Consider the following 112444-nt stretch of genomic DNA (forward strand, 5'->3'; position numbering starts at 1 on the left):
GAGGTGCTTGGCGGCGGCGGTCATGACGATCCGTCCGACGGCGCCGTTGCCGGTGTAGAAGATGTGGTCGAAACGCTGCTCCAGCAGCGCGGTGGTCTCCGCCACGGCGCCCTCGACGACGGCCACGGCCTCCCGGTCCAGGTAGCGCGGAATCAGCCGGGCCATCGCGGCGGAGGTCGCCGGGGCCATCTCGCTGGGCTTGAGCACGGCCGTGTTGCCCGCCGCGAGAGCGCCCACCAGCGGCGCCAGCGCGAGCTGCAGCGGGTAGTTCCACGGGGCGATGATCAGGACGACGCCGAGCGGGTCGCGCACCACGCGCGCCTCGGCGGGCATGAAGGCGGCAGGCACGCCGGCGGGCTTCGGGCGCAGCCACTGCTCCAGGTGCGCCAGGGTGTGGTCGATCTCGTTCACGACGAACCCGACCTCACTGCGCTGCGCCTCGGTCGCGCTCTTGCCCAGGTCGGCGTTGAGCGCGGCGAGGAACGCGTCGGACTGCTCCACCAGCAGCGCGCGCAGGGCGTTCAGCTGGCCCAGCCGCCACGCGAGCGGCCTGGTCCGGCCGGTGTCGAAGGTGGCTCGCACCCGGGCCACCACGGTGGCCGGGTCGACGGAGACGGCGTCCACCAGCGTGCGGGCCAGCTCGGCGGAGGAACCCGGGTTCTGGCCGGTGTAGAGATTGCGGTCGACCACCGTGTGCGGGGCGAACGGCGCGGCTTCGACGAAGTCGGCGCCGAGCTCGACCAGGCGGTCCTGGAGGAGCCACCGGGCCTTGGCCGCGAGGCCGGCCGCGGTCTCCTCGGCGTTGGTGAAGGCGGTCATCCGGTAGCCGGCGAACGGCCAGCTGCCGTCCTCGCGGCGGGCGGCGAGCAGCGCGGCCGGTGCGTGGCAGACCACGCCCAGGGGCCTGCCGGAGTCCAGGGCGCGGGTGAGGATCCGGCCGGAGTCCTGGTCCACTGCGAGGTCCTCCATCGGGCCGTGGCCGCCCGGGTAGAAGACCAGGTCGAACGTGTCAGGGTCCACTTCCGCCAGTTTGGCCGGGGCCTCCAGCGTGTCGCGGATCGAGTCGAGGTAGGCGCTGAGCCGGTCGGCCTGTTCCTGGCCGCCGTTGGCCTCGGCGGCCAGGCTGGCCCGGTCGACGGGGGCGGGGACCCCGCCGGGGGTGGCGACGGTGATGCGGTAGCCCGCTTCGCTGAAGATCCGGTGCGGCTCGGCGAGTTCCTCGGCCCAGAAGCCGGTGGGGTGCAGGGTCCCGTCTGCCAGGGTCCAGTGGGTGGCGCCGGTGACGACGAACAGGACGGCGGTCATGGAGGTGCTCCCTGAGGCTTGAGGACCTTGATGGTTCATGTGTTCAAGTAATAGATCGACGGTAAACCTACATGGTTGACAATGTCAATTAATTCGCAGGCCTCCCGTCGCTCACAGTGCGGGCAGTGGGAACTCGCACCAGACGCTCTTGCCGGAGCCCAGCGGCTGCACCCCCCAGCGCTCGGCAAGGGCGTCCACCAGCAGCAGCCCCCGGCCGGAGGTGGCGGTCTCGCCCGGGGTCCGGCGTCGGGGCCACTCGCTGGAGGAGTCCTGGACCTCCAGCCGCACCCGCGGTCCGGCGTCGCCGAGGAGCTCGACGGTCAGCGTGGCACCGCTGTCCGTGTGCACCAGCGCGTTGGTGATCAGCTCGTCCGCCACCAGCTCGATGTCACCGACCGGACCGGTGGCCGCCCAGCCGGACAGGATCTGCCGGAGCACGGCGCGGGCCTCGACCAGTCCCTCCGGATCGGCCTGGTGGATGTGGAGCACCGCCCGGATCGGCACCCGGCCGCCGGCGGCCGAGGTGCGCCGCAGCAGGAGCAGCGCCATGTCGTCCTCGGTCCCCGCCCGTCCGGACCCCTCGTGGCACAGGTGGTCGGCGAGCTCCTCGGTGCGGAGCGGTCCCGACTGCAGGGCTGCGGCGAGCGCCGCCATGCCCTCGGCGATGTCCTGGCCGGGGCGCTCGACCAGACCGTCGGTGCACAGCAGCAGCACCCCGTCGTGGTTCAGGTGCAGCCGGGTCTCCGGGTAGTCGTCGGCTTCGAAGGCGGTGGCCATCCCCAGCGGGAGCCCGCCGCGTACCGCGGGCCAGCCGGTGCGGCCGCCGCGGTGCCGCAGCAGCGGTTCCAGGTGGCCGGCCCGGGCCAGCCGGAGCACCCCGGTCTCCAGGTCCGCCTCGACGTAGATGCAGGTCGCGGAGCGTTCGGTGTCCAGCTCGGCCAGGAACCGCGAGGCCCGGGCCAGGACGGTGGAGGGGGAGTGGCCCTCGGCGGCGTAGGCGCGCAGGGCGATGCGCAGCTGGCCCATGATGGCGGCGGCGTGGCTGTCGTGCCCCTCGACGTCGCCGACCACCAGCCCGACCCGGCCGTGCGGCAGCGGGATCACGTCGTACCAGTCCCCGCCCACCTCCCGTCCGCTGCGTCCGGCCCGGTAGCGGACGGCCACCTCGCCGCCGCTGATCTGCGGGATCCGCCGGGGCAGCATGGTGGTCTGCAGGGTGGTGGCGAACTCGCGCTCCTGGTCGAAGAGCACGGCGCGCTGCAGGGACTGGGCCACGGCGCTGGTCAGGGCGATGCAGATGTTGCGGTCCTCGGTGCTGAACTCGTGGCTGTCGCCGTAGTACAGGCCCAGCGCGCCGAGGGTGCGTGCCTGGGCGATCAGGGGGAGGAAGGCGCCGGCGTTGATGCCCATCTGGTCCGCGTAGGGGCGCAGCCTGGGGAAGCGGGCGCAGAGCTGGTCCTGGTCGCCGATGAACTGCGGGCGGCCGGTGCGGACGGCTTCGGCCAGCGGCAGCTGGTCGTCCAACCGGGTGAGCGAGAAGTCGTCCTGGGCCCGGAGCGCTGGTGAGGGCGGGTGGGTGGCGGCGACCAGCCGCATGCTGCTGCCTTCGATCAGGCCCAGGGCCAGTCCGTCGGCGCCGAACCGGCGCAGCCCTTCACTGTCGGTGACCACGTTGATCACGTCCTGCACCGTGAGCGCCCGCGCCAGGGCCTCGGTGGTGGCCCGCACGAAGTCCGTCTGGCGGCGCCGGTCGGCGCCCAGCGTGCGCATCGCCTCGGCGTGCGCCAGCTCCTCGTCGGCGTTGCGGACGATCCCCACGATCCGGTAGGGCTGGGCCTGCTCGTCGCGCAGGATGCGGCCCTGGGTGTGCGCCCAGCGGAGCGAGCCGTCGCGGCAGACCACCTGGAAGTAGGCCGCGAAGGTCAGGTGGCCGGCCTGGATGGCCAGGGTCACCGCGGCGTCCAGGCGCAGGCCGTCCTCGTGGGTGACGCTGCTCGCGAGCGAGGCCGGGCGGCCGTCGTAGTCCTCCGGCCGCAGGTCGAACACGTCCAGGCCGACCGGGTCGAGGTGGTAGGTCCCGGCTTCCAGGTCCCAGTCGAAGCTGCCCATGCCGTTGAGCGCCAGCAGGTCGGTCCCGGCGGCCGACGGTGCCGGTCTGCTCCGTGGGTCGTAGCTGGTCGGGCCACGCACCGATTGGTCCGCCATGCGAGCGCTCCCGGCGTTAGGGGATACCCGGCTTCTCGTGGAAATGCGAGATTAGTCTACTTTGCGCAGTGGATCGGGAGCGGGGCGAAAGCGTCCCGGACGGTTCCGCGGAAGTGCGTCCGCCGGGCACCCCGGCCCGGCACAATCGCCGGTATGACGATCACCACGGGCACCCTGCCCAAGCCCGGTACCCAGCCGAGGTCGGGCACCTCCCTCACCCTCGCCCGGGGACTCGTGACGGGGGGCGTGATCGGCACCTCGCTGGCCGCCCTGGTGGTGGGTGCGGTCGTCAACAGCGGACCGCTCTTCGGCACCGGGTCGGGCCTGGCCGCCGGCTACGGGCTGCTCTGCTTCCTCGGGGTCAGAAGGCAGCGCGACCGGGAGGCCGCGGTCGCGCCCCGCACGGCCCTCGCGATGATCGAGAGCATGGACGCCACCACCGGTGAGCCGAGCGACGTGCCGGTGCGGTTCGACCTCTCCGTGGTGCCGGACGACGCGCCGGGCTTCCGCGTCGAGATCACCCAGGACATCAACCGCGTCGACCTGCCCGACTACCGCCCGCGCGGCGTCCTGGTGGTCCAGTACCCGCCGGACCGGCCGTGGCGGGCCAGGATCGTGAAACGGCCGACGCCGGAGTGGGAGGACCGGGTGGCTGGGGCCCGACTCGACACGGTGCCCGGGCCGGCGGTGGCGCGCGAATCCCAGGAGGGCTGCTCCTTCGGCCTCGTCGCACTGGTCGGACTGCTGCTCGGCGCGGCCGCCGTGGTCCTGCTGTTCCGCGCGGACCTGTTCGCCCAGGACACCGCCGCACGGCCGCCCTCGGGCGCGCAGCCCTCGGTGTCGGTCTCCTCCACCTGGTCCAGCACGGTGGAGACATCGGCGAGCGGCACGGTCACCCTCGGTCCGGGCCAGTCGTTCCTGGACCGGGGCGAGCTGCGCCGGGCCGTCGACTCGCTCACCAAGGGCAGGGGCACCCGCCAGGCACTCACCGTCGTGGTGCAGGACCGGCTGCTGTCGATCGTGTTCACCCCCACCCCCACCGGCACGCAAGCCCTGCAGTTTGACCCGGGCTCGCTGCCGTACGAGCGCTTCCCGGCCCTGGTCCAGGAGGCGGTCACCACCCTCGGCGTGCACTCCCCGCAGACCTGGCAGCTCAGCGTCGACCGGCTCACCAGCTCGCTCACCATCCGGATCGGGGTGACCGGACCCGGGGGCTCGGCCTCGCTGGAGGCGGACGGACAGGGCAGGGTGGTGCGGCGCAGCCCGGTGGGCTGACCGCGAAGGCAGTGTGCTCGATGGACCCGTCCGCGGAAGGGCAGAAGGAAGACGCATGGGCTGGCACGGCTGTCTGGCGCTGTGGTGTGCGGTGTTCGGCGCCCTGGCGCTGCTGGGGTACGGGCGGTCGCTGGCCGGGGTGACCCGGGCCCAGCGGGCGGTCAGGGTGACGGGACGGATCGAGCGGGTGCGCGAACCCCGGAACGGCAGCTCCGGGTCGGACGGGATACCGGTGGTCGTCTCCTTCCAGGACCCTTCCACCGGGCAGGAGTTCACCGTGACCAACGACGGTGAGCACGGCGACCGGGTCAGCACGGCCTGGACCGGCCGGGAGATCGGCATCCGCTATCCGCCCGGCAGGCCGCACGCCTTCAAGTTCACCGACGACCTCCAGGCAGGCCGGCGCGGACTCGGCGGGCCGAACTGCGCGGTCTTCCTGGTCTACGCCGGGCTGGTCGCCCTCGCCGCGGTCGACTGGGGCTGGCCCTGGGCGCTGCTCGGCTTCGGCGGGCCGTGGACCCTCTGCGGGGTGTGCTACCTGCCGCAGAACGCAAGCGAGTTGAGCCGCCGCATCGACACGCTGAGCTCCTCGGGCGGTGTCCCGGGCCGGGTCGTCGCGGTGCTCAGGGACGTCCGCACCGACGAGGACGGCCACACGACCACCAGTGACACCCCGGTCGTCGCCTTCACCACCCACGAGGGCACGGCCGTCACCGCCTACTGCTCGTCAGGGCTGCCCGACCCCGCCGGCTCCTACGGACGGGACGTCACCATCCACTACTCGCCCGCCGACCCGGCCGTCTTCACCGCGGACCTCGCGGCCGAACACCGCTCCCGGACGTCGGACCTGGCCTGGGGCGTGGTGGCCCTGCTCATCGGCGTCGCGGCGCTGGTCGTGGGGGCGGTCCTGGTGTGACGCCCGGCCACCGGCCCGCCCAGCGGGCCTTGTAGAGGCCGGAACCGGGAAGGGTCGCCTCGCCGGTGGGGGCGAGGAGTTCGATGGTGGAGGTGCACCAGGCACAGGGGTTGTCGGACTGCGGCGTGGCGACCCGGGGTGAGACCAGCAGGATCTGCCCGGTCGCCGGGTCGTCGCCGATGCTCTTGACCTGCGACCGGTCCACCTCGGCCGGCACGGGACCGGGCAGGAAACTGCGGGTGCCGAGCGAGAATTGGTGGACGTGGGCGTTGGTGGTGACCCAGAGCCGGTCGCTGTCGGCGGCGACCGCGGCCAGGTCGTGCCCGCCGTGGTCCGGCAGCCGGTAGCGGGCCGCCTCGGTGAGCCGGGGACCGTCCGGACCGTCCGGACCGTCCGGACCGTTCACGGCCAGGGCGACCAGCAGATCGTCCCCCAGCGCCCACAGCAGGCCCGTCGTCGCGTCCCAGTGCAGTCCGTGCGCGCCGGGCAGCGGGTACTGGGAGCAGGAGGTCGAGCGGGGGCCGAGGGAGGCGGCGTAGCGGCGCACCCAGCCGGCGGTGCTGGCGGCCACGGCGATGTCGCCGCCGGGGAGCCACTCCAGGGTGTGCAGGTTGGCGCCGGGGATCGCGGCGGCCCAGTACACCTGCCCGTCGGAGACGCCCACAGCGGCGGCAAGTCCCTCCGAGGCGCAGGTCAGGACGGTGGCCCGGCCCGGAGCGGTGGACCACTTGGCCTCGCTGACGTTCCGCCAGGTCCGGTCCGGGGCGAGGTCGGCCAGCGCGTTGCCGGGAGTGTCGCCGGGCGCCCAGGACCACAGCGGGGCGGGTACCGCGCGGGTCGTCGCCTGGGCGGGGTCCAGCAGCAGGGCCCGCCGTGACGCCTGGTCGGCGGCGATGACCAAACTCCCCGGGCCGGCCCGGCCGGGCGAGGCGGCTGCACCCGTCGTGGCGACTACGGCGCCGGCAGCCAGCCGCAGCACGCTGCGGCGCGATGGATCGAACGGCACGGATCCGACCCTAGGCCCGGAACCCGACCGACCCGGGCCAGGACACGCGACGTCACAGTCCTCCCTCGACCGGGCTGTTGCATGTCCGGACTCGTTCAGAACTGGTTAAGGTCCTGCACCACAACCGGTCGGTCGGTGAAGATCGTCGTACCGGTGTCGCTGCGCCGAGGGCACAGCCCCGTCGCAGGGAAGGCGACGGGGCCCGTGCGCTACCAGGATCCTGCCGCAGAGCGCCCTCGGTGCGAGCACGTGTCGCGGGTGGGCGTCCCGGATGCACGCCCGGGCCCAAGCGGTGGGCCAACCCTGCGATGATGCTCGCGACGCCGCCCGATGCCTTCCTCCGGAACCCGCGGCTTCAAGGCCGCCATACCGAAACGCCACGAGGGACAGTCTCCGCATGAGCATGGAATCCACAGCCTGGATGCAGCTGCACAGCGTGATGAGCGCGCAGCAGGAGCGCCGTCCCCTCACCAGGGCCACCGTGAAGCGCATCGGGGCCTTCGCCCGCCCGCACCGCCGGCAGATCATCCAGTTCCTGGTGCTCAGCGTGGCGACCGCGCTGCTGGCCGTCGCCACCCCGGTCCTCGCCGGCCGCGTCGTCGACGCGATCGTGAACGGCAAGGACACCGGCACCGTCATCCGCCTCGCGCTGCTCATCGCCGCGATCGCCCTCGCCGACGCCGCGCTCGGGCTGCTGAACCGCTGGCTGTCGGCAAGCCTGGGCGAAGGGCTGATCCTGGACCTGCGGACCGCCGTCTTCGACCACGTCCAGCGCATGCCGGTGGCCTTCTTCACCCGCACCCGCACCGGCGCGCTGGTCAGCCGCCTCAACAACGACGTCATCGGCGCGCAGCGCGCCTTCAGCAACACGCTCTCCGGTGTGGTCAGCAATGTCGTGACGCTGCTGCTGACCCTCGCCGTGATGCTCACCATCTCCTGGCAGATCACCCTGCTCGCACTGGTGCTGCTGCCGATGTTCGTCGTCCCCGCCCGCCGCACCGGTGCCCGGATGGCACGACTGCAGCGCGAGGCGGCCGAGCACAACGCGGCCATGGGCACCCGGATGACCGAGCGCTTCTCCGCGCCCGGCGCGACCCTGGTCAAGCTCTTCGGCCGGCCCGCCGACGAGTCCGCCGAGTTCGCCGCGCGGGCCCGACGGGTGCGCGACATCGGCGTGCGCACGGCCATGGCGCAGTCCGTGTTCATCACGGCGCTGACCCTGGTCTCCGCACTGGCGCTGGCACTGGTCTACGGCCTCGGCGGCTTCTACGCCATTCGCGGAGAGCTGCAACCCGGCGCCGTCGTCTCCCTCGCCCTGCTGCTCACCCGCCTGTACGCCCCGCTGACCTCGCTGGCCGGTGCCCGGGTCGAGGCCATGAGCGCGCTGGTCAGCTTCGAGCGGGTCTTCGAGGTGCTCGACCTGGAGCCGCTGATCGACGAGAAGCCGGACGCCCGCCGGGTCCCCGAGGGCCCGGTCTCCGTGGAGTTCGACGCGGTCCGCTTCGGCTACCCGTCCGCCGACAAGGTCTCCCTGGCCTCCCTCGAAGAGGTGGCGAGCCTGGACACCCGCGGCGGCACCGAGGTGCTGCACGGCGTCTCCTTCCGCGCCGAGCCCGGCGAGATGGTCGCGCTGGTCGGTTCCTCCGGCGCCGGGAAGTCCACCATCGCGCAACTGCTGCCACGGCTGTACGACACGGACGAGGGCGCGGTGCGCCTGGGCGGCGTCGACGTACGCGATCTCACCCAGGACTCGATCCGCGCCTCGATCGGCATGGTCACCCAGGACGGCCACCTCTTCCACGAGTCCGTCCGCGCCAATCTCCTGCTGGCCAGGCCCGGGGCCACCGAGGACGAACTGTGGGACGCGCTGCGCCGCTCCCGGCTGGACGGCCTGGTCGCCTCGCTGCCCGACGGCCTGGACACGGTGGTGGGGGAGCGCGGCTACCGCCTGTCCGGCGGCGAACGCCAACGGCTGACCATCGCCCGTCTGCTGCTGGCCCGTCAGCGCGTGGTGATCCTGGACGAGGCCACCGCCCACCTGGACTCCACCTCGGAGGTGGCCGTCCAGGAGGCGCTCGCCGAGGCCCTGGAGGGCCGCACCGCGGTGGTCATCGCGCACCGCCTGTCCACCATCCGCGCCGCCGACCAGATCCTGGTCATCGAGGCGGGCACCGTCGTCGAACGCGGCACGCACGAGGAACTACTGGTCGCGGGCGGCCGGTACGAGGAGCTGTACCGCGCGCAGTTCGAACGCCCGGGAGCCGAGATCTGACGGGTGCCGACGACGGTCACGCTCCGAATTTAAGTTAATTAGCAATAAATATTGACAGCCCTGAGTGGGCCCAGCCACAGTCTTCGCCGTGACGCCGCCGTCGATGTCCGGCGTGGATGCGGTGTCGAGAGGCCTCAACTCACGGGAGACGTACGTGACTTCGCATCGTGCTGGGATGACGCGGGGGCGGCGGCGGGCGGCGGCGCTGCTGGGTGCCGCCGTGCTGGTGGCTCTGGGGGTGCCGCAGGCTCGCGCTGCGGACGACCAGGGCGCGCCGCAGTTCTACGACAGCGGTCTGGCGCCGACCCCGTACATGGGCTGGAACACCTACTACGGTCTGGGGGCGCCGACCGAGGCCCAGGTCAAGGGAGTTGCCGACTACCTGGTCAGCAGCGGGCTGCGGGACAGCGGCTACGACATCGTCTGGCTGGACGGCGGCTGGCAGGCCGACACGCCGCGGGACCCGGTCACCGGCCAGTTGGTGGCCGACCCGACCCGGTTCCCGTCCGGGATCCCGGCGCTGGTGGACTACCTGCACCGGCGCGGCCTGCGGGCGGGGATCTACACCGACGCCGGCGTGTACGACGGCAAGAACTGCGGGCTCGGCAGCGGTGGCCACTACGCCCAGGACGCCAGGCAGTTCGCCGACTGGAAGATCGACGCGGTCAAGGTCGACTTCCTCTGCGGGATCGCCGAGAAGATGGACCCGGGGACCGCGTTCAAGCAGTTCAGCGCGGCGGTCGCCGCGTCGGGCCGCCCGATGCTGCTGAACCTGTGCAATCCGCTGACCGACGACTGGGGGCTGCCGCACACCCCGGCGCAGGACGCCCACAACGCCTACGTCTACGGACCGACCACCGCCGACTCGTGGCGTACCGGGACCGACATCGCCTGGGGGACCCCCACGGCGGGCGAGTGGCCGAACATCCTGCGCAACATGGACGCCAACGCCTGGCACCCCGAGGCCCAGGGGCCGGGGCACTACAACGACCCGGACTACCTCGTCCCCATGCGCCAACTGGCGGGCGGCGGCCTGGAACTGTCGCAGGAGGAGTCCACCACGCAGTTGGTGATGTGGGCGGAGATGGCCTCGCCGCTGATGCTGGGCAGCGATCCGCGGACGCTGCCGCAGTCGATGATCGACACCCTGCGCAACCCGGAGATCATCGCGGTGGATCAGGACCCGCTGGACATCCAGGGCGTGCGGGTCGCCACCGACTCGGTCGGTGACGTCTACAGCAAGGTCCTCCAGGGCTCGGGGCAGCGCGCGGTGGTCCTGCTCAACCGCTCCGACCAGCCCCAGCAGCGCACCGTCAGCTTCGCGGACGCGGGTCTGACCGGGAAGGTGGCGGTGCGGGACCTGCGGGCCCGCGCCGACCGCGGGGCGTTCACCGGCTCCTACACGGTGCAGGTGCCCGCGCACGGCACCGCGTTCCTGCGCCTCAGCGGTACGGACACGGCTCCCGGAACGCAGCTGCCCGGTACCTCGACGTCCAGCCCCGCCCTGGTGGCCGACGGCGCCACGCTCACCGTCTTCACCCGTGGTCAGAACGGCTCGCTGCAGGTGCGGACCGGACAGCAGGGCGCCTGGTCGACGGGGCCGGACCTGGGAGGCCCGACCGGCGGCCGGTTCCTGGGCCAGCCCGCCGCCTACGGCTCGGCGGGCGGACGGATCGACGTGTTCGTCCGGGGTACCGACGACCACGCCTACCGCCGGGTGCTCAGCGACGGCCACTGGGGCGGTTGGCAGGACCTGGGCGGCTCGTTGACCGACGCGCCGACGGTGGCGTTCTCCGGCGCGGACCAGTGGACCCTGTTCGCCCGCGGCACCGACGGCAGCGTGTGGTCGCGCGGACCCCAGCAGGACTGGACGTCCCTCGGCGCCCCCGGCGACCAGCCGGTCTACGGGCGGCCCTCGGTCGTGGTCGACGCCGCGGGGGAGTTGCACGTGGCCGTGCGCACGCCGGACGACGCGGTGTGGTGGCGGCTGCGGGACAGCTCCGGCACCTGGTCGGACTGGACCTCGCTGGGCGGCACGATCAGTGGCAGCCCCACCCTGGTCGCCTCGGGGGACACGGTGCACCTGTACGCCCGGGCCGGCGACTACACGCTGTGGCAGCGCAGCTTCACCACCGCCGGGGGATGGCAGGGCTGGACCCCGCACGCTGGCTTCGTCAGCAGTGCGTTCACCGGGGCGCTGGGTGCGGCCGCGGGGGCGGACGGCTCCGTGCTGGCCGCGTTCCGAGGCGTCGACGGCAGCGTCCACCAGACCACGCTCTGACCTCTAGATAATAAATTAGGAATTAATCTTGACGGCCCGGCAGCCGTTGCGACAGGCTGTGCCTGCCGCCGCGGGACCGGGCCGCCAAGGGCCGCCGCCCCTCCGTTTCGCGGGCGCAACCAAGGAGATCGAAGATGACCCCCTTCACCACCGACCGCCGCAACTTCCTCGCCGGCGTCGGCGCCGTGGGTGCCGGCGCACTGCTCAGCGGATGCGTCACCCAGACATCCAGCAACTCACCCACCAGCCAGTCCAGCAGCGGACCGGTCACCCTCCAGTCCAACCTCTCCTCGCCGCAGGCCAAGACGGCCTTGGAGACCCTGATCGCCGCCTACAACAAGAAGGGCGGCTCCCGGGCCCAGCTCAACACCGTGGCCTCGGAGACCTTCCGCACCCAGCTGCCCACCTACCTCACCTCCGCCAACCCGCCGGACGCCTACACCTGGTACCCGGGCTCGGTCGCCGAGGCGTACGCCAAGCAGGGGCTGCTGCTGGACCTGAGCGACCTGTGGCAGGGGCCGGACCTGTCCCGGTACTCGGCCGCGATGCGGGACCTGTGCACCTCGCCCTCGACCGGCAAGAAGGACTTCGTGCCCACCGACTACTACTGGTGGGGCTTCTTCTACCGCAAGTCCAACTTCGCCAAGTGGGGCGTCCAGGAGCCGACCACCTGGAACGAGTTCCTGGCCCTGTGCCAGACCCTCAAGACCAAGAACGTCGCCCCGATCGGCATCGGCGCGGGCAGCGGCACCGCCTGGGTCGCCTCCGCCTGGTTCGACTACCTCAACATCCGCGTCAACGGCGCGACCTACCACCGCGAACTGCTGGCCGGGAAGCACAGCTTCAACGACCCGCAGGTCCACAAGGTCTTCGACTACTGGGGACAGGCGCTGCCGTTCTTCGACCCCAACGGCACCGCGCTGGCGTTCCAGGACGCCACCACCTCACTGCTGGAGGGCCGCACCGCCATGATGCTGATCGGCACCTTCTTCGCCGACGCCGCCCCCAAGGACGCCCTCGGCGACCTCGACTTCTTCCGCTTCCCGGTGATCGACCCGAAGGTCCCGATGGCCGAGGAGGCGCCCGCCGACGGCTTCTTCGCCAGCTCCCGGACCGCGCACGCCGCCGGGGTCAAGGACCTCCTCGCCTACTTCGCCACCGCCGAGGCGCAGGAGCTGTACATCAAGAACTCCTCCGGCACCGTCCTGCCCACCCACCCCGACGCCAAGGACAACGGGACTCCCCTGGTGGTCAAGGGACGCAAGCTCATAGCCTCCGCGGCGCAGGTCACCCAGTTCTTCAACCGGGACTCCAGCGACGCGCTGCAACCGACCGCCGACACCGCGCTGGTGCACTTCCTGTCCAAGCCCAAGGAGGTCAACTCGATCCTGACCACCTGGCAGCGCGACGCACAGCAGATCTGGAGCAAGTGACATGGCGGTGCTGACCATGCCGCGGCGGCGATCCGGGGCCACCCGGGTGCCGCCGCTGGTCCTGGCCTTCGTCCTGGTGCCGCTGCTGGTGGAGGCGGCGTGGGTGTTCTGGCCCGCGCTGCAGGGCTTCTACCTGGCCTTCACCTCCTGGGACGGCCTGGCCGCCCCGCGGTCGGTGGGGTTCGGCAACTTCACCACGATGGTGCACGACCCGGTGTTCCGCACCGCCCTGGGGAACACCGTGCTGTGGCTGCTGCTGTTCGGCGGCCTGTCCGCCGCGCTCGGCCTGGGCGCCGCGCTGTTGCTCCAGCAGGAGCGCCGCGGGATCGGGTTCTACCGGGCCGCGCTGTTCCTCCCGGTGGTCTTCTCGCTGGTGGCCACCGCACTGGTGTGGCAGGGCATGTACCAGCCCGACGGCCTGATCAACCAGGTGCTGCGAGCCGTCGGCCTCGGCGGCTGGCAGCACGCCTGGCTCGCCGACCAGAGCACCGCCTTCTACGCCGTGATCGTGCCCGCACTGTGGCGGGAGATCGGCTACGTCATGGTGCTGTACCTGGCCGGCCTCAAGGGCATCGACCCGCAGCTGTACGAGGCCGCGCGCGTCGACGGAGCCTCGCGCTGGCAGCAGTTCCGCCATGTGACACTGCCTCAACTGTCCAGCGTCAACGCAGTGGTGCTCTCCGTCATCGTGATCGACTCGCTGCGCTCCTTCGACGTCGTCTGGGCCCTCACCCGCGGCGGCCCGTACCACTCCTCGGAACTGCTGAGCACCTACATGTACTCCACCGCCTTCCAGTCGCTGCGGCTGGGCTACGGCTCCGCCCTGGCAGTCGTGATCTTCGTGCTGGCCTTCGGCGTGATCGCCACCTACCTGGTCCGGGCCTTCAAGGAGGCGAGCTGATGGCCGCCACCCAGGCCCTGACCCGCACCGCCGGCGCCCCGACCGGGACCAGGCCGCCGGCGGACGGCAACGCCCGCGCGGTGCGCGCCCGCCGGGCCCGCACCGCGGGCTTCCATCTGACGGCAGGCCTGCTGTCGCTGCTGTGGCTGCTGCCCATCGCCCTGGTGCTGGTCACCAGCACCCGCTCGTTCGACGACATCGCCGCACACGGCATGGGCAGTTGGCCCCGCTCGTTCACCCTGGCCAACTTCGGTCAGGCCTGGAACGAGGGCGGCCAGGGCCATGCCATGGTCAACAGCCTGATCGTGACCGTGCCCACGGTGCTGCTGTCCCTGCTGCTGGCCTCGATGGCCGCATTCGGACTCAGCCGCTACGACCTGCCGCTGCGACGCACCCTGCTGCTGGTGATGCTCTCCGGCAACCTGCTGCCACCGCAGATCCTGCTGATCCCGGTCTCCAAACTGAGCGAAGTCATCGGCATCTACGACCAGTTGGACGCCCTGATCGGGGTCCAGGTGGGCTTCGGCGTCGGCTTCTACGTCTTCGTGCTGCACGGATTCATGCGCGCCATCCCCGCCGAGATCCAGGAGGCCGCCGTCATCGACGGCGCCGGACCCTGGCAGATCTACTCCCGGATCATCCTGCCGCTGGCCCGGCCGGCGCTGGCAGCCCTGTCCGCCCTGTCGTTCACCTGGATCTTCAACGACCTGCTGTGGGCGATCACGGTGCTGCGCACCGACAGCAAGATGCCGATCACCGCATCGCTGATCGGACTGCAGGGCCAGTACGTCTCGCTGTGGAACGTCATCGCCGCCGGATCGGTGATCGCCGCAGCCCCCACCGTCGCCGTGTTCCTGCGCTTCCAGCGCCACTTCGTCGCCGGCCTCAACCTGGGAGCGGTCAAGTGAGCCGTCTAGTGAGCCCCACCGACCCGTGGATCCTGCGCACCGAACACACCAGCTACGCGGTGGCGCTGGACCCGAGCGGCCGCTGGGCCGAACTGTCCGCCTGGGGGCCGCACGGCATCGAGACCGGTCCCTCGCCGATGCAGTGGTCCCGCCGCACCCACTTCCTCACCCCCGCCGACGCGGCGCCCGCCGAACACCTGCCCCAGGGCCTGCGCGCCTTCACCGGAGCCGACCTGATCGCCCATCACCCGGGCGGGCCCCGGGGCAGCTGGTACGCGTTCACCGGCGCCGACCAGGACGGCGACCAGGCCCTGCGACTGCACTTCGACGACGAGCTGCTCGGACTGCGCACCACCCTGCACTACCAGGTCGTCGCAGGCACCGACGTCATCCAGCGGTGGACCGAACTGACCTGCACCGGAGACCGGGAACTGCGCCTGGAGCGCTTCGACTCGGCAGCCGTGAACGTCCCCGTCGACCGGGCCAGGCTGACCTACCTGGCCGGCCAGTGGTCGCAGGAGTTCCAGCTCACCCAGCTGGAACTGGCTCGGGGACGCTTCGAGATGACGAGCAGTCAGGGCGTTCCCGGGCACGCGTACGCACCCTGGCTCGCCGTCCAGGACGCCACCGCGCCCGCCCACGGCCCCACCGCGACCTACGGGATCGCCCTGGCCTGGCCCGGCAACTGGCGCATCAGCGCCGACGCCGAACCCGGGGGCGCGGTCCGGGTGCGCGCCGGGCGGCTCCCCGACCAGGGCGCGGTGCGGCTGGCTCCCGGGGCATCGCTGACCACACCCGTACTGGCCTGCGCCTTCAGCCCCGACGGGCTGGACGGACTGGCCCGGGTGTGGCACCGGTACGAGCGCGTCCTGGCGGGGGAGCGGCTGCTGCGCCCCCGTAAGGTCCTCTACAACTCCTGGGAGGCCACCGGCTTCGACGTCCGGGCCACCGACCAGCTCGAACTCGCGCGGACCGCAGCTGAGTTGGGAGTGGAGCTGTTCGTCGTGGACGACGGTTGGTTCCCGGGCCGGCACGACGACACCGGCGGCCTGGGCGACTGGTACCCGGATCCGGAGAAGTTCCCGGAAGGATTCGACCACTTCATCGGCAAGGTCCGGGCCCTGGGACTGGACTTCGGACTGTGGGTGGAACCGGAGGCGGTCAGCCCCGACTCGCAGCTGTACGCCGAGCACCCGGACTGGGTGTACCGCCTCGACGGCCGGCCGGCCACGCTGGTCCGCAACCAGCTGCTGCTCGACCTCGGCCGCGCCGAGGTGCAGGAGTTCGTCCTGGCCACCCTGGACCGACTGCTCAGCAGCCACGACATCAGCTACCTCAAGTGGGACATGAACCGGCCGCCCACCGAACGCGGCCGCCCCGGCCTGGAACCGGACCGGGACGTCGAGTACCAGGACCTGGACGCGGCCCATGTCGCCGGCTACCTACGGGTCCTGGACCGGCTGCGCAGCGCGCACCCGCAGGTGACCGTCGAAGGCTGCGCCGGCGGAGGCGGCCGCATCGAGCACGCCACCCTCGCCCGCACCGACGTGCTCTGGCCCAGCGACAACACCGCGCCCATGGACCGGCTCAGGATCCAGTACGGATACCTGCACGCCCACGCCGCCCACACGATGAGCTCGTGGGTCACCGACGCGCCGGGCCTGTTCGACCCCAGGCCCCGCTCCCTCGCCTTCCGCTTCGTGACCGCGATCTCCGGCGTGCTCGGCATCGGCGCCGACATCCGTGCCTGGACCGAGCGGCAGCGCGAGGAGGCGGCCGGCTGGATCGCCCGCTACAAGCAGGTGCGGGACGTGGTCCACCACGGCGAGGTACACCTGCTGAACAGCCCCGCCGACCCCACCTGCGGGCTCCAGTTCCACACCCGGGACCGGGACCGCGTCGTGGTCACCGCCTGGAGCACCGGCCTCCTGGACGGCGCGCCCCTGGTACCGGGCCGACCCGCCCGGCTGCGACTGCGCGACCTGGACCCGGCGGCCGGCTACCTGGACCAGGACAGCGGAACCCGCTACAGCGGAGCCCACCTCATGCACGCCGGCCTGCCCTACGCCTGGACCGCCGAACGCGACGCGGAGCTGACGGTCCTGGTACGCACGTAGCCGCACGGACACAATGACCCTTCGTCAACCCGCCCGGATCACCCGCTCCCGAAGGAGACCCCACTTCCCATGGACATCGCGGCCCGCTTCACCGACCGCGTCGCCGTCGTCACCGGTGCCGCCTCCGGCATCGGCGCGGCCGGCGCCGCGCGTCTGGCCGCCGAGGGCGCCTCGGTCGTCCTGGCCGACATCGACGCCGAGCGCGGCGAGGACGCCGCCGCCGGCATCCGCAAGGACGGCGGCCGGGCCCGCTTCGTACGCGCCGACGTCTCCCAGGAGGCGGACTGGGAGCGGGTGGTGGAAGCCGCCCACGGGTTCGGACCCGTCGGCGTCCTGGTCAGCAACGCCTACACGGTCCACGTCGCCCCGGCCCACGCCACCTCCCTCGCCTCCTGGCAGCAGCAGCTCGCGGTCAATCTCACCGGGGCGTTCCTCGGCTTCAAGGCCGCGCTGCCCGACCTCCGCGAGCACGACGGCGCGGTGGTGCTCACCTCCTCGGTGCACGCGCACAAGGGCATCCCGGGACACCCCGCCTACGCGGCCAGCAAGGGCGCGCTGCTGTCGCTGTGCGGGCAGCTCGCCGTCGAGTACGGGCCCGCGGTGCGGGTGAACGCGATCCTGCCGGGGCCGATCCTGACCGCGGCCTGGGACCGTGTCTCCGAGGAGGACCGCGCCCGCAGCGTGGCCGAGACCGCGGCGGGCCGCTTCGGCACCCCCGAGGAGGTCGCCGCCGCGATCGCGTTCCTCGCCAGCGGCGAGGCCTCCTACATCACCGGATCCAGCCTGCTCGTTGACGGCGGCTGGAGCGTCGTCAAATCCTCGGCCTGAACGCACCGCAATGCAACGCACCGAACCGCACCGCACCAGCTCCGACCTCCGATCTCCGACCCGACCCGACCCGACCCCGAGAAAAAGGCAGACAGCAGATGCAGCCGTACGCACGTCGCGGAGTGCACGGTCAGACCGTCGAAACCCTGGCCCGGAAGATCCTCAGCGGGTCGCTCCCCGAGGGGGCCACGCTCGACATGGTCGCCCTGCAGCAGGAGATGGACGTCAGCCTGACCGCGCTGCGCGAGTCGCTCAAGGTGCTCGCCGCCAAGGGCATGGTCGACGCCCGGCAGAAACGCGGCACCTTCGTACGCCCCCGGGCCCAGTGGAACCTGCTCGACGCCGACGTGCTGCGCTGGCAGTTCGCCAGCAGCACCGGCTCCGCCGTCGACGTGGCGCTGCTGCGCAACCTCGGCGAGGTCCGCGGCATCGTGGAACCCGCCGCGGTGCGACTCGCCGCCGAACGCCGCACCGACGCCGACCTCCAGGCCCTCGCCACCGCCCTGGAGGCGATGGGGCACGAGGGCGATGCCGCCCACGCCATCGAGGCCGACCTCGCCTTCCACCGCGCACTGCTGACGGCCACTCACAACGAGCTGCTGGAACGCATGGAGATGGTCATCGAGTCCGGGCTGGCGCACCGCGACCAGATCGTGCACAGCGCCCCGCACAGCGAGGACCCGGTGCCCAGCCACCGGGCGGTCCTGGACGCGGTCCGCGCCGGCGACCCCGACGCCGCCGAACGGGCCATGAAATCCCTGCTCACGCAGGCCATGCGCGACCTGGACAAGATCCACGGCAGCCACGACGACAAGGACACCCAGGACCAGTGAAGATCGCACGAATCGACACCTACCTCGTCCCGCCCCGCTGGCTGTTCTGCCGCATCGAGACCGACGACGGCGTCGTCGGCTGGGGCGAGCCGGTCGTCGAGGGCCGCGCCGAAGTGGTCCGCAGCGCGGTCGACGTCCTCAGCGAGTACCTCATCGGCCAGGACCCGCTGCGGATCCAGGACCACTGGCAGGTGCTGACCAAGGGCGGCTTCTACCGGGGCGGCCCCATCCTGTCCAGCGCCGTCGCCGGCCTCGACCAGGCGCTCTGGGACATCGCCGGCAAGGCCCTCGGCGTGCCCGTCCACCAACTCCTCGGCGGCCCGGTCCGGGACCGGGTGCGGGTCTACGCATGGGTGGGCGGTGACGAGCCCGCGCAACTGCGCGAGCAGGTCCAGGCCCAGGTCGAGGCGGGGTTCACGGCGGTGAAGATGAACGGCGCCGGCCGCACCGCGCCGATCACCACCCCTGCGCAGACCGCCGCGGTCGTCGACCGGGTCGCCGCCGTCCGCGAGGTCCTCGGGCCGCACCGCGACGTGGCGATCGACTTCCACGGCCGCTTCAGCGCCGCCAACGCCCGCCGGGTGCTGCACGAACTGGTACCGCTGCACCCGCTGTTCGTCGAGGAGCCGGTGCTGCCCGAGCAGTCCCACCTGCTGGCCGGCCTGGTCGACGCCACCCCGGTACCACTGGCCACCGGTGAGCGGCTGTACTCGCGCACCGACTTCCTGCCCGCGCTGTCCGCCGGCATCGCCGTCGCCCAGCCCGACCTCTCCCACGCCGGAGGGATCTCCGAGGTGACCCGCATCGCCTCCCTCGCCGAGACCTTCGGCGCGCAACTGGCACCGCACTGCCCGCTGGGACCCATCGCCCTGGCCGCCAGCCTCCAAGTCGCCTTCAGTACACCGAACTTCCTGATCCAGGAGCAGAGCCGGGGGATCCACTACAACAAGGAGGCCGACCTGCTGTCCTACCTGGTGGACGCCGAACCGTTCCGCTTCACCGACGGCCATGCGCACCGCACCGACCTGCCCGGCCTTGGCATCACCCTGGACGAGAAGGCGGTCCTCGCCGCGGACCGCAGCGGCCACGCCTGGCGCAACCCGGTCTGGCGCCACGCCGACGGCTCCTTCGCCGAGTGGTGACCCGCACGGACGCCGTACCGGGCAGCGACCCGCCGGGCAGCGATCCATCGGCCAGCGACCCATCGGACAGCGGCATGCGCATCCGCACCGATCCCGACCACGGGGGCCGCTGGACCTCACTGCGGGTCCACGGCCGCGAATGGCTGTGGCACCGCGACGAACCACGCCGCGCCGGCATCCGCCCCGGGGACGGCTTCGCCGACGCCGGCGGCCTGGAGGAGTGCCTGCCGACCGTGCGCGGCCGACCGGACCACGGAGACGCCTGGTCCCGGCCCTGGCAGCGCGGCGACGGCCAGGAGAGCGTGGAGTGCCCGCAGTTCCGGCTCACCCGCCGCATCCGCACCAGCGGCCCGACCGCGACGGTGGACTACACCCTGGCCGCCGACCCTGGATACCGCTTCCTGTGGGCCGCCCACGCCCTGCTGGACCTCTCGCCGAGCGCCCGGATCCACATCCGCGACGCGACGCCCACCCGGCTCTACCCGGACGAGGGCGCGCACTGGATTCCCGGCCGCTGGCCCCTGCTGCAGGGCCACGCCCTGGACCGCCTGCAACCCGAGGACGGCACCGCGGTCGGCGCCGTCGTCGCCACCACCCGGGTCGTGGTCGTGGACGGGCAGGACGAGCTGCAGCTGGAACTCGACGCCCATGAGCAGCCCGGCTCAGTCGCGCTGTGGCGCAACCTCAACGGCTTCCCGCAGCCGACCCCCTACCGGTCGGTCGGCGTGGAGCCGATGCTCGGGCGGGTCTTCGACCTGGCCGCGGCCGGGCCCGACGACGCCGCCGAGGTCCCGGCCGGCGGCGAAGTCCGCTGGCGGCTGACCATCACCGGCAGACGCCGCCCACGACCGCGTATCTGACAGCCACTCCGGACGGACGCGGTCAGGTCGTGGGTGGGAGTGCGCCGAGCACGCGGTGCAGGCCCGGTTCGATGTCCGGCGCACTGATCGAGCCGTAGCCGAGGACCAAGCCCGGGCGCGTGCAGGGGTCGGCGGCGACCTCCGCCAGGGTGTGCACCGCCACGCCGGCGGCGCGGGCCAGGGCGGCCCGGTCCGCGAGGGCGTCGGGGTCGGCCAGACGGCCCCGGGTGTAGGCGGTCACATGCAGGCCGGCGGCGGACGGCACCAGTTCGGCGAGGTCCGGGTACCGATCGGCGAGCGCGCGCATGACGGCCTGGTGCCGGGCCGCGTAGGTGTGCTGCATCCGGCGGACGTGCCGGGCGAGCAGCCCGTCGTCGACGAAACGGGCCAGTGCCGCCTGGGCGGGGACCGCCGTGTGCCAGTCGACGGTGTACTTGGCGGTGCGCAGCGCGGTGCGTAGCGGAGCGGGTGCCACCAGGAAGCCGATGCGCAGCGAGGGCAGCATCACCTTGGAGAACGACCCCACGTAGATCACGTGGCCGTCCCGGTCCAGGCTCTGCAGCGTCTCCACCGGCCGTCCGCCGAAGCGGAACTCGCTGTCGTAGTCGTCCTCGATCACCGCCGCACCGTGCCGCCGTGCCCACTGCAGCAGTGCGGTCCTGCGCCGCAGGGACATCGGCATGCCGAGCGGGAACTGGTGGGCCGGGGTGACGTACACGGCGCGGGTGCCCGGCGGGATGGCCTCCACCAGCAGGCCCTCGGCGTCCACCGGCACGCCGCAGACCTCGGCGCCCTGCGCCAGGAAGGGTAGCCGGGCCGGCGGGTAGCCGGGATCCTCGACGGCCACCCGGTCGCCCGGTTCGAGCAGCACCCGTCCGACGAGGTCCAGGGCCTGCTGTGTTCCGGTGGTCACGAGCACGTCCCTCGGGCCGGTCCGCACGCCGCGGGACAGTCCGATGCGCCGGGCGACGGCGGCCCGCAGCCCGGCGTGGCCGGCCGGATCGCCGTATCCGGCCGCCGCGGCCGCGGACAGGCGCAGTTCCCGGGCCATCAGCGGCCGCCAGGTGTCGTAGGGGAAGAGCCGGGCGTCCGGCAGGCCGACCCGGAAGTCGTGCGTCGGCGCCCGGACCTGCGGCGGCGCCCAGGGGGTCAGGCCCGCCCACAGGGCGCGCGGGCGCAGCCCCGGGCCGCTGGGCTCGGTGGCGCTCCCGGACCCGGAGGCGGGCAGTCCGGTGGTGCGCACATAGGTACCGGAGCCGACCCTGCTGTCCGCGTATCCCTCGGCGACGAGCCGGTCGTAGGCGACGGCGACGGTGTTGCGGGCCACCGCGAGGCGTCGGCTCAACTCCCTCGTCGGCGGCAGCGGGTCGCCGGGCCGCAGCAGCCCCTCGTGGATGGCGGTGCGCAGTTGACGGTAGATCTGGCCGGACAGGTCACGCTGCCCGTCGAGGCTGACGTGCACGTCCAACTCGGCGCTCCGTTCCGCTCCGTCCGTTCCGGCCCGGCAATTGGCTCAATCGATCGGCAGCCTATTGGCTCTGGAGCCGAACCGCTGCGCGACCGTACGCTCGGCCCATGGACATACGCGAACTGGACCGTCAAGCACTGTCGCTGACCGGGGAGTTGGTCTCCCGGGTGAAGACCGACCAGCTTGCGTCGGCGACGCCGTGCGCGGACTGGACCCTGTACGGCCTGTTGCGCCATCTGGTCAGCCAGAACGAGGGGTTCGCCGCATCGGCCCGCGGCGGCGGCAAGGAGTGGGCGGTGTGGCGTGACGGCGAACTCGGCGAGGACCCGGCCGGAGCGTTCGCGGCGTCGGCGGACCAGGTCACCGAGGCGTTCGCCGCCGACGACGTACTGGAACGGCAGTTCGTGCTGCCGGAGGTGGGCGAGGGCTTCGCCATCCCCGGGCGCATCGCGATCGGCTTCCACATGGTCGACTACGTGGCGCACGCCTGGGACGTCGCGGCGACCATCGGCGCCCGTTGGGAACCCTCCGCCGAACTCACCGCCGCCGCGCTGCGGGTGGCCGCGCTGGTCCCCGACGAGGGCCGCGGACCCGGTGCCGCGTTCCGGCGCCGGCTCGTCGTCCCCGAGGACGCCCCGCAGGGTGACCGGTTGCTCGCCCTGCTCGGCCGCGACCCGTCCTGGACCCCGGGACCGCGCTGATCCCCGTCCGGCGCCGGCTGGCGGCGTTGGGCGTGCGGATCGATCACCAGCGCAGCGCGGTGAAGTCGACCGATCGGTCCGGGAGTTGTGCGGTGCGGCGGGCCAGGTCGTGCAGGCGGCGGGCGAAGTCGTCGGCCGGCAGCTGCCTGCGGTCGCCGTGGCCCGGCAGCAGCCAGCTAAAGCGGATCCGTGGCGCGGTACGGGTCAGTGATGCGGCCAGTTCGCTGATGGAGTACCAGGTGACCGACTCGGCGACGGCGAGATCGGCGTCGGACCGGGACCAGTAGAAGCTGTCGCCGCTGAAGCAGTAGGTGTCGTCGGCGAGATAGAGCACGCTGCCCTCGGTGTGCCCGGGCAGCGGGTGCGCGGTGACCCCTTCGGCGATCTCCACGGGTTCGGTGCCGCGCAGGACCGCGTCGGCGTCCGGCGCGGCGGCCAGGTCGCCCTCGTGGATCCAGAGCCGGGCGCCGAACCGGTCGGCGTAGGCCCGGCCGTGCGCGGCGTGGTCGCGGTGGGTGAGCAGCACATCGGTCACCGTTCCGACCGCCGCGAATTTCGTCGCCAGGGCGGAACTCCAGCGCGGTGTGTCGATCATCATCAGGTTTCCGGCGGGCCGGCGCAGCAGATAGGAGTTGGCACCGGCAGTGTGCGGCGAATTGTGCCCGCACAGGTACACGTACTCGGCCAGGCGCAGCGGGAACGGATCGAGGGCGGGGTCCGGTCCCCGCGCGCCGAATCTGATCGAGCGGGTGTGACACGCGAAGGCTGCGGCGTGCAGCGCTGCTGCCTCGGCCTCGGTGCGCGGCTGCCGGACCACCGCGGAGCGGCCGTCGACCTCGGCGACCAGGCCGGGCGCGAGCTGCCGGGCGGCGTCGCAGTTGGTGCAGCGCCGATCGACTCGCCAATCGGTGTCGGTCGAATCATTTCCCATGGCACATCAGATATCACGCGGAATGCGGAAAAGCCAGTCGATGAATACGGTTGACATTGCCTGTGAATGCTGTTCTCCGGCGTATTTCCGCGCGGGGTCCGCGAATCCGTCGAAGCAATTCCGCCGGGCATAAATCCGGTGGACAGCGCGGGCGGCTGCGGCGATCGTGGACGGCATGGAGCAACAGCAGACCTGGGACGCCGATGCCGCCCAGCGCTATGACACGCCGGGCAGCGGCATGTTCTCCCCGGAGGTCCTGGCTCCGACGGTGGCCTTCCTCGCCGGGCTCGCCGCAGGCGGCCGCGCACTGGAGTTCGCCGTCGGAACGGGGAGGGTGGCCGTGCCGCTCGTCGAGCGGGGGGTGCCGGTGACCGGCGTCGAACTGTCGTTCGCGATGATCGAACAGCTGCGGACCAAGGTGGACGAGGCGACGATCCCGGTGATCGTCGGCGACATGTCCACCGCCACGGCCCCGGGGGAGTACACGCTGGTCTACCTGGTCTACAACACCATCTCCAACCTGCTCACCCAGGCCGAGCAGGTCGCCTGCTTCCGCAACGCCGCACGGCATCTGACGCCGGGCGGCCGTTTCGTCATCGAGCTCGGCGTGCCCGACCTGCGCACGCTCCCACCGGGACAGCAGGGGACGCTCTTCGACGTCCAGCCCGGCTACATCGGCCTGGACACCTACGACGTGGTTCGGCAGCACCTGGTGTCGCACCACTTCTCGTTCGACGACAGCCGGCAGGCCCGGCTCTACCGCAGCAAGCACCGCTACATCTGGCCGGCCGAACTGGACCTCATGGCTCAACTGGCCGGATTCGAGCTGGAGTCCAGGCAGGCGGACTGGACCGGGACGGAGTTCACCGCCGAGTCGCGCTCCCACGTCTCGGTGTACCGGATCCCGACCAACCCCTGACACCGCTCCGCCGACCTGGTCCCCGACGCGCGGCCCCGGCGGCACCGTGGCCGGGCCGCACCGGGATAGGCTCGGCGGCGGTCATGATCCCGCGTCCAGGAGGGAAGGTCCGTTGGCCGGCAGCGAGATCGATCCGCACCGCGTGGTGCAGCGGACCCTGTCCGATGCGCTCGACCGTCTGACATCCGCTCCGGCCCCTCCGGCCTGGTGCGCCGCGGTGCGCCGAGCGGCCGAACTGCAGGCACCGGCCTGGGAAGGCGACGCGGCGCCGACCGCCGAGGTGGACCTGCAGACACTGTCCCTGTCCCTGTACGTGCTGGCCCACCAGAGCGGCCGGGAACCGTCCGAGGTGACGCCGGACGCGCTGCGGAAACTGCTGGACGGCTCCGAGGACTGGAACGGCGAACCGCAGCTGCGGGCCAGCTCCGCCGAGACCCTCAGGGCACTCGGACACTTCCCGTTGGAGCACGATCCGGCCGAGCGGATTCCTGACCCGATCGGGCAGATCTGGCAGGACCTCACCTACCAGCCCGAGCCCGAGGACCCGATGGACGACACCGAACCGGACCCCTCGGCGATGCACGGCGCCGTCGCCCGGCTGCGCCGTGAACTGCCCTGGCACTCCGGTAGTTGGTGACGGCAGCGCAGCCGTCCTGCGGTATCGCCGAATGCCGTCGCCCGGCCCCGGCACCGTGAAATGATCACCCCATGCCTGAGCTGATCGCGCCCACAATCCGCCTGCACGCCAGCTGGCTGGAGGCGCACCGGGAGTGGGGTCCCGGCCTACACGAGGACGGCTTCGGTTTGCTGCCCTCCGACGAGGTCGAATCGCCGGAGGGGTTCGCCGCCTGGGTGGCCCGGCTGGCCGCCGACTCGGATCCGGCGCACGCCGACCAGTGGTGCTGCACCTACCGGTGGATCGTCGAGGGCGACCGGGTGCACGGCGCGATAGCGCTGCGACACGGAGCGGACGACTTCGTGCTCTGGGCCGGCCACATCGGCTACGGCATCCGCCCGTCCTCCCGCCGCCGCGGCCTGGCCCGCTGGGCCCTGGGCGGAATGCTCGAAGAGGCCCGGACCCAGGGCCTGGACCAGGTCCTGCTCGTCTGCGAGGTCGACAACATCGCTTCGGCCATGACGATCGAGCACCACGGGGGAGTCCTCGGAAGCATCCAGGACACCGAGATCGGCCCCGTACGGCGCTACTGGATCACACTCTAGAGTTCTCAACCAGGCGGCCATGGCCGCTCCGGGGCCGTCCGCCGACGGCGCGCCCGTCCCAAGTCGCTCTGACGGCAACCCGTAGGCGTGGCGTCAGTCCTCCTGACGGAAGTCCAGCAGGTAGAGGACCTTGTCGAAGCGGCGTGTGCCGACGGCGACGAAGTCGGGCAGGCGGCCGTATTCGGTGAAGCCCAGCGACCGGTAGAGGTGCAGGGCATTGCTGTTGTCGCCACGGGCGTCCAGGGTGAGGACCTCGATACCCGCCTCCCTGGCGTCAGCGATCAAGGCCGCGGTCAGTGCCCTACCGATGCCACGACCATGGGCGGCAGCGTCCACCGCGAGCTTCTCCAGATCGGCGTGCGGACGATGGGTCGGTCGCGCGTAGCGCAGCCAGTACCCCAGCCCTACCAGCTGACCGTCGACGTACGCGGCACGCAGGCCGGCGTCACCGGCGTGCACCGCAGATGTGACATGGCCGAGGAGTTCTGACACCTCCTCGGGCGAGGGCGGTTCGACCCAACCGAGTGCCGCACCTCCACGGACCAGGTCCGCCAGGATCCGATGGGCCGACTCCGAAAACCGGGCTCCGAGGTCCGGATCGGAGGTCAGCTCCTTCACGTCGAGGATGACGGGCTCACGGCTCCCGCCGCTGGTCAGGGTCGTATTCATGACCAGCAGCCTAGCCAGGTCCGCCGTCTCACATCCGGGACCTCAGGGCGTCGACCTCACAGCCCGGCGCGAACGGGTCGAAGCCGTGCTCGACCAGCCAGCGAACCGCCAGCAGGCTTCGCAGCGACCACCAGGCGTGGATCACGTCGATGTCGATGTCGATGTCGGTGCCGTAGCCGGCGACGACGTCTTCGAGGTGCTCCTCGTGTCCGAGCGTGAAGGTGGCGAGGTCGTACAGGGCGTCTCCCCGGCCCGCCTCGGACCAGTCGATGATGCCGGTGACCTCGTCGCCGTCGACGAAGACGTGGGCGATCTGCAGGTCGCCGTGGGTGAACGCCGGAGTCCACGGCCGCAGCGCGGCCTCGGCGACGCGGCGGTTGTGGGTGACCAGGTCAGCGGGCAGGAGGCCGTTCGTCACCAGCAACCCGCACTCGTCGTCGAGTTCCGCCGTCAACGCGGCAATGCTCCGCCCGGCCCGGCCGGGCCACGGCGGCAGCGGCGCGTCGTGCAGCTTACGGATGGCGGCGCCCGCCGCGGCCCACGCCGCCGGCGACCCGGTCGACGGCCCGCCGAGGCGCCCGAGCGTCGTCCCCGGGAGCGCGGCGATCGCGAGCACGGACGGCTTGCACCACAGCACCTCCGGGGTCGGCACCGGCGCGAGAGACATCGCCTCGACCTCGACGTCGAGGCGCGCCTGATCGGCGTCCACCTTCAGGAACACGTCGCCGACGCGCAGGGTGGCGCGCTCGGAATGGGCGACGACGACTTGGACCTCATCCATGGGCGACCAGTATCCCGGGCCGGGGGACGATCGCCGAGGGGTCTAAGCCGGCGGGGCGACCAGGGTGTCGGACTGGTCGGCCCGGCGCAGGGCCTCGGCGACGAAGCCGTTCGCCTTCAGTTCCTCGACCAGGTCGCGCAGGAAACCGACGGTCTCGGGCAGTCGGGTCCTGGTCGTGCCGACGGCCTGCTGGATCTGCATGAACCGGTCCTCGATCAGGCGGTACTCCGGATGCGCCGCGACGAACTCGGTCATGGGCTGCCTGATCCCGGCCGCGACCTCCAGGCCCCCGGCGCGGAACGCGTCGACACCGTCCTCGCCGTCCGCACCGCGCACGATGCCCGCGTGCTGGAGCGTCCGGGTGAGGTAGAGGTCGTACGCGGAGCCGCGCTTGACGCCGATGCGCACGCCGGCCCGGTCGACATCGGCCACCGTGGTGATGGCCGAGTCCTGGGGCACCGCGAACACCCCCTCGATGACCACGTACGGTGCGGTGAAGGCGACCTCGGCCTCACGCGCGGGCTCGACGGCCAGGAAGCACATGTCGGCCAGGCCGGTCGCCATCGCCTCGTAGGACTTCCGCGCCGCGTCGAAGCAGAGGAGCTCCACCGGCAGGCCCAGCCGCGCGCCGACCTCCCGCGCGATGTCGACTGTGACACCTGACGGAGCCTCCGGCGTGCCCTGCGCCAGGACCGGATTTCCCAGGTTGACGGAGACCCGCAAGACGCCACTGGGCGCAAGGTCCTTGCCGATGACAGCGCTCTCGATCATGAAACGGATTATATGACCACGCACGACCAGGCCACCGGCAGCGCCCTGAGGCCGTAGCCGACGGAGTCGCCAGACGCCCCGTCACGCCGGGCCGGGTCGTCCCGAGGCGGACGTGGGCGATCTTCACGGTCGGCCTTGCCGCCGCACCGTACGCGACACCAGGATCCCGGGCGGGCACATGGTCTCCTGGAGGTCGGGGCGAATCGGGCCCCGTCGAAACCGGACAGGGTTCCGGTGCCATTTGCTGAGCGGACGCGGTTCCGGTGATGAGGCCGGTCCTTCCGCCGCACTGCCAGGGAACGAGGAGTGCCATGGGTGAGAGCCTGATCACCACACCGTTCGGTGCCACCAGCACGGCTGCCGAAGTCGTCGCGGGAATCGACCTGACCGGCAGGCGTGCCGTGGTCACCGGCGGGTCCTCGGGCATCGGCGTCGAGACGGCCCGCAGCCTGGCGGCGGCAGGCGCCGAGGTGACACTCGCCGTGCGGGACACCGATGCCGGCCACCGGACCGCGGCGGACATCGCCGCGTCCACCGGACGCGCCCACCCGCTGGTCCGCCGCCTGGACATCGCCGACCAGGCATCGGTACGGGCCTTCACCGACGGGTGGAGCGGCCCGCTGCACGTTCTGGTCAACAACGCCGGGGTCATGGCCGTTCCGGACCTGCGGCGTAGCGCCGAGGGCTGGGAACTGCAGTTCGCCACCAACCACATGGGTCACTTCGCCCTGGCCCTGGGCCTGCACCGGGCACTGGCCGAGGCCGGCTCGGCGCGGATCGTGGCGGTCAGCTCGGTGGGCCACATCGACGGACCCGTCGACTTCGAGGACCTCAACTTCGAACGCCGTCCGTACAACGAATGGGCCGCCTACGGCCAGTCCAAGACCGCCAACATTCTGTTCGCCGTGGAGGCGTTCCGGCGCTGGGCCGACGACGGCATCACCGCCAATGCACTGAACCCCGGCCGCATCCCCTCCACCCGCCTGATGCGGCATATGGAACCCTCCCCGCAGGCTCTCGCTCCGGGGAACGCCAACAGCACCGGCGTCTCCGTCAAGACCGTGGAGCAGGGCGCCGCCACCTCCGTGCTGCTGGCTGCCTCCCCGCTGCTGGACGGCGTCGGAGGGCGCTACTTCGAGGACTGCAACGAAGCCGGACCGCACCAGCCCGGGATTCGTCGCGGTGTCGCCGACTACGCCCTGGATGCCGACAACGCCGCCCGGCTGTGGCGGGCCTCGCTCGACCTGCTGGCTGCGGTGTAGCTCGGTCTCTCCGTACGGCGTGAAGTGCGGTGCGAGGCTGGGGCTACCACCAGGGAGCATTTCTGTCGTGGCGGGGGAGGCGGGCCGTGCGCAGACTCGTAGCGAGAGCCGGGCGAAAGAGGTCGCCCCGGCGATCGTGGAAGCGAGCACCTGGTCATGAGCAACACCACGCAGCACGTCGCCGTCGTCACCGGCGCCTCCCAGGGCATCGGCGCCGCCCTGGTCACCGCCTACCGCAAGCTCGGGTACGCGGTCGTGGCGACGTCGCGCTCCATCGAGCCGTCCGACGATCCGGGGCTGCTGACGGTGCGTGGCGACCTGGCCGAGCCGGGTGTGGGAGCCCGCCTCGTCGAGCAGGCACTGGCGCGGTTCGGGCGGATCGACACGCTGGTCAACAACGCGGGGATCTTCGTCGCCAAGCCGTTCACCGAGTACACCGACGAGGACTTCCAGGCGGTGGCCGGCCTGAACCTCCGCGGCTTCTTCGAGATCTCCCGCAGCGCCGTCGCGGCGATGCTCGCGCAGGGCGGCGGCGGCCACCTGGTGAACGTCTCCACCAGTCTGGTCGACCACGCCGATTCGCACGTGCCCTCGGCGCTCGCCTCGCTGACCAAGGGCGGCCTGAACGCGGTCACCAGGTCGCTGGCGATCGAGTACGCCTCCCGCGGCATCCGGGTCAACACCGTCGCGCTGGGCATCATCCGCACCTCGATGCACCCGGCCGAGACGCACGCCGACCTCGCCACGCTGCATCCGCTCGGCCGGATGGGCGAGATCGAGGACGTGGTGGACGCGATCCTGTACCTGGAGAACGCCGGATTCGTGACCGGCGAGATCCTGCACGTCGACGGAGGCCAGAGCGCCGGGCGGTGACCCCGAGCAGGGCCCTGACGACCGATCATCTCCGAGGAGGAGAGCCGATGAACAGCACAGCGGACAACGAGAAGGTCCTGCGCGGTGTCCTGGACGCGTGGAAGGCCGCCGTCGACGCCCACCAGCCCGAGCAGGTCGCCGCCGGCTTCACCGAGGACGCGATCTTCCAGGGGCTCCACCCCTACAGCGTCGGCAGGCAGGGCGTCGCCGACTACTACGCCTCCCAACCGCTCGGGATGACCGCCGAGTACCGGATCCTGGAGACCAGGCAACTGGGCGAGGGCCTCGTGCTGGGCTACCAGACCGTCGACTTCTCGTTCACCGACCGGCCGACGCTCACGGTGTACCTGAGCCTGGTGGTCCGTCAGCAGGCGGACGGCTGGTACATCAGCCACTACCAGGTCTCCAGGCTCCGCTGAGGAACCGGCCGGCGGGACCGCACAGCCCTCCGGCCGGAAATCCCTGGCAGAGCAGGATCGGGATCGGTATGCTCCCGGCGATGACGAATCACTCTGCGATCAGATCGGGGGTCCCGTCCGCGCAAGGTGAGTGCTGATGCTCACTCAGACCGCGAATCGGGACATCGACCCCTCCTACGCCTTCAAGCGTCTCTCCCTCTGGCTGCGCGTACGCGAGTACGCCGTGCCGCCCTCCATGATCGAGACGGCCACAGCCCGTCGTCGCGCAGGCGACTGGGCCGGTGCGTGCGCTGCGGCAGGGATCGACGTGGACCTCGATCTCCGTTCCGTGGCCCGTAGTCACGGCCGTGAATGCGCGGCCCTGGTGCGGGACGACCTCCGCCATCTGGCGCCCGACCTGCTGCGCTGGCACATGCCGAGGATCGCTCCGGACGGACTGCTGCGCCCCGGCCTGACCGTCGCCCTGGCCCGCTACGAGGCAGCGGGGAGTGAAGGTTCAGGTCCGCTGCAGCTGGTCGCCCGGACCGCGCCGGCCTGGGCCGATGCCGGCCAACGGATCAGCCTCGCGTTGTGGGACCCGTCCCGCAGCGAGGACCTCGTCCGTCGCCGTTCGTATCCGCATCCGCGCCCCGACCGGCGGTTCCGCCTGGACCTGCACCGCCCTCTCTGGGACGCGCGAAGAGTCGGTGAGCTGCGGATCAGGTCCGGCGCCGACCGGCTCGGCGACCGCGGTCCCGAGCCGGACCCCGGGCTGTCGGGGTTGTTGCCGCAGGGACACGCATGCGCCGTCGACCGCTGGGCGGCCGAGGCCGCCATCCTGCTCCGGTCCGAGGGACGGTCCCAAGGCACCGTCGCCGTGCGGATCGACCGGCGTCACCGGCTGCTCCTGGAACTGGCCGAATCCCGGCCGGAGAGCTCCGGGCCGCCGGCCCTGCGGATCGCGATCCCGTCCGGCAGCGGCGCCGGTACGCCACCGATCCTGCCTGACGCGGCGACCTGGGTGCTGCCCGACCTGCAACTGCTCCGCACCGGTTCGATCGGGGCCGATCGGCTGCACCCGCTGGTCGCCTCGGCCCTCGCCCCCGAACAGGCGCGCACCGCTGCCGGCCGGGCCGCGGACCGGCCCGGCGAGCAGCCGCGACTGGTGCGGTGCCGGGGAGCCGAGCACCGGATCGGCCTGGTCGACGGAGTACTCGCGCCGCTGGACCACGACCCGGCCGAGATCCGCCGGGAGGAACTGCTGGTCGCGCTCACCGGCACCCCGCTGCCCTGCCTGCAGGCGATCGACGAGGCGCATCGTCGTCCGGACTGCCTCACCGGCGTGCGGGAACGCCTGGACCACGGCGACACCGCCGGTGCGCTGGCCGTCGTCGAGGGCCTGCTGGGGCCCGACGCACTGCTGCGCAGCGGCGATCTGCGGGACGAACTGGAGGCCGCCGCACAGCAGCGGATCACTTACGGACTGTTCAGAGCAGGTCTGATCGGTCCCCGTCCCCAAGCGGGATCCGGGTCCGGCCGGATCCGCCCGAAGCGTCGCTGTTCTCACGATCCCCGCCCGAGAGTGCGCCACACGGCCTTCTTCTGACCGGGGGCCGGATACCGGGAGTCCGGCCCCTTTTCGCGCGCGCCCACTCGACCCGTCACGAATCCCAAAGGTGATCAAACATGCCCGCACACGCCCTGTCCGCCGCCCCCGACACCCTCGCCGACCTGGCTGACATCCCCCAACTCGACGTCGCCGCAGAGTTGCTGACCCTGCTGCGCGACGCCGGCACCGAACCGCGCGCCGACATCCAGCTGGAGGCGCTGACCCTGGCGGTCGCCGCCGACCTGCCGGTACTGCTGTGGGGTGAGCCGGGCATCGGCAAGACCGCGGCCCTGACCCAGCTCGCCGCGGCCCTGGACCTTCCGCTGACCACCGTCATCGCCAGCGTGCACGAGCCGTCGGACTTCTCGGGGCTACCCGTGATCGGGGACGATCCGGCCGAGCACGGCGTGCCGATGGCCCCGCCGGACTGGGCCGTGCGACTGGTACGAGCCGGACGAGGGCTGCTGTTCCTGGACGAGCTGTCCACCGCGCCGCCGGCGGTCCAGGCCGCCCTGCTCCGGCTGGTCCTGGAACGACGCATCGGCGCGCTGCGACTGCCGCCGGGGGTGAGGATCGTGGCCGCCGCGAACCCGCGTTCCTCGGCGGCCGACGGCTGGGAGCTGAGCCCGCCGCTGGCCAACCGCTTCGTCCACCTGCAGTGGACCCACGAGCACGAGGTCGTGGTCCGCGGCCTCGGCGGCACCTGGCCCCGGGCCACACTGCCCCGGCTGGACCCGCAGCGGCTGCCGGACGCCGTGGCCTTCGCCCGCCGCGCGGTGTGCGGGCTGCTCTCGGCGCGCCCGGCGCTGGTGCACCGGCTGCCCAGCACCGAGACCCGACGCGGCGGTCCCTGGCCGTCGCCGCGGAGTTGGGAGATGACGCTGTATCTGATCGCCTTCGCCACCGCGGCCGGCTCCTCCCGGGACGTGCTGTCGCTGCTGGTCAGGGGAACCGTGGGGGACGGACCCGGGCTGGAGTTGCTGGCGAGCCTGGACCGGATGGACCTCCCAGACCCCGAGACGGTCCTGGCCGACCCGATCGGCGCCGCCCTGCCCGAGCGGGGGGACCTGCGCCAGGCCGTGCTCGACAGCGTGGTGGCCGCGGTCCGCGAGCGCCCGGAGCGGTCCCGTTGGGACGCGGCCTGGACGCTCCTGGTCCGGGCGATGGAGACCGGCGCCCCGGACCTGGTCGTGGTCCCGGCCACCACCCTCGCGTCGCTGCGGCGGCAGGACTGGGACGTGCCGGCAGCCATCGAACGCCTCGCCGGAGCGGTGGCCCTCTCCCGACGCGCGGACCAGGCCGCTGCGGCTGCCAAGGGCCGCCGATGAACACGGCCGCGACAGGACCGGCCGAGACCGGGACACTGGACCTCGACAAGCTCTTCGCCGCCCGGCTGCACGCCGCCCGGGTCCGGCCCTACCTGGCGACCGCGCTGTTCGCGCTGCACACCGTGGAGTCGCGGCAGGTGCCGACGATGGCTGTGGACCGCCACTGGCGGTGTTACGCCGCACCGGCGTTCGTGGAACGCACGCCGGTGGAGGAGTTGGCCGGGGTGTGGGTGCACGAGGTGTCGCACCTGCTGCGCGATCACCACGGACGCAGCGACCGGTTCGCGCGGGAGCACGGTCTGACCGGGCCGGGGGAGCGGCTGCGGATGAACATCGCCGCGGACTGCGAGATCAACGACGACGTGTTCGGACACGGGCTGGTCCGGCCCAGGGATGCCGTCCTGCCGAGCAGCCTGGGACTGTCCGCGGGGGAGCTGATGGAGGACTACCTGCGTCAGTTCCGGCTCGGTCCCTTCACGCAGGGCATGGCCTGGCTGGACTGCGGCAGCGGCGCAGACGGTCTGGAACGGGAGTGGGACCTGGGGCCGGACGGCGCGCACGGGCTCAGCGAACAGGAACGGGACGCGGTCCGGTTCCGGGTGGCGCAGGGCATCACCGGCCGTCCCGGAAGCGCCCCGAAGGGATGGCAGCGCTGGGCGGAGGAGGCGTTCCACCCGCCGCAGCCGTGGCGGGCGCTGCTGGGAGCAGCCGTCCGCTCGGCGGCCTCGGCCCCCGGCGTGGGCGAGGACTACACCTACGGACGACCCTCGCGCCGCTCGGCCGGGGTACCCGGTGCGGTGCTGCCGAGCCTGCGGCGCAGGCCGCCCCGGGTCGCCGTGGTCATCGACACCTCCGGGTCGGTCAGCGACGCCGAGTTGGGCAGCGCGCTGCTCGAGGTCGCTGCCATCTCCCGTGCGGTGGGCGGCCGTCGGGACCTGGTCTCGGTGCTGTCGTGCGACGCGGCGGCCCGGACCGTGGTCCCGCTGTGCCGGGCCGAGGGAATCCCGCTGGTCGGCGGCGGAGGCACGGATCTGCGCGCCGGCTTCGCCCGGGTGCTCCGGGCCCGGCCCCGCCCCGACGTCGTAGTGGTGCTGACCGACGGTCAGACGCCCTGGCCGGCCTCCCGGCCGCCGTGCCGGACCGTGGTGGGCCTGTTTCCCCGGCAGCCCTCGGCCCGGTCCTGGGACGAGAGCAATCCGGACTACGTACCGGATGCGCCGCCGCAGTGGGCGCGGGTGGTCGACATCGGATGAAGCCTGCTGCTCGGCCGAGGGCTGACGCGCGTTCGACAAATGAACGCAGTGAGACCTCTTGACGGTCATTCATGGGCCTGTCTTGATATGTGACGGCGCAACGAGTGCGGTGAGGCTGCGGGACTTGAACCGATGGCTGCCCCACTCCCTGCTCGTGCGCGGTCGCCACCTTTCACCCAATCCATGAAGGGTCTGACGTGTCAACGAGACTGGGAGCGCTCCCATATCTGGCGGGCCGTACCTCGCTGCGGATCGGGCTGGCCCTGGCCGCGGTCGGGGCCGCGCTGGGGGCGGCCGTCGCCCTCTCGCCGTCGGCCGGGGCCGCCGGTGCGGTCGGCGCCGGCTACTGGCACACCTCCGGCAGCCGCATCCTCGACGCCGGGGGCAACACCGTGCGCATCGCGGGCATCAACTGGTACGGCTTCGAGACCCCGGACGCGGTGGCCCACGGGCTCTGGAGCGCCGACTACAAGGCCGTCATCGACGACATCAGGAACCTGGGCTACAACACCATCCGGATCCCCTTCTCCAACCAGATGGTCGAGACCGACCCGGTGCCCACCAACCTCGGCTACTACGGCAGCACCGGCCCCATCAACACCGACCTCAAGGGCCTCACCTCACTGCAGATCCTCGACAAGATCGTCGCCTACGCGGGCCAGGACGGCCTGCGGATCATCCTCGACGACCACCGCTCCGAGGCCGGCAACAGCGCGGAGCAGAACGGTCTCTGGTACACCAGCGCCTACCCGAACTCCGCCTGGCTCGCGGACTGGGACACCATGGCCAAGCGCTACGCGGGCAACCCCACCGTGATCGGCTTCGACCTGCGCAACGAGCCGCACACCCCCGCCTACACCGCCTACTCGGCCGGCGCGACCTGGGGCAGCGGCGACCCCGCCACGGACTGGCGGCTGGCTGCGGAGGCCGCCGGGAACCGGGTCCTCGCCGACGACCCCGGCGCCCTGGTCTTCGTCGAGGGCATCAGCAACTACCCCGACGCCACGGTCAGCGGCGGCTACTCGACCGACTGGTGGGGCGGCAACCTGGACGGCGCCGCCGCCTACCCGGTCACGCTGACCTCGCCCGGCCATGTCGTCTACTCCGCCCACGACTACGGGCCGCACGAGTACGCGCAGAGCTGGTTCAACTCCACCACGACCCCGGCCAGTCTGGCGGCGGTGTGGGACAAGCACTGGGGCTACCTGGCCGAGCAGGGCATCGCCCCGGTCTGGGTGGGGGAGTTCGGCACCCCCAACGCGGCCACCGACGCGGCCGACAGCACGGCCGGATCCCAGGGCCAGTGGTTCAGCAGCCTGGTCGGCTACATCAAGAGCAACAGCCTGAGCTGGACCTACTGGGCGCTCAACGGCGAGGACCCGTACGCACTGCTGGACAACGGCTACGACCCGACGCCGGTCTCGGCGGCCAAGCAGTCCGCGCTCAACGGCATCGAGTTCCCGCTGGCCGGGAGCGGGGCCGGGAGCCCGAGCGCCTCGGCGAGCGCGTCCGCCACACCCACCACCGGCCCGACGGCGTCCGGCAGTTGCAAGGTGACCTACACCCTGCAGAGCGAGTGGGCCGGCGGCTTCAACGGCGTGGTCGACATCAAGAACACCGGCACCGCCGCCGTCAACGGCTGGAGCCTCGGCTTCACCTTCGGCGGGGACCAGAAGGTCACCAACTCCTACAACACCGCCCTCACCCAGAGCGGCACCAAGGTCACCGCCGTCAACCTCGCCTACAACTCCACGATCGCCCCCGCAGCCGATGTCAGCTTCGGCTTCCAGGGCACCTGGGCCGCCAGCGACGCCGCACCGTCGGGGTTCACCCTCAACGGCACCCCCTGCGGCTGACCCCGGCCCCACCGACCTCCGGGCGCACGCGGAAAACCGCGCACGCGTGCGCCCGGAGCACCACCCCTGCGGACCGCCCTCATCCCCCACCCGGGAAGGACCATCCCGTGCACCTCCGACCCCGGCTCCTCCTGCTCCGGCTCGACCCGATCCGACGCCTCAGGGTGTCCCTGCTGATCATGGCCCTGGCCGCGCTGGTCACCCCCCTCGCCGCGAGCCCCGCCGCGCACGCCGCCGACGGTACGTCGGTCTGCACCGCGACCGGCACCCTGCCGATCAACAACGGCGAGTACACCCTGCAGTCCAACGAGTGGAACTCCAGCGCCTCCCAGTGCGTCACCGCCACCGGCGGCACCGCCTGGTCGGTGTCCACCGCGAACTTCAACCTCACCACCAGTGGACCCCCGGCCACCTACCCCTCGCTCTACAAGGGCTGCCACTGGGGTGCCTGCACCACCGGCAGCGGGCTGCCGATCCAGATCAGCCAGCTCGGCAGCGCCACCTCGTCCTGGAGCACGGTCCAACCCGCCTCCGGTGCCTACGACGTGGCCTACGACCTGTGGATCAACTCCACCCCCACGACCACCGGGCAGCCCGACGGCACCGAGATCATGATCTGGCTCAACAGCCGCGGCGGGGTCCAGCCCTTCGGGTCGCAGACCGGGACGTCCACGGCCGCCGGCCACAACTGGAACGTCTGGACCGGCCAGCAGACCTCATGGAAGATCATCTCCTATGTGCTGCAGGGCGGCGGAACCTCGGTCACCGGACTCGACGTCAAATCCCTGATCAGCGACGCGGTCTCACGCGGCTCGGTCAACCCGGCGCACTACCTGATCGACGCCGAGGCCGGCTTCGAGATCTGGCAGGGCGGCCAAGGACTCGGCACCAGCAGCTTCTCCTTCGCCGCCACGACCACCGGCAGCGGCGGTGGCGGCGGAGACACCACGCCGCCCAGCGCACCGACCGGCCTCACGGTCACCGGCACCACCAGCAGCACCGCCTCGCTCAGCTGGACCGCCGCCACCGACAACACCGCCGTCACCGGATACGACGTGTACCGGGGCGGGACGCTGGTCGGCACCACCGCAGGAACCTCCTACACCGACACCGGACTGACCGCCTCCACCGCCTACACCTACACGGTCAAGGCATTCGACGCCGCCGGAAACCTCTCTCCCGCATCCGGCAGCGCCACCGCGACCACCCAGGCCGCGTCCGGAGGCGGCGGCGGTGGAACCGGCGGCTGCACAGCCGCACTCGCCGTCACCAACCAGTGGACCCCCGGGTTCACCGACACCGTCACCGTGACCAACAAGGGCACCGCGGCCACCCACGGCTGGACCGTCACCTGGACCTGGCCCAACGGCCAGCAGGAGACCAGCTACTGGAACACCGCCCTGACCCAGACCGGCAGCGCCGTCACCGCCACCAACCTCAGCTACAACGGCGCCATCCCCGCAGGCGGCAACACCACCTTCGGCGTCCAGGGCACCTGGAGCGGAACCAACGGCACACCCACCCTCAGCTGCACCGCCAGCTGACCGCAGTCGGCGGCCCCGGACGCGGTTCCACCCACCGCGCCCGGGGCCGCTCACTCCTGCACGGACCCCGGCCGTCTGCATATCCTGGCGAACGTGATCGAATACGAGACCTTTGACCTGGGTGACTTCCCGCTCCAGCACGGAGGAACGCTTCCCGGAGCGGTGCTGGCGTACCGGACCTACGGCGAGCTGGCACCGGACCGCTCGAACGCGATCGTCTCCCCGCACTGGTTCGCCGGAACGCACACGGCCAACGAGTGGCTCATCGGCCCCGGGAAGGCGCTGGACACCGATCGCTACTTCGTCATCGTGCCCGGCCTGTTCGGCAACGGGCTGTCCAGCTCGCCGAGCAACACCGCTGCGCCCTACGACCGGGGCCGCTTCCCCGAGGTGACCATCCACGACAACGTGTCCGCGCAGCACCGGCTGGTGACGGAGCGGTTCGGGATCGAGCGCCTGGTACTGGTCGCCGGCGCGTCGATGGGCGCGGGGCAGACCTACCAGTGGGCGGTCAGCCACCCCGACATGGTCGAGCGCATCGCCCCGATCGTCGGGTCCCCGCGCACCAGCCCGCACAACCAGGTGTTCCTGGAAGGGATCCGGGCCGCCCTCACCGCCGACTCGGCGTTCTGCGACGGCGACTACGAGGACCAGCCACGTACCGGGCTGCGCGCCTTCTCCCGGGTCTACGCGGGCTGGGGGCTGTCCCAGGCGTTCTACTGGGAGCGGTTGTACGAGCAGTTGGGGTTCGCCACCCTGGAGGACTTCCTCGTCCGCTTCTGGGAGGCCAACTTCGGCGACTGGGACGCCAACGACCTGCTCACCATGGTCTGGACCTGGCAGCACGCCGACGTCGGCCGGACCCCGGGATTCGACGGCGACACCGTGGCCGCACTCGCCTCGGTCAAGGCGCGGGCGCTGGTGCTGCCCTCGGAGCGGGACCTCTACTTCCCACCCCAGGACGAGGAGTGGACCGTCCGGCAGATGTCCGACGCCAGGCTCCGCGTCATCCCCGGCCTCTGGGGACACCTGGCGGGCGGCGGCGCCGACCCGGAAGCGGCCGCGTTCATCGAAGCGAGCCTGCGCGAACTGCTGGCAGAACGCTGAACGCTGGCCTGGACACCGGTCCCGTTCCCGGTCCCGTTCCCGTGCGGCCTCAGCGGTCGAAAGCGCCGCTGGGCCGCGCGAGTCCGGATTCGTAGGCGTAGACCACGGCCTGCACCCGGTCCCTGAGCTGGAGTTTGGCCAGGACGCGGCTGACGTGGGTTTTGACGGTTCCTTCGGTGACGTGGATGCGTGCGGCGATCTCCGTGTTGGACAGGCCCCGGGCGATGAGTGCCAGGACCTCGCGTTCGCGCTCGGTCAGCGCCTCCAGGCCGGGCGCCGGGGTGGGGGTGAGGGGCGTGGGCAGGGTGCCGACATAGCGGTTGATGAGCCGTCGGGTGACGCTCGGGGCCACCACCGCGTCACCGCGGACCACCACGCGGACGGCCGACAGGAGGTCGGCCGCGAGGGTGTCCTTGAGCAGGAATCCGCTGGCACCGGCGTGCAGGGCGGCGTAGACGTACTCGTCCAGGTCGAAGGTGGTCAGGATCACGATCCGGGCACTGTTCGCGCCGTCGGCGCAGATGCGGCGGGTCGCCTCGACTCCGTCCACATCGGGCATGCGGACGTCCATCAGGACGACGTCCGGGCGGAGTTCGGCTGCCAGGGCCGCGGCCTCGGCCCCGTCGCCCGCCTCACCGACGACCGCCATGTCGGGAGCGTTCTCCACGATCATTCGGAAGCCGGTGCGGACCAGTGCCTGGTCGTCGGCGAGCAGGACGCGTATCACTCGGCATCACCCCCGCTGCCGGTGGATGGGGAGACCGGCCCGTACGACGAACCCGCCCCGGTCGCCGGGTCCGGCGCTGAGGTGGCCGCCGAGCAGGGTCACCCGCCGGCGCATGCCCGGCAGCCCGTTGCCGCTGCCGGTCGTGCCCGCGCCGTCGCTGGTGGGGCCCTTGCCGTCGTCGCCGACCTCGATGGTGATCTCGGTGTCACTGTAGGAGACGACCACATCGGCGCTCGCGCCGGGGCCCGCGTGCTTCATGACATTGGTCAGCGCCTCCTGCACGATGCGGTACGCCGACAGGTCGACCGGCGACGGCAGCGCGGCCGGGGATCCCTCGATCCGCAGGTGCACCGGCGTGCCGGCGTCCCGTACCCGGGTGAGCAGGCTCGGCAGGCGTGCCAGCCCGGACTGCGCATGCCAGGCGTCCTCCACCTCGCCGAGCGCGCCGAGCACCCGGCGCATGTCGGCCAGGGAGTCGCGTCCTGTGCTGACGATCGTCTGCAGGGCGGCGCGGGTGTCGGCGGGACGGTTGTCCAGCGCGGCCTCGGCGCCCTGTGCCTGGACCACGATCAACGACAGGCCGTGGGCCACCACGTCGTGGACCTCGCGGCTGATCCGTCCGCGCTCGGCGGCCACCGCGAGCGCGGCCTGGTGGTCCTGCTCCCGTTCCAGGTCCTGGGCGCGCGCGTGGAGCTGTTCGAGGTAGGCGCGCCGGTTGCGGCTGCCGTTCCCGACCGCCCAGGCGGCGATCAGCCCGGAACCCAGCACGGGCAGGCCGCGCCATGGATCGGAGCCGCTGTCGTGGCAGGACGTGTCGACGCTGCCGGCCCGGGTCGGCCCTGACGGGACGTCACTGCGACTGCACACCCGCAAGGTCGGTATCCGCAGCGACTGATCGACGGGCGAGCCACCGATCAGCCAGGCCGCGCCCAGCAGCAGCCCGCCCAGGGCCAGCAGTGAGGTGAGCCGCGAGCACCGGGCCGCGACCGTGCAGAGAAGCACCAGCACCGCCAGGTCCATGACGGTGGGAAGTACGCCCACGGCCACCCGCACGATGGTGGACACCGCACACACGATGAGCATCGGCACCGGCCGACGCCGGCGCAGGGTGACGGCGACCACGGTGAACGCCGTGGCGACCCACCAGGCCCACACCGCACCCGACCCGCCCCACCCGGCGCCGACGGAACGGTCGGCCTGAACCCGCACCAGGTCGAACGCGTCGTTCACCAGCAGGCACGCCACCAACAACCCGCAGGCCAGCGCCGCGTCCTGGACCATCGGCCGACGAATCCCGGCACGAAGGGCGACAACCACCGGAGCCATCATGGTGGGGGAGTCTACGGACGGCTGCTGTGCGCGGTATCTGCCGTACGGAGGAGGCCCACGCTCTGTCGTACATCCCTGGACAGACGCGGATGTTGGACGTCAGCCAGACGCGCGGGCCGGTCGGTGCGCGGCAGGGTCGTGCCATGAACCGAACGATGGAGAACGATCACGTCCGCGACGGCCTCGGTCGGCGGGCCTTTCTACGACGGGCCGGCCTGGCCGCCGGTGCTAGCGCGGTCCTGCCGTTGCTGGGCGCCGCGGGATACCCGGCAGCCCCGACCGGTGACCCCGACCAGCTGTTCCAGTCGGGGCAGTTCGCCGCCGCCGAGCGGTGCTACGCCCGGCTGATGCGCGACGATCCCGACAATGCGCACGCCGCAGGGCAGTTGGGGTACATCGCCCTGCTGTCCAACCGCTTCGACCGCGCCGAGCACTACCTCGGCGCGGCGCACCGGCTGGCCCCCGACGACGCGAACGCTCAGCGGCGGCTCGCGGACTGCTTCGTGCGCCAGGACGCGTTCGCCCGGGCCGTGCCGCTGCTGCCGGCCGCCCAGGCAGCGCAGCTGGCCAGCGTGACGGGTACGCCGTACCAGGTGCACGGGGCGCAGGCCACCCGGGTGCCCTTCCTCGACATCGACCCGCTGCCGCAGGTGGAGGCCGTGGTGAACGCGGCGGCAGCGGGGAGATTCGTCCTCGACACCGGCGCCATGGGCCTGACCCTGAGCACGGATGCGGCGGAGCAGGCAGGGCTTCGCGCCGTCTCCACAACGACGGCCACCATCAACGGCAGGACCGTGACGACCTTCCTCGGCGTCGTGCCGACGCTGCGGATCGGGGCGATCGAACTGCGCAACGTGCCGGCCACTTGGACGGATGGGGCGATTCTGACCTTTCCGAACGGCGTGGTGCCGGCCGGGACGATCGGAACCGCGCTCTTTTACCACTTCCTGACCACGATCGACTACCGGGGCCGGGCACTTGTCCTGCGGCGCAGGACGACCGCACAGCAACGGGCGTTCCAGGCCGGGGCGGCTCGCGCCGCGCTTCGTCCGCATCCGCTGTGGCTGGCCGGTGACCACCTCCCCTGCACGCTGGGGAAGCTCAACGACTATGGTCCGCGGGTGGCCGTCATGGACACCGGCACTGTCGCCATTGGCCTCAACACCAGCGTGGCCAATGCCGAACGGGCCGGCATCACCATCGACTGGTCCGACCCGACCCCGGTCAACGGCGGTACGGCCACGGTCTATCCGATCACCCCGGACCGGATCAGCATCGGGGACGCGGTGGGCCGGCACGTTCCCGGCTCGGTCGGACCGACACCGTGGGAGGCCATGACCGGGTTCGACATCCTCGGCAATTTCACCCACGAGTTCTTCAAGCCGTTCGCCGTCACCTTCGACTTCGTCGGCATGCACCTCTACGTGGGTTGACGGCTCTGTTGCGCGTAGTGGCGGGCCGCCTTGGCGCGGTTGCCGCAGCGGGACATGTCGCACCAGCGGCGGCGGCCGTTCTGCGAGGTGTCGAAGAAGGTGAGAATGCAGCGCTCGTGCGTGCATTCGCGGATCCGCTGCGGCCCGCGCGCGAGCAGCTGCAGGTAGTCGTCGGCGGCCAGCCAGGCGGGTAGCCAGGTCGGGTCGGTGACTTCGGGTTCCTGGTGCGGCAGTCCGTCGGCGTCCAGGGTGCGCAGCACCCGACCGTGGGCCAGGACGGCGTTCAGCGCGGTGACGTCGTGGGGGTCCGTGCGCAGCGCGAGCAGGGCGTCGCGGGCCTCCAGCAGCGCGGTCAGCGTCGCCGGCTCGTCGGGTGCGCGGCCGGTGAGGCCGTTGGACGCCAGCCAGACGGCGAGGCCGTCGGGCTGCTGGAAGAGCCGGCCGTCGTGCCAGCGGGTGTTCAGCAGGTCCAGCGACAGCGGTTCGCCGCGCAGCGGTCGGGGATCGACGAGGACGTCCATACGACCACTCTAACTGTTCAGCGGCTTTGGAACGGTTGCATGTCCTGATACCTAACCCGTATGGTCATGGTGAACGGTTAGAGCAGTGCCTTCCGAACAGGAGCCCCGCCATGCCCGCCTCCCTGCGCACCGGACACGTCGGCATCAATGTCACCGACCTGGACCGCTCGGTCGCCTTCTACCGCGACGTCCTCGGCCTGCACGTACTCGGCGGCTCGGCCCCCGGCACCGCGCCCGAACGCCGCGTCGCCCAGCTGGGGAAGGACGGCACGCTGGTGCTCACCATCTGGCAGCAGGCCGCCGGAGCCCATCAGCGCGACCAGGCCGGGCTGCACCACCTCGCCTTCGAGGTCGACACCGTGGAGGAGGTGCGCGAGGCGGAGTGGGCACTGAAGGAGCGCGGCGCGACCTTCCAGTACGACGGCGTCGTCCCGCACGGCGAGGGCCGCGACTCCGGCGGGGTCTTCTTCAGCGACCCGGACGGGACGCGCCTGGAGGTCTTCACCGTCAACGGCGTCGCGGGGGAGGGCAAGGCCCCGTTCGCCGACGCCCCCACCTGCGGCTTCTTCTAGGCCATGGTCACCGTGCCCACGGCGGGCTACCACGCCGGCGAGCGCGCAGCGCAGGCGCGCACCGGGGAGACCGAGCGGGCCGAACACCTCGGCCGTAGCATCCGCGACACCGTGCCGGCGGTCGCCGCAAGCTTCCTGGCGCAGCGTCAACTACTGGTCGTCGGCGCCGCGGACGCGGACGGCCGGATGTGGGCGACGGTGCTGGCCGGCGAGCCGGGCTTCGTCTCCGTCCCCGACGAGCGGACGCTGAGCGTCGCAGCCCTGCCACATCCGGACGACCCGCTGCGCGATGCCCTGCGCGGCCCGGCCACCCAGGTGGGCACGATCGCCCTCGAACCGGCCACCCGACGGCGGATGCGCGTCAACGGAACCGCGAAGGCACAGGACGGCGGCTTCCTGCTGCACGCCGAGCAGGTCTTCTCCAACTGCCCCAAGTACATCCAGAAGCGCGTCCCGGTTCCGGCAACCCCGACCGCCGCGCCAGGGCCGGGGCGCCGGGGACGGGAGCTGACAACGGCTCAACGGCTCGTCATCGGCACCGCGGACACCTTCTTCCTCGCCACCGCGGACCGCGAGGGGCAGGCAGACGCCTCGCACCGGGGCGGCAATCCGGGTTTCGTCGAATCCCTCTCCCCGACGGAGCTGCGCTGGCACGAGTACCCGGGCAACGGCGCCTACATGACGCTGGGCAACCTCGAACTGAACCCGCGCGCCGGGCTGGCCTTCCCTGTCTGGGAGACGGGCGGCCTGCTGCTGCTCACCGGTACGGCCCGGACCGACTGGCAGCAGCGGTCGGTCACCTTCCACCTGACGGCGGTGGTCGACCTGCCCGGTGCCCTGCCCCTGCGCTGGAGCGAACCGCAGTACTCACCCGCCAACCCGCCACTGAGATGACCGACGCGGCGTCAACAGTTGCCGCTGAGCGGCTCCACCGTTACCGAGGACCCGGTCTTGAGGCCCAGCGCCTGCAGGTAGTCCCCCTGGTTCACCCGGTACCAGACGTTGTCCGGGCCGCTCGCACCGCCGACATCGTCCAGCTCCGTGCACCAGTTCTCCGGCCGGACGACCTTGCGGTAGGTCTCGGTGCCCTGCTGCACCTGGGTGCAGACGGTGCGCTCCTCGTTGGTGTACGTGGTGCGCTTCTTGCTTCCGGAGCCGGTGGTGTGCCGCACCCGTTCGGTCTCGGTGCGGCAGCGGCGGACCATGTGCGGCCGGGTGGCGGTGCGGGTCAGCGGTATGACGTAGCGGGTGGCCACCAGGCGACCGGTGACCGTAGTAGGGCTGGGCGCGACTTCCGCGGACGCGCCGTCAGCACTGGCGCCGCCGGTGGCGTCGCAGCCGCAGAGCAGCACCGCTGCTGCCACCGCCGCCACCACCGAACGAATTGCCACCCCGCGCGCGAAACCCTGCACGTCCCCTACCTCTACACCTGTGACCAGCGGTTCTTGAGATGCGGAAGCATATCGTCCGACTGGGCGGCCCGGGAGCCGGTCCCTCCGTCGAGCGGTGAGCCGGAGCCGCGCTAGTGTTCGGCTCCGGGCCCTGGCTGCGGCTGTTCAGGGGCGCTGTACGCAACCTCGACCCCAAGGAACGCCGAGCCGATGACGCAGACCCCGCTCGCCAGCACCGTGAGCGCTCCCGAGCAGGACGGCCCGGGGACGGACGCCGCCCTCAGGTGGGCCCGCTTCGTGACCCGTGCCGTGGACCCGATGAACATCGTGCTCGGGGTGATGCTGGGCTTTGGCGCGGTCCGTTACGGACTGTCAGGCGCCGCCTGGGGGCTGGTCGGCGCGTTGTTCTCCGGGGTCCTTCCCCAACTGGGCATCTCGGCCGGGGTGCGACGTGGACGGGTGGGTGACCGGTACGTCGGCGACCGGGCCAGGCGGGTGGTGATCCTGCCGTTGATCATGCTGTCGGTGGGGGTGGGGCTCGCCCTGATGTACTTCGGCGGTGCACCGCGCCCGCTGACCGCGATGATCCTGGGTCAGTTCGCGACGATGGTCCCGGTCACGGCCATCACCACCCGGTGGAAGATCTCGATCCACACCAGCGCAGGAGGCGGCGCGGTCGCCATGCTGGCGGTGGCCTTCGGCGCGTGGGCCCTGCTCGGCTACGCCGTCGTGGCCGCGGTGGGGTGGTCGCGGGTGGTGCTGCGGGACCACACCCGTGCCCAGTGCCTGGCCGGAGCCGTGCTCGGGTCCCTGGTCGCCGGCTCCGTCTTCTGGGCGGCGCGCTGAGCGCAGGCGCGCTGAGCGGATCGGGGCGACGCCGCCGCCCCTCGCCGGTATTGAGCCGGAATTGCGCACGGAACGCCCTAGCCTGGGCAGACGCAGTGCGCAGCACCCTCTCAATGACCGGTGACAACCCAGTGCGGAGCGGGACGAGACCTTGAGAATCTATTCGCAGATCCCTGCACGCAGGACCCGTCAGGTCGTGGCCGACCTGCTGGCCCTGGCCGTGATCGCGGTGTCGGTGTGGTTCGCCCTGCTGATCCATGACGTGATCATGCGGCTGGCCGCTCCGGGGCAGGCGGCGCAGAGCGCCGGCGACCAGCTCGCCGGCGGACTGAACGACGCGGGCAACGCCGCGGCCAGGGTGCCGCTGGTGGGGGACACCCTGAAGCGGCCGCTGCTGTCGGCGGCCGGGGCCGGCAACGGCCTGGCCTCGGCGGGCGAGTCGGTGCAGCACACGGTCAGTCACCTGGCGTTCCTGGTGGCGTTCGTGCTGATCGCGGTGCCGGTACTGCTGGTACTGCTGGTCTGGCTGCCGCCCCGGATCCACTGGATCCGCGGAACGGTCAACGCACGCCGACTGCTGGACGCCCCCGGCGGCGCCGACCTCTTCGCGCTCCGGGCGCTCACCGGCCCGCTGCGCAACCTGGCCACGGTCGAGATCCCGCCCGGCGGCCTGGCCGACGCCTGGCGCCGGGGCGACGCGTCCGTGATCGACGACCTCAGCCGCATCGGCCTGAAGCAGGTCGGGCTGCGCCCGTGACGGATCCACAGCCGCTGCCTCGGATCTACTACCGATAGTCGTCCGGGTAGGCCTGTATCCAGGTGTTGATCCTGTCGCGGGTGGAGACCAGCAGACTCTGGTGCTTGTGCAGGTTGTCGAAGCCGTAGTCGCCCGCCAGCGTGGTCTGCATCTGGGCGATCCAGGCAAGCGGCTTCGCGAAGTGCGCGGCGCCCTTCGGGCTGGCCTTCATCGAGTTCTGCAGGTCGTCGAGGTTGGTCAGCAGGCGGTCCAGGAAGTACTCGCAGTTCGCCGTGGTCGACCCGCAGCTGTCGTTGTAGGTCGCCTGCAGTACCGCGAAGGAGTCCCGAACCGCCGGTACGGCCGCGCCGGGGGCGGCCGGTGAGGTCGGAGGTCCGCTCGACGCGGCCGTGCTGGGGTCGGCCGCGCTCGGGGTCGGCATGGACGAGGCTCCGGTCCGGTCAGGGGTGGCGCTGGCGCTGGGGCTCGGCGACGTCGCAGCGGCTGCGGAAGCGGATCGGTGTCCGCTCGAGCAACCGGTCGCGAGAGTCGCCGCGACGAGCGCGACGCCCAATCCGCGGATGAGCTGGGTTCGACGCACGTCGTGTCCTCTGGTTTCCCGGGATGATGAACAGATCAGTACGCATGCATACCCTGCCTGCGTGTCCGCTGTCCACGGCTATCCGGCCGCCGGACTCAGCGCGGCCCGGGCGGAGTCCCTCCGTCGCGCGGGACTGCCATCAGGTAGGCGAGGACGGCGAGTACGCGGCGGTTGTCGTCGTCGGAGGGGGCCAGGTCCAGTTTGGTGAAGATGCTGGTGCTGTGCTTGGACACGGCCTTCTCGCTGATGAAGAGCCGGTGCGCGACCGCGCTGTTGGAGCGCCCCTCGGCCATCAGCTCCAGGACCTGGCGCTCCCGGTCGGTGAGCCGGGACAGCGGTTCGCTGCGCCCGCTGCGGCCGAACAGCTTGGTGACCACCTCGGGGTCCATGACGGTGCCGCCGCCGGCGACCGTACGGATCACGTCGACGAACTGGCCGTCGCTGAACACCCGGTCCTTGAGCAGGTAGCCGACCCCTCCGGCCTGGTCGGCGAGCAGTTCCCGGGCGTAGATCTGCTCGACGTACTGCGACAGCAGCAGGATCGGCAGACCGGGGATCTGCTGCCGCGCGGACAGTGCCGCGCGGAGCCCGTCGTCGGTGTGGGTGGGCGGCAGCCGGATGTCCACGATCGCCAGGTCCGGCCGGAACTCCAGGAGCGCGGCCAGCAGGCCCGGCGCGCTGTCGGTGGCCGCCGCGATCTCGAACCCACGGGCCTTGAGGAGCCTGACCAGCCCTTCGCGGAGCAGGAAGAGGTCCTCTGCGACGACTATCCGCACGGCACCTCCATGACCACGATCGTCGGACCCCCGGGCGGGCTGCTGATCGCCAGGATGCCATCGAAGGCCGCCAGCCGTCGCTCCACCCCGACCAGTCCGCTGCCCGCGGCTGGATCGGCGCCACCCACGCCGTCGTCGACCACCTCGATCCTCAACTGCCCGCCGGTCCGGGCCATCGAGATCCGCAGGCTGCTCGCCGAGGCGTGCCGGACGGCATTGGTGACCACCTCGGCGACGGCGAAGTAGCAGGCCGACTCGACCGGGGCGCCGAGCTCTCCGAGCGGCTCGATCTCGGTCACGCAGGGCAGTGGCAGGTCCAGCGCCAGCGCCCGGACCGCCTCGCCCAGGCCGCGGTCGGCCAGCACCGGCGGGTAGATCCCGCGGACCAGGCTGCGCAGTTCCTCCAGCGCCGCCGCCGAGGAGACCCGGGCCTCCGCGACCAGTGCGACGGCCTCCTGCGGGCTGCTGAGGATGATCTCCTCGGCGGTCAGCAGGTTCATCCCGATGGCCACCAGCCGCCCCTGGGCGCCGTCGTGCAGATCGCGCTCGATCCGGCGCAGCTCCGCGGCGGCGGAGCTGACCGCCTCGGCCCGGGTCTCGGTCAGCACCCGCACCCGCCGGGCGAGAGCCGGATCGGGCTCGCGCCCGAGCAGCCGCCTGGCGTCCGGCAGCACGGTCAGCGGCAGCAACCGCAGTCCCAGGGCCAGCAGCAGCGTTCCCTGGATCCCGCCGAGCACCACCAGATGGTTGGCCGCGTCGGCGGAGAAGCCCGACACCGGCCAACTGCCGGCGCCGAAGGTCCGCACCACCAGGGCACGTCCGAAGATGCCCTGGACGATGCCGTTCACGCCGATCCCGAGCAGTCCCAGGACCGCCAGGTCCGCCGCTGCCCGCGGCCTGCGCACCAGCAGGACCACGGCGGCCGCCAGGAGCGCCAGCCCGACGAAGTAGGCGGTCACCGCGCCACCGATCCCGGCGTCCGGCGGTGCGGCCGACCAGGGATCGAGGCTGGACAGGCCACCGAGCATCACCACGACGGCGGGCAGCAGCAGCGCCCAGCGCGCGGATCGTGCCGCCTCGTTCCCGGCCGGGCGCCCCGCCCTGCCCGCCGCCGGTCGGACCAGCCCGATTCCGGCGACTGCGGCCAGCACCAGGACGCCGAGGACCGCCGGCAGCAGATCCAGCCGCAGGGTGTGCCCGTGCGCGACCGCGTTCACCCCCACCAGCAGTTCACCGCTCGCGACCGCGACCACCGGCAGCAGACCCGGCCTGGGCGCCGGCCCCTGCCGGAGCAGCATGGTCGCCAGCAGGCCCGCCAGCAGCAGCGCCACCGGGAGCACCCCGACCGAGGCCAGGTCCGGTACGTTCACGAAGACCGAGTTGCCGTGCGCTCCGGGGTTGTGCAGGTCCACCACCAGCACGGACACGCTGCCGTAGGCGGCCATGCCCACCAGCGCGGCGAGGACCGGCCAGCCGATCCGCGTGACCGGACCCGCCGCTCGCACTGGGCGCTCCGGCGCCCGCTCCACCCTGAAGGCCGCCAGCGCGCAGAGCGCGGTCAACGCCATGATCACGCCCTGGGGCCAGGCCCCTGTGGGCATCGGAAACGGCCACATAGTCGGCCCCCGTCCTGTCTCGTCCGGCTTCTCCCGGGCCGCACGCTGCGACCTGGGATCATGCTGCTGCCCGGACCGGGCGGACGCCATGGACCGGAACCCACTCACCAGGTAGGCCTACACCTACCTCCGCCGGAACCACCCCCTAGGCTGGTGCCCATGACGGCAACGGGCTGGACCGGAATCGGCCGGGACGAACAGGGGGTCGTCACCCGGTTGTCAGCCCGGGGGCAGGGCCTTGCGGAGGTCCCGGCCCTGGGGCCGGAGGGACTCGGCCTGCTGCGCAGTATCGACCTGTCGTTCACCACGATCGCCGACCTCCCCGGCGAGCTGAAGTCGCTGCCCTCGCTCACCGAACTGCGCCTGGACGGCAACGGGTTGGCGGCGGTCCCGGAGGTAGTGCTCCAGCTTCCGCAGCTCGAACTGCTCAGCCTCTACCGGAACCGGCTGACCTCCGTGCCGGCGGCCATCGGGAGACTGCAAGCGCTGCGCACCCTGAATCTGGCGGACAATCAGCTCCAGGAGATCCCGGAGACGATCGGAGGTCTCAGCGAGCTGCACACGCTCGATCTGGGGCACAACCGCATCGAGTCGCTGCCCGACTCCATCGGCCGGCTCGCCGGACTGAGCCGCTACCTCTACCTGAGCAATAATCAACTCACGTCAGTACCAGCAACATTGTGCGGACTGACCCGGCTGCGCTACCTCAACGTCACCGACAACCGGCTGACCGGCCTCCCGGCCCGCTTCGGCGACCTCGCCGCCCTGCAGGAGCTGCGGCTCTACCGCAACCGGCTGGCCTCGCTCCCCGAGTCGATCGGGGGTCTGGCCGACCTGCGCGAGGCCCATCTGATGGACAATGAGCTCACCGCCCTGCCCGACTCCATCGGCGACCTCGCCGACCTGCGTGAACTCCGGCTGATGGACAACCGGTTGAGCGCGCTCCCGACGTCCCTCGGGAAGCTGCACCGGCTGACCCGGTTGGACCTGCGGAACAACAGCTTGAGCGCACTTCCGGAGTCGGTCGCCGAGCTGACCGCGTTGACCCATCTGGACCTGCGCAACAACCGGCTCGATGCCCTGCCCGCCGGGCTGGCCCACCTGCCGGCCCTGGAGAAGCTGGACCTGCGCTGGAACCTCATCGACCCCTGGCCGGACTGGTTGCAGGGGCTGGAGCAGCGCGGATGCGCCGTCCTGCGGTGAGCTGAGGGTAGATCAGTTCCCCGGCAGCAGTGCGACATCGGACACCGGTCCGAGGTGGCCGAGCTTGTCGGGGTTGGACACCGAGTGGACCGCCCGGATCGCACCGTCGACGATCTCGAGTTCCAGCACGCTGGCCACCCGCCCCTGGGAGTCGGACAGCACCGCGCCGGGACGGCCGTTGACCAAGGCCGGCTGCAGCGAGACGCCGACCCTCCCGGTACGGCGGAACCCGCCGATGAGCAGTTGGGCGACGCGCCGCAGTCCGGTCAGCGACGTACCGATGGCCCGGGCCTTGCCGCCGCCGTCGCCGTGGAAGACGACCTCGGGCGCGAGCATGGCGAGCAGCGCGTCCAAGTCGCCGCCCGCGGTGGCCGCGAAGAACCTGCGGGCGAGTTCCTCGCCCTCCGCGCGCCGGGCCGGTGGCGGCGGGCTGTCGACCTCATGCCCTTCGGCGGCCAGGTGCTTCCTGGCCCGGGCGAAGATCTGCCGGCAGTTGGCCTCGGACTTGCCGACGGCGGCCGCCAGGTCCGGGTAGCCGTACCCGAAGGCCTCGCGCAGCAGGAACACCGCCCGCTCCACCGGGGAGAGGGCCTCCAGCAGCACCAGGAACGCCATCGACAGCGAGTCGGCCAGCTCGGCGTACTCGGCCGGCCCCGGCCGGTCGGCGGACACGACGACCGGCTCGGGCAGCCACTCGCCGACGTAGGACTCCCGTCGAACCCGGGCCGAGCCGAGGTAGTTGATCCCCAGTCGGGTCACCGAGGTGGTGAGATACGCCTTCAGTTCGAGGATCTCGGTGCCCGCCTGCTGCGCCCGGGTCACGCTGAGGAAGGCGTCCTGGACGATGTCCTCGGCGTCGCCCACGGAACCGGTCATCCCGTAGGCGATGGAGAACAGCAGCGGCCGGTAGCCGGCCATGTCCGTCGCAACTGCTGTGCCTGGCACGGGAACTCCTCGCTCTGTCTGGGCAGCAGGTTATCCGAGGCGCGGGCGCGGCCGCGCCGGCGGGAGACGCAGGTCACATCCGCTGCTGTCACAGCTCGGCGGGGTGCCCTGTCTCAGAGGGGCGACAGCAGATGACGGACATCGGACCACGGACCCCGCAAGGAGACACGTCGTGAACATCGCTCTGTGGATCATCGCCGGAGTGCTCGCCGCCGCCTACTTCCTCGGCGGCGGCTACAAGGTCGTCACGCCGAAGGAGAAGATCGCGGCGGCCGGGCACAGCGCGCAGTGGGTCGAGGACTTCAGCAGCGGTGGCGTGAAGGCCATCGGGACCCTCGAAGTACTGGCCGCGCTGGGCCTGATCCTGCCCGCCGTGCTCGACATCGCGCCGGTACTGGTGCCGCTGGCGGCGCTCGGCCTGGTACTGATCATGGCCGGTGCCACGGCCACCCGGATCAGGCGGCACGAGGCCGCCCTGGTGCTGGTGGACCTGACCTATCTCGTCCTGGCCGGCTTCGTGGTGTGGGGCCGTTTCGGCCCCGCTGCCTTCGGCGGCTGAGGAGCGGAAAGAACAGGACTAGACAGCTATAGACATGTCTAGATAGGTATGCCTATCGTGAGGGCATGAGCGAGGTACTCAGCAAGCACCAGCGGATCGCGGATCTCCTGACCCAGGAGATCCGCGCCGGTCGGCTGCGGCAGGGCAGCCAGCTGCCCGGCGAGCACGCGCTGACCAAGCGTTTCGCCGTCAGCCGCACCACCGTGCGGCAGGCCCTGCGGAAACTGAGCGACGAGGGGCTGATCGCCACCCGGGCCGGGATCGGCTCGGTGGTCACCTTCGACGGCACACCGCTGGACGACCGGGAGGGCTGGACCGCAGCCTTCGCCTACGCGGGAACACCGCTGGCGGCCACGGTGCTACGCCTGGAGAGCGTCCTGGACGCCGAGCTGGCGCAGCGGCTGGGGCTGGCCGAGGAGACCGGGTTCCTGGCACTGGACCGGGTGCGGTCCCTCGCCGTGGAGAGCGGGGACGTCCCGGTCTCGCTGGAGCTCAGCCGCTCGCTCCTGGTCCCGGAGCTGGCCGAGGTTCCCCGCACCGGCCTGCTGGACGGTTCGCTGACCCGGACCCTGGCCGCGGCCGGTCTGATCCAGCGTCGGGGACGGCAGGTCGCCTCGGTGGCCCCGCTGCCGCCGAGCGAGGCCACGGCTCTCGCCCGACCTGCCGGTGAGGCCTTCCTCAAGGTCGAGCGGACCAGCTGGGACCAGGACGACGGCTTCGTCGAACACGTCACCAGCTGGCTGTCGCCCGAACACTTCCGGCTGGAGCTGACCTTCGGCGGGCCCGCGGGCTGAACCCGCAGCACGGACCCCGCCCCGCAGTACCGATCTACATGACCAGAGTCAAGGACAGGCGCATGCACAACCAGAACGCTCCCCACCCGACGGCCACCATCACCGACACCGCGGTGGGGGACCGCGCTCTGGGAGCCCTCTACGGGCTCGCCCTGGGCGACGCCCTGGGAATGCCGACGCAGGTGATGTCCCGGGCCGCCATCACCTCCCGCTTCGGCCAGGTCACCGGGTTCGAGCCGGGCCCGCCGGACAACCCGGTCGCCGCCGGACTGCCCGCCGCGAGCGTGACCGACGACACCGAACAGGCCGTGCTGGTCGGCCGGCTGCTGGTCCGCGGTGACGGGCACATCGACCCGCACACCCTGGCCCGGGAACTGCTCGACTGGGAAGCCACCATGAAGGCGCGCGGCTCCCTGGACCTGCTCGGCCCCTCGACCAAGGCCGCCCTGGACGCGGTGGCCCGCGGCGCCTCGGTCGAAGAGGCAGGACGGACCGGCACCACCAACGGCGCGGCCATGCGGGTCGCCCCGGTCGGCATCGCCTTCCCGTTCGGGTCCGAAGGCCGCGACGGCGACCTCGACGGTGATCTCGACCTCGACGGGTTCCTGGACCGGGTGGTGGAGTCCTGCCAGGTCACCCATGCCACCGGCATCGGGATCGCCGCAGCCGCGGCCGTCGCAGCCGCCGTCAGCGCCGGCGTGTCCGGCGCCGGCCTGGACCGGTGCATGGACGCCGCCGAGCAGGCGGCCGCCGCAGGTTCGCTGCGCGGCGCCTGGGTCGCCGGCGCCGACATCGCCACCCGCATCGGCTGGGCCCGGCGGCTGGTGACCGGTGTGCCCCGGGACCAGGCGATCGAGCTGATCGTGAACCTCGTCGGCACCAGCGTCGCAAGCCAGGAATCCATCCCGGCCGCCTTCGCCGTCCTGACCCTGGCCGGCGCCGACCCCTGGCAGTGCGGACTGATCGCCGCCAACCTCGGCGGCGACTGCGACACCATCGGCGCCATCGCCTGCGCCATCGCCGGTTCCGTCTCGGGCCACGCGGCACTGCCCGCCGAAGCCGTCACCGCCCTCGACGCCGTGAACGGCATCGACCTGCGCGGCCTCTCGGCCGATCTGCTCACCCTCCGGTCCGCCACGCACGGCTGACCCTCCGTCACCCGCAGTGGGCCCCGAGGACCGGTCCCCACAGGCCGACCGCGCGCAGGCCCGCGCCACCTGACCCTGCGTCAACTGCGGGGAACCCCATCACACTCAGCAAGGAGGTACCACCGTGAGCGACTCAACGGCGAGCGAACGGGTGGGAACGGTAGAGACCCGAGGCATTGAACCCGTGCCGGACGGCGAGCGGCACGGGCAGTCGCGCCAGATGTTCTGGACCTGGTTCGCGGCCAACATCAGCATCCTGGGACTGCCGCTGGGCGCCAGTCTGGTCGCGTTCCACGCCCTGAACATCTGGCAGGCCGTACTGGTGGCGGTCATCGGCTCGTTCGGGTCGTTCGCCATGGTCGGCGCGCTCAGCATCGCGGGCAAACGCGGCGGAGCCCCGGCGATGACACTGTCCCGCGCCGTCTTCGGCGTACGCGGCAACCTGGCACCCACGTTGATCACCTGGATCAGCCGCGCGGGTTGGGAGACCATCAACACCACCACCGCGGCCTACGCCATGCTGGCGCTGGTCTCCATCGCCTTCGGCTGGCACCAGAACGACGCGCTCACCATCCTCTGCCTGCTGCTGTTCATCGGCCTGACCCTGGTGATCAGCGGGCTGGGCCACGCCACCATCATGTGGATCAACCGCTGGGCGACCTATGTGTTCGGCCTGCTCAACCTGGTCGTGATGGGCTTCCTGGTGGCCACGGTGGACTGGCACGCGGTACTGCACGCCCACCCCGCACCGCTGAGCGCGGTGATCGCCGGCGCCGGCGTGATCGCGGCCGGGACCGGCATCGGCTGGGCCAACGCCGGCGCGGACTACGCCCGCTACCTGCCCCGCAGGACGCCCGCCGCCCGCCTGGTCGCCGCCTCCGCGTTCGGGGCGGGGATCCCGCTGGTCCTGCTGATCTCCCTGGGCGCGCTGCTCACCGCCGGCGACACCTCGCTGGCCACCGCCTCCGACCCGGTCGCCGCCATCAACGCCATGCTGCCCAGCTGGATGGCGATCCCCTACCTGATCGCCGCCGTCGGCGGGCTGCTGCTGTCGAACCACCTGTCGGTCTACTCCGCCGGCCTGACCCTGGTCACCCTGGGCATCCGCGCCAAGCGCACCGTGGCGGTGGGCCTGGACGTCATCGTCACCCTGGTCGGCGGCGTCTACTTCATGCTGATCGCCAAGAACTTCTACGGCCCCTTCACCACGTTCCTGACCATCCTGGCGGTCCCGATCACCGCCTGGGTCGCGGTCTTCGGCACCGACCTGCTGCTGGGCCGCAGCTACGACGCCAAGGCCCTGATGGACACCGGTCGCGGCAGCCGCTACTGGTACCGCGCGGGCGTCAACCCCGCCGCCGTGGCGGCCTGGGCGGTCGGGATCGTCGTCGGACTGCTGCTGACCGAGGTCAAGACGAGCGACACCGACATCTGGTTCTCCGGCCCCTGGTCCGGCAGTTGGCTCGGCGCCAGCGGCCTGGGCTGGGTGGTCACCTTCGTCGTCACCGCGGCGCTCTACGTGCTGCTGCGTCCGCTGGACCGCACCGTCGTGCGGGAGCACCAGGACCAGGCCGCGCTGCGGAACCCGGCAGCCGCCGGCACCGGCGGTGCCGGGGGCGACGGGAGCGACGGCGGCCAGGACGGCATACACCCGCTCGACCCCCGTACCCAGGCCGTCGACCACCACTCCAGCACCACCACGACGGGAACCCGATGAGCACCGACGACCGCACCCGGGCCCACGCCGAGCCCAACACCGGCGGCCCCCGACTCTTCCTGGCCGGCAGCGTCCTGGTCGACCTGGTGGTCCGGATCCCGGCCCTCCCCGAACGCGGCGGCGACATGCTCGCCGAGTCCGCCGAGTTCACCACCGGCGGCGGCTTCAACCTGCTGTCCGCCGCCGGCAGGCTGGGACTGCCCGGCACCTACGCCGGCCCGCACGGCACCGGCACCTTCGGCGACCGGACCCGGGCCTCGTTGGCCGCCGAGGGCATCGACCTGCTGCTGCCCGCACGCACCGGCCAGGACACCGGCTTCAGCATCGCCCTGGTCGACAGCGGCGAGCGGACCTTCGTGACCAGCTCGGGCGCGGAGGCGGACTTCACCGACGCGGACACCGAAGCCCTCGCCGCCCAGCTCCGCCCGGGCGACGTCGTCCAGGTCTCCGGATACGGCCTGGTGCGCCCGGCCACCGGGGAGACGCTGGCCGCGCTGGTCGGACGGCTCCCGGACGGGGTGCTGCTGAGCTTCGACCCCGGACCGCTGGTGGCCGACATCCCGCCCGCCCGGCTGGACCGGATCCTGGCCCGGTGCGACTGGTTGAGCTGCAACGCCCGCGAGGCCGGGCTGCTGACCGCAGGCGCATCGGGCCGCGAGGCGGCCCAGGCGCTGCGCGCCAGGCTGCGCCCCGGGGCCGGAGTCGTGGTGCGGGCGGACGCCGACGGCTGCTGGGTGGCACCGCCCGCCGCCGACGGCGACCGGGCCGATGTCCAGGCGCCGGTGCACCTGCCGGGGTTCGAGGTCACCGCGGTGGACGCCAACGGCGCCGGCGACGCCCACGTAGGAGCCTTCCTGGCCTTCCTCACCCAGGGCGCGGACCCGCTCGAAGCCGCACGCAAGGCCAACGCCGCCGCAGCCTACGCAGTCACCCGCCGCGGCCCGGCCACCGCCCCCGACCGCCCCGAACTGAACCGCTTCCTGGCAACGGCGACCACCCGCCGGGTCGACGGATCAGGGCGACCACTGGTTGACTGCTCGTCCGGCGCGGCCCAGGATTGGGGTGGAAAGCGCTTTCCCAAGCTTTCCCACAGCTGCAGTCAGGAGGAGCCAGGTGCCACCCAGCAGGTCAGGTGCGGTCGGGGTCGAGTCGGTCGTGGCGATGGACGTCGGGGGGACGGAGGTGAAGACGGCGGTCCTCGCGCTGGACGGGAGCGTGCTGGAGGCCGGTTCGTGGCCCACCCGTCGTGAGGACGGGGCGATCGCCACGGCGGAGCGGGTGCTCGGGCTGGGGGTGGAGCTCGTGTCCCGGGCGGTCGAACTGACCGGTCGTCGGCCGCTGGCGGCCGGTGTCGTGGTGCCGGGTGTGGTGGACGAGGGTGCCGGGGTGGCGGTGCACGCGGCCAATCTCGGCTGGCGGGAGCTGCCGATGCGGGCGCGGCTGGAGGAGCGGCTCGGGCTGCCGGTCGCCTTCGGGCACGATGTGCGGGCCGGTGCGCTGGCCGAGCAGCGGCTCGGGGCGGGGCGCGGGCAGGACCCCTTCCTCTTCGTTCCGCTGGGGACCGGTATCGCCGCCGGCGTCGTGCTGGGCGGACGGCTGGTCCCGGGGTGGGCCGGCGGTGCGGGGGAGATCGGCCATCTGACGGTGCGTCCGGACGGTGAGCTCTGTGGCTGCGGCGGTCTGGGGTGCCTGGAGACGGTGGCGTCCGCGTCGGGCGTGGCTGCCGGCTATGTGCGCGCGGGCGGGGCCCCGGGCAGTACCGCGGCGCAGGTCGCGGCGGCGGTGCGGGCCGGCGACCCGGTGGCCGGGAAGGTGTGGGCGCAGGCCGTCACCGCGCTGGCGGACGCGTTGGCCACCTGTGTGACGGTGCTGGCGCCGCAGGCCGTCGCCGTCGGCGGCGGGTTGGCCCAGGCCGGGGAACTGCTGCTGGCCCCGTTGCGGGAGGCGCTGTCGGAGCGGTTGAAGCCGTTCCAGCCGTCGCCCTCGATCGTGGCGGCGGAGCTGGGCTCCCGGGCGGGCTGTCTGGGGGCCGGGTTGATGGCCGGTGATCTCGTGGCCGGCGATCTCGTCGGTGGTCCGGTGAGCGGTCCATGAGCGGTCCTTGGGCGGTGCGGTGGGCGGTGCGGTCGACGTGTTCGGGGGAGATTCATGGTCGATTCATCCGCTTGCAGCGGTTGACCTGCTGCGCAGCCGCCGCACATGATCGTGGGCAGCGACAGGTGCAGCCAACGGCCGCCGTGTACTGCCGGTTTCGGGCCTGCTCACCGCCGCGTCGATGCAACCCGCCCAGCCACCCCCTGCACCAGGAGGCCGACTCATGGCCAGCCGTGATCCCGCCCGTCCCAACGTCCTGCTGATCCTGTCCGACGACCAGGGGCACTGGGCCATGGGGTGCGCGGGCAACCCCGAGATCCGCACCCCGCACCTGGACGCCCTGGCCGAGCGCGGCGTCCGCTTCAGCCGCTTCTTCTGCACCTCACCGGTGTGCTCGCCGGCCCGGGCGTCGCTGTTCACCGGTGAGCTGCCCTCGCAGCACGGCGTGCACGACTGGCTGTCGTACCACCACGCCGGTCGCACCGGGATCGACTTCCTGGCCGAGCGGACGCTGTTCACCGATCTGCTGGCCGACGCGGGGTACCGGCTCGGCCTGTCCGGGAAGTGGCACCTGGGGGCCAACGACCGTCCCCGGAAGGGCTTTGTGCACTGGTACGCGCACGAGAGCGGCGGTGGCCCGTACTACGGGGCCCCGATGTACCGGGACGCCGTGCGCACCGAGGAGCCCCGCTACCTGACCGACGCGCTGGGCGAGGACGCGGCGCAGTTCCTGAGCGCCGAGGCGGACCGCCCCGAGCCGTTCCACCTGTCGCTGCACTTCACCGCCCCGCACAAGCCCTGGCGCGGCCAGCACCCGGACGAGTACACCGACCTCTACGCCGACTGCGCCTTCACCAGCTGCCCGCAGGGGCCCGCGCACCCCTGGCAGCCGGTCACCGAGGACGGTTCCCCGGTGGGCGGCGAGAGCGACACCCGGGAGGCGCTGGTCGGCTACTTCGCCGCGACCACCGCGATGGACGCGGCCATCGGCCGGGTGCTGCAGCGGCTCGACGAGCTGGGGCTCACCGAGTCCACGCTGGTGGTGTTCACCAGCGACAACGGCTTCAACGCGGGCCACCACGGGATCTGGGGCAAGGGCAACGGCACCTTTCCGCAGAACATGTACGACAGTTCGGTGATCGTGCCCTGCCTGATCTCCCAGCCCGGCCGCATCCCCGGCGGCCGCCACTGCGACGCGCTGCTGTCGCAGTACGACGTGCTGCCGACCCTGGTCGAGCACCTGGGGCTGGACCACACCCACGACCCGGCCCTTCCCGGCCGGTCCTTCGCCGACATCCTCGCGGGCACCGACGCGACCGTCGGAGCGGACCGCGAACGGGTGGTCGTCTACGACGAGTACGGGCCGGTGCGGATGATCCGCACCCGGGACTGGAAGTACGTGCACCGCTACCCGCACGGTCCGCACGAGCTCTACCACCTGGCCGCCGACCCCGGTGAGGAGCACAACCTGGCGGCGGACCCGGCCCACGCCGCCACCCGGATCGACCTGGCCGCCCGACTGGACGCCTGGTTCGCGCGGTACGTGGACCCGGCCCTGGACGGCTCGCGGCTGCCGGTCACCGGCTCCGGGCAGCGCACCCCGGTCACCCCGGGCGCGCTGCCGACGGCCTTCGAACCCGGTCCCGAAGCCAAGGCCTGAGCCGGCGTCAGGACCGGTCCGGGTCCGGTCCGCTCAGCCGGTGGTGACCACCAGTTGGGGCTGGTAGGCGCTGCTCTCCCGGGAGTTGAGCACCACTGCGAGGCCCGCGGCGGACTGCCACAGGGCCAGCCCGATCCGGCCCGGGGCGGCCAGCTGGGAGGTCACGTCGAAGGACAGCCAGGCCTTGGTGCCGGTCACGGCCGCGCTCGCCAGCAGGTCGCCGAGCGCGGGCCGGTTGTTCCAGGTGAGCCCGGTCTCGGTCCAGCCGGTGTCGCCGACGGCGTAGGCGTCCAGGGTGGTCTGGGTGCCCCCGGAGTCCGAGACGAAGCCGTACACCTGCAGTACCGCCGAGGTGACCGTGGCACCGGCCAGGGCGCTGGTGTCGAACGCCAGGTAGGCGGCCCGGCTGTAGCCACCGCCGGTGGTGCCGGTGTTCTTGGCCACCAGCGTGGTCGCGGTGCCGTAGTTGGTGGCGGCGTAGGAGCCGTCGCGGACGTAGGCGTCGGCGACCGCGGCGAGCTGGGTTCCGGTGACGGTGAAGGAGGCGTGCTGGGTGGTCCCGGCGGTGCCGGTCAGGTTCACGGTCACGCTGAGCGCCGACGAACCGGCAGTGGCGGTGACCGTGGAGTCGGCGCTGAGGACGGTTCCGCCGCGGGCCACGGTCACCGTGACGGTGGTCGCGAGCTGGGTCGGGTCCGAGACGCCGATGTCGACCCGGTCGCCGTTCTGCTGCACCACCACCGCGCAGGGCGCGCTCGCGGTGATCACGCCGGCGGTGCCGGCCGCGAAGAAGTTGGCGGCGGTCAGCCCGAGGCGGTCGCAGCGGACGGCCTGCACGCTGCCGGTGTTGGCGAGCACGGTGACCGTGGGCTGGCCGGCCCGGGCGGCGGTCTGCGCGGCGGTGAAGCCGGGCAACAGCGCGTAGGCGTAGGCGGCGCCGGAGGGAGCGGTGCCGTGGTCCAGGCCCAGGGTGAGGTAGGGCCGGGTGACCGGGTCGGTGGGACCGCCGGTGTTGATGTCGCTCCAGGCCCCGGTGCGGTCGGTCAGTGCCGCCTGCACGCTGGCGCCGCCGGGGAAGAGGTACCCGCCGGTCCGGTCCGAGTGGGCCCAGCCGGCCACCGGCAGCGAGGCGGACCAGCCGGCCGAGACGCTCTGCGCGGTGCCGTCGACGGTGAGCGTGTAGGCGCCGTCGGTGTGCAGGTTGCGGTTCTCGACGGTGGTGGTGACGTCCGCTCCGCTGCCGCCGGTGATCCCGGCGCCCAGCGCGAACACGCAGTCGTCCAGCAGGAACCAGGACTTCTTGGCCACCAGGGTGGAGCCGTAGCTGCGGAAGCTCATGCTCGCGGAACCGAAGCCGCCGGGCACGGCGGCCCCGCCGGCCCAGGTGGGGGTGGGGCGGTAGCCGGTACCGACGCCGTCGGCCAGGGCGAAGGTGTCGGTGGTGGTGCCGGGCATCCGGTAGGGGTCGACGGTGGGCCAGAAGCCGTCGGTGAACTGGGCCAGGTCGTCGGCCAGGTAGAGGTAGCCCATGCCGTCGCCGGTGTGCCAGCCGTGCAGGTTCTCCCCGTTCAAGGACTCGAAGCGGGCGATCCTGGCCGAGGACATGGCGATGGCGTAGGCCCAGCCGGGGCGGCGGTGCACGGCGCGGTCCATGCCCGGGAAGAGCACCAGGCCGTCCGGCTCGGTGCCGGCGCCGGTGCCGCTGTCGGCCAGTACCGGTGCGGCGTTGGCGATGGCCGGGATGGCGGCCACGGCGTCGAAGGAGGCGTGGGCGTTGTCGGCGGCGATCCAGCCCTTGGCCCGGCTGCGGTAGTCCGCGGCCTGGACCGCGGAGGCGGACAGGGCCAGCTGCAGCACGGCCTGGGTGATCAGGACGCCGTCGTCCAGGTCGCTCTCGCCGATCCGGGAGACCGCCCGCCCGCGTACGGCGTCCAGGCACAGGCCGTTCCACACCCAGGGCGCGAAGGCGGAGTCGACCGCGCCGTAGATGTGGGCCGCGGCCGGGTCGGTGACCGCCCAGTCGGTGCCGTCGACCAGTTGGAACAGCGCGGCCAGGTCGAGCAGCAGCACCATGCCGTAGGTGCCGGTGTAGGGGATGTAGCTGTGCTGGACGAAGGAGCCGTCGGCGTACAGCCCGTCACTGCTGGTCACGTAGGGGAAGACCGCGGACAGCGCGGAGACCGCGGTGGTCAGCCGCTCGCTGTCGCGGCCCAGGATCCCGCGCAGGGCGACGACCTGGCACAGGTCCACCCGGTTGGCCCCGGTGGAGGTGGTCCGCGCGGTGCCCTGCTTGTTCATCGTGGGGTCGGCCACGAAGGTGTCCACGGCGGCCGTGTAGGTCGCGATCTGAGTATCCGTCAGAAGCGGTTGGACCAGCAGGGCCGCGTTCAGCAGGGCCTTGGGGGAGCCGACCTCCCAGTCCCACCAGTTGCCGCTCTCACTGGCGCCGGAGTTGTAGGCCTGCGCGGCCAGGAAGTCCAGGCCGGCGACCACGTCGGCGCCCAGCGCGGCGTTGCCGTACAGGTCCTGCCCGCTGCCGTCGGTGGCGGTGGTGCCGGGGGTGGCGTAGGCGGTGGCCATGGCCGCGAGCTGCTTGTAACTGGTGGTCAGATTGGCGGAGTCGGTCAGGGTGAGGCCCGGCCAGAGCGAGTCCGCGCCGGAGTCGGCGGCGAGGGTGGTCCAGTAGCCGGTGGCCTCGGTGCTGAGCGTGGTCAGGGCGGGGGCGTAGGCCGGGTCGGTGGGGTCGATGGAACCGCCGGTCAGGATGGCGGTCCAGGTGGCGCGCAGGGCGTCGTAGGCGTCGGTGGCGTAGGCGCGCAGTGGGGGCGCGGCGAACGCGACGGCGGCTGCGGTCGCCGCCGTGGCGGCGAGTTGGAGGAAGCGGCGGCGGGGGAGTGCGTCCATCGTTGCTCCAGGCGGACGGGTCCGGCGAACCGGAAACGGGGGTTGGCGCACCGTGGGAATCAGCCAAGGCATGAGTCAAGACTCTTTGCCCTATGAATCGTCGGCTCCCGATCCGGGGCAATTCAGGCATGCATCCCAATACTCCCTGGAGTTGGCCTGCGAACGGATATTCATGCGTGATTCATTGCCTTGATGGCCGTTGACCGGCGGATGAATTCGGGGAAATCATGGGCCCACCCCGCAGGTCCAGACTCCCGAGGAGTGACCGTGTCCGCTGCCGCCCCGTCCAGATCCGCCTCCCGTCCCCACGCCTCTTCGCCGCTGCGCCGCGCGGTCGTGGCCACCGCCATCGGCACGGCCCTGGCGCTCTCCGCCTCCGCCTGCGCCTCCTCGACCGGGAGCAGCGGTTCGGGATCGGCCGCCGCGGACTCCTTCACCTACTGGTCGATGTGGACCAAGGACGAGCCGCAGGCCAAGGTGCTCCAGGCGGCCCTCGCGCAGTTCACCAAGGACACCGGGGTCAAGGTCACCGTGCAGTGGAAGGGCCGTCAGGTCGCCACGCAGCTGGCGCCGACCCTGAACACCAACAACGTTCCCGCCGACCTGATCGACTCGGCGGACCGATTCGCCTACGCCCAGCTCCAGGCGACGGGACAGGCCCTGGACCTCACCCCGGTGCTGCAGCAGTCCGTTCCCGGCGAGAGCGGCAGCACCGTCGGCAGTGTCATCCCCAAGAGCTATCTCAACCTGGCCACCACCGACGGCGCGCTGTGGCAGATCCCCTACGAGGTGCTCACCGACCAGATCTGGTACAACGGCACGACGCTTCCCCAGGTCGCCGCCAACCCCCCGGCCACCTGGGACGAGTTCACCAAGCTGCTGGCGCAGCGGAAGACCGCCCGGGGCGGGGCGGGCCCGCTGGCGCTGGACGGGGACATCGCCGACTACAGCGCGTACTGGACCTACTACGCGGTCCTGCGCGAGCTGGGCCCGGGCGCCTTCGGCGCCGCCGCGACCGACAAGACCGGGGAGAAGTTCGAGGCCCCCGGGTTCCTGGCCGCCCTGGACAAGGTCGAGGCGCTGATCAAGGCCGGCGACTTCACGGCCGGCTACAACGGCTCCAAGTGGCCCGCCGTGCAGCAGAAGTGGGCGGCCGGCAAGTCCGACTTCCTGCTGCTGGGCACCTTCGCCCCCAGCGAGACCGGCCCCTTCGCCCAGTCCGGGTTCAGCTACCGCTCCTTCGCCTTCCCGGCGTTCAGCGCCGGCGGGGACACCACCGAGGACGTCTCACTGATCGGCTTCTCGATACCCAAGAAGGCCAAGCACGCCGCGGCGGCCGAGAAGTTCATCGCCTACTTCCTGGCCAAGGACCACCTCTCGGGCATCGCCACCACCGCCAAGAACCTCACCCCGCGCACCGACATCGCCGCGCCGGCCGAACTGGCCGACGCCAAGAAGGCGCTGGACTCCGGAAAGGTCGTGGAGACCCTGGACGGGGTCAAGGAGACCGCCGCCGAGTGGTACACCAAGGTGTTCCTGCCGCTGAACACCTCCTTCGTCGACGGCAAGCTGAGCGTCGCGGACTTCGCCGCCAAACTGAAGTCCGGCTCGGTCGACTACTGGAAGATGGCCCAGTGACCGCGGTGCTCGACGGGCGGTCCCGCACCCGGCGGGCCGCCCGCCCGGCCCCGGCCCGGCAGGCCAGCCCGCTGGCCGCCCGCAGGCGCCGGCTGTTCTGGCCGCTGCTGGTGCCCGCGCTGCTGGTGTACGGGGTGTTCTTCGCCGGCCCCTCGCTCTTCACCGTCTGGCTCAGCCTCAACAAGTGGGCCGGCGCCGGGCCGATGAGCTTCGTGGGCCTGCGCAACTACCAGCGGCTCTGGTCCGACCCGACGTTCCACTCGGCCTTCGGGAACACCCTGTGGATCATCTTCGGCGTCGGCGGGCTGACCTTCCTGGTCTCCTTCGGCCTGACGATGGTGCTGCGCGACATGGCCGGACGCAAGGCGGCCCGGGCGATCCTGTTCTTCCCCAACATCATCTCCAGCGTGGTGCTGGCCATCCTGTGGGGCTTCCTGTTCCAGCAGGGCGGCCTGGTCGACTCCATCCTCGGGGCGACCGGCTGGCACCACCCGCCGAACTGGCTGGGCCAGGGCGACCTGTTCCGGGTCATCATGATCGGCCTGGTGTGGACCTCCACCGGCTTCTACACGACCATCCTGATGGCCGCCGTCGACCAGATCCCCCCGGACCTGTACGAGGACTGCGAACTGGCGGGCGCCAACGCCTTCCAGAAGTTCCGCTATGTGACGCTGCCGCTGATGTGGGACGTGGTCGGGGTCTGCGCGGTGCTGTGGACCATCAGCGCGGTGAAGGTCTTCGAGTTCATCTACGCCTTCGCCGGAGCGGCCGGGCAGATGCCCGACACCGGGGTGTGGAACACCGCCCTCTACACCTACGGAGAGGCCTTCGCCTCCGGCGGCGTGCCCCGCTACGGCTCCGCGGCCGCCAGCGCGGTGGTGATGGTCGCGCTGGTCGGGCTCCTGGTGGCGCTCATCCGCCGGGTGATGCGCCGCGACGCCGTGCAGTTCTGATCCCTGACCGTCCATCACGAGAAAGACAGGAGGCCGGTCCCGATGGCGGACACCCTTCCCGGGCCCTTCACGCGGCTGCGCGGCCGACTCACCCCCACCAGGATCCTCGGCGTCCCGATCGTCTGGCTCTTCGTCGCCTTCAACGTGCTCGTCGGGCTGTGGATGCTGCTGTCCTCGGTGAAGTCGGCGAGTGAGATCTTCACCAGCCCCTGGCGGCTGCCGCACGAGCTGCACTGGGACAACTACCAACGCGCCTGGACCCAGGGCCAGTTCGGCCAGGCTGCCGGCAACACCCTGGTGGTGGTGGCCGGCACCGCGCTGGGCACGCTGGCCCTGGGCGCCCCGGCGGCCTACGCGCTCAGCCGCATCACCACCCGCTGGAACAGCGGCTTCACCATGTTCTTCGCGCTGGGCCTCGGCGTGCCGGCCCAGGTGGTGATGCTGCCGCTGTACGTGGTCATGAACGACCTGCACCTGGTGGACTCGCTGTTCGGCCTGATCGTGGTCTACATCGCCACCTCGCTGCCCTTCACCACCTTCTTCCTCACCGGGTTCTTCGGCACCCTGCCGGTGGAACTGGAGGAGGCGGCGGCCCTGGACGGCGCCTCCCCCTTCCGAACCTTCTGGCAGGTGATGCTGCCGCTGGCCCGCGGCGGCCTGGTCACCGCGCTGATCCTGAACGTGATCCAGCACTGGGGCGAGACGGTGTTCGCGCTGATCTTCATCCAGAGCACCGGCCACCAGACGCTGTCACTGGCGCTGCTCGGATTCCTGCAGCAGATGCAGTACAACGGAGCCGACTGGGGCGGCCTGTTCGCGGGCGTGGCCCTGGTGGTCCTGCCGGTGCTGGCGTGCTACGTCTGGCTGGGCCGCCGCATCATCGAGGGCATGACCGTCGGATCGGTCAAGTGAGCAGCCGTACACGCGGCACGGGGGAAGAGGGATCGATGACACCGCACGCGGAGCAGCCGGGCGGCTCCCTACCGCACCAGGCACGGGATCTGAAGTTCCGTGAGCTGGCGGCGCAGCTGCGGGAGCAGATCCGGGACGGCTCCTGGCCGCCGGGCAGCAGGATGCCCACCGAGCTCGAACTGGCGCGCAGCAGCGGGACGTCGGTGAGCACGGTCCGGCGGGCCGTGGACGACCTGGTCTCCGAGGGACTGGTGTCGCGCCGGCAGGGCGCGGGCACCTTCATCCGCGCCGCCCCCGGCGAGGCGGCGGCCCGCGCCGCGAGCCGCCCGCTGGTGGGCGTGCTGGTGCCGGACACCACCTTCTACTTCCCGCGGGTGCTCCAGGGGATCGAGGAGGGACTGTCAGCGGCCGGGGCCCGGCTGCTGCTGGCCTGCTCCGGCTACGAGGCCGCCCGCGAGGAGAAGGAGCTGAAGGACCTGCTGGACGCCGGGGTGCAGGGGCTGCTGCTGGTGCCCACCCTCAACCGCGAGGAGCCGTACGAGCGTTACCTGCGCCGACTGGCCGCGCTGGAGGTGCCCAACGTCCTGGTGGAGCGGCGGGCCACCTCGCTTGGCGCCACCAACGAGTACGTCTGCAGCAACCACGAGGCCGGCGCCTACGACGCGGTGCGCCATCTGGCGGCGCTGGGCCACCGCACCATCGGCCTGACCCTGCGTGAGGGCAGCCCCACCACCGGTCCGGTCCGGCACGGATTCCACCAGGCGATCGCCGAACTCGGCTGCACCTCCGAGGAGTTCAGCGCCAGGAGGGAGGAGTGGAGCCCGTCCACCGCGGACCGCTGCGTCGCCGCGCTGCGGGACGCCGGCGCCACGGCGGCGGTCTGCTTCGGCGACCGGCAGGCGATCCTGCTGCTGGCCGCGGCCCGCAGGGCCGGCCTGACCGTCCCCGCCGACCTGGCTCTGGTGGCTTACGACGACGAGATCGCCGACCTGGCCGAGGTCCCGCTGACCGCGGTGGCCCCGCCCAAGCACCAACTCGGCCGCACTGCGGCGGAACTGCTGCTGGGTCGGCTGGAGCGGCCGGACCTGCCGTCCCATCAGATCCTGCTGCGGCCGGGCATCACCGTGCGGGCCTCGTGCGGCGCGGTACGGGCCGCCCCGGCACGCTGAGCCGTCCGGGGAGCCGCCCCCGATTGCCCCGATCCACCTGAACCACCCGAACCACCCCGAACCCACAGAGAAAGAGGAACCCTGGTGACTGACATCCGGCTCGGACTGGTCGGCGCGGGCGCCGTCGGCGTACTGCACGCCGACGCCGCCCAGCATGTCGCCGGCGTCCGGGTGACCGCCGTCTGCGACCTGGTGGCCACCACCGCCGGTGCCGTGGCCGCCCCCTGGGGGGCCGCGGTGTTCACCGACCACCGGGAGCTGATCGCCTCGGGACTGGTGGACGCCGTCGTGGTGAACACCCCGCACGCGCTGCACACCGCCATCGTGCTGGACTGCGCCGCGGCCGGCCTGCACGTGCTGGTCGAGAAGCCGATGGCGACCACCGTCGCCGACTGCGCGGCCATGGACCTGGCCTGCCGGGCGGCGGGCGCGGTCCTCTTCGTCGGCCACATCCAGCACTTCCTGCCGCCGATGGCAGCGGCCAAGGCGGCGGTCGACGCCGGGGCCATCGGCCCGCTGCTGATGGTCGACGACCGGCGCAGCACCGACTACCGCCCCGGCACCCGCCCCTCCTGGTTCTTCGACCCGGCGGTGGCCGGCGGCGGCGTCTTCGTGAACATCGGCGCGCACTGCGTGGACCGGCTGCTCTGGCTCACCGGCCGCCGCGTCCACGCGGTGAGCGCCACCGCGGCCCACCGCGAGGCCTACCCGGTGGAGACCGACGTGCTGGCCAGGCTGGAACTGGACGACGGCGTGGTCGGACACATCGCGGTGACCAGCGCGGGGCTGCCCAACCACAACGAGGTGGTACTGATCGGCGAGCACGGCGCCGTCAAGGTCGCCCGAGGCGCCGGGGCCACCCTGCACCCCTACAGCGGACCCGACGCCGGCACCCCGGTCCTGCTCGCCCCCGAGACCCCGGAGGACGTGCCGACGGCTTTCCAACACCAGCTGGCCGCCTTCGCGGCAGCCGTCCGCGGCGAGCGGGCGCCCGCCGTCAGCGCGGAGCACGGCCTGCACGTGGTCGCGGCCCTCACCGCCGCCTACCGCTCCGCCGAGCACGGCGCCCGCGTCGTCCTGGACGAGGACCCGACGGCGGCACTGGCCGGGCAGCTGTAGGCGGTCCGATGTGGACTGCTGCAGCACGGCGCGGTCCAGCCCGCGCCTTCGTTGACAAGCGCTCCGGTCCGTCCCTAGCGTGGCCCCCCGGTGAACTTACTCGGCGGTAGGGAACAGCATGGCCCGTGAGCGCGCGTACGACCTCGTCCTGTTCGGCGCCACCGGCTTCACCGGGGCGCTGACCGCCGACTACCTGGCCTCGGCGGCGCCGGACGGCTGCCGGTGGGCCCTGGCCGGCCGCGACCGGGGCAAGCTGGAGGCGCTCCGGTCGCGGCTGGCCGCCGACCGCCCCGCGCTGGCCGAACTGCCGCTGCTGGTGGCCGATTCGGCCGACCCCGCCGCCCTGCGCGAGGTTGCTGCCGCCGGCCGGGTGGTGATCTCCACGGTCGGCCCCTACGCGCGGTACGGGGAACCGCTGGTGGCGGCCTGCGCCGAGGAGGGGACCGACTACGTCGACCTGACTGGTGAGCCGGAGTTCGTGGACCGGATGTACCTGCGCCACCACGAACGCGCGGTGGCCAGCGGTGCCCGTATCGTGCACGCCTGCGGATTCGACTCGGTGCCGCACGACCTCGGCGTCCTGTTCACCGTCAACGCGCTGCCGCAGGGCAGCGCCGAGCAGCCGATCAGGGTGCAGGGCTTCGTGCGGGCCGGCGGCACGGTCTCCGGCGGGACGCTGGACTCCGCACTGACCGCCTTCTCCCGACTGCTGCCGATGGCCCGGGCCGCCCGCGCGCGCCGCGCGGCCGAGCCGCGGCCGGCCGGACGCCGGGTCCGCGCGGTCACCGGCCTGCCGCGCCGGTCCCGCGCGGCAGCGGCCTGGGTGCTGCCGCTGCCCACCATCGACCCGCAGATCGTGGCGCGCTCGGCCGCCGCGCTGCCCGGCTACGGGCCGGACTTCCGCTACGCGCACCACGCCGCGGTCAGACTGCTGCCGGTGGCCCTGGCCGCGGCCCTCGGCGCGGCGGCCCTGGTCGGTGTCGCCCAGGTGCCGCCGCTGCGGCGCGCCGTCTCCTCGCTGCGCCGGCCGGGCCAGGGACCCAGCGACCGGCAGCGGGCCGACAGCTGGTTCACCGTCAGGTTCGTCGGCGAGAGCGGGGGCCGCCGGGTGGTCACCGAGGTCTCCGGCGGCGATCCCGGCTACACCGAGACCGCCAAGATGCTCGCCGAGGCCGCCCTCTCGCTGGCCTTCGACCCGCTGCCGCCCACCGCCGGACAGGTCACCACCGCCGCGGCCCTGGGCACCGCCCTGATCGACCGCCTCACCGCCGCGGGCCTGCGCTTCACCGTCCTGGACCCGCCGCCGAGCGGGCCGCCGGCCCGTCACCCCGCCCCGGCGGACCGCTGAGGAGCCGTCAGGCCAGGCCGTCCCAGCCCCAGCGCGGGGTGGGGCCCGGATCGCCGAGGTCTTGACCCACCGGGTCGGCGGAGACGTCGCGGGCGATCGCGGTTCCCCAGTCGAAGTACTCCAGGACCCGCCGGCGCAGCAGTTCGTCGTCCGGGAGCTCCTTCTCGACGGAGGTCGTCATCAGCTCCATCCAGCGCAGCCGCTGCTCCTCGGTGATCGACAGGCCGAGGTGCGAGCGCAGCAGCGACTGGTGGCCGCCGAGCCCGTCGGTGAAGCCGGTGGGGCCGCCGAAGACCTCGGCGAGCCAGACCGCCACATGCTCGACGTGGGTGCGGCTGAAGTCGGCGAAGACCGGCGCCAGCAGGGGGTCGGCCAGCACGGCGTCGTAGAAGGTGTTGCTCAGCCGGCGCAGTGCGTCGATCCCGCCGACGGCCTCGAACAGGGTCTCGGAACGCTCGGTCATGCTGGTCCTCCCGTGGTGTGTGCCAGGTCCGCCTGTGCACAGTCTCCGTCGGAAGGGCGCCTCGCGGTGCCGAACCGGGGGAGCCGCGGACCGCGTCGTTCGACTACGCCGGCCGACCTTGCCGGTCAGTGCCGGGCGTGGCGCTGGTGCTCCTGCGCGGCCCGGTGCCGGTCCGCCGGCCCGGCGGGGTCCGGCTCGCCGGGGGCGGCGGCCGGGCGCAGGCCGGCCAGGGTGACCGTCACCAGGCGGTGCACCGCGCTCTCGTCCGGCAGGCTCCCCGCCGCCGAGAGTGCGTGCAGGCAGTAGAGCGCGAGTTCGCCGGGGGAGACGTCCGCCCGCAGCGCGCCGGCCGCCGCGGCCTCGCCGAGCACCTCCTGGAACAGGTCGACCAGTCGCTGCTCGGCGCGGGCGAAGGGCTCGCCGCGGTGGACGAGTGCGGCGACGTCGGTGCCGGCGTGGCGGGCGCGGTGGTGGCAGATGAGGGCGTAGGTCCCCAGGACCGCGTGCAGCCGCTCCTCGGGCATGCCGGCCCGGTCGCGGAGTTCGGCGAGCTGGGCGAGGTGCGCCGCGACGTGCTCCTCGTGGCGGGCGATCAGGATCGAGTCGACGTCGGGGAAGTACTTGTACAGCGTCGCCCGCCCGATCCCGGCCTGCTCGGCGATCTGCGTCATCTTCACCGACGCCAGGCCGTGCTCGCCCACCAGGGCCGCGGTGGTCTCCATGATCGCGTCGCGCACGGCATGGCGGTGCGCCTCGATCGTCTCGTTCCACAGTTTCGGCACACCTGCATGCTACACATCGACGCTACCGAGACAGAGTGTGTTGGCAGCGACTCCATGTCTCGTAAAACCGAGGGCCGTCCCGACGGAGGCGCCGGTTTCCGCGAAACCGTCAGAATCCGACGCATCGGCAGGGAGTCAGAGGATGATCGAGGCCATCGGCCTCGGCAAGCGCGACGGAGACACCACGGCGCCGCCCGGGCCGGGCGGCGGACGGGCGGTCCGGCTGGGCCGAACAGGGGAGTGCGGACTTGCCCCGCCCCTCCGCAGGGAATGGATCGCTGCGCTCTGCCCGATCCTCCTCACCCACTCCGGAGCGATATGCGCGCCGTGCCGCGTACAGCCGTCCTGTGCGCCCTGACCGCAGCCGTGATGGTGGCGCTGCTGCTGCCCGCCACCCCCGGGGCCCGGGCCGCCGTGGCCCGGCGCCCCGCCGCGCCCCAGGCCCTGGTCTTCGACGAGGAGTTCAACTCGCCGAGCTGGGGGCGCCGGGGCGCGGTGTGGGCCGAGTCCACGGTCGCCTACCCCGACGGCGGGAGGGCCGACCGCAATGACGCCAAGCTCGACCAGCTGGAACCGGCGGCGATGCGGATCAGCCACGGCGCACTGCAGGTCACCGCCACGGCCAGGACGGCCCACGGCCCCTGGCGGACCGGTCTGCTGAGCACCGAGCCGTACGGCTCGGGTGCCGCGGGCGGCAACGGCTTCCAGCTCAGGACCGGCGACTACGCGCAGGTCCGGCTGAAGCTCCCCGGCCGCCAGGACGGCGGCGGCCACGGCGCCTGGCCGGGCCTGTGGACCTGGCGCGACGGCAACGAGGTCGACCTCATGGAATGGCACAGCGAGACCCCCGACATCATCGAGTTCGCCAACCACTCCGAGGGCGCCGACACCTTCGCCTTCGTCCACTCGCCGCTGGTGGGCTTCGGCAAGTGGATCAACGTGGCGGTGCGCTTCAACGCGGATGACGTGAGCTGGTACATCGGGGACGACACCCACGGCCTGCGGTTGGCGCAGAGCGACCGCACCGGTGTCGGCCCGGACTGGCACGCCTACCTGATCGCCAATCTCAGCGTCTCGGCCCAGCCCGGCCGGTTCCCGGTCTCGACCCGTCCGATCACCCTGCTGATCGACCGGATCCGGGTCTACCGGTAGGCCGGGGCCCGGCGCCGCAGCGCGGGGTCGAGCAGCGCCGGCGGGGTGTCCAGCTTCTCGTGCGCGGCCAGGTCGACGCCGGGTGCGACCACGGTGTCGATCGCGTCCAGCACGTCGCCGGGGAGCACCGTGTCCGCGGCGGCCAGCTGGGCCCGCAGGTGGTCCAGGGTGCGCGGGCCGATGATCGCGCTGGTCACCCCGGGATGCGCGGTCACGAAGCCGAGCGCGAGCTGAATCAGCGTCAGTCCGGCCTCCTCGGCGACCTTGGCCAGCTGCTCGACGGCGTCGAGCCTGGCCCGGTTGGCGGGCAGGGCGGTGTCGAAGCGCTGCGGCATCAGCCTGGAGCGGTTGGTGCTGACCGTCCGGCCCTCGCGGACCGCGCCCGACAGCCAGCCGGAGGCCAGCGGGCTCCACGCCAGCACGCCGAGGCCGTACTGCTCGGTCACCGGCAGGACGTGGGTCTCGATCCCGCGCTGCAGGATCGAGTAGCTGGGCTGCTCGGTGACGTAGCGGGCCAGGTGGTGTTCGCGCGCGGCCCACTGGGCCTGCACGATGCGGTATGTGGGGAAGGTGGAGGAGCCGAAGTAGCGGATCTTGCCCGCGCGCTGCAGGTCCGTCAGTGCCGAGAGCGTCTCCTCGTCGCTGGTGTCCGGGTCCCACCGGTGGATCTGGTAGAGGTCGACGTGGTCGACGCCGAGCCGGCGCAGGCTGTTCTCCAGCTCGGTGACCAGCCAGCGGCGGGAACTGCCGCGGTGGTTGCGCTCCTCGCCCATCGGCAGGGTCGCCTTGGTGGCCAGCACGATGTCGTCGCGGCGGCCGGCGATGGCCTTGCCGACCATCTCCTCCGACTCGCCGGCGCCGTACATGTCGGCGGTGTCGATGAGGTTGACCCCGCCCTCCAGAGCGGCGTCGACGATGGCGGTGGCCTGGTCCTGGGTGGTGCTTCCGATGCTGCCGAAGTTCATCGCGCCCAGCGCGAGCGAGCTGACCTGCACACCGGTGCGGCCCAAGGTGCGGTACTGCATGACTGTGTTCCTCCGTCGCGGGTGAAGCATGGTGGCACTGCCCGGCTTGGTCGCCGGGCTTCTGCTCTGGCATCATTCGAATAAGCGGAACGTTGCTCCGCTAACGATACGGAACCATGTTCCGCTTTGGCAAGCGGTGCATGTGGACAGTGGAGGAAAGGGCGCAGTGACCGACAACGATGAGGCGGCAGAGGCGGGCGCGGGCGCGGGGGCTGCGGCCCGGCCCAGGCGGGCGGACGCCCGGCGCAACCAGGAGGCACTGCTGGACGCGGCCGCCGCGGTCTTCGTCACGTCGGGCGTGGAGGCGCCGGTGCGCGACATCGCCGCCGAGGCCGGCGTCGGGACCGGCACCATCTACCGCCACTTCCCGACCCGGGCGGACCTGGTCATCGCGGTCTACCGGCACCAGGTCGAAGCCTGCGCCGAGGCCGGCCCGGCCCTGCTGGCCGCCGGCGGCAGCCCGCACGCCGCGCTGGGGCAGTGGATCGACCTCTTCGTGGACTTCCTGGTCACCAAGCACGGACTCGCCTCCGCGCTGCGGTCCGACCAGGCCGGCTTCGAGACGCTGCACGCCTACTTCCTGGACCGCCTCGTGCCGGTGTGCAGCCGACTGCTGGACGCCGCGGTCGCCTCCGGCGAGATCCGGTCCGACCTCACCGCCCTGGAACTGATGCACGGGGTGGGCAACCTCTGCATCGGCGCGGACAGCGACCCCCGCTACGACGCGCGCCGACTGGTCGAGGTCCTCGTCGCGGGGCTGCTGCGCCAACCGCGCTGACGGGCCATCGGGGGAGGGCCGGCCCGCCGGGGCGGGAACGACGACGTGGGTCCCCGCCCGGGCAGGCGGGGACCCACGGGTGCAGCCGGGCTGCCGGGGAGGTTTCCGGTCAGGCCTGGCTGCCGCTGTGGCGGCGGCGCAGCACGACGGCGCCGATGCCCACGGCACCGATCAGGGCCGCGCCGGCCGCCAGGTCGGCGGTGTTGGCGCCCTGGCTGGTGGAGCCGATGCCGGTGTGCACGGTGCCGGAGGGAACCTTGGCGTCCGGGCAGACCCGGGCCGCGAAGGAGGCGGCACCGTTGGCGGCGCTCTGCAGCGCGGTCAGGTTGTCCCGCTCGGCGGTGCCGGGGTGGCCGCCGCCGGCGACCTGCTTCTTGTAGTCCGACACGGCGGCGTTGTAGGCGGCCTCCGCCTTCTCGGCGGCCGTCACGGCCTTGGCGCAGGCCCGGGAGGCCTGCGGCGTCGCCGCCTGGGCTGCGGGGGCGACGAGGGCCAGGCTCGCGCCCAGAACAGCAGTACCGACAACGGCGTGAATGGAACGCATGCTTGTGCTACCTCCAGCAAGCCCCGGGCGCGGCACGGTGTACCGCTTCCAACCCTGGCTCACAGGAATCACACAAGTCGGACTCCCCACCCCCCGCATGTCGGCACCGGGTCCGAACGGGTCGCAGTCGCGGTGTGTCGCGTCGGTCAATGCCGCATACCTACAGCTCAGCGTGGTAACGGTCCGTCAGGGGACGAAGTGTCAGCTGACGCCCCAAAAGGGTGACGGGGCGTCGGCTGCGGTCGGCGGTCGGTGCTGTTTGTGAGGGTGTGGCCCGGCTGACTGGTTCATACCAAAGCTCGCTACGATCCCGCCGGGGCCCAGGGGTCGGAACGGGCCTGGGGTGGATCGGAGGGGTGGGACAGTGGCGCGTTGGAAGGCGTTGCCCGGCGGGCTCGACCCGGCGGTGGTGGAGTTCGTGGGCGGGTTGCGTTCTGCGAAGGACGACAGCGGACTGACGCTGAGACGGCTCGCCGTCAGAACCGGCTACAGCGCCTCGTCCTGGGAGCGCTATCTCGGCGGGCGGCTGCTGCCCCCGCCCGAGGCGGTCGAGGCACTGGCCGAGCTGGCCGGGACGGACTCGGCCCGGCTGCTGGCCCGGTACGAGATGGCGGCGGACGCCTGGCGCCGGGAACAGCCCGAGGACTCCGAGCAGCCGGGGGACGACGGCGTCGCCCCGGACGGACCGGACGTCGGACCGGACGTCGGACCGGACGACCCCTCAGCCGTACCGGTGCAGGCCGCGTCCACGGCCGGCGAGGCCGAGCCTGCCCCACCTGCCGAGCCTGTTGTGCTCGCCGTGCCTGCCGTAACGCTGCCCGCCGGCCAGCGCCGCCGGGCGCGCCTGCAGCTGCTGGTCACCGCCGTCGTCTCGGCGGCGCTGGGCGCGACGGTGGCGACGCTGGTGGTGCTCGCGGGCCAGGGCCGGTCGGCGGCCGCCCCCGCCCGGGTGGGCGCGGTGGCGCGGCCGGTCGACTACGCCTGCGACTACGTCCGCAGAGCGGGCCGCTGGTACGCAGGGAACAGCACCACCCTGACCGACCCGCTCGAAGTCGACATGTCCGGTCCGGAGGTGGCCGAGCTGCAGTGCCTGCTGCAGCGTGCGGGGATCTCCCCCGGCGGCATCGACGGCAACTTCGGCCCGCTGACCGAGGCCGCGGTCATCCAGGCGCAGAAGACCTACCGGCTGGACGTCGACGGACAGGTGGGGCCACGGACCTGGGCGGCGTTGCGCGGATGAGCCACAGCCCACCCGAATGCGTGCGCCTGGCCGCCGAGTTGCGCCTGCTGCGCGAGCGCTGCGGGCTGACGCTGTCCGCGCTGTCCGCCGCGTCGCCCTACAGCAGGTCGTCCTGGCAGCGCTATCTGGCCGGGCGGACACTGCCGCCCTGGCCCGCCGTGCGCACCCTGTGCGAGCTGGCGGAGGAGCCGGAGCCGCGGTTGGAGGCGATGTGGGAACTGGCCGAGTCCGCGTGGAGCCGACGGACGGCGACACTGGCGACGCCGTCGGTTCCGTCGGTCCCTTCGGCCCAGATGGCCGACCCGGCCGGCCCGGTCGGGAGCTCGCAGGACGCCGACGTCCGGACCGAGGAACCGCCTACGGCCGAACCCGGCGAACCTGCCGAACCCGGTCCTGTCGTGCCGGCCGTCGCTCCCGCCGGAGGAGCGGCCGGACGGGCCCGGAGACGGTGGACGATCGGCCTCGCCGCCGGCGGCGTCGCGTTACTCGCGTGCACGGCCCTCACCGTCTCGGCCGCGGACGGCGGCGCCTCGCCCGGCGCCGGCTCCGCACATCCGTCGTCCTCGGCTTTCCACGTCGGCTGCACCGGAGCCGCCTGCGACGGGCTGGACCCGGGCACGGAGCTGTGCGGAGTCGAACCGCAGACCCTGCTCCATGTGCAGACCCCGGCCGGAGTCGGACTCGAGATCCGGTACAACCCGCTCTGCCAGGCCGCCTGGGCCAGGGTCTGGAACGCCAGGTCCGGCGACCGGCTCAGCCTCTCCACCCAGGGCCGGCCGACCCAGAGCGCCACGGTCTCGCACCCGAGCAACGTCGACCCGTTCGTCTACACGCGCCTGGTGGCCATCGCCGGTGGGAGTGCTCCGTTGAAGGCCTGCGTGACCCTCGGGCCGGGCAAGGCCGCCGAGTGCTACTCGGCGACACCGCCCTGACCACGGACGACATCGTGCGGTGCGGGATCCGGCGGGCAGTCAACGCCCGGGCGGGGCCGGGGCCAGGGCCTCGGCGCGGGCGAGGCGGATGGCGCCGGTGAGGTCCGCGTCGGTGCCCAGCGCGCCGGGGACCAGCGTCAGCGAGGAGGCGACCGCCGGGGCGCAGTAGCGCTCGATCTGTTCCGACAGACCGCGCAGCACATGGCGGCCCGCACCCCCCAACGCGCCGTCGAGGACCAGCAGGCCCGGGTCGAGGAAGGTGCACAGGTCGGCCAGCGGACGGCCGAGGGCCCGACCGACCTCGCGGAGCACCCGGGCCGGCGCCGGCTCGTCGGCGTCCGCGAGGCGGAGCACCTCGGCGAAGTCCAGCGGCCGGTCGTAGGCCGTCTCCATCAGCTCCACCAGCGGGCGGCGCGCCCGGGCCGACAGGCAGCCACGGGCTCCGCAGATGCACAGCGGTCCCTCGTCGTCCGCGTGGATGTGCGCGATCTCCCCGGCGAAGCCGGAGGTCCCCCGGTACAGGGCGCCGTCGAGCACCAGCCCGGCGCCGACGCTGCGCTCGCCGAGCTTGAGGTAGACCTGGCAGCGGTGCCCGCGCCCGGCACCCGCGTGCGCTTCGCCGAGAGCGCCGAGGTTGGCGTCGTTCTCGATGACGACGGGCACGCCGAGCCGTTCGGTCAGGGCACTGGCCGGGTCGGGACGCAGCCAGGGCGCGAACCCGGAACGCGGCGTGCCGGTGCCGCCGTCGGCAGGCCCGGGGACCGGTAGCCGTGCGGGCGGCAGGCCCACGCCGCGCTGGAACGGAGCGGGCACCCCCAGCACGATCCGGTCGAGCGCCCCGCCGCCCGCCTCGCTCAGGAACCTCCAGGCCGGATCCAGGACCTGCGGGTCCGACGGGTCGTCGGGGACCGACAGGTCGCTGCGGGCCAGGACCGTGCCGCCGTAGGTCGCGACGGCGATCTGCAGCCGGCCGTGCGCCCAGATGACCGCACCGACGGTGCGCGGCGGCGCGGTGGGGACCAGCAGCATCGCGGGCCGACCGGCCCGGGCGCCTGCGGCGCTGCCGGCGGGCCGCTCGGCCAGCGCGCCGGCCCGCAGCAGTCCGGTGACGGCCGTGGTCACCGTGCCCAGCGGCAGGCCCAGTTCCTCGGCGAGCTCGGCACGGGTGGTCCCGTCGCAGGTCTGGACGGCGCCCAGCACCCGCTGCCTGGCGTCCATGGCCGGCCTCCAATTCCCCTGGCACCGCGATAAAGAGAGATGGGCGCATACCTGCTGCGCATCCGCCCAGCCGTCGGTATCGTCCGTCTGACGCCTGCTCACCATGGCTGGTATTTCCATGACTTGAGGAGAATAGATGCCCGGCCGGAGGACCGCAACAGACGCCCGTCCGCCTGCTCCGTCGCGGAAGGAACCGCCGTTCGCCGCGCTGGCCTTCCGGCCGTTCCGCTGGTGGTTCCTGAGCCAGATCACCTCGGCCTCCGGTGGCATGACGCAGGCCGTGGCGACCTCCTGGCTGGTGCTCACGATGACGGGCAGCGCCGTCGGGCTCGGCGTGCTCTCCGCGGTGACCATGCTGCCGAGCCTGATCGCCGGCGCGTGGTGCGGCGCCGCGGTGGACCGGCTGGACCGGCGCCGGGTGCTGATCGGCACCCAGGGCGCGCTCGCCGTCCTCAGCCTCGCCCTGTACCTGCTGATCGCGACACATGCCGTGGCCTACTGGTCGATCCTGCTGCTCTCCGGCGGCAGTGGGCTGGTCAACGCCCTGGACGGACCCGCCCGTCAGGTCTACGTCCTGGACCTGGTCGGGAGGGCGCGGTTGAGCAGCGCCGTCAGCCTGTACGAGGTCATCCTCAACACCTCACGGGTGTTCGGCCCGGCACTCGGCGGCGTGGTGCTGGTGCTGTGGGGCGCGGGCGCCTGCGTCCTGGTCAATGCCGCGTCCTTCCTCGCCCCGCTCGCGGTCCTGCTGCTGCAACCACCGGCCCTGCAACCGCCGACTCCCGCAGCCACGCCCGCGCACGAACCGCTCGAACCGCCCGCCGCGCCGACGACACGCCGCGCCGCCGCCCGCGCCGGTCTGCGCTACGCATGGTCCGTCCCGGCGATCCGCTCCTGCCTGCTGATCGCAGCGGCCTGCGGGATCCTGTTCAACCCCGGTGTGCTGATGCCGCTGCTGGCCGACCGGGTCTTCCACCTGGGTGGCGGCGGCTACGGCGCACTGCTGTCCGTCTTCGGCCTCGGCGCACTGCCGGGCGCCCTGCTCGCCGCGCGCGGCGACGAACCGACGGGCCGTCAGGTCGCGCTGCTGGCCGGGGCGACCGGCCTGAGCACGGCCGCGACGGCGTGCGCGCCGGACCCGGTCCTGCTCTACGTCGGCATGGCCGCGGTCGGGTTCACCTCGATCTGGATGGTCGCCCGGGCCAACACCCTGGTACAGCTGCGCGCGGCGCCGGAACTGCGGGGCCGGGTCATGGGCGCGTGGACCATGGCGCTGCCCGGCGCGAGCCCGGTCACCGGTCTGGCGATGGGCACCCTCGCGGACCTCGCCGGCGCCCGCACCGCATTCGGCTGCGCCGGGCTGCTGCTGCTCGCCATCGTGGCTGGTACCTGGCGCGGACTCGCGGGATCCGGTCCGTACCGGGCCGGCTGACGACGGGTCGGATTTGGTGAGTCTGTACGCGCGAACGCTTGACAGCCATGTGCATGCCCCGTAGAAATCAGCTGGCTAGAGAGCGCTCTCTTCCGCACGAATCAACGCCAACCGGCCCTACGGGCAGGCGTGCTGCGCCGTCACTCCGCCGCAGCTCCGCCATGCCCGCTGCTGGAACCGAGAAGGCGCGAGCCGCGCTGAAGGGAAGGCAACGTGTTCGTCATACCGCGTATCGGCCGGGGGCCCGGCCGACGAAGCGAACCTCGAAGGCAGGTGCCCCGGACATCGGCGAGGGGGCGCTCGCTCCTGGCCACCGTGGCACTGCTGGCCGGATGCCTGTCCGGCGCCGTCGCCACCACGATGGTCGCCGCCCCCGCCGCGCAGGCGGACACCGTGCCGCCGGCGCCGTCGGGTTGGACCACCGTGTTCGGCGACAACTTCGCCGGGGCGGCCGGCTCGGCACCGTCGTCGGCCAACTGGTTCTACGACATCGGCACCGGCTACGGGACGGGTGAGAGCGAGCAGACCACCAACTCGACCGCCAACTCCTACCTGGACGGCAACGGCCACCTCGTCCTGAAGGCCATCAACAACGGCGGGACCTGGACCTCGGCACGGCTGGAGAGCACCCGCGAGGACTTCCAGGCACCGGCCGGCGGCAAGCTGGAGATGACCGCCTCGATCGAGCAGCCCAACCCCGCCAACGGCCTCGGCTACTGGCCCGCGTTCTGGGCCCTGGGCTCCCCGATGCGGGCCGGCGGCGGATGGCCCCAGTCCGGCGAGATCGACATGATGGAGGACGTCAACGGCCTGAACGAGGCCTCGCAGACCCTGCACGACTCGGCGAACAGCCCCGGACACGGCCTGATCGCCTGTCCCGGCGCGGGATCCACCTGCCAGACCGGCTACCACACCTACTCGGTCATCATCGACCGCACCGACACCAGCGCCGAGACCCTGCAGTTCCTGATGGACGGCACGGTCGAGAACACCATCACCGAGGCCTCGGTGGGCACCGCCGCCTGGCAGGCCGCCATCGACCACGGGTTCTTCATCATCTGGGACCTGGCGATGGGCGGCAACTACCCGGACGGCGTCTACGGTTCGGCGACCCCCACGGCGGCGACGACCTCGGGCGCCTCGATGAGCGTCGGCTACGTGGCCGTGTACGAGCAGGGCGGCAACTCCACCCCGACCGGCACCGCCACCGCCACCGGCGCGCTCAAGGGGATCAACAGCCTCTGCGCGACCAACCAGAACTCGCTGAACACCGAGGGCAACCCGATCGGGGTGAGCGCCTGCAACGGCAGCGCCGGCCAGCAGTGGTCGCCCTACAGCGACAACACCGTACGGGTGCAGGGCGGTTGCCTGGACGTGGTGAGCGCAGGGACCACCAGCGGCACCAACGTCGACTGGTACCCCTGCAACGGCACCGCCGCCCAGGGCTGGACCCACCAGGCCAACGGCGAACTGCTGAACCCGAGTTCGGGACTGTGCCTGACCGATCCGGGCGGCAACACCGCCTCCCGGCTCGACATCGAGACCTGCACCGACTCCGCCCAGCAGCAGTGGACGATGCCCACCGGCAGCGGCGGCACCGGGAACACGGTGACGGTGACCAACCCCGGCAGTCAGACCTCGACCGTGGGCACGGCAACCAGCCTGCAGGCACAGGCGAGTGACTCGGCGTCCGGCCAGACCCTCACCTACGGCGCCAGCGGACTGCCCGCCGGGCTGTCGATCAACGCCTCCTCGGGCCTGATCTCGGGCACCCCGACGACCGCAGGGACCTCCAACGTCACGGTGACTGCCAGCGACACCACCGGGGCGGTCGGATCCACCTCCTTCAGCTGGGTGGTGAACGCGGCCGGCGGCAGCGGGTGCGGTACGACCAATGTGGCGCTGAACAAGACGGCCACGGCTTCGTCGGCGGAGAACGTGGGTACGCCGGCGCAGGATGCGGTCGATGGTGATACGGGGACGCGTTGGTCCAGTGCGTTCTCGGATCCGCAGTGGTTGCAGGTGGATCTGGGTTCGGTGCAGAGCATCTGCAAGGTGGTGCTGGACTGGGAAACCGCCTACGCGACCGCGTTCCAGATCCAGACGTCGACCGACGGTACGACCTGGACGCCGATCTACTCCACCACGACCGGTACCGGTGGCACGCAGACCCTGAGTGTCTCCGGCAGTGGCCGCTACCTGCGGATGTACGGCACCGCTCGGGCCACCCAGTACGGCTACTCGCTCTGGGAACTGCAGGCCTACGCGGGAACCACCAGCGGTGGCGGGTGCGGTACGACCAATGTCGCGCTGAACAAGACGGCTACGGCTTCGTCGGCGGAGAACGTGGGTACGCCGGCGCAGGATGCGGTCGATGGTGATACGGGGACGCGTTGGTCCAGTGCGTTCTCGGATCCGCAGTGGTTGCAGGTGGATCTGGGTTCGGTGCAGAGCATCTGCAAGGTGGTGCTGGACTGGGAGACGGCGTACGCGACCGCGTTCCAGATCCAGACGTCCACTGACGGTACGACCTGGACGCCGATCTACTCCACCACGACCGGTACCGGTGGCACGCAGACTCTGAGTGTCACGGGCAGTGGTCGCTACCTGCGGATGTACGGCACCGCACGGGCCACCCAGTACGGCTACTCGCTCTGGGAACTGCAGGCCTACAGCAGCAGCTGAGTACCGCTCAGCGCTCGTTGCTAAGCACTCAGGCGCGGGGTGGGCCGGGGAATCCGATTCCCGGCCCACCCCGCACTCATGCCGTCAGGAGACCGGCTAGGCCGTGGCCTGGGCCCGAGTGGCCTCGGTCTCCGTGCCCTCCTGGGCGCGGGCCCGGGAGCGGACACGGTCGACGTAGCGCATGGTGAAGACGAGCGGCAGGGCGAACGCCGCAGTCTGCACGAGGATGCGGCCGACGGCGGAGGAGTGCGCCAGGGCGGCAAGCCCGATGTATCCGGCGGCGAACGAGGCGGCCCATACCGCCGAGATGATCATATTGACGTGCAGGAACAGCGGGTTGTCCCAGGCTGCGCGTGGCATGCTCTGCCGGGCCACGCCGAGGGTGAAGGGCTTGCGCACCAGCAGCGACCCCACCGCGATCACCCCGAGCGCGCCCGACGCCATCGCCGGGATGTACGCGTGCAGCGCGGTGTGCGGATCCGTGAACGCGAGCGCGGTGAGTCCGGTGAAGTAGGCGCTGGTTCCGACTTCCATGATCTGCGCGTCCAGCGGCAGTCCGCCGCGGGTCTTGCGGACGATCTCGACGACCGAGACGACGAGCGCGAACAGCGCGGCCCACTTCCACTGTGCAGAGGGGATGACCGCGAAGGCGATCCATGGCGCAAAAGCGCGCAGGTAGGACACGGGAGGGCTCCCTCGATACGACCGACATGTCTGGACTGACAGGTCGAAGCTAAAACCTCGTCATCAACATGTCAATCCAGAAATATCGACATCGACAGGTGTTCCCCGAAATGTCGACTGGCCACCCGTCCGAACCGGAAGCTAATGTCAACGGTCATGAGCCTGCGACATGCACTGCTGGGGCTGCTGCGCGAGCAACCGGCCAGCGGATACGACCTGATGCAGATCTTCAAGCTGTCGCTGGGCAACACCTGGCCGGCCACGCAGGGCCAGATCTACCCGGAGCTCGGCAAGTTGGCCGACGCCGGTCTGCTGTCGGTCTCCGAGCAGGGTGCGCGCGGCCGCAAGGAGTACGCGCTGACCGAGGCCGGACTGGCCGAAATCCGCCACTGGCTGCTGGAGACGGAGCCGGAGCTGCACCCGCGCAGCGAGTCGCTGCTGCGCATCTTCCTGCTCGGCGCGCTCAGCCGCGAGGAGTCGGAGAACTACCTCCGCTGGCTCACCGAGGCCTCCGGCAAGGAGGTCGCCACGCTGGAAGCCATCGAGGCGACCTCCGCCGACTGGCCCGACACCGACCTGGCGGAGTACAGCGGCCTGGCACTGGAGTACGGCAAGCGGCTCTGGCTGATGACGGAGGAATGGTCGACCTGGGCGGCCGACCAGGTCGCCGCCCGCACCAAGGCCAAGCAGGACCAGGCGGAGCGGGACCCGGCCCAGGAGGAAGAAGACCAGAAGTAGCGGGGCCGCAGTCCCGGCTCCCACTGCGTCAGCGCACCGTCGCCTCGTGCAGGACCGACCAGGCGTCGGCCGGCGGACCCAGGTGCCTGAGCTTGTCGGGGTTGATCACCGTACGGATCGTGCGGATCCGCCCGTCCAGGATGTCCAGGGCCAAGGTGTTGACGACCCTGCCCTCCCGGTCCCGGACGACCGCTCCCGGCTGGCCGTTCACCCGGTGCGGCTGCACGACCCCGCCGATCCGGACGAAGGACGGCACCAGCGCGACCAGCACCCGCGCCACGCTCTCGGCACCGAGGATGCGTTCGGCCACCTGCGGCGACTTGCCGCCGCCGTCGCCCACCATCTGCACATCGGCAGCCAGCAGTTCGCGCAGCCCGTCGACATCGCCCTCCCGGAGGGCGTCGAAGAACCGGTCGGCGAGTTGCTCGCGCTCCCGGCTGTCGGCCTCGAACCGGGGCCGGCCCGCGTCCATGTGCCGACGCGCCCGTAGCGCGAGCTGGCGGCAGGCCGCCTCCGAGCGCCCCACCGCCGCAGCGACCTCGGGGAAGCCGAAGGCGAACACCTCCCGCAGCACGAACACCGCACGCTCCAACGGACTGAGCCGCTCCAGCAGGAGCAGGGCCGCGACGGAGACCGATTCGGCCAGCTCCGCCGAGCGCTCCGGGTCCTGGTAGGGATCGGTGAGCAGCGGCTCGGGGAACCACGGCCCGACGTACTCCTCCCGGCGGACCCGGGCCGAACGCAGCACGTCGATCGAGATCCGGGTGACCACGGTGGACAGGAAGGCCCGGACCGAAACCGGCTGTGCCGAGGAGCCCTCGACGCGCAGCCAGGCCTCCTGGACCGCGTCCTCGGCCTCGCTCACACTGCCGAGGATCCGGTAGGCGATCGCGAACAGCAGCGGTCGCAGCTCCTCGAACTCCTCGGCCCGGGCGGACATCGGGGCCGGACCCGGGCCCGCCCCTCCTGCCGCGACCACCCGCATGACATCACCTTCCGATCCCGGAGACCGTCTCCGTGACAGCAGACGAGACAGCCCGGCTGTCTGTGACATCCCGCCCACGCCCGCAGTCATGTGTCAGTGCCTCGTGATTGACTCCTCAGGCGCGGCTCTCCACGGACAGGAAGGAAGGCCCCATGAAGCTTCTGCTCACCTCCGGCGGCGTCAGCAACCGGACCATCCGTGACGCACTGGTCGACATGCTGGGCAGACCCATCGCCGAGTCGACCGCCCTGTGCATCCCGACCGCGATGTACGGCATGCTGCCCGGGACTGCCGTCATGACGTGGCGACAGATCGCCGGGCAGACCCCCACCCCCTTGGTCGAACTCGGGTGGAAGTCCGTGGGAATGCTGGAGCTGACCGCGCTGCCCAGCATCGACCGGGAGAACTGGATCCCCTTGGTTGAGGAGACCGACGCCCTGCTGGTGTGCGGCGGTGACGTCCTGTATCTGCACCACTGGATGCGCGAGTCCGGCCTGGCGGATCTCTTCCCGTCGCTGAGCGAGACGGTCTATGTGGGGCTGAGCGCCGGCAGCATGGTGATGGCCCCGCACGTCGGGCAGGAGTTCGTCGGCTGGAAGCCCGCCGCGGGCGGCGACAGCGGGCTGGGCCTGGTCGACTTCTCGATCTTCCCGCACCTGGACAATGCGGAGTGCCCGGACAACACCATGGCCGACGCCGAGAGATGGGCCGAGCGGATACCGGTGCCGGGGTACGCGGTCGACGACGACACGGCCATCACCGTGGTGGACGGTGCCGTCGAGGTCGTCTCCGAAGGGCACTGGAAGCTCTTCGACCGCTAGGGTGCTGCCGCCCGGTTCAGCGCGCAGCGGCTTCCCAGATGAATCCGTCCGGGTCGGTGAAGGGCTCGGGGGAGTCAGCGGTGATGGCGAGGCGGTGGGATCCGGTGCCGTCGGGGGCGACGCCGGCGTCCTTGGCCAGGGCGCGGCGGCCGTACAGGGCCAGCTTGACCGGGCTCGACGGGTCGGCGGCGAACTCGACGTACTTGCTGCCGAAGCTCTTGCCCACGGTCAGCCCGTGCTCCACGTAGAAGCGCTTGCTCTCGGACATGGACTCGACCCCCAGCAGCAGCGCGATCTCGTCGAACTCCTTGGTGACCGGGCCCTGGTCCTTCTTGTTCGAGGTGGCGACCTTCCAGATGGTGCCGTCCGGGGCCTGGACGCTGCCGCCGTAGCCCCAGAGGGACTTGGTGACGGGCTTGATGCTGGTGGCGCCGGCGTCGAGGGCGGCGTCGACGAGGGCGTTGACGTTGCCGGGCTGGGACACGATCAGTGACAGCGTGAACCCGCGGAAGCCGGTGCTCGGCGCCTCCGAGGCGCGCAGGCGCAGCACCTGGGGGTCCAGTTCGAAGGCGGCCGCGTAGAACTTCTCGGCGGCGGCGGGGTCGGTGACGTCGATGGTGACGAATTCGATGGAAGTCATGCTGATAACGCTAGGAGAGGTGAGGTGGCCGGTGCTTCTTGATTCCTGACCGGTCCGCCCGGGTGTCACACCGGCGGCTGCGGCGGTGTCTTCATGCAGACACGCACACAGACACAGCACTGAGGAGAACACCATGACACCGCGCATCCCGAAGGCGGAGCTCCCCACCGAGTTGCGGGAGAACCTGATCGAGCAGCTCGGCGCCGTGCCCGAGCCCGTCGAGGTGATGTTCAACCATCCCGCACTGGCCACCGACAACCTGGCGTTCTCGGCCAGGGTGGGCGCCTGGGACGTGGCCGACGCGAGCCTCAAGACGTTCGCGCACATGGCGGTCGCGGCACAGGTCGGCTGCAGCTGGTGCCTGGACATCAACTACTTCGCCGCTCTGAACCAGAACCTGGACCTGGCCAAGGCGAGCCAGGTGCCGCGCTGGCGGGAGTCGGAGGTGTTCACCCCGCTGGAGCGCGACGTGCTGGAGTACGCCGAGGCCATGACGAACACCCCGACGACCGTCACCGACGAGCTGTCGGCGAGCCTGCTGGACCGGCTCGGCCCGGCGGCGCTGGTCGAGCTCACCGTCTTCATCGGCTTCGCCAACCTGTCGACCAGGACCAACACGGCGCACGGAATCACCTCACAGGGCTACTCCGACGCCTGCGAGATCCCGCTGACCGCGCGTCCGGCCGGCAGCTCCCGGGTAGCGTCGACGGCATGAGCGATGATCCTTTCGTCACCCATCGCAGCCTGCTGTTCACGGTCGCCTACGAGATGCTCGGGTCGGCGGCCGATGCCGAGGACGTGCTGCAGGAGTCCTGGCTGCGGTGGGACGGCGTGGACCGCTCGCAGGTGCGCGATCCGCGGGCGTACCTGGTCCGGATCGTCACCCGGCAGGCGCTCAACCGGCTCCGGACGCTGTCCCGCAGCCGCGAGGAGTACGTTGGGGAATGGCTGCCGGAACCCCTGCTGACCAGCCCCGATGTCGCCGAGGACGTCGAACTCGCGGAGAGTGTCTCGATCGCGATGCTGACCGTGCTGGAGACGCTCGGGCCGACCGAGCGGGCGGTCTTCGTGCTCCGCGAGGTCTTCGACCTTCCCTACGGCGAGATCTCCGAGGCCGTCGGGAAGTCCGCGGCCGCGGTGCGGCAGATCGGCCGGCGGGCACGGGAGCACGTGGCCGCCCGCCGGCCCCGGGTGCAGGTGAGCCGGTCGGAGCAGCAGGCCGTGGTGGAGCGGTTCCTGGCGTCGTTGCGCACCGGGCAGTTGCAGGAGCTGATGGAGGTGATGGCTCCGGACGTGGTCCTGATCGCCGACGGCGGCGGGGTCGCGGCCGCCGCTCTGGCTCCGCTGCACGGGGCCGAGCTGGTGGCGAGGGTGCTCGCACGGGCGGACCGGGAGACGGTGGACGTGCTCGAGACCACGACCGTGTGGCTCAACGGCGCACCGGCGGGCCGGTTCGAGATCGACGGGGAGCCGACCGCGGTGAGCCTGGTGGTGGAGGAGGGGCGGGTCACCCGGGTCTACCTGATGCGCAATCCGCGGAAACTGACCCGGCTGGACGAGCCGGCCGAACTGGCCAGGTAGGGCTGGCCGGCTAGGGCTGCCGTTGCTGCGGCGGCAGGGGTGCATTGTCCTCGATGAAATATGTCCCAGCTTTGAGCCTGCTCTCAGCCGGATCTCAGACATCGAATGGATCTTGGCTGGCAGCAGGCGCGGGCGGCCTCGGTCGAGAGCGCCGTTCGGGGGTCTGCACGATCATGGGGGACGGCCATGCCGCATCAGCAGTTGTCCGACACACCGTCAGCAGGCCGGGGATCCGGCGCGATCGGGGACTGGTTCAACCGGGTGTCGCTGCGCGGGCGCCTGGTGCTGCTGACGGCGCTGGCCGTCTCGGTGGCCGTGGTGCTGTGTGCGACGGTGAGCTGGTTCCTGGCCCAGCAGCAGATGATGCAGCAGGTCGACCAGACCTTGAGGCAGTCCGTCGAGCGCGCCGGCAACGACGCGATGGGCAATCTCCCGGCCCTGTGCCGGGAGTCGACCGAAGGCGGACTGGACCGGCCCACCGTGCTCTTCGCCGACGGGAAGGCCTGCGCGCCGGCCGACGGCACCGGGGTGGTGGTCACCCCGGCCGATGTGGCGATAGCCGCCGGCGGGACGTGGGGGCCCGGCGCCTCCAGCCACTTCCGCGAGGGCAGGACCGAGCTCGGCAGCCCGGTCGAGGTCTACGTGGTCAGCGTGCCGGTGGGGCAGCTGCGGATGGCCGTGCTGGTCTCGCAGCCCCTCGAACCCGTGCGCAGCGCGCTGGACCAGCTGATGCTGTTCCTGGTCGGGCTGGCCGTGGTGGTGATCGGCGGCACGGTCTGGGCGGCACGCTGGGCCGCCAGGACGGCGCTGCGTCCGGTGGGCCGTCTCACCGAGGCGGTCGAGCAGATCGCCCGCACCCAGGAGCCCGGCACCACGATCGCGGTGTCCGGCCGGGACGAGATCGCCCGGCTGGGGGAGTCGTTCAACTCCATGAGCAGCGCGCTCGCCAGCTCCCGGGACCGGCAGTCGCAGCTGATCGCCGACGCGGGACACGAACTGCGCACGCCGCTGACCTCGCTGCGCACCAATGTGGATCTGCTGGTGCGCAGCGAGGAGTCGCACCGGGCGCTGCCCGAGCAGACCCGGCTGCGGATGCTGCGCAACATGAAGGCGCAGACGGTCGAGCTGTCCACGCTGATCGGGGACCTGCTGGAGCTGTCCCGGCCGAGCCGCCCCGCGGGTTCGAAGCCGTTGGGGGTGCAGCCGCTGCACGAGATCGTGGCCCGTGCCCTGGACCGGGCCCGGCTGCGCGGCCCCGGGCTGGTCTTCAGCGTCGAACTGCATCCCTGGTTCGTCCGCGCGGACGCGCACGCGATGGAGCGTGCGGTGGTCAACCTGCTGGACAACGCGGTGAAGTTCAGCCCGCCCGGCGGTGCCGTGGAGGTGCGGCTGGGTGCCGGGACCCTGACGGTGCGCGACCACGGCCCGGGCATCCCGGCCGAGGACCTGCCGCATGTCTTCGAGCGGTTCTGGCGCTCGCCCTCGGCCCGGCAGATGCCGGGTTCGGGGCTGGGCCTGGCGATCGTCGCGCAGACCGTCCGCGACGCCGGCGGCGAGGTGTCCCTGGCAGGTGCGGCACCGTCCGCTGACGGAACGACAGGCGGCGCCCTGTGCACCGTCCGGCTGCCCGGGGCTCCGACACCTCCGCCGCCGACACCTCCGCCGGCCGGGCAGTTCACGACATCCGCATCCTGACGGCGACACACCGACAAGTTTTCTTTTCTTGACAATTTTTATCTTCGGGTCGATCCTGGAGTGGTGCTGGACATCGCTGTGATCGAAGAACCCGCTGCGGCCGAGGCGTCCCTGGACCCGATACGGTCGCGGATCCTGGCCGCCCTGGCCGAGCCCGGCTCGGCCGCCATGCTGGCCGTCCGGCTGGCGCTGCCCCGGCAGAAGGTCAACTACCACCTGAAGGAGCTGGAACGGCACGGGCTGGTCGAGCTCGCCGAGGAACGCCGCAAGGGCAATGTCACCGAGCGGGTCTACCGGGCCACCGCGGCCTCCTACGTGATCTCGCCCAGCGCCCTGGCCGCCGTCAGCCCGGACCCCTCCCGCGCCCCGGACCAGCTCTCCGCGCGCTGGCTGCTGGCGGTCGGAGCCAGGCTGGTGCAGGAGGTCGGGATGCTGCTGACCGGCGCCGCCCGGGCCCGGCGGCGGGTCTCCACCTTCGGCATCGACGCCGAGGTCCGCTTCGCCACCGCGGCCGACCGGGCCACCTTCACCGACGAACTGGCCCGGGCCGTGGCAGTCCTGGTCGCCCGCCACCACGATGAGAACACCCCGGGAGGCCGGAGCCACCGCCTGGTCGTCGGCCTCCACCAGATCCCCACCGCCCAGGAGAACCAGATCGTGCAGGAGAACCGAACCGTGCAGGAGGACCCGCGATGACGCACCCCTTCGAGATCGAACAGGAGACGACCCTTCCGGCGACCCCGGAACAGGTCTGGGAGGCGATCGCGACCGGACCGGGGATCGACTCCTGGTTCATGGGCCGCAACGAGATCGAGCCGCGCGAGGGGGGCACCGCCGCCATGGACGTCGGCGGGCAGCGGGAGGAGGCGGTGATCACCGCCTACGATCCCGGCAAGCGCCTCGCCACCCGCACCCCCGCCTCCGGCGACGGCCGCTTCATGGCCTTCGAGTACCTGATCGAAGGACGGGACGGCGGCAGCACCGTGCTCCGCGTCGTCCACAGCGGCATGCTCGGCGACGACTGGCAGGACGAGTACGACGCGCTGCGCCGCGGCTGGCCCTTCCACCTGCACAGCCTGCGCGAGTACCTGGCGCACTTCCCCGGGCGCACGGCCGTGCCCGTGTTCGCCGTCGCACCGTCGGGCGAGCGGTCGGCGCAGCAGACCCGGTCGGCACTGGCCCGCGCGCTGTCGCTGCCGGAGCCGGTCGTCGTCGGAGCCCGGGCGCACGCCGAGATCGCGGACCTGGCGCCGCTGGACGGCGAGGTGGTCTGGGCCGACGACGAGCGCTTCGAGGTCCGCGGCAGCGACGCGATCCTCACCTTCCACCACGGCTCCGGCATGGTGCTGATGTTCCATCACCTGTTCGGACCGGACACCGACGGGGCCGAGGCCGCCTGGCAGCACTGGCTGACCGGCCTCCTCGGCTGACCCCGCACACCGCGAACCACCAACCAGGCACCACACCCCCAAGGAGATCACCATGCGTACCCTGATCAGCTCCGCCTTCGTCTCGCTCGACGGTGTCATGGAGGCCCCGGGCGGCGAGGACGGCTACCGCAATGCCGGATGGACCTTCAAGGACGTCGAGTTCGTCCCCGAGGCGTTCGCCATCAAGGGGCGGGAGCAGGAGGAGTCCACCGCGATCCTGCTGGGCCGGGCCAGCTACCAGGCGTTCAGCCCGGTGTGGCCGGAGATGGCCGAGTTCGGCCACTACCGGACCATGCCGAAGTACGTCGTCTCCACCACCCTGACCGAGGACGGGCTCGTCTCGAACTGGGGCGAGACCACCATCCTGCGCTCGCTCGACGAGGTCGCCGCCCTCAAGGAGACCGACGGAGGCCCGATCATCGTCCACGGCAGCGTCGCCCTCAACCACAGCCTCGCCGACGCCGGCCTGATCGACCGTTACCACCTGCTGGTCTTCCCGCTGCTGCTCGGCGCGGGCAAGCGGCTCTTCCCCGCCACCGACAAGGACACCCAGAAGCTCCAGCTGGTCGAGCACGCCGTGTACCCCAACGGCCTGCAGCTGAACGTCCTCGACGTGGTCCGTTGACCGAGGTGGGCAGCTGTCGCCGGGAAGGTCCTAGCGCGACAGCCGCCTCCGGCGGACGCGGTGGATCAGCGCTGCCAGCAGTTCGCCGGCGACGAGCAGTGCGCCCGCGAGGATGAAGCCGCCGGCGGAGAGCGGGCCGGGGGCGACGGCCTTGCGCATGCTGACGAAGCCGAGGGCGACCGTGGCGGGCACGGCGCAGGGCCCCCACCAGGAGCTGAGCTGGTACGGGCTGCGCCGGCGGGTCAGCAGCCACCCCGTCCCCATCCGGTCGTGCCGGGGGCGCGGCGGTGACGGGAGGTGGTTGCATGGGAGACGTGCCGACGAACGACGACGCTGACCACGCCGACCACACCGCCGACGCCGACCTGTTGCGGCGGTTGGACGACCTCTACACGGTCCGGCCGCCGTGGGAGATCGGGCGCCCGCAGCAGGCGTTCCTCGGCCTTGCCCGGTCCGGATCCATCGCCGGGCGGGTGCTGGACGTCGGCTGCGGCACCGGTGAGCACGTGCTGATGTGCACCGAGATGGGCCTGGACGCCTGCGGCCTGGACCTGGCCGCCACCGCCCTGCGGGCCGCCGAGGACAAGGCGCGCCGACGCGGCTCCAGCGCGCGGTTCCTGCATCACGACGCGCGCAGGCTCGCGGAGTTGGGGGAGGAGCAGTTCGACACCGTGCTCGACTGCGGGCTGTTCCATCTGCTCGATCCGGGCGACCGCGGTGCCTTCGCGGCGGGCCTGCAGACGGTGCTGCGCCCGGGCGGGCGCTACTTCCTGCTGTGCTTCAGCGACCGGGAACCCGGCGAGGCAGGCGAGCGTGGACCGCACCGGCTGACGCGGGAGGACATCACGGCCGCGTTCGCCGACCGGCTGCGGATCGACTCCATCGAGCCGGCCACGATCGAGATCGTCCTGGACCGGGAGGACATCCGGGGCTGGCTCGCCGCGATGACGAAGGTCGGGGAGACCCCGACGCACTGACCGCCCGCCGACGGGGTCGACGGGCGGTCAGGTGGCGGGCCGGGTACGGCCCGGTGTGGGTCAGCCGAGGTTGTCGGTGATGAAGTTGGCACCGTCGTACGAGCCCCAACCGGTCACCTCGTCGTAGCCGGTGCCGGCGCTGTAGGCGCCGTTGCTGCCGCTGGTGACGTCGTGGAAGTCGTTGCTGTAGTTCGAGCCGGTCGCGTCGGTGTAGATGGCCGAGTTGGCGTAGCCCAGGGCCGACCCGCTCGCCGCCGCCGCGTAGTCGTCGTAGATGGCGGTGAAGGCCGCCCAGTTCGGCGCGGCGGCACTGGTGCCGCCGAACTCCTGCCAGGAGCCCGCCTCGTAGATGGCCCAGCCGGTGTTCGGGTCGGCCACCGCGGCCACGTCCGGCACCGTGCGCTTGGAGCCGCTGTTCACCGAGGACTGGAAGGACGGCGTGGCGTAGTAGGAGGAGACGCCGCCGCCGCTGCCGTCCCAGGCGGTCTCGCTGCTCCAGGCGTTGGCCGAGGTCAGCGTGAGCGAGGTGCCGCCGACGCCGGTGACGTAGGGGTCGGCCGCCGGGAAGTCCACCGAGGTGCCGCCGTTGCTGGCGTCGTCCGAGCCGCTGTCACCCGAGGCGGCGTAGACGGACTGGCCCTGGGCGGCGTCCTCCTTGTAGGTGGTGTTGTCGGCGCTGCGGTTGGCGGAGGTCATGGCCGCCTCGTTCTCGCCCCAGCTGATGGAGACGATCGGCGCGGCGGAGGAGGCCAGCGCCGAGTACATGGCCTCGTCGCCGGCCACGGTGTTGGGGGCCTCGTAGACCTTGATCTTGGCGCCGGGGGCGAGGGCCTGGATGACCTCGATGTCGAGCTCGACCTCGTCCTTGCCGGAGCTGTCCGTGGTTCCGCCGCTGACCTTCACGACGGTCGGGGTCGAGGGGCTGAGCCCGAACTGGGTGTCGTAGGCGGTGACGTCCGACTGGGTGAAGGTGGAGAACTCGACCAGCGAGATGGTCTGGCCGGTGCCGTCGTAGCCGCCGCTGACCAGGGAGGTGAGGTCGTAGGCCTTGCGCGCCTGAGTGGGCGTCAGGCCGGAGATGGCGTGCGAGGTGGCGTTCGGGGTGACCTTGCGCTGGGCGAAGTGCGCGTGCTGCGCGTGGTTGTTCAGGCCGGCCACGTCCACGACGTCCGCCGCGAGGGCGGCGGGCAGCTTGGGGTCGCTGTCGTTCGCGTAGAAGCCCTGCTTGGTGGTCTTGTCGGTGTAGTTGACCAGGCTGACGCCGAACGCCTTGCCGACCTGCCGGGCGGTGCCGGAGGCGGTCACCGACAGGTGCCCGCCGGACACCGGGGCGACGGTGAGGCCCTGCGCCTTGAGGTAGCCGGTCACCTGGGCGACGGTGGCGTCGGAGGCGCCGTAGCGGGCCGCGAACTGGGCGACCGTCAGGTAGTGCTTGTAGAGCTTGGAGGTGGGGTCCGCCACCTGCTTGAGGAAGGCGTCCAGGCCCGCCTCGTCGCGCGCGGCCAGGCTCACGGTCACCGATATCCGCTGGGACGGGGCCACCGCGCCGTGGCGCACCGCCTGCTGCACGGCCGGGATCACGTCGCCGTGCACCGCCACGTTCGGGGCCGGGGCGGCCTGGGCCGCGGGGGAGCCGAGAACGGCGAGGACGGGCAGCGGCGCCACGAGGGCGCCGAGGATCTTCAGACGACGAGCGTTCATGGGGGGTGTCCTCCAGCGGAGAGGGTCCTGCTGAGCAGGGATGCGACCCCCAACCTAGGAAGGCATGGTCATGTCACATAAGCGGAGGAAACCCTTGCACCCGATGCCCCCTCCCTTGCTCCCCGCATCCGCACCCTTGTTCCGCCGTTCAGCCGGTCAGCGTCTTGACCAGTTCGGTGCGCGACCGCACCCCTAGCTTCCGGTAGACCCGTGACAGCGAGGCCTCGACGGTCTTCACGCTGACGAAGCACGCCGCGGCTATCTCGCGGTTGGTGGAGCCCGCCGCGGCGAGCGCCGCGATCCGCTGCTCGGGAACGGTGAGCGCGGCCGGCTCAGCGGTACCGCTGCCCGAACGCGGCACCCGGCCCTGCTCGATCCGGCGCAGCCAGGGAAGGGCCCCGGCGGTCCGGCACAGCTCCCACGCCTCGTCGGTGGCCCGTCGCGCCGCGGCGTGCCGTCGTCGGCGGCGCTCCAGGTCGGCCAGGGCGACCAGGGACCGGGCCAGTTCGAGCGGGATCGCCTGCTGCCGCAACCGGTCGATGGACGCCGCCAACAGCTCCTCGGCCTCGGTGAGTTCGCCCAGGGCCAGGCAGCGCAGCGCGGCGGCGCGCTGAAGCCCGGCGAGTACGCCCAGGCGGCCGAGCCGCCGGGCGGTGGCCGAGACCTCGTCGATGAACTCCCCGGCCTCCGCCAGCGATCCCTCGCCGACCAGGGCCTCGGCGAGGTCGGGGTGCCAGCGCCCGATGCCGGGGTCCACGATGCCCATGGACTGCTCGATGGACCGCACCTCGCGCAGCACCGCGGCGGCCGGGCCCGGCTCGTCCGCGAGCAGGTGCACCCGTCCCAGCACGGTGGTGTTCCACAGGTACCAGAAGCGGTCGCCGTCCTGCTGAGCGCTCCGCGCCCCCTCCTCGGCCAGCTCCCGGGCCCGGTCCAGCGAGCCGTTGGTCGCCTCGGCCGCGGCGGCCGCGTACGCCACCGGCCCGTCCAGGCCGTCGATGTCCTGGCTCAGGGCCGCGGCCCGCCGGGCCGCGGCCAGGGCTCCGGCGCAGTCACCGGCACGGTTGCGGATGTCGGTGAGCAGGATCTGCGCCCGCAGCGCGTCCTCGACGCCCACCTGGTCCCCGAAGCGGTCCAGGGTCGCCGTGATCGAGGCCTCGGCCTCGGCGAGGCGGTCCGCGTGCAGATGGAAGATCGCCTCGGTGGAGAGGGTCTCCCACAGCCGCAGGTGGTCCACCCGGTTCGCCCGGGCGACGGCCAGTGCCTGCGCCAGCGTGGTCTCCGCGTCCTGGTCCCCGCCCAGCCGCTGCAGGTAGGCGAGCGAGGTCAGCGCCTCGACCCGGGTCATCACCGCGGCCTCGCCCGCGGCCTCGGCCAGCGCGGCGGCGCGACGCGCCTCCACCGCGGCCTGCCCGACCCGTCCGGCCAGCAGGTCCCGGTCCGAGGCCCAGCAGCGCAGCTGCGCCTCCAGGGCGGGGGATCCGGCGGCCTCGACCAGCCCTTCGGCGATCAGCCGTCCCTCGCCCTCCAGGGCCTGTCCCGCGCACATGAGCAGGACGATCCGGGCCCGGATCCTGGTCGTCGGGTCCTCCTCCTCGTTCAGCACGCCCTGGGCCTCGCGCCGGGCGTCGTCCCACAGCCCGGCGTCGCAGGCGTACTGGGCGCTGGCGATGCGGCGCTGCGCGCGCACCGGGCCGGCGTCGGCGGGGGTGCGGGCCAGCGCCAGGGCCGACAGCTCCGCCGCGGTGGCCGGGGCCCCACGGCGCCGGGCCGCGTCGGCGGCGACGGCCAGGGTCGTCGCCACGCCCTCGTCCCTGGCCGGGTTGGCCAGCGCCAGGTGCCTGGCCCGCTCCACCGGTTCGGTCACGGCGGTGGCGAGCCGGGCGTGCGCGGCCCGGCGGGCCTGCCCGGACGCCTCGGCGTACAGGGCGGATCCGATCAGCGGGTCGTCGAAGCGGATCTGTCCGTTCAGGTCGATCCGCAGCAGCCCCAGCCGTTCGGCGGTCTCCAGGTGCACGGCGACCGATGCGTCCCCGGCGGTCGCCAGCAGGGTGAGGTCGGGGCGGGCCGCCGCACTGGCCAGGACCAGGGCCTGGACCACCTCCTCGGGCACGGTGCGCAGCCGGTCGAGAAGCAGTGCGCGCAGCCGGCCCGGGATGTCGGTCGGGGTCCCGGTCGGGGTCCGGGTCTGGGCCCCGGTCCGGTCGGCGGCGGCCGGCAGCGAGCGCAGCAGCTCCAGCGCGTAGAGCGGGTTCCCCCGGGAGAGCCGGGCGATCTCCCGCACCGTCGCGGCCGGGAGCGGGGCCCCCGCGCTCTGTTCGAGCAGCCGGGTGAGGTCGGCGGAGTTCAGCGGCGGGACCGTCAGCTGCAGGCTCCCGGCCGGGCACAGGCCCGCGTGCGCGGGCGGCTGTCCGTGCGGGACCCGCTCGCTCGCCAGTACCCGCAGGTCGAGACCGGCGGTCCGGCGCGAGACGAACCCCAGGATCTGCGCCGTCGGACCGTCCATCCACTGGATGTCGTCGACCACCAGCCACACCGGGCCCTCGGCGCAGAGCCGGCGCAGCAGGGTGAGCACCGCCAGGTGCACCCCGGCGCCGTCGATCGCCGCCCGGGGGTCGTCACCGCGCAGCAGGACCGCGCGCAGCGCCTCCCGCTGCCCGGCGGGCAGGCCGCCGACGGTCTCGTCGGACACCGGTTCGAGCAGGTCGATCAGGCACATGAACGGCAGCGGGACCTCCGCGGCCGCCGGGGAGCAGCGCAGCACCCGCACGCCCCGGGCGAGCGCCTGCTGCGCCAACTGGTCCAGCAGGTGGGACTTCCCGATCCCGGCCGGGCCGGTCAGCAGCAGGCCGGGAGCCTCCCGCAGGCCGTCCCGGGCGGTGCGGCGGAGCTCGTCCCGGTTCGCGGACCCCAGGTTGTTATCGCTCACACCACGTCCCTCCGCACGGCCGGAATGCTGCTACCGGGCGGTATTGTGACACTTTCAGATGTCGTGCATGAGTCCGCCCGGATTTCGGCTCGTGGCCCGACTTCAACAGCCCTGTGCCACCGTGCCGTTGGGTGCGGATCCGGGAATCGGCTGGAGCACCTTGGGCTGCTTCCGGTGCCACACCAGCGGGTGGCTGCTGTGGTCGTTGCTCATCGCGAGCACCCGCAGCACGACGATCTCGTGGTCGCCGGCCGGATAGCGGTGCTCGACCGCGCACTCCAGCCAGGAGGGGGCGTCGTCCAGGAAGACGGCGCCGGAGGCGGTCCCGGTCGTGCCGATGCCGCGGAGCCGGTCCTGCTTGTTGCGGGAGGCGAGCTGGCGGGTCTTGCCGGCGTGGACCTCGCTGAGCAGCGAGATGCCGAGGACCGGTGCGCCGGACAGCAGCGGCCAGGTGGTCGAGCCGCGCTGGACCGCGAAGGAGACCATCGGCGGCCGGTAGGAGACCCCGACGGTGAAGGAGGAGGCGATCATGATCACCGGCTCGGCCCCGACCAGGGTGGCGATGGCCACGACGCCGGACGGGAAGCCGGAGAACGCGGCCCGCATGTGTTCCGGGTCCGTGGTGAATTCGTGTGCGGAGGCCATGGCGATCAGTCCGTCCGGACGCCGAGGTCGGCGACCTGTCGTAGCCGTCGGTGTGCTTGACGTTGGTGTGCGAGCTGTGTCCGGGCGTCGCGCTCGTCGTTCCGCATCGCGTCGACCAGTTCGTCCGCGTCCGCGAATGTCCGCTGAGTGCGGATCAACTGATGGATCGTCATCTCCACCCGCAGTCCGTAGAGGTCGCCGTCGAAGTCGAGCACATGCGCCTCGACGGTGTGGGCCCGGCCGGCGAAGGTCTGGTTGGAGCCGATCGAGATCAGCGCCGGGCGCGGCACCGGCCAGGACGGGGTGCGCAGGGATCCGAGGTAGACGCCGTCGGCGGGGGAGCGGGCCGGGAGGTCGAGGGCGATGTTGGCGGTCGGGTAGCCGAGGCGGCGCCCGACGCGGGAGCCGGGTACGACCGTGCCGTCCAGTGCCTCGACGGCGTCGCTCCGACCGGCCGGCAGCCGCGCCGAGGCGGCGGCGCCGACCAGTGCCGCAGCGGCCAGCACGGCCAGCGCCGCGGCGTCACCGGTCGCCGCCACCACCACGGCGGTGACCGCGCTGCCCAGCACCGCGCCCAGCTGCTTGACGGCGTTGAAGGCACCGGAGCCGGCGCCCACGGACCCGGCGGGCGCCGCGGTCACCGCCGCGATCGAGAACGGCGACCAGACCGCGGAGTTGGCGACGCCGTAGACCGCGAAGGCGGCCGACAGCGACCAGGGCGGGGCGTGCAGGGCGATCAGCACCGCGGTGGCGCCGGTGGAGGCCACCAGCGCGGCCGAGCCGACCAGCCCCACCGTGCGCAGGCCCGCCGTGTTGTTCAGCCTGGCCGACAGCGGCGCTCCGGCCAGCGCGCCCAGCCCCATCGGCACCAGCGTCAGGGACGCGGCGAAGGCACCCAGGCCCCGGTCGTCCTGGAGGTAGAGCATCAGCGGGACGGGGGCCGAGCCGACGCAGAACGCGGCGGCGGCCGCTCCCCAGGAGGCGGTGACGAAGCCCCGGCTGCGCAGCAGCGCGACCGGCAGCAGGGCGGACTGGCCCGAGCGGCGCTGCAGCCAGGTGACCGCGACGACCAGCAGCACCCCCAGCACCTCGCAGAGCCACCTCGGCACACCGGCGACGGTCGTGCCGGAGGCGCCGGTGCCCTGGATGCCCAGCACCAGGGCCAGCACACCGAGTGCGTTGCCGGCCATCGCCCACAGCGGGGTGCGGCCGGCGCGCCGTTCGGAGGCCGGGAGCCAGGCGAGCGCCGCCACCACACCGACCACGCCGAGCGGCAGGTTGACCGCGAAGATCGACGGCCAGCCCCAGCCGCCGACCAGGAGCCCGCCGAGCAGCGGACCGGCGACGGTGGCCGCGCCGCCGACGGCGCTCCAGATCCCCAGGGCGACCGCCAGCCGCGGCGGCCGGAACAGGGTGCGGATGATGGTCAGGCACTGAGGGGTCATCAGGGCCGCGCCCAGCCCCTGCAGCATCCGCCAGGCGATCAGTGCGCCGATGGTCTGCGCCAGTGCGCACAGCAGCGACGCGACCGTGAACCCGGCCAGGCCGAGGACGTAGACCCGCCAGTGGCCGAAGCGGTCCCCGAGCCGGCCCGCGACCAGCAGCGGGACCGCGTAGGCGAACAGGTAGCCGCTGTTGACCCACAGCGCCGTCGGGACGGTGGTGTGCAGTCCGGAGGTCAGCGCGGGCAGGGCCACCGAGGTGATGGTGCTGTCGAGCAGCAGCATGAAGAACCCCAGGCACAGGGTGCCCAGCGCCAGCCGGCTGCGCAGCTGCTCCCCGACGACTCGCTCGCCGGATGCGCTGCCCACCGATGTGCTGCCCACCTCACACCGCCAGGTTCTCGCGCAGGGTGCGCCCGGGGTAGCGCGGGGCGAGTGCGCCGCGCCGGCGCAGCTCGGGCACCAGCAGTTCGCTGATCTCGGCGAACCCGGACGGCATGGCCAGCGGGGTGGCGAACATGTAGCCGCCGCGCGAGCCGGTCGCGGCGAAGTTCTGCTCCAGGGCGTCGGCGACCGAGGCGGCGTCGCCGACCAGGGTGTGGTCCAGGCCGGTGGCCGCGGCCCAGCCGTGCTCGAAGAACTCGGCCCTGGTCATGGTGGTCTGCGGACCGGACGCGGCGACCAGCGCGCCGACCAGTCCGGCCGGGCTGGCCTGCGCGGCGACGATCTCGTCGCGGAGCTCGCCGAGCCGGAACGAGGCCGGCAGCGTGGAGAAGTCGTAGCCGGCGTTGTGCGACAGATAGGTGCCGACCGCCTCCTCGCTCCAGAACTCCAGCACCGCCTCGCGCCGGGCCCGGGCCTCCGCGGCGGTGCGGCCGACGATCACCTGGGTGGCCCAGAGGATGCCGACCCGGGCGGGGTCGCGTCCTTCCTGGACCAGCGCCTCGTCCAGCAGGGTGCGGTGGCGCTGCTGGCCGGCCAGGTCGGCGCCGAAGCCGAAGATCAGGTCGGCGAAGGACGCCGAGGCGGCGATCCCGCGCGGGGAGTTGCCCGCCTGCACGATCACCGGGTGCGCCTGCGGGCTGGGCACACTGGCCAGCGGGCCCTTGACGGTGAAGAACTTCCCGGCGTGGTCGATCGGATGCACCTTCGCCGGATCGGCGAAACGCCCGGACTCGCGGTCGCGGACGATCGCGTCCGGGGCGACCGAGTCCCACAGCGCCCGGCAGACGCCGATGAACTCCTCCATCCGCTCGTAGCGCAGATCGTGGTCGGGCAGTTGCTGGTAGCCGTAGTTGGCGGCGTCCGCCCCCCGGGTGGAGGCGACCACGTTGAAGGCGATCCGCCCGCCGGTGACGTGGTCCAGGGAGTTGAGCAGGCGCGCCACGTAGAAGGGGTGCATGTAGGTGGAGGAGTAGGTCAGGCCGAAGCCGATGTCCGAGGTGACCGTGGACATCGCCGCGATCACCGGCGACATGTCGTGCCGGGGCCACTGGATGCCCCACTCGACGGCCGGGGCGATGCTGCCGCGCCAGGTGCTGGGCACGCCGGAGCCGTCGCCGAAGAAGAGCATGTCGACGCCGGCCCGCTCGGCGGTCTGCGCCAGCTCCATGTACATCCGCACGTCGGGGAAGTCGCGCCCGATCCAGCTGCCGGCTCGGGCCCAGCGTCCCTCGGTGTGGGTGAAGGACAGGTCGTAGGCCAGGTGCATGCCGCTCATCGGGTGGCCTCCTTCCACAGCGCGACGACCTCGTCGGCGTCGCAGAGCACGGCGGTGTTCAGCCGCAGCTGCACCAGGGCCGCCCGGTGCACGGCGAGGTCGTAGGCGGCGGTGGCGTCCTGGGGGAGCAGCACCGGCCAGTCGTGCTGCAGCGCGTCGACGGCGGTGGCCTGCACGCAGCACTCGCTGGTGAGCCCGGTGACGGTGAGCCAGTTCGCGCCGGTGGCGCGCAGCAGCGCGTCCAGGTCGGTGTCGAAGAAGCCGCTGTAGCCGCGCTTGACCACGCGGGGTTCGCCCTCGGCGGGTCGCACCCGGTACCACTCGGCCCCCGGGGTGCCCAGGACGCAGGGTTCGTCCGGGCCCATGGGGGCGTCGTAGTCGCCCTGGCGCAGCCAGTTACTGGCCCGCCACGGTCTGGCCGGGTCGCTGCCCAGCTCGACCCACACCACCGGCACGCCGAGTTCGCGGGCGGCCCCGACCAGGTCGCCGATGCGGGTGACGGCCGCGTCCAGGGCGGTCAGCGCCTGGTCGGTGAGGCCGTAGCCGCCCAGCAGCAGCGGGTCGGCGAAGTCGCGCTGGACGTCGACGACCACCAGCGCCGGGGTGCGGCCCGGGCCCGAGAGCTGGGCCAGCTGTGCCTGCCGTGGATCCGTCATCGGGCGTCCCCCGCCTGGTCGTGGGCGCGCAGCACGGGCAGCACGGTCTCGCCGAACAGCACCATGTCCTGGTCGTACTCGGGGAAGATCAGCATCAGGCCGTCGAGTTCGGCCTCGTCGACGATGTACTTGATGTGCTCGGTGACCGTGTCGGCGGAGCCTGCGACATAGGGGGTCTGGAAGGCGGCCTCGCCCACGGCGCCCGCCGCCCAGGCCCGTGCCTGGTCCTCGGAGATGCCCCAGGAGGTGTGCATCAGCGCCAGCGCCTCGCGGTCCAGGCCCTCGCTCCACTGCTGGACCTTCTTGGCGGCCAGCTCGTCGGTCTCGTCCTGGACGACGGTCAGCATCGAGTAGGTCCGGCAGACCCGGCCGTTGGCCGCGGCGCGCCGGTGCACGTCGCGGGAGAGCTCCTTCATCTCCTCCAGGGTCTCGCCGGCCAGGAAGGCGCCGTCGGCGTACTTGGCCTGGAAGGCGCGGGCGTCCTCCGACTTGCCGGCGCTGATCAGGGTGGGCCGGGTGGCCGGGTGCGGGCGGGACTGGCAGTCCGTCAGGTCGAACCAGGGGGTGTGCATGGTCACCGAGTCCTCGGTCCACAGCCGCAGCACGGCCTCGGTCCACTGCTCGGTCATCCGGTAGCGGTCGGCGTGCGTCAGTTCCGGGTCCCAGACGCCGAACTGCTCGAACTCGGCCGCGTAGGAGCCGTTGACGATGTTGGCCCCGGCGCGGCCGCCGGAGATGTCCTGCAGGGTGGTGTACATCTTCGCCGCGACGGCGGGGTTGTGCAGGTTGGCGTGCAGGGTCGCCCAGATCTTGACCCGGCTGGTCGCCTCGGCCAGGGCCGACATCAGCGTGATGGACTCCAGGGAGCGGCCCCAGTGGTCGGTGGAGCCGCCGAAGCCGCGCCACTTCGCCATCGACATGACGAAGTCCAGGCCGATGTTCTCGGCGTGCACGGCCGCACGCCGGTTCCAGGTGTAGTCGGCCTCCGGGTGCGGGGCGGTGGTGGAGAGCATCCACCCTCCGTTCCCGATGGGGAGGAAGATGCCGTATTCCTTCGCTGGCACGGTAGCTGGCCTTTCCGGTGGAGTGCTGCGGGTGGGGTGGGTGCTGGAGTGGGTCAGGGTGCGGGCCAGATCAGCTTGGTCCCGTTGTAGACGGCCTCGACGGCGGAGTCGTCGAACCATCCGGCGGTGTCCTGGTCCGTGACCGAGGCCGGGATGACGGAGTAGGTGTGCAGCATCTCCGTGAGCTTGGTGATGTTCGCGGGGTCGATGCCGCCCAGCGGCCGGCCGGGGGTCGGGTTGTCGCTGACCACCTTGGTCTCGGTGGTCCAGATGGCCGCGTTGAGCTTCTTGTCGTAGGTCACCCCGGACAGGTCGGCGGCGTAGCCGACGCACTGCGCGACATGCGCGGTGCAGTAGCCGTAGGCGTGCAGGGCGGCCCGCAGGACGTCCTGGACCGCGGTCGGGTGGGCCTTGGCGAAGGCCGGGTTGACCGCCATCGCGCCCAGCGAACTGGGGATCCCGTAGGTCACCGGCTGCCAGACCGTCACCTTGTGCCCGGCGGCGGCGAGTTGGTTCGGCTCGTTGGAGATGAAGCCGGTGAGCGCCTTGAGGCCGCCCTGGCCGCGGGTCAGCACGGTGGGGTCGTAGCCCTCCTTGACCACCTTCAGGCTGTTCCAGCTCACCCCCGCCTTGACCAGCATCGCCCTGACGCTGACCGGCATGGCGCCCTTGTCGCCGACCACCGCGCCGTTGAGCTGGGTGAGCGCGGTGGTGCCGGGGTTGGTCATCAGGATGTCCAGGCCGGCGTCGGAGTAGGAGGAGATGCCCTCGATGTCGATGCCGTTGGCGCGGGCCTGGATGACGTCCTGCTCGGAGACGGCGGCGACACTGGCCTGGCCGCCGGCCAGCAGCTTGGTGTTCTGGGCGGTGTCACCGCTGCCGGGCACCAGCTTCACCTTCAGACAGAGGTCGTCGAAGTAGCCGAGCTTGCTGGCGGCGACGTACTCGAGGATGGAGGCGGAGGACTGGAACTGGTAGCCGGACAGGTAGGTGACCGTGCCGGCCGCCTTGTTCTGCGCGCAGCGGGCCGCCGAGATCGCCGAGCCGGTCGAGGCCGTGGTGGTGCTGCCGGAGGAGGAGCCGCAGGCCGCGGCGGCGAAGGTGATGGCGACGGTGCTGAGGGCGGCGAGGCCGGATCTGACGAGGTGCGTGCGCATGCGGAACTCCCTGAGGGGTGATCGGGTGAAGGGGAAGCGGGCAGGAGGGGACGCCGCACCGGCTCGCGGGCGGTTCGGGATGGGCAGCGCGCTGTGGGGTGGACGGCCCGGCGCCGCAGGGCTCCTGAGCGGACGTCAGTCGGAGGTCACTTGGTCCGGTCGGACGAGGAGCTCTCGTGCCAGTGCAGGGCCCGGCGCTCGGCGAGGGTGATGACCAGCATCACCAGCACGCCCATCAGCGCGAGCACGAAGATCGAGGCATAGACCACGGCCAGGTTGTTCATCGACGAGGCGGTGCTGATCACCGTGCCCAGGCCGCCGGTGGAACCGGAGGCGGACAGCTCGGCCACCACGGCGCCGATCACCGACAGCGGGCTGACGATCCGCAGCGCCGCGAAGAGGTACGGGAGCGCGTTGGGCACCCGCACGTACGCCAGCATCTCCAGGCGGGAGGCGTCCATGGTCCGGTAGACCTGCAGCACCTGCTGCGGCACCGAGCGCAGCCCGGTGGTGGTGTTGATCAGGATCGGGAAGAAGCAGATCAGCGCGGTGATGACGAGCTTGGGTGTCGCCCCGAATCCGAAGGCGACGACCAGGGCCGGGGCGATCGCCACCACCGGGGTCACGTTCAGCACCACGGCGATCGGCATGACCGCCCTGCGCACCACCGGTACCTCGCTGACCAGCACCGCCAGCACGAACGCCGCCACGAAGCTGATCGCCAGACCCGCCGCCGCCTCGCCCAGGGTGATGCCCGCGTTCTTGAGGTAGTAGCCGAAGTCGTCCGAGAGGGAGCGGCCGATCGACGGCAGCGGCGGCAGCAGGTAGGGCAGCTTGGCGGCTCCCCACTGCCACAGCGCGGCGAGGATCGCCAGCATGGCCACCAGCGGCAGCCAGACCGCGGGGCGGATCCAACCGATCCGGGAGCGGGGGTGCTTCAGGCTGTAGCGCGACGGCTCGGCGGGCGGGCCGGCCACGGCCGGCTGCGCGGGGGCCGCCTGGTCGGGGGCCACCTGTTCTTCGGGGGCCACCTGTTCGGGGACGATGCTCATTCTCCGCTCCCCCTCACGCCGCATCCGCCGACCGCCAGGCGCGGTGCAGTCTGTCCCTGATCAGGTCCTCGTACTCGTGGAAGCTGCTCTGCTCGAACAGCCGCTGGTTGCGCGGGCGGGGCAGGTCGATGTCGATGACGTCGACGATGCGGCCCGGACGGGGCGCCATCACCACGACGGTGTCCGAGAGGCGCACCGCCTCCTGCACCGAGTGCGTGATGAACAGCACGGTGGTCTTCAACTCGTCCCACAGGTCCAGCAGTTGGTCCTGCAGGGTCTCCCGGGTGAACTCGTCGAGGGCCGAGAAGGGCTCGTCCATCAGCATCACGTCCGGCTGCAGCCCGAACGCCCGGACGATGGCGGTTCGCTGCTGCATGCCGCCGGACAGCTGCGCGGGGAGCCGGTGCACCACCTCGCCGAGGCCGGCCCGGCGCAGCAGCTCCAGCATGTCCGGCGGGGCCTTGCCGGCGCCGCGCTCGCCGAGGTCGCCGATGCGCTCGCGGCGCCTGGCCGCGGCGGTGTTGATCCGCTGCGGGAGCGTGACGTTGCCCAGCACCGACCGCCACGGCAGCAGCGCCGGGGTCTGCGGGACGAACCCGATGAGCTTGGCCGCGCACGCCTGGTCGGGGGTGACCCCGTGCACCCGGACGGTGCCGCCGTCCGCCGTCTCCAGGCCCGCCACCAGCCGCAGCAGCGTCGACTTCCCGCAGCCGCTCGGTCCGATCAGGCTCACGAAGCGGCCCGGCCCGATCGACAGGTCCACGTCGCTGAGCGCCACCATCGCCGACGCCCCGTGGCCGTACACCTTACGGGCGGAGTCCAACTCGATCGCTGACACCCTCATGCCCACCCTCCACGCCATTGGCGATCGCACGTACTCGATCTCGTATGACGGAGAGCGTGCGTAGCGAGAGCTCGGTATCTGCCACGCGGAAATCCGTTGTCTTGGGCAGGAACCTAGTCAGGCCGTGTTGCGCGGAAGGCGGCCCGGGGATTACGCGAACGTTAAGTCCGGCGGGGCAGCGGGGCGACCCGCTCGCCGTCGAAGACGTACACCTCGACGCCCATGTCGGCAGCGGCGATGGCCACCCAGCCGCCCAGGGCCTGCACCAGCAGCTCGGTGACCACCAGGACGGCGCGCTCCGCGCTGGGCACGCCGGCGCGCAGCCACAGCAGTTTGAACAGGTCGGCCATCACCTTGTTGCGGTAGGCCGGCTTGTAGGCGCCCTGATTGGCCACCAGCTGCACCACGATCCGGCCGTCCGCGTCGATGCCCTCGACCTCGACCCGGTTGCGGTTCTCCAGCACCAGCGGCCGCGGCCGCAGCGGGGTGCCCAGCTCCGCGCTGATCGCGAGCAGCATGCGCTGCTCGAGGGAGCCGTCGGCGAAACGGCCCCACTCGGACGGTGCATCCACGATGGTCAGGCGCATTCGGTGATCATACAGTCCGGGTCCGGGCGACTCCGGGGAGAGCGGGGCGGTCTCAGTTCGGCGCCCCGAACCAGACGGCCAGGGCCTGGTCCAGCCCTTCGGCGGGGTGGGTGTCGGCGTCGGTGGCCCAGGCGACATGGCCGTCGGGCCGGATCAGCAGGGCGGCGGCCGGCGGCTCCGGACAGTCGGCGGCGACGACGTTGACCCGGTCCTTCCAGCCCGCCGCGGCGCCGGCCAGGGCGCCGGTCCCGGTGAGGTCGAGCAGGACACCGCGGGCGGGGTGCAGCAGCTCCGCCGTGCTGGTGGTCCCCGAGGGCGTGGTGAGGACGAGGTCGGGGGCCCACCGGCCGGCCAGCGGGTGCCGGTCGGCCGGGCCCGTGTCGTAGCGGGTATCCAGCGCGTACATCAGGTTGAGCAGGTGGCGCAGCGGTTCCCGGTACTGCAGCAGCGGCCCGAGGACCTCGCGCAGGGCCGCGACCCTGGCGTCCCCGCCCGCGCCCATCAGCGCGCCCTGGGCGCGGGTGTGCAGCAGGACGCGCTCGCCCTCGGGGTGCCGCTCGCTGTGGTAGCTGTCCAGCAGGGCCGGCGGCGCCCAGCCGGCGACCGTGGCGCCGAGCTTCCAGCCCAGGTTGAAGGCGTCCAGCAGACCGGTGTTCAGCCCCGGTCCGCCGGCCGGGAGGTGGATGTGGGCCGCGTCGCCGGCGATCAGGACCCGGCCGCTGCGGTACCGCGCCGCCTGGCGGCTGGAGTCGGTGAACCGGGAGAGCCACCGGGCGCCGCTGATCGGCAGGTCCCTACCGGCGTTCGCCCTGCGGATGGCGGCCCGGAGCTCGTCCAGCGTGATCGGGGCGTCGCGGTCCAGGTCGGCGGGGTAGGGCTCGGTGATGATCACCCGGTAGTAGCCGGCCCCGAGCGGAATGAGCGGGACCCGCACGTCGGGGATGTCCTGGGGCGTCAGATCGCCTTCCAGGGTGACGTCGCCCAGGCGCAGCAGGAAGGTGGGCGGGATGCCCGGGAACTCGATCCCGGCCGCCTTGCGGACGACGCTGGTGCCGCCGTCGCAGCCGACCGCGTAGCGGGCCCGCAGCTGTCCGGGGCCCTGCGGGCCGTGGACCTCGACGCTGACGCCGTCGTCGTCCTGGTGCAGGGCGGTGACCTCGTGGCCGCGCCTGATCTCCACGCCGAGCTCGCGGGCCCACTCGTTCAGCAGCTCCTCGGTGACGGCCTGCTGGATGAACAGCCCGCGCAGGCCGAGGCCGTCCAGCTTCCCCGTGTCCAGCGGGATCAGGGCGAAGTGCGCGGAGGTCGGGAACGCGACGGCGGCACGCTCCTGGAAGTTCCCCAGCCGCCCCCGGCGTTCCAGCGAGTCCACCGAGCGGCCGAGCAGCCCGAGCGCCTTGGACAGGCCGGTGGGCCGGTCGAGCCGTTCCAGCACGATCGGGCGCGCCCCGGCCAGGTGCAGTTCGCAGGCGAGCACCAGGCCGGTCGGCCCGGCTCCGACGATGACGACATCAGCATCCACGTGGCAGTCCCCTTGCTGGCTCGGGTCGGCGGCGTGCGGGGGTGTGCCATCGCACCGTAGACCTGTCGGCAGGATGCCAACAAGCGACCGGGGCCGGCTGTCCGGCCCCGGTGACGGATCGTCATATGACCTTTGCCTCAGGCGGATCGGACCGTAACAGTGAGCGCCGGGGCGAGCGTGCCGCGGAGGAAGTCACCCGCGGCGTCCAGCGCGGCGTCGGCCTGGTCCAGTTGGCCGGTACCGGCGAAGCGCTGGTAGACGTGCGGCAGCCCGGGGCGGATCTGCAGGTCCACCGGGACGTCGAAGGCGGCGGCGCGGGCGGCCAGCGTGACCGCGTCGTCGAGCAGGATCTCGTGCGAGCCGACCTGGACCAGGAGCGGCGGCAGGCCGCTGAGGTCGGCGGTCAGGCCGGGGCTGGCCAGCGCGGACCGGGGGTCGGCCGGGCCGAGGTAGTCCGCGGCGCCCTGGCCCAGCGTGTCCGCGGTGAGGACCAGGTCGTCGCCGGCCCGGGTGGTGACGGAGGCGCCGGAGAGTGTGAGGTCGGACCAGGGGGAGAGGACGACGGCGGCCGACGGGAGCGGCAGCCCCGCGTCGCGCGCGGCGACCAGGGCCGCCACCGCCAGCCCGCCGCCGGCCGAGTCGCCCGCGACGGTGATCCGCGCGGGCTCGACGCCGAGGTCCAGCAGCCCGCGATAGGCGGCCAGCGCGTCGTCCACGGCCGCCGGGAACGGGTGCTCGGGAGCCAGCCGGTACCCGACCGAGATGCCGCGTCCGCCCGCGCGGGCCGCCAGTCCCGCCGCCAGCGGAACCCCGGCCGCCGCCGAGCCCAGGACGTAGGCGCCGCCGTGGAAGTACAGGACCACCGGCGTGGACGGGTCGGTGCCCGGTGGCTCGGCGAAGACCACCGGCACGTCGCCGAGCCGGCCGGGCCGGGTGGTGATGCCCGGCGGCAGCGGGGTGGCCGCCCGCATGGCGTCGAAGAACTGCCGCTGCTGGTCGAGGCCGGGCGCGGGGTCGGCGACGGGGCGGTTGCGCAGGGTGTGCTGAAGGGTTTCGAGCTGAGTCCGAGTCATGCCGCTACCGTGCCGCCGGGCCGCCGACCTGTGAATCGGACCCGATTCCCTAGGACCAGCCGTCCTAGGCCGATACCGCCGCCGAGTCCCCGGCGGGCCGCCTGACGTCGCATGATGGGGGCATGGAGATGGACCGACGCCAGCTCGCCGACTTCCTGCGCCGGTCGCGGCACCGACTGCGGCCCCGCGAGGCCGACCTGCCCGAGGGGCGGCACCGGCGCACGCCCGGGCTGCGGCGCGAGGAGGTCGCGCAGCTCGCCGGGATGTCGGCGGACTACGTGATGCGGCTCGAACAGGCCCGCAGCCCCCAGCCGTCGACACAGATCCTGGCCGCGATGGCCCGGGCGCTGCGGCTGACCGAGGACGAGCGGGACCACCTCTACCTGCTGGCGGGCCATCCGCCACCGGTGGGACGGCTGGCCGGTGCGCATGTGCGCCCCAGCCTGCAGTACCTGCTCGACCACCTGCGCGAGACCCCGGCCCAGCTGCTGGGCGACCTCGGCGACCTGCTGGCGATGAACGCGCTGGCGGAGGCGCTGTTCGGATGCGTCTGCACGGTCAAGGGGCCGGACCGCAACATCATCTGGCGCTGGTTCACCGACCCTGCCGTGCGCGCGGCGTACCCGCCGGAGGAGCACGACGAGCACGGCCGCCAGGCCGTGGCCGATCTGCGCGCGGCCGTCGCCCGCCGGGGCACCGACGAGGCGTCGGCCGCCCTGCTGAAGCGGCTGCGCGCGGCCAGCGACGAGTTCAGCCGGCTCTGGGACGAGCACGAGGTCGGCGTCCGCCGGCGCAGCCGGCTGCGGGTGCTGCACCCGGAGGTCGGGGCCATCGTCTTCGACTGCGAGGTCCTGCTGACGCCCGCCGAGGACCAGCGCCTGGTGGTCTTCACCCCGCCGCCGGGCTCCCCGGGCGTGGACGCGCTGGACCTGCTCGCCCTGCTGGGCCCGGCGACGGCGCACCGCAGCCACAGGTGAGCTGCCGCAGTCGGGAGGGAGGAGGGGCGGAGGAGGGAGAACACACTCCCCGCCACTAACAACCTATACCGCAGAGGGGGCCTTGCGGCAAGGCCCCGGTACTGCCGCACAATCGACGGTCGAGGCCGTAACCTGCGGAAACGGCAGGTCCTCGGGTTCGGTAGTGCTGTGAACAGTGGCCGTCGCGCCGCCGCGAGTCAATGGAGCTTGTCTTGGTCCCCATGTCATCGTCCTCGTCCGATCTCGATGCGGTTGGCGGTGCCGGAGCGGGCTGGCGCCTCGGAGAGCTGCGGGTGGAGAACGCGTACGTCACCGGGCTCTACGAACGCCTCGACGCCCAGCGCGAACTGGCGACGACCAGGCTGCGCGAGGTCCATCTGCTGGAGAGCGGCGGAACCTACCAGTCCCGGCTGGAGCGGGACGCGCTGGAGGTGCACCACACCCGCCGGCTGGCCGAACTGCACGCCGCCGAGTACGGGCTGTGCTTCGGCCGGATCGAGGGCGCCGACGGCGAGCGGCGGTACATCGGCCGGATCGCCCTGGCGGACGAGGACCACGAGCCGTTGCTGACCGACTGGCGGGCCTCGGCGGCGGAGCCTTTCTACCGGGCGACGCCCGCCGCGCCCGGCGGTGTCGTGGGCCGACGGCACCTGCGGAGCAAGGGCCGGAGCGTCGTCGACTTCGACGACGACGCCTTCGGCGTGGACGCCCTGGAGGGCCGGGACAGCTCCGAACTCAGCGGTGAGACCGCGCTGCTTGCCTCGCTGACGGCGGCCAGGACCGGGCGGATGGGCGACATCGTCGCCACCATCCAGGCCGAGCAGGACCGGGTGATCCGCTCCGAGCTCGGCGGCGTGCTGGTGGTCCAGGGCGGTCCGGGCACCGGCAAGACCGTGGTCGCCCTGCACCGCGCCGCCTACCTGCTCTACACCCACCGCAACCGGCTGGCCAAGAGCGGTGTGCTGGTCATCGGGCCGAACACGACGTTCCTGCGCTACATCGACGCGGTTCTGCCGGCGCTGGGCGAGAGCGAGGTCGTGCTCTCCAGCATCGGCACGCTCTACCCGGGCGTGACCGGGACCGACACCGAGACGCCGGAGGCGGCCGCGGTCAAGGGCGACCTGCGGATGGTGCGGGTGGTCGCCGCCGCGCTGGACGGCCTGCGGCAGCTGCCGGAGGAGTCCTGGACCGTCACTGTGGGCCGCAGGTCGCCCTACCGGGAGGAGCTGGAGGTCAGCCGGGCGCTCTGCGAGCGGGCGCAGGCCGCCGCGCAGCGGACCGGCGAACCCCACAACGCGGCCAGGGCCGCCCTGGTCGAGCGGATCACCTCGGAGCTGGCCCTGCGCATCGCCAGGGACCGGGCCGCCAGGGACCAGGGCAGCAAGATGGACCTGGACGAGGTGGCGGACCTGGCCGACGCGCTGGTCGAGGAGCCGGACCTGCAGGCCCTGGCCGACCGGCTGTGGCCGCTGCTCAGCCCGGAGCAGCTGCTCACCGCCCTGTTCGGCTCCGCGGAGCTGCTGGCGCGGGCCATGCCGGACTTCTCCGCGGCCGAACGCGCCGCGCTGCTGCGCGAGCAGGGGCCCTGGACCACCGCCGACGTGCCGCTGCTCGACGAGGCGGCCGAACTGCTCGGCCCGCTGCCCGGCAGCAGTGCCTCGCACCGGACCGAAGCCGCCCTCGACGCCCGGGAGCTGGAGTTCGCCAAGCTGGTCCTGGACGACTTCGGGGTGGGGCTGGTCGAGATGGACGCGGAGATGCTGGCCCGTCAGTACCGGGGCGAGGAGTCGCTGCGGCCGCTGGCCGAGCGCGCCGCCGAGGACCGGACCTGGGCCTTCGGGCATGTGATCGTGGACGAGGCGCAGGAGCTGTCCGCGATGGACTGGCGGCTGCTGGCCCGGCGCTGCCCCGGGCGCTCCATGACGATCGTCGGCGACCTGGCGCAGACCGGCGCACCGGCCGGGCTGAGCTCCTGGGGGGAGGCGCTGGACGAGTACACGGCCGGGCGCTGGCGCACGGTCGAACTGACCGTCAACTACCGGACCCCGGCCGAGATCATGCGGGTCACCGAGGGCGTGCTGCGAGCGGTCGACCCGGCGCTGCCGGCCCCCAGCGCGGTGCGCAGCGGCGGGACCCGTCCCTGGAGCCTGCGGATCCCGGCGGACGACCGGGCGGCGGCGCTGCGTGCGGCCGTCGAGGCGGAGGTCACGGCGCTGGACGGCGGCCGGATGGCGGTCATCCACGCCCCGTCCTGGCCGGCCGAACTGGTCAACGCGCTGGCCGGGTTGGACGGTGTCACCGTCCATGACGGCCCGTCGGCCCTGGACTCGCCGGTGGTCCTGATGACGGCGGCGCAGTCCAAGGGACTGGAGTTCGACGCGGTCCTGGTGGTGGAGCCGGCCGAGATCCTCGCGGCGCACAGCCGCGGCGTGAACGACCTCTACGTCGCCCTCACCCGCGCCACCAGGACCCTGGGAGTGCTGCACAGCGGGGACCTGCCGGCCATGCTGCAGGGCCTGGACCCCCGCTGAGGACGTGGCGGGCAGCGGACCGTGGCGGGCAGCCCGTACCGTGATCCGGTGACAACTCAGGTGATCGTTCTGAACGGCGGGTCCAGTTCGGGCAAGTCCGGGATCCTCCGGTGCCTGCAGGCGGTGCTGCCGGATCCGTGGCTGGCCGCCGCGATCGACTCGCTGGTGGAGGCGCTGCCTCCGTCCATGCGGACCACGGAGGGCGGCATCGCCTTCGGCGAGGACGGCGGGGTGACGGTCGGCGCGCAGTTCCGGGAGCTGGAGGCGGCCTGGATGGCGGGGGTCGCCGCGACGGCCCGGGCCGGCGCCCGGGTGATCGTCGACGACGTCTTCCTCGGCGGCGCGGCGTCCCAGCAGCGCTGGCGCAGGGCCCTGGCCGGACTGGAGGTGCTCTGGGTCGGCGTCCGCTGCGAGAGCGCCGTCGCCGCGGGCC

At 72.2% G+C, this 112444-nt stretch carries 100 protein-coding genes and 2 pseudogenes (2 of these 102 cut by a window edge); 63 read left to right on the forward strand and 39 right to left on the reverse strand.

All coding sequences use genetic code 11. From position 1 onward, the window contains the following. On the reverse strand, positions 1 to 1344 hold the 5' portion of the coding sequence (locus tag ABUW04_RS10065) for an aldehyde dehydrogenase family protein (RefSeq protein ID WP_380564171.1). The gene continues 693 nt to the left of window position 1, outside the view; 1344 of the gene's 2037 nt are visible here — the first part of the coding sequence; its start codon is at positions 1342 to 1344; its stop codon lies off the left edge, out of view. A gap of 72 nt (positions 1345 to 1416) precedes the next feature. Further along, entirely contained in the window at positions 1417 to 3510 is a 2094-nt protein-coding gene (locus tag ABUW04_RS10070) for a SpoIIE family protein phosphatase (RefSeq protein ID WP_380564172.1), read from the reverse strand. A 153-nt stretch (positions 3511 to 3663) separates the two neighbouring features. Between ABUW04_RS10070 and ABUW04_RS10075 the strand changes: the two genes are divergently transcribed. Then, complete coding sequence (locus tag ABUW04_RS10075) at positions 3664 to 4785, forward strand: hypothetical protein (protein WP_380564173.1); 1122 nt, start codon at positions 3664 to 3666, stop codon at positions 4783 to 4785. Between the two features lie 55 nt (positions 4786 to 4840). Next, on the forward strand, positions 4841 to 5701 hold the full coding sequence (locus tag ABUW04_RS10080) for a DUF3592 domain-containing protein (protein WP_380564174.1): 861 nt from the start codon (positions 4841 to 4843) through the stop codon (positions 5699 to 5701). Here ABUW04_RS10080 and ABUW04_RS10085 read toward each other — a convergent pair. Continuing rightward, positions 5658 to 6707 (reverse strand): DUF6528 family protein, encoded by a 1050-nt coding sequence (locus ABUW04_RS10085; protein WP_380564175.1) that lies wholly within the window; start codon positions 6705 to 6707, stop codon positions 5658 to 5660. The genes ABUW04_RS10080 and ABUW04_RS10085 overlap by 44 nt on opposite strands. Positions 6708 to 7104: 397 nt before the next feature. Here ABUW04_RS10085 and ABUW04_RS10090 point away from each other — a divergent pair, with 397 nt between their 5' ends. The 10 genes from ABUW04_RS10090 (at position 7105) to ABUW04_RS10135 (ending at position 20282) form a co-directional block, all read left to right on the forward strand. Next, the gene (locus tag ABUW04_RS10090) at positions 7105 to 8979 is read left to right on the forward strand and encodes an ABC transporter ATP-binding protein (protein WP_380564176.1); all 1875 of its coding nucleotides are present in this window, start codon (positions 7105 to 7107) and stop codon (positions 8977 to 8979) included. Between the two features lie 175 nt (positions 8980 to 9154). Next, the gene (locus tag ABUW04_RS10095; protein WP_380564177.1) at positions 9155 to 11260 is read left to right on the forward strand and encodes a glycoside hydrolase family 27 protein; all 2106 of its coding nucleotides are present in this window, start codon (positions 9155 to 9157) and stop codon (positions 11258 to 11260) included. A 134-nt stretch (positions 11261 to 11394) separates the two neighbouring features. Further along, entirely contained in the window at positions 11395 to 12693 is a 1299-nt protein-coding gene (locus ABUW04_RS10100; protein ID WP_030254911.1) for an ABC transporter substrate-binding protein, read from the forward strand. Between the two features lies 1 nt (position 12694). After that, on the forward strand, positions 12695 to 13594 hold the full coding sequence (locus ABUW04_RS10105; protein WP_380564178.1) for a carbohydrate ABC transporter permease: 900 nt from the start codon (positions 12695 to 12697) through the stop codon (positions 13592 to 13594). Further along, positions 13594 to 14502 carry a carbohydrate ABC transporter permease gene (locus ABUW04_RS10110; protein WP_380564179.1) on the forward strand — a complete coding sequence of 303 codons (909 nt, stop codon included), beginning with the start codon at positions 13594 to 13596 and terminating at the stop codon, positions 14500 to 14502. Before ABUW04_RS10105 ends, ABUW04_RS10110 begins: the two co-directional genes overlap by 1 nt. Beyond that, a complete protein-coding gene (locus ABUW04_RS10115) occupies positions 14499 to 16619 on the forward strand; it encodes an alpha-galactosidase (protein ID WP_380564180.1) in 2121 nt (706 codons plus the stop codon). The genes ABUW04_RS10110 and ABUW04_RS10115 overlap by 4 nt, the downstream gene beginning before the upstream one ends. Positions 16620 to 16688: 69 nt before the next feature. Continuing rightward, the gene (locus tag ABUW04_RS10120; RefSeq protein ID WP_380564181.1) at positions 16689 to 17447 is read left to right on the forward strand and encodes an SDR family NAD(P)-dependent oxidoreductase; all 759 of its coding nucleotides are present in this window, start codon (positions 16689 to 16691) and stop codon (positions 17445 to 17447) included. Positions 17448 to 17545: 98 nt separating this feature from the next. Further along, on the forward strand, positions 17546 to 18280 hold the full coding sequence (locus ABUW04_RS10125; protein ID WP_030254900.1) for a FadR/GntR family transcriptional regulator: 735 nt from the start codon (positions 17546 to 17548) through the stop codon (positions 18278 to 18280). Then, entirely contained in the window at positions 18277 to 19422 is a 1146-nt protein-coding gene (gene dgoD, locus ABUW04_RS10130) for a galactonate dehydratase (protein WP_380564182.1), read from the forward strand. Before ABUW04_RS10125 ends, dgoD begins: the two co-directional genes overlap by 4 nt. A 74-nt stretch (positions 19423 to 19496) precedes the next feature. After that, a complete protein-coding gene (locus tag ABUW04_RS10135; protein WP_380564183.1) occupies positions 19497 to 20282 on the forward strand; it encodes a hypothetical protein in 786 nt (261 codons plus the stop codon). A 22-nt stretch (positions 20283 to 20304) separates the two neighbouring features. On the opposite strand, the gene pdxR is transcribed toward ABUW04_RS10135, so the two are convergent. After that, the gene (gene pdxR / locus ABUW04_RS10140; RefSeq protein ID WP_380564546.1) at positions 20305 to 21744 is read right to left on the reverse strand and encodes a MocR-like pyridoxine biosynthesis transcription factor PdxR; all 1440 of its coding nucleotides are present in this window, start codon (positions 21742 to 21744) and stop codon (positions 20305 to 20307) included. A gap of 113 nt (positions 21745 to 21857) precedes the next feature. Here pdxR and ABUW04_RS10145 point away from each other — a divergent pair, with 113 nt between their 5' ends. Then, a complete protein-coding gene (locus ABUW04_RS10145) occupies positions 21858 to 22451 on the forward strand; it encodes a TIGR03086 family metal-binding protein (protein ID WP_380564184.1) in 594 nt (197 codons plus the stop codon). Positions 22452 to 22494: 43 nt separating this feature from the next. Here ABUW04_RS10145 and ABUW04_RS10150 read toward each other — a convergent pair whose 3' ends face one another. After that, positions 22495 to 23382, reverse strand: coding sequence for a 4Fe-4S domain-containing protein (locus tag ABUW04_RS10150; protein WP_380564185.1), 888 nt, complete (start codon positions 23380 to 23382; stop codon positions 22495 to 22497). Positions 23383 to 23557: 175 nt separating this feature from the next. On the opposite strand from ABUW04_RS10150, the gene ABUW04_RS10155 reads away from it, so the two are divergent. The 3 genes from ABUW04_RS10155 to ABUW04_RS10165 all read left to right on the forward strand — a co-directional run bounded on the left by ABUW04_RS10155 (position 23558) and on the right by ABUW04_RS10165 (position 25522). Further along, the gene (locus ABUW04_RS10155) at positions 23558 to 24301 is read left to right on the forward strand and encodes a class I SAM-dependent methyltransferase (RefSeq protein ID WP_380564186.1); all 744 of its coding nucleotides are present in this window, start codon (positions 23558 to 23560) and stop codon (positions 24299 to 24301) included. A gap of 112 nt (positions 24302 to 24413) precedes the next feature. Continuing rightward, positions 24414 to 24938, forward strand: coding sequence for a hypothetical protein (locus tag ABUW04_RS10160; protein WP_380564187.1), 525 nt, complete (start codon positions 24414 to 24416; stop codon positions 24936 to 24938). 71 nt (positions 24939 to 25009) lie between these two features. Beyond that, entirely contained in the window at positions 25010 to 25522 is a 513-nt protein-coding gene (locus tag ABUW04_RS10165) for a GNAT family N-acetyltransferase (RefSeq protein WP_380564188.1), read from the forward strand. 93 nt (positions 25523 to 25615) lie between these two features. Here ABUW04_RS10165 and ABUW04_RS10170 read toward each other — a convergent pair whose 3' ends face one another. Genes ABUW04_RS10170 through ABUW04_RS10180 form a run of 3 tightly spaced genes read right to left on the reverse strand, consistent with a single transcriptional unit; the run spans position 25616 to position 27743 of the window. Beyond that, entirely contained in the window at positions 25616 to 26191 is a 576-nt protein-coding gene (locus ABUW04_RS10170) for a GNAT family N-acetyltransferase (protein ID WP_380564189.1), read from the reverse strand. A 28-nt stretch (positions 26192 to 26219) separates the two neighbouring features. Next, positions 26220 to 26972: a phosphotransferase family protein gene (locus tag ABUW04_RS10175; RefSeq protein WP_380564190.1), complete on the reverse strand. Its 753-nt coding sequence runs from the start codon at positions 26970 to 26972 to the stop codon at positions 26220 to 26222. 42 nt (positions 26973 to 27014) lie between these two features. After that, on the reverse strand, positions 27015 to 27743 hold the full coding sequence (locus ABUW04_RS10180) for a transporter substrate-binding domain-containing protein (protein ID WP_380564191.1): 729 nt from the start codon (positions 27741 to 27743) through the stop codon (positions 27015 to 27017). 311 nt (positions 27744 to 28054) lie between these two features. Here ABUW04_RS10180 and ABUW04_RS10185 point away from each other — a divergent pair, with 311 nt between their 5' ends. The 9 genes from ABUW04_RS10185 (at position 28055) to ABUW04_RS10225 (ending at position 38973) form a co-directional block, all read left to right on the forward strand. Then, positions 28055 to 29005 carry an SDR family NAD(P)-dependent oxidoreductase gene (locus tag ABUW04_RS10185; protein WP_380564192.1) on the forward strand — a complete coding sequence of 317 codons (951 nt, stop codon included), beginning with the start codon at positions 28055 to 28057 and terminating at the stop codon, positions 29003 to 29005. 156 nt (positions 29006 to 29161) lie between these two features. After that, complete coding sequence (locus tag ABUW04_RS10190; RefSeq protein ID WP_380564193.1) at positions 29162 to 29878, forward strand: SDR family NAD(P)-dependent oxidoreductase; 717 nt, start codon at positions 29162 to 29164, stop codon at positions 29876 to 29878. A 47-nt stretch (positions 29879 to 29925) separates the two neighbouring features. Continuing rightward, positions 29926 to 30297: a YybH family protein gene (locus ABUW04_RS10195; protein ID WP_380564194.1), complete on the forward strand. Its 372-nt coding sequence runs from the start codon at positions 29926 to 29928 to the stop codon at positions 30295 to 30297. 136 nt (positions 30298 to 30433) lie between these two features. Further along, the gene (locus ABUW04_RS10200) at positions 30434 to 31882 is read left to right on the forward strand and encodes a hypothetical protein (RefSeq protein ID WP_380564195.1); all 1449 of its coding nucleotides are present in this window, start codon (positions 30434 to 30436) and stop codon (positions 31880 to 31882) included. A gap of 80 nt (positions 31883 to 31962) precedes the next feature. Then, entirely contained in the window at positions 31963 to 33213 is a 1251-nt protein-coding gene (locus ABUW04_RS10205; RefSeq protein ID WP_380564196.1) for an AAA family ATPase, read from the forward strand. Continuing rightward, entirely contained in the window at positions 33210 to 34466 is a 1257-nt protein-coding gene (locus ABUW04_RS10210) for a vWA domain-containing protein (RefSeq protein ID WP_380564197.1), read from the forward strand. The genes ABUW04_RS10205 and ABUW04_RS10210 overlap by 4 nt, the downstream gene beginning before the upstream one ends. 197 nt (positions 34467 to 34663) lie before the next feature. After that, positions 34664 to 36322, forward strand: a complete 1659-nt coding sequence (locus ABUW04_RS10215) for a cellulase family glycosylhydrolase (RefSeq protein WP_380564198.1) — start codon at positions 34664 to 34666, stop codon at positions 36320 to 36322. A gap of 107 nt (positions 36323 to 36429) precedes the next feature. Continuing rightward, on the forward strand, positions 36430 to 37866 hold the full coding sequence (locus ABUW04_RS10220) for a GH12 family glycosyl hydrolase domain-containing protein (protein ID WP_380564199.1): 1437 nt from the start codon (positions 36430 to 36432) through the stop codon (positions 37864 to 37866). A gap of 93 nt (positions 37867 to 37959) precedes the next feature. Further along, positions 37960 to 38973, forward strand: coding sequence for an alpha/beta fold hydrolase (locus tag ABUW04_RS10225; RefSeq protein WP_380564200.1), 1014 nt, complete (start codon positions 37960 to 37962; stop codon positions 38971 to 38973). Positions 38974 to 39022: 49 nt separating this feature from the next. Here the strand turns inward: ABUW04_RS10225 and ABUW04_RS10230 are convergent, their stop codons facing one another. Continuing rightward, positions 39023 to 39700 (reverse strand): response regulator, encoded by a 678-nt coding sequence (locus tag ABUW04_RS10230; protein ID WP_380564201.1) that lies wholly within the window; start codon positions 39698 to 39700, stop codon positions 39023 to 39025. A 6-nt stretch (positions 39701 to 39706) separates the two neighbouring features. Beyond that, positions 39707 to 41029 (reverse strand): sensor histidine kinase, encoded by a 1323-nt coding sequence (locus ABUW04_RS10235; RefSeq protein ID WP_380564202.1) that lies wholly within the window; start codon positions 41027 to 41029, stop codon positions 39707 to 39709. A gap of 143 nt (positions 41030 to 41172) precedes the next feature. Between ABUW04_RS10235 and ABUW04_RS10240 the strand changes: the two genes are divergently transcribed. Continuing rightward, entirely contained in the window at positions 41173 to 42462 is a 1290-nt protein-coding gene (locus ABUW04_RS10240) for an aspartyl protease family protein (protein WP_380564203.1), read from the forward strand. Here the strand turns inward: ABUW04_RS10240 and ABUW04_RS10245 are convergent. Then, the gene (locus tag ABUW04_RS10245) at positions 42450 to 42983 is read right to left on the reverse strand and encodes a CGNR zinc finger domain-containing protein (protein ID WP_380564204.1); all 534 of its coding nucleotides are present in this window, start codon (positions 42981 to 42983) and stop codon (positions 42450 to 42452) included. The genes ABUW04_RS10240 and ABUW04_RS10245 overlap by 13 nt on opposite strands. Before the next feature lie 110 nt (positions 42984 to 43093). On the opposite strand from ABUW04_RS10245, the gene ABUW04_RS10250 reads away from it, so the two are divergent. Together ABUW04_RS10250 and ABUW04_RS10255 are read left to right on the forward strand one after the other, a co-directional pair. After that, complete coding sequence (locus ABUW04_RS10250) at positions 43094 to 43555, forward strand: VOC family protein (protein WP_380564205.1); 462 nt, start codon at positions 43094 to 43096, stop codon at positions 43553 to 43555. Positions 43556 to 43558: 3 nt separating this feature from the next. Continuing rightward, positions 43559 to 44449, forward strand: a complete 891-nt coding sequence (locus ABUW04_RS10255) for a pyridoxamine 5'-phosphate oxidase family protein (protein ID WP_380564206.1) — start codon at positions 43559 to 43561, stop codon at positions 44447 to 44449. Positions 44450 to 44460: 11 nt separating this feature from the next. Here ABUW04_RS10255 and ABUW04_RS10260 read toward each other — a convergent pair whose 3' ends face one another. Beyond that, complete coding sequence (locus ABUW04_RS10260) at positions 44461 to 44946, reverse strand: hypothetical protein (protein WP_380564207.1); 486 nt, start codon at positions 44944 to 44946, stop codon at positions 44461 to 44463. A 210-nt stretch (positions 44947 to 45156) separates the two neighbouring features. Here ABUW04_RS10260 and ABUW04_RS10265 point away from each other — a divergent pair, with 210 nt between their 5' ends. Then, positions 45157 to 45792, forward strand: a complete 636-nt coding sequence (locus tag ABUW04_RS10265; RefSeq protein ID WP_380564208.1) for a phosphatase PAP2 family protein — start codon at positions 45157 to 45159, stop codon at positions 45790 to 45792. A 151-nt stretch (positions 45793 to 45943) separates the two neighbouring features. Beyond that, a complete protein-coding gene (locus ABUW04_RS10270) occupies positions 45944 to 46549 on the forward strand; it encodes a hypothetical protein (protein WP_380564209.1) in 606 nt (201 codons plus the stop codon). A gap of 28 nt (positions 46550 to 46577) precedes the next feature. Here ABUW04_RS10270 and ABUW04_RS10275 read toward each other — a convergent pair whose 3' ends face one another. From ABUW04_RS10275 to ABUW04_RS10285, 3 genes are all read right to left on the reverse strand, one after another. Continuing rightward, positions 46578 to 46970, reverse strand: coding sequence for a hypothetical protein (locus ABUW04_RS10275; protein WP_380564210.1), 393 nt, complete (start codon positions 46968 to 46970; stop codon positions 46578 to 46580). 254 nt (positions 46971 to 47224) lie between these two features. After that, on the reverse strand, positions 47225 to 47905 hold the full coding sequence (locus ABUW04_RS10280) for a LuxR C-terminal-related transcriptional regulator (protein WP_380564211.1): 681 nt from the start codon (positions 47903 to 47905) through the stop codon (positions 47225 to 47227). Continuing rightward, positions 47896 to 49473 (reverse strand): sensor histidine kinase, encoded by a 1578-nt coding sequence (locus tag ABUW04_RS10285; protein ID WP_380564212.1) that lies wholly within the window; start codon positions 49471 to 49473, stop codon positions 47896 to 47898. The genes ABUW04_RS10280 and ABUW04_RS10285 overlap by 10 nt, the downstream gene beginning before the upstream one ends. Before the next feature lie 207 nt (positions 49474 to 49680). On the opposite strand from ABUW04_RS10285, the gene ABUW04_RS10290 reads away from it, so the two are divergent. Beyond that, positions 49681 to 50724, forward strand: a complete 1044-nt coding sequence (locus tag ABUW04_RS10290; protein ID WP_380564213.1) for a leucine-rich repeat domain-containing protein — start codon at positions 49681 to 49683, stop codon at positions 50722 to 50724. Positions 50725 to 50736: 12 nt separating this feature from the next. Here ABUW04_RS10290 and sigJ read toward each other — a convergent pair whose 3' ends face one another. Next, positions 50737 to 51642 carry an RNA polymerase sigma factor SigJ gene (gene sigJ / locus ABUW04_RS10295; RefSeq protein WP_380564547.1) on the reverse strand — a complete coding sequence of 302 codons (906 nt, stop codon included), beginning with the start codon at positions 51640 to 51642 and terminating at the stop codon, positions 50737 to 50739. Between the two features lie 199 nt (positions 51643 to 51841). Between sigJ and ABUW04_RS10300 the strand changes: the two genes are divergently transcribed. The 7 genes from ABUW04_RS10300 (at position 51842) to ABUW04_RS10330 (ending at position 59641) form a co-directional block, all read left to right on the forward strand. Beyond that, positions 51842 to 52228 (forward strand): DoxX family protein, encoded by a 387-nt coding sequence (locus ABUW04_RS10300; RefSeq protein WP_380564214.1) that lies wholly within the window; start codon positions 51842 to 51844, stop codon positions 52226 to 52228. A 65-nt stretch (positions 52229 to 52293) separates the two neighbouring features. After that, positions 52294 to 53022, forward strand: coding sequence for a GntR family transcriptional regulator (locus ABUW04_RS10305; protein WP_380564215.1), 729 nt, complete (start codon positions 52294 to 52296; stop codon positions 53020 to 53022). Positions 53023 to 53084: 62 nt separating this feature from the next. Further along, positions 53085 to 54170 (forward strand): ADP-ribosylglycohydrolase family protein, encoded by a 1086-nt coding sequence (locus tag ABUW04_RS10310; RefSeq protein WP_380564216.1) that lies wholly within the window; start codon positions 53085 to 53087, stop codon positions 54168 to 54170. A 124-nt stretch (positions 54171 to 54294) separates the two neighbouring features. Continuing rightward, positions 54295 to 55887 (forward strand): purine-cytosine permease family protein, encoded by a 1593-nt coding sequence (locus tag ABUW04_RS10315; protein WP_380564217.1) that lies wholly within the window; start codon positions 54295 to 54297, stop codon positions 55885 to 55887. Continuing rightward, a complete protein-coding gene (locus tag ABUW04_RS10320) occupies positions 55884 to 57137 on the forward strand; it encodes a PfkB family carbohydrate kinase (protein ID WP_380564218.1) in 1254 nt (417 codons plus the stop codon). The genes ABUW04_RS10315 and ABUW04_RS10320 overlap by 4 nt, the downstream gene beginning before the upstream one ends. Next, on the forward strand, positions 57049 to 57981 hold the full coding sequence (locus tag ABUW04_RS10325; RefSeq protein ID WP_380564548.1) for an ROK family protein: 933 nt from the start codon (positions 57049 to 57051) through the stop codon (positions 57979 to 57981). The genes ABUW04_RS10320 and ABUW04_RS10325 overlap by 89 nt, the downstream gene beginning before the upstream one ends. A 223-nt stretch (positions 57982 to 58204) precedes the next feature. Then, positions 58205 to 59641, forward strand: a complete 1437-nt coding sequence (locus ABUW04_RS10330; protein WP_380564219.1) for a sulfatase-like hydrolase/transferase — start codon at positions 58205 to 58207, stop codon at positions 59639 to 59641. 33 nt (positions 59642 to 59674) lie between these two features. On the opposite strand, the gene ABUW04_RS10335 is transcribed toward ABUW04_RS10330, so the two are convergent. Then, positions 59675 to 62545 (reverse strand): polysaccharide lyase family 8 super-sandwich domain-containing protein, encoded by a 2871-nt coding sequence (locus ABUW04_RS10335; RefSeq protein WP_380564220.1) that lies wholly within the window; start codon positions 62543 to 62545, stop codon positions 59675 to 59677. Between the two features lie 267 nt (positions 62546 to 62812). Here ABUW04_RS10335 and ABUW04_RS10340 point away from each other — a divergent pair, with 267 nt between their 5' ends. The 6 genes from ABUW04_RS10340 (at position 62813) to ABUW04_RS10365 (ending at position 69684) form a co-directional block, all read left to right on the forward strand. After that, positions 62813 to 64183: an ABC transporter substrate-binding protein gene (locus ABUW04_RS10340; protein ID WP_380564221.1), complete on the forward strand. Its 1371-nt coding sequence runs from the start codon at positions 62813 to 62815 to the stop codon at positions 64181 to 64183. Next, positions 64180 to 65136, forward strand: a complete 957-nt coding sequence (locus ABUW04_RS10345) for a carbohydrate ABC transporter permease (RefSeq protein ID WP_051726231.1) — start codon at positions 64180 to 64182, stop codon at positions 65134 to 65136. The genes ABUW04_RS10340 and ABUW04_RS10345 overlap by 4 nt, the downstream gene beginning before the upstream one ends. Before the next feature lie 42 nt (positions 65137 to 65178). After that, positions 65179 to 66048: a carbohydrate ABC transporter permease gene (locus ABUW04_RS10350; RefSeq protein ID WP_051726232.1), complete on the forward strand. Its 870-nt coding sequence runs from the start codon at positions 65179 to 65181 to the stop codon at positions 66046 to 66048. 35 nt (positions 66049 to 66083) lie between these two features. Further along, on the forward strand, positions 66084 to 67217 hold the full coding sequence (locus ABUW04_RS10355; protein ID WP_380564222.1) for a LacI family DNA-binding transcriptional regulator: 1134 nt from the start codon (positions 66084 to 66086) through the stop codon (positions 67215 to 67217). An 84-nt stretch (positions 67218 to 67301) separates the two neighbouring features. Next, positions 67302 to 68336, forward strand: coding sequence for a Gfo/Idh/MocA family protein (locus ABUW04_RS10360; RefSeq protein WP_380564223.1), 1035 nt, complete (start codon positions 67302 to 67304; stop codon positions 68334 to 68336). A gap of 118 nt (positions 68337 to 68454) precedes the next feature. Further along, positions 68455 to 69684 (forward strand): saccharopine dehydrogenase family protein, encoded by a 1230-nt coding sequence (locus tag ABUW04_RS10365; protein ID WP_380564224.1) that lies wholly within the window; start codon positions 68455 to 68457, stop codon positions 69682 to 69684. Positions 69685 to 69691: 7 nt separating this feature from the next. On the opposite strand, the gene ABUW04_RS10370 is transcribed toward ABUW04_RS10365, so the two are convergent. Both ABUW04_RS10370 and ABUW04_RS10375 read right to left on the reverse strand, forming a co-directional pair. After that, on the reverse strand, positions 69692 to 70147 hold the full coding sequence (locus ABUW04_RS10370) for a group II truncated hemoglobin (protein WP_380564225.1): 456 nt from the start codon (positions 70145 to 70147) through the stop codon (positions 69692 to 69694). 125 nt (positions 70148 to 70272) lie between these two features. Continuing rightward, entirely contained in the window at positions 70273 to 70929 is a 657-nt protein-coding gene (locus ABUW04_RS10375; protein WP_380564226.1) for a TetR/AcrR family transcriptional regulator, read from the reverse strand. Positions 70930 to 71256: 327 nt separating this feature from the next. Here ABUW04_RS10375 and ABUW04_RS10380 point away from each other — a divergent pair, with 327 nt between their 5' ends. Then, a complete protein-coding gene (locus tag ABUW04_RS10380) occupies positions 71257 to 72081 on the forward strand; it encodes a beta-glucanase (RefSeq protein WP_380564227.1) in 825 nt (274 codons plus the stop codon). Here ABUW04_RS10380 and ABUW04_RS10385 read toward each other — a convergent pair. After that, positions 72072 to 73106, reverse strand: a complete 1035-nt coding sequence (locus ABUW04_RS10385; protein ID WP_380564228.1) for an aldo/keto reductase — start codon at positions 73104 to 73106, stop codon at positions 72072 to 72074. The two genes, ABUW04_RS10380 and ABUW04_RS10385, sit on opposite strands and share 10 nt — an antisense overlap. A 166-nt stretch (positions 73107 to 73272) precedes the next feature. Here ABUW04_RS10385 and ABUW04_RS10390 point away from each other — a divergent pair, with 166 nt between their 5' ends. Then, positions 73273 to 73884 carry a TetR/AcrR family transcriptional regulator gene (locus ABUW04_RS10390; RefSeq protein WP_380564229.1) on the forward strand — a complete coding sequence of 204 codons (612 nt, stop codon included), beginning with the start codon at positions 73273 to 73275 and terminating at the stop codon, positions 73882 to 73884. A gap of 109 nt (positions 73885 to 73993) precedes the next feature. Here ABUW04_RS10390 and ABUW04_RS10395 read toward each other — a convergent pair whose 3' ends face one another. After that, positions 73994 to 74428, reverse strand: a complete 435-nt coding sequence (locus tag ABUW04_RS10395; RefSeq protein WP_030261610.1) for a hypothetical protein — start codon at positions 74426 to 74428, stop codon at positions 73994 to 73996. A 364-nt stretch (positions 74429 to 74792) separates the two neighbouring features. On the opposite strand from ABUW04_RS10395, the gene ABUW04_RS10400 reads away from it, so the two are divergent. Both ABUW04_RS10400 and ABUW04_RS10405 read left to right on the forward strand, forming a co-directional pair. Beyond that, the gene (locus tag ABUW04_RS10400; protein WP_380564230.1) at positions 74793 to 75668 is read left to right on the forward strand and encodes a peptidoglycan-binding protein; all 876 of its coding nucleotides are present in this window, start codon (positions 74793 to 74795) and stop codon (positions 75666 to 75668) included. Further along, the gene (locus ABUW04_RS10405) at positions 75665 to 76600 is read left to right on the forward strand and encodes a helix-turn-helix domain-containing protein (protein ID WP_380564231.1); all 936 of its coding nucleotides are present in this window, start codon (positions 75665 to 75667) and stop codon (positions 76598 to 76600) included. The genes ABUW04_RS10400 and ABUW04_RS10405 overlap by 4 nt, the downstream gene beginning before the upstream one ends. 39 nt (positions 76601 to 76639) lie before the next feature. Here the strand turns inward: ABUW04_RS10405 and ABUW04_RS10410 are convergent, their stop codons facing one another. Beyond that, positions 76640 to 77818 (reverse strand): ROK family transcriptional regulator, encoded by a 1179-nt coding sequence (locus ABUW04_RS10410; protein ID WP_380564232.1) that lies wholly within the window; start codon positions 77816 to 77818, stop codon positions 76640 to 76642. Between the two features lie 136 nt (positions 77819 to 77954). Here ABUW04_RS10410 and ABUW04_RS10415 point away from each other — a divergent pair, with 136 nt between their 5' ends. From ABUW04_RS10415 to ABUW04_RS10425, 3 genes and pseudogenes are all read left to right on the forward strand, one after another. Continuing rightward, complete coding sequence (locus ABUW04_RS10415; protein ID WP_380564233.1) at positions 77955 to 79250, forward strand: MFS transporter; 1296 nt, start codon at positions 77955 to 77957, stop codon at positions 79248 to 79250. A 1143-nt stretch (positions 79251 to 80393) separates the two neighbouring features. Continuing rightward, positions 80394 to 80810: pseudogene (locus ABUW04_RS10420) on the forward strand (ricin-type beta-trefoil lectin domain protein); the annotation flags it as partial. 15 nt (positions 80811 to 80825) lie between these two features. Then, positions 80826 to 81929, forward strand: a pseudogene (locus ABUW04_RS10425) (discoidin domain-containing protein); the annotation flags it as partial. Positions 81930 to 82031: 102 nt separating this feature from the next. Here the strand turns inward: ABUW04_RS10425 and ABUW04_RS10430 are convergent. Then, on the reverse strand, positions 82032 to 82619 hold the full coding sequence (locus ABUW04_RS10430) for a hypothetical protein (RefSeq protein WP_380564234.1): 588 nt from the start codon (positions 82617 to 82619) through the stop codon (positions 82032 to 82034). A gap of 156 nt (positions 82620 to 82775) precedes the next feature. Here ABUW04_RS10430 and ABUW04_RS10435 point away from each other — a divergent pair, with 156 nt between their 5' ends. Continuing rightward, positions 82776 to 83357, forward strand: a complete 582-nt coding sequence (locus ABUW04_RS10435; protein ID WP_380564235.1) for a helix-turn-helix transcriptional regulator — start codon at positions 82776 to 82778, stop codon at positions 83355 to 83357. Positions 83358 to 83385: 28 nt separating this feature from the next. On the opposite strand, the gene ABUW04_RS10440 is transcribed toward ABUW04_RS10435, so the two are convergent. Then, positions 83386 to 84342 (reverse strand): RNA polymerase sigma-70 factor, encoded by a 957-nt coding sequence (locus ABUW04_RS10440; RefSeq protein ID WP_380564236.1) that lies wholly within the window; start codon positions 84340 to 84342, stop codon positions 83386 to 83388. 152 nt (positions 84343 to 84494) lie between these two features. Here ABUW04_RS10440 and ABUW04_RS10445 point away from each other — a divergent pair, with 152 nt between their 5' ends. Next, a complete protein-coding gene (locus ABUW04_RS10445) occupies positions 84495 to 85163 on the forward strand; it encodes a Type 1 glutamine amidotransferase-like domain-containing protein (protein WP_380564237.1) in 669 nt (222 codons plus the stop codon). Positions 85164 to 85179: 16 nt separating this feature from the next. Here ABUW04_RS10445 and ABUW04_RS10450 read toward each other — a convergent pair whose 3' ends face one another. Further along, entirely contained in the window at positions 85180 to 85803 is a 624-nt protein-coding gene (locus ABUW04_RS10450; protein ID WP_380564238.1) for a glyoxalase, read from the reverse strand. A 133-nt stretch (positions 85804 to 85936) separates the two neighbouring features. Between ABUW04_RS10450 and ABUW04_RS10455 the strand changes: the two genes are divergently transcribed. The 6 genes from ABUW04_RS10455 to ABUW04_RS10480 all read left to right on the forward strand — a co-directional run bounded on the left by ABUW04_RS10455 (position 85937) and on the right by ABUW04_RS10480 (position 91134). Then, positions 85937 to 86518 carry a carboxymuconolactone decarboxylase family protein gene (locus ABUW04_RS10455; protein WP_380564239.1) on the forward strand — a complete coding sequence of 194 codons (582 nt, stop codon included), beginning with the start codon at positions 85937 to 85939 and terminating at the stop codon, positions 86516 to 86518. Next, positions 86515 to 87384, forward strand: a complete 870-nt coding sequence (locus ABUW04_RS10460; protein ID WP_380564240.1) for an RNA polymerase sigma-70 factor — start codon at positions 86515 to 86517, stop codon at positions 87382 to 87384. Before ABUW04_RS10455 ends, ABUW04_RS10460 begins: the two co-directional genes overlap by 4 nt. A gap of 186 nt (positions 87385 to 87570) precedes the next feature. Beyond that, positions 87571 to 89079, forward strand: coding sequence for a sensor histidine kinase (locus ABUW04_RS10465; RefSeq protein ID WP_380564241.1), 1509 nt, complete (start codon positions 87571 to 87573; stop codon positions 89077 to 89079). A gap of 63 nt (positions 89080 to 89142) precedes the next feature. Next, on the forward strand, positions 89143 to 89775 hold the full coding sequence (locus tag ABUW04_RS10470; RefSeq protein WP_380564242.1) for an ArsR/SmtB family transcription factor: 633 nt from the start codon (positions 89143 to 89145) through the stop codon (positions 89773 to 89775). Then, positions 89772 to 90509, forward strand: a complete 738-nt coding sequence (locus ABUW04_RS10475) for an SRPBCC family protein (protein ID WP_380564243.1) — start codon at positions 89772 to 89774, stop codon at positions 90507 to 90509. The genes ABUW04_RS10470 and ABUW04_RS10475 overlap by 4 nt, the downstream gene beginning before the upstream one ends. A gap of 52 nt (positions 90510 to 90561) precedes the next feature. Then, positions 90562 to 91134 carry a dihydrofolate reductase family protein gene (locus tag ABUW04_RS10480; RefSeq protein WP_380564244.1) on the forward strand — a complete coding sequence of 191 codons (573 nt, stop codon included), beginning with the start codon at positions 90562 to 90564 and terminating at the stop codon, positions 91132 to 91134. A gap of 30 nt (positions 91135 to 91164) precedes the next feature. Here the strand turns inward: ABUW04_RS10480 and ABUW04_RS10485 are convergent, their stop codons facing one another. Further along, positions 91165 to 91398 carry a hypothetical protein gene (locus tag ABUW04_RS10485; RefSeq protein ID WP_380564245.1) on the reverse strand — a complete coding sequence of 78 codons (234 nt, stop codon included), beginning with the start codon at positions 91396 to 91398 and terminating at the stop codon, positions 91165 to 91167. A gap of 41 nt (positions 91399 to 91439) precedes the next feature. On the opposite strand from ABUW04_RS10485, the gene ABUW04_RS10490 reads away from it, so the two are divergent. Beyond that, positions 91440 to 92111 (forward strand): class I SAM-dependent methyltransferase, encoded by a 672-nt coding sequence (locus ABUW04_RS10490; protein ID WP_380564246.1) that lies wholly within the window; start codon positions 91440 to 91442, stop codon positions 92109 to 92111. 60 nt (positions 92112 to 92171) lie between these two features. On the opposite strand, the gene ABUW04_RS10495 is transcribed toward ABUW04_RS10490, so the two are convergent. The 13 genes from ABUW04_RS10495 to ABUW04_RS10555 all read right to left on the reverse strand — a co-directional run bounded on the left by ABUW04_RS10495 (position 92172) and on the right by ABUW04_RS10555 (position 108503). Continuing rightward, positions 92172 to 93812, reverse strand: coding sequence for a S53 family peptidase (locus ABUW04_RS10495; protein WP_380564247.1), 1641 nt, complete (start codon positions 93810 to 93812; stop codon positions 92172 to 92174). A gap of 148 nt (positions 93813 to 93960) precedes the next feature. Continuing rightward, complete coding sequence (locus ABUW04_RS10500) at positions 93961 to 96741, reverse strand: helix-turn-helix transcriptional regulator (RefSeq protein WP_380564248.1); 2781 nt, start codon at positions 96739 to 96741, stop codon at positions 93961 to 93963. Between the two features lie 102 nt (positions 96742 to 96843). Next, entirely contained in the window at positions 96844 to 97386 is a 543-nt protein-coding gene (locus tag ABUW04_RS10505; protein ID WP_051726240.1) for a flavin reductase family protein, read from the reverse strand. Positions 97387 to 97391: 5 nt separating this feature from the next. Further along, positions 97392 to 99197 carry an MDR family MFS transporter gene (locus ABUW04_RS10510; RefSeq protein ID WP_380564249.1) on the reverse strand — a complete coding sequence of 602 codons (1806 nt, stop codon included), beginning with the start codon at positions 99195 to 99197 and terminating at the stop codon, positions 97392 to 97394. Positions 99198 to 99213: 16 nt separating this feature from the next. After that, positions 99214 to 100548 (reverse strand): NtaA/DmoA family FMN-dependent monooxygenase, encoded by a 1335-nt coding sequence (locus tag ABUW04_RS10515; protein WP_030261651.1) that lies wholly within the window; start codon positions 100546 to 100548, stop codon positions 99214 to 99216. Further along, complete coding sequence (locus ABUW04_RS10520) at positions 100545 to 101204, reverse strand: cysteine hydrolase family protein (RefSeq protein ID WP_380564250.1); 660 nt, start codon at positions 101202 to 101204, stop codon at positions 100545 to 100547. Before ABUW04_RS10520 ends, ABUW04_RS10515 begins: the two co-directional genes overlap by 4 nt. After that, the gene (locus ABUW04_RS10525; RefSeq protein ID WP_380564251.1) at positions 101201 to 102268 is read right to left on the reverse strand and encodes an LLM class flavin-dependent oxidoreductase; all 1068 of its coding nucleotides are present in this window, start codon (positions 102266 to 102268) and stop codon (positions 101201 to 101203) included. Before ABUW04_RS10525 ends, ABUW04_RS10520 begins: the two co-directional genes overlap by 4 nt. Positions 102269 to 102321: 53 nt before the next feature. Continuing rightward, positions 102322 to 103425, reverse strand: a complete 1104-nt coding sequence (locus tag ABUW04_RS10530; protein ID WP_380564252.1) for an ABC transporter substrate-binding protein — start codon at positions 103423 to 103425, stop codon at positions 102322 to 102324. 146 nt (positions 103426 to 103571) lie between these two features. Further along, positions 103572 to 104477: an ABC transporter permease gene (locus ABUW04_RS10535; RefSeq protein ID WP_380564253.1), complete on the reverse strand. Its 906-nt coding sequence runs from the start codon at positions 104475 to 104477 to the stop codon at positions 103572 to 103574. 13 nt (positions 104478 to 104490) lie between these two features. After that, the gene (locus tag ABUW04_RS10540; RefSeq protein ID WP_380564254.1) at positions 104491 to 105321 is read right to left on the reverse strand and encodes an ABC transporter ATP-binding protein; all 831 of its coding nucleotides are present in this window, start codon (positions 105319 to 105321) and stop codon (positions 104491 to 104493) included. A gap of 161 nt (positions 105322 to 105482) precedes the next feature. Beyond that, entirely contained in the window at positions 105483 to 105908 is a 426-nt protein-coding gene (locus tag ABUW04_RS10545) for a hypothetical protein (protein ID WP_380564255.1), read from the reverse strand. Positions 105909 to 105960: 52 nt separating this feature from the next. Further along, the gene (locus tag ABUW04_RS10550) at positions 105961 to 107430 is read right to left on the reverse strand and encodes an FAD-dependent monooxygenase (RefSeq protein ID WP_380564256.1); all 1470 of its coding nucleotides are present in this window, start codon (positions 107428 to 107430) and stop codon (positions 105961 to 105963) included. Between the two features lie 137 nt (positions 107431 to 107567). Next, complete coding sequence (locus ABUW04_RS10555) at positions 107568 to 108503, reverse strand: alpha/beta hydrolase (protein WP_380564257.1); 936 nt, start codon at positions 108501 to 108503, stop codon at positions 107568 to 107570. Between the two features lie 128 nt (positions 108504 to 108631). On the opposite strand from ABUW04_RS10555, the gene ABUW04_RS10560 reads away from it, so the two are divergent. The 3 genes from ABUW04_RS10560 to cpt all read left to right on the forward strand — a co-directional run. After that, a complete protein-coding gene (locus tag ABUW04_RS10560) occupies positions 108632 to 109480 on the forward strand; it encodes a helix-turn-helix transcriptional regulator (RefSeq protein ID WP_380524827.1) in 849 nt (282 codons plus the stop codon). A 293-nt stretch (positions 109481 to 109773) separates the two neighbouring features. After that, on the forward strand, positions 109774 to 112011 hold the full coding sequence (locus tag ABUW04_RS10565; protein WP_380564258.1) for a HelD family protein: 2238 nt from the start codon (positions 109774 to 109776) through the stop codon (positions 112009 to 112011). A gap of 48 nt (positions 112012 to 112059) precedes the next feature. Further along, positions 112060 to 112444: the 5' portion of a chloramphenicol phosphotransferase CPT gene (gene cpt, locus ABUW04_RS10570; RefSeq protein WP_380564259.1), read on the forward strand. The gene runs 149 nt beyond the window's last position; only the first 385 of its 534 coding nucleotides appear in the window; it begins with the start codon at positions 112060 to 112062; its stop codon lies off the right edge, out of view.

It is taken from the genome of Streptacidiphilus jeojiensis, assembly GCF_042510965.1.
GTDB lineage: Bacteria > Actinomycetota > Actinomycetes > Streptomycetales > Streptomycetaceae > Streptacidiphilus > Streptacidiphilus jeojiensis.

Excerpts from the sequence above, each read along its gene's own strand:
- ABUW04_RS10495 (WP_380564247.1), bottom strand. The coding sequence starts at position 93,812 with ATGAACGCTCGTCGTCTGAAGATCCTCGGCGCCCTCGTGGCGCCGCTG.
- ABUW04_RS10475 (WP_380564243.1), top strand. The coding sequence starts at position 89,772 with ATGACGCACCCCTTCGAGATCGAACAGGAGACGACCCTTCCGGCGACC.
- ABUW04_RS10480 (WP_380564244.1), top strand. The coding sequence starts at position 90,562 with ATGCGTACCCTGATCAGCTCCGCCTTCGTCTCGCTCGACGGTGTCATG.
- ABUW04_RS10385 (WP_380564228.1), bottom strand. The coding sequence starts at position 73,106 with ATGCAGTACCGCACCTTGGGCCGCACCGGTGTGCAGGTCAGCTCGCTC.
- ABUW04_RS10195 (WP_380564194.1), top strand. The coding sequence starts at position 29,926 with ATGAACAGCACAGCGGACAACGAGAAGGTCCTGCGCGGTGTCCTGGAC.
- ABUW04_RS10555 (WP_380564257.1), bottom strand. The coding sequence starts at position 108,503 with ATGACTCGGACTCAGCTCGAAACCCTTCAGCACACCCTGCGCAACCGC.
- ABUW04_RS10560 (WP_380524827.1), top strand. The coding sequence starts at position 108,632 with ATGGACCGACGCCAGCTCGCCGACTTCCTGCGCCGGTCGCGGCACCGA.
- ABUW04_RS10490 (WP_380564246.1), top strand. The coding sequence starts at position 91,440 with ATGGGAGACGTGCCGACGAACGACGACGCTGACCACGCCGACCACACC.
- sigJ (WP_380564547.1), bottom strand. The coding sequence starts at position 51,642 with ATGGCCGGCTACCGGCCGCTGCTGTTCTCCATCGCCTACGGGATGACC.
- ABUW04_RS10440 (WP_380564236.1), bottom strand. The coding sequence starts at position 84,342 with ATGCGGGTGGTCGCGGCAGGAGGGGCGGGCCCGGGTCCGGCCCCGATG.
- ABUW04_RS10090 (WP_380564176.1), top strand. The coding sequence starts at position 7,105 with ATGAGCATGGAATCCACAGCCTGGATGCAGCTGCACAGCGTGATGAGC.
- ABUW04_RS10170 (WP_380564189.1), bottom strand. The coding sequence starts at position 26,191 with ATGAATACGACCCTGACCAGCGGCGGGAGCCGTGAGCCCGTCATCCTC.
- ABUW04_RS10155 (WP_380564186.1), top strand. The coding sequence starts at position 23,558 with ATGGAGCAACAGCAGACCTGGGACGCCGATGCCGCCCAGCGCTATGAC.
- ABUW04_RS10310 (WP_380564216.1), top strand. The coding sequence starts at position 53,085 with ATGCACAACCAGAACGCTCCCCACCCGACGGCCACCATCACCGACACC.
- ABUW04_RS10190 (WP_380564193.1), top strand. The coding sequence starts at position 29,162 with ATGAGCAACACCACGCAGCACGTCGCCGTCGTCACCGGCGCCTCCCAG.
- ABUW04_RS10395 (WP_030261610.1), bottom strand. The coding sequence starts at position 74,428 with ATGCGTTCCATTCACGCCGTTGTCGGTACTGCTGTTCTGGGCGCGAGC.
- ABUW04_RS10465 (WP_380564241.1), top strand. The coding sequence starts at position 87,571 with ATGCCGCATCAGCAGTTGTCCGACACACCGTCAGCAGGCCGGGGATCC.
- ABUW04_RS10355 (WP_380564222.1), top strand. The coding sequence starts at position 66,084 with ATGACACCGCACGCGGAGCAGCCGGGCGGCTCCCTACCGCACCAGGCA.
- ABUW04_RS10125 (WP_030254900.1), top strand. The coding sequence starts at position 17,546 with ATGCAGCCGTACGCACGTCGCGGAGTGCACGGTCAGACCGTCGAAACC.
- ABUW04_RS10075 (WP_380564173.1), top strand. The coding sequence starts at position 3,664 with ATGACGATCACCACGGGCACCCTGCCCAAGCCCGGTACCCAGCCGAGG.
- ABUW04_RS10330 (WP_380564219.1), top strand. The coding sequence starts at position 58,205 with ATGGCCAGCCGTGATCCCGCCCGTCCCAACGTCCTGCTGATCCTGTCC.
- ABUW04_RS10290 (WP_380564213.1), top strand. The coding sequence starts at position 49,681 with ATGACGGCAACGGGCTGGACCGGAATCGGCCGGGACGAACAGGGGGTC.
- ABUW04_RS10240 (WP_380564203.1), top strand. The coding sequence starts at position 41,173 with ATGAACCGAACGATGGAGAACGATCACGTCCGCGACGGCCTCGGTCGG.
- ABUW04_RS10455 (WP_380564239.1), top strand. The coding sequence starts at position 85,937 with ATGACACCGCGCATCCCGAAGGCGGAGCTCCCCACCGAGTTGCGGGAG.
- ABUW04_RS10410 (WP_380564232.1), bottom strand. The coding sequence starts at position 77,818 with ATGGACGCCAGGCAGCGGGTGCTGGGCGCCGTCCAGACCTGCGACGGG.
- ABUW04_RS10145 (WP_380564184.1), top strand. The coding sequence starts at position 21,858 with ATGGACATACGCGAACTGGACCGTCAAGCACTGTCGCTGACCGGGGAG.
- ABUW04_RS10450 (WP_380564238.1), bottom strand. The coding sequence starts at position 85,803 with ATGACTTCCATCGAATTCGTCACCATCGACGTCACCGACCCCGCCGCC.
- ABUW04_RS10210 (WP_380564197.1), top strand. The coding sequence starts at position 33,210 with ATGAACACGGCCGCGACAGGACCGGCCGAGACCGGGACACTGGACCTC.
- ABUW04_RS10080 (WP_380564174.1), top strand. The coding sequence starts at position 4,841 with ATGGGCTGGCACGGCTGTCTGGCGCTGTGGTGTGCGGTGTTCGGCGCC.
- ABUW04_RS10175 (WP_380564190.1), bottom strand. The coding sequence starts at position 26,972 with ATGGATGAGGTCCAAGTCGTCGTCGCCCATTCCGAGCGCGCCACCCTG.
- ABUW04_RS10405 (WP_380564231.1), top strand. The coding sequence starts at position 75,665 with ATGAGCCACAGCCCACCCGAATGCGTGCGCCTGGCCGCCGAGTTGCGC.
- ABUW04_RS10335 (WP_380564220.1), bottom strand. The coding sequence starts at position 62,545 with ATGGACGCACTCCCCCGCCGCCGCTTCCTCCAACTCGCCGCCACGGCG.
- ABUW04_RS10540 (WP_380564254.1), bottom strand. The coding sequence starts at position 105,321 with ATGAGGGTGTCAGCGATCGAGTTGGACTCCGCCCGTAAGGTGTACGGC.
- ABUW04_RS10110 (WP_380564179.1), top strand. The coding sequence starts at position 13,594 with ATGGCCGCCACCCAGGCCCTGACCCGCACCGCCGGCGCCCCGACCGGG.
- ABUW04_RS10285 (WP_380564212.1), bottom strand. The coding sequence starts at position 49,473 with ATGGCGTTGACCGCGCTCTGCGCGCTGGCGGCCTTCAGGGTGGAGCGG.
- ABUW04_RS10100 (WP_030254911.1), top strand. The coding sequence starts at position 11,395 with ATGACCCCCTTCACCACCGACCGCCGCAACTTCCTCGCCGGCGTCGGC.
- ABUW04_RS10370 (WP_380564225.1), bottom strand. The coding sequence starts at position 70,147 with ATGACCGAGCGTTCCGAGACCCTGTTCGAGGCCGTCGGCGGGATCGAC.
- ABUW04_RS10120 (WP_380564181.1), top strand. The coding sequence starts at position 16,689 with ATGGACATCGCGGCCCGCTTCACCGACCGCGTCGCCGTCGTCACCGGT.
- ABUW04_RS10165 (WP_380564188.1), top strand. The coding sequence starts at position 25,010 with ATGCCTGAGCTGATCGCGCCCACAATCCGCCTGCACGCCAGCTGGCTG.
- ABUW04_RS10515 (WP_030261651.1), bottom strand. The coding sequence starts at position 100,548 with ATGAGCGGCATGCACCTGGCCTACGACCTGTCCTTCACCCACACCGAG.
- ABUW04_RS10350 (WP_051726232.1), top strand. The coding sequence starts at position 65,179 with ATGGCGGACACCCTTCCCGGGCCCTTCACGCGGCTGCGCGGCCGACTC.
- ABUW04_RS10200 (WP_380564195.1), top strand. The coding sequence starts at position 30,434 with ATGCTCACTCAGACCGCGAATCGGGACATCGACCCCTCCTACGCCTTC.
- ABUW04_RS10180 (WP_380564191.1), bottom strand. The coding sequence starts at position 27,743 with ATGATCGAGAGCGCTGTCATCGGCAAGGACCTTGCGCCCAGTGGCGTC.
- ABUW04_RS10185 (WP_380564192.1), top strand. The coding sequence starts at position 28,055 with ATGGGTGAGAGCCTGATCACCACACCGTTCGGTGCCACCAGCACGGCT.
- ABUW04_RS10255 (WP_380564206.1), top strand. The coding sequence starts at position 43,559 with ATGGTCACCGTGCCCACGGCGGGCTACCACGCCGGCGAGCGCGCAGCG.
- ABUW04_RS10325 (WP_380564548.1), top strand. The coding sequence starts at position 57,049 with ATGGACGTCGGGGGGACGGAGGTGAAGACGGCGGTCCTCGCGCTGGAC.
- ABUW04_RS10265 (WP_380564208.1), top strand. The coding sequence starts at position 45,157 with ATGACGCAGACCCCGCTCGCCAGCACCGTGAGCGCTCCCGAGCAGGAC.
- ABUW04_RS10135 (WP_380564183.1), top strand. The coding sequence starts at position 19,497 with ATGCGCATCCGCACCGATCCCGACCACGGGGGCCGCTGGACCTCACTG.
- ABUW04_RS10545 (WP_380564255.1), bottom strand. The coding sequence starts at position 105,908 with ATGCGCCTGACCATCGTGGATGCACCGTCCGAGTGGGGCCGTTTCGCC.
- ABUW04_RS10535 (WP_380564253.1), bottom strand. The coding sequence starts at position 104,477 with ATGAGCATCGTCCCCGAACAGGTGGCCCCCGAAGAACAGGTGGCCCCC.
- ABUW04_RS10105 (WP_380564178.1), top strand. The coding sequence starts at position 12,695 with ATGGCGGTGCTGACCATGCCGCGGCGGCGATCCGGGGCCACCCGGGTG.
- ABUW04_RS10415 (WP_380564233.1), top strand. The coding sequence starts at position 77,955 with ATGCCCGGCCGGAGGACCGCAACAGACGCCCGTCCGCCTGCTCCGTCG.
- ABUW04_RS10505 (WP_051726240.1), bottom strand. The coding sequence starts at position 97,386 with ATGGCCTCCGCACACGAATTCACCACGGACCCGGAACACATGCGGGCC.
- ABUW04_RS10245 (WP_380564204.1), bottom strand. The coding sequence starts at position 42,983 with ATGGACGTCCTCGTCGATCCCCGACCGCTGCGCGGCGAACCGCTGTCG.
- ABUW04_RS10235 (WP_380564202.1), bottom strand. The coding sequence starts at position 41,029 with ATGATGGCTCCGGTGGTTGTCGCCCTTCGTGCCGGGATTCGTCGGCCG.
- ABUW04_RS10485 (WP_380564245.1), bottom strand. The coding sequence starts at position 91,398 with ATGGGGACGGGGTGGCTGCTGACCCGCCGGCGCAGCCCGTACCAGCTC.
- ABUW04_RS10305 (WP_380564215.1), top strand. The coding sequence starts at position 52,294 with ATGAGCGAGGTACTCAGCAAGCACCAGCGGATCGCGGATCTCCTGACC.
- ABUW04_RS10095 (WP_380564177.1), top strand. The coding sequence starts at position 9,155 with ATGACGCGGGGGCGGCGGCGGGCGGCGGCGCTGCTGGGTGCCGCCGTG.
- ABUW04_RS10250 (WP_380564205.1), top strand. The coding sequence starts at position 43,094 with ATGCCCGCCTCCCTGCGCACCGGACACGTCGGCATCAATGTCACCGAC.
- ABUW04_RS10320 (WP_380564218.1), top strand. The coding sequence starts at position 55,884 with ATGAGCACCGACGACCGCACCCGGGCCCACGCCGAGCCCAACACCGGC.
- ABUW04_RS10530 (WP_380564252.1), bottom strand. The coding sequence starts at position 103,425 with ATGCGCACGCACCTCGTCAGATCCGGCCTCGCCGCCCTCAGCACCGTC.
- ABUW04_RS10070 (WP_380564172.1), bottom strand. The coding sequence starts at position 3,510 with ATGGCGGACCAATCGGTGCGTGGCCCGACCAGCTACGACCCACGGAGC.
- ABUW04_RS10435 (WP_380564235.1), top strand. The coding sequence starts at position 82,776 with ATGAGCCTGCGACATGCACTGCTGGGGCTGCTGCGCGAGCAACCGGCC.
- ABUW04_RS10460 (WP_380564240.1), top strand. The coding sequence starts at position 86,515 with ATGAGCGATGATCCTTTCGTCACCCATCGCAGCCTGCTGTTCACGGTC.
- ABUW04_RS10365 (WP_380564224.1), top strand. The coding sequence starts at position 68,455 with ATGGCCCGTGAGCGCGCGTACGACCTCGTCCTGTTCGGCGCCACCGGC.
- ABUW04_RS10205 (WP_380564196.1), top strand. The coding sequence starts at position 31,963 with ATGCCCGCACACGCCCTGTCCGCCGCCCCCGACACCCTCGCCGACCTG.
- ABUW04_RS10520 (WP_380564250.1), bottom strand. The coding sequence starts at position 101,204 with ATGACGGATCCACGGCAGGCACAGCTGGCCCAGCTCTCGGGCCCGGGC.
- ABUW04_RS10445 (WP_380564237.1), top strand. The coding sequence starts at position 84,495 with ATGAAGCTTCTGCTCACCTCCGGCGGCGTCAGCAACCGGACCATCCGT.
- ABUW04_RS10275 (WP_380564210.1), bottom strand. The coding sequence starts at position 46,970 with ATGCCGACCCCGAGCGCGGCCGACCCCAGCACGGCCGCGTCGAGCGGA.
- ABUW04_RS10150 (WP_380564185.1), bottom strand. The coding sequence starts at position 23,382 with ATGGGAAATGATTCGACCGACACCGATTGGCGAGTCGATCGGCGCTGC.